93 protein-coding genes and 5 pseudogenes (2 of these 98 only partly in view) are annotated in these 115,343 nt (G+C 38.9%); 36 read left to right on the top strand and 62 right to left on the bottom strand.

Translation table 11 applies throughout. The annotated features are described in order from the left end of the window. Window positions 1–238, top strand: partial view of an amidase family protein gene (locus ALFOR1_RS19090; protein ID WP_104644064.1) — the final stretch only. Its footprint begins 1,262 nt before the window's first position; the window shows 238 of its 1,500 coding nt (coding positions 1,263–1,500); its start codon lies beyond the left edge, outside the window; its stop codon occupies window positions 236–238. A gap of 36 nt (window positions 239–274) precedes the next feature. On the opposite strand, the gene ALFOR1_RS19085 is transcribed toward ALFOR1_RS19090, so the two are convergent. Continuing rightward, on the bottom strand, window positions 275–1,576 hold the full coding sequence (locus ALFOR1_RS19085; RefSeq protein WP_104644063.1) for a DEAD/DEAH box helicase: 1,302 nt from the start codon (window positions 1,574–1,576) through the stop codon (window positions 275–277). 91 nt (window positions 1,577–1,667) lie between these two features. Further along, complete coding sequence (gene dapA / locus ALFOR1_RS19080; protein ID WP_104644062.1) at window positions 1,668–2,585, bottom strand: 4-hydroxy-tetrahydrodipicolinate synthase; 918 nt, start codon at window positions 2,583–2,585, stop codon at window positions 1,668–1,670. 172 nt (window positions 2,586–2,757) lie between these two features. Between dapA and ALFOR1_RS19075 the strand changes: the two genes are divergently transcribed. After that, window positions 2,758–3,417 carry a DUF6058 family natural product biosynthesis protein gene (locus ALFOR1_RS19075; protein ID WP_104644061.1) on the top strand — a complete coding sequence of 220 codons (660 nt, stop codon included), beginning with the start codon at window positions 2,758–2,760 and terminating at the stop codon, window positions 3,415–3,417. A 254-nt stretch (window positions 3,418–3,671) separates the two neighbouring features. Here the strand turns inward: ALFOR1_RS19075 and ALFOR1_RS19070 are convergent, their stop codons facing one another. The 6 genes from ALFOR1_RS19070 to ALFOR1_RS19045 all read right to left on the bottom strand — a co-directional run bounded on the left by ALFOR1_RS19070 (window position 3,672) and on the right by ALFOR1_RS19045 (window position 8,230). Beyond that, window positions 3,672–4,436 (bottom strand): 2-keto-4-pentenoate hydratase, encoded by a 765-nt coding sequence (locus ALFOR1_RS19070; RefSeq protein WP_104644060.1) that lies wholly within the window; start codon window positions 4,434–4,436, stop codon window positions 3,672–3,674. Between the two features lie 132 nt (window positions 4,437–4,568). Next, complete coding sequence (locus ALFOR1_RS19065; protein WP_104644059.1) at window positions 4,569–4,973, bottom strand: hypothetical protein; 405 nt, start codon at window positions 4,971–4,973, stop codon at window positions 4,569–4,571. Between the two features lie 155 nt (window positions 4,974–5,128). Then, a complete protein-coding gene (locus ALFOR1_RS19060) occupies window positions 5,129–5,287 on the bottom strand; it encodes a hypothetical protein (protein ID WP_165491333.1) in 159 nt (52 codons plus the stop codon). Window positions 5,288–5,733: 446 nt separating this feature from the next. Further along, window positions 5,734–6,021 (bottom strand): putative quinol monooxygenase, encoded by a 288-nt coding sequence (locus ALFOR1_RS19055; RefSeq protein WP_104644058.1) that lies wholly within the window; start codon window positions 6,019–6,021, stop codon window positions 5,734–5,736. 64 nt (window positions 6,022–6,085) lie between these two features. Next, the gene (dkgB, locus tag ALFOR1_RS19050) at window positions 6,086–6,901 is read right to left on the bottom strand and encodes a 2,5-didehydrogluconate reductase DkgB (protein ID WP_058550217.1); all 816 of its coding nucleotides are present in this window, start codon (window positions 6,899–6,901) and stop codon (window positions 6,086–6,088) included. A 156-nt stretch (window positions 6,902–7,057) separates the two neighbouring features. Then, window positions 7,058–8,230, bottom strand: coding sequence for an MFS transporter (locus ALFOR1_RS19045; protein ID WP_058550216.1), 1,173 nt, complete (start codon window positions 8,228–8,230; stop codon window positions 7,058–7,060). 114 nt (window positions 8,231–8,344) lie between these two features. On the opposite strand from ALFOR1_RS19045, the gene ALFOR1_RS19040 reads away from it, so the two are divergent. Continuing rightward, window positions 8,345–9,232, top strand: coding sequence for a LysR family transcriptional regulator (locus tag ALFOR1_RS19040; RefSeq protein ID WP_104644057.1), 888 nt, complete (start codon window positions 8,345–8,347; stop codon window positions 9,230–9,232). A 56-nt stretch (window positions 9,233–9,288) separates the two neighbouring features. Then, window positions 9,289–10,317 carry a metal-dependent hydrolase gene (locus tag ALFOR1_RS19035; protein ID WP_104644056.1) on the top strand — a complete coding sequence of 343 codons (1,029 nt, stop codon included), beginning with the start codon at window positions 9,289–9,291 and terminating at the stop codon, window positions 10,315–10,317. 148 nt (window positions 10,318–10,465) lie between these two features. On the opposite strand, the gene ALFOR1_RS19030 is transcribed toward ALFOR1_RS19035, so the two are convergent. Both ALFOR1_RS19030 and ALFOR1_RS19025 read right to left on the bottom strand, forming a co-directional pair. Further along, complete coding sequence (locus ALFOR1_RS19030; protein ID WP_058550213.1) at window positions 10,466–11,431, bottom strand: sensor domain-containing diguanylate cyclase; 966 nt, start codon at window positions 11,429–11,431, stop codon at window positions 10,466–10,468. 281 nt (window positions 11,432–11,712) lie between these two features. After that, a complete protein-coding gene (locus tag ALFOR1_RS19025; protein WP_058550212.1) occupies window positions 11,713–11,979 on the bottom strand; it encodes a hypothetical protein in 267 nt (88 codons plus the stop codon). A 227-nt stretch (window positions 11,980–12,206) separates the two neighbouring features. Between ALFOR1_RS19025 and ALFOR1_RS19020 the strand changes: the two genes are divergently transcribed. Beyond that, window positions 12,207–12,470, top strand: coding sequence for a type B 50S ribosomal protein L31 (locus tag ALFOR1_RS19020; RefSeq protein ID WP_058550363.1), 264 nt, complete (start codon window positions 12,207–12,209; stop codon window positions 12,468–12,470). A 176-nt stretch (window positions 12,471–12,646) separates the two neighbouring features. Here the strand turns inward: ALFOR1_RS19020 and ALFOR1_RS19015 are convergent, their stop codons facing one another. Together ALFOR1_RS19015 and ALFOR1_RS19010 are read right to left on the bottom strand one after the other, a co-directional pair. Continuing rightward, the gene (locus ALFOR1_RS19015) at window positions 12,647–13,033 is read right to left on the bottom strand and encodes an OsmC family protein (RefSeq protein ID WP_058550211.1); all 387 of its coding nucleotides are present in this window, start codon (window positions 13,031–13,033) and stop codon (window positions 12,647–12,649) included. 28 nt (window positions 13,034–13,061) lie between these two features. Next, window positions 13,062–13,451, bottom strand: a complete 390-nt coding sequence (locus ALFOR1_RS19010) for a cytochrome b562 (protein WP_104644055.1) — start codon at window positions 13,449–13,451, stop codon at window positions 13,062–13,064. A 618-nt stretch (window positions 13,452–14,069) separates the two neighbouring features. Between ALFOR1_RS19010 and ALFOR1_RS19005 the strand changes: the two genes are divergently transcribed. Then, window positions 14,070–16,916: a TonB-dependent receptor domain-containing protein gene (locus ALFOR1_RS19005; RefSeq protein WP_104644054.1), complete on the top strand. Its 2,847-nt coding sequence runs from the start codon at window positions 14,070–14,072 to the stop codon at window positions 16,914–16,916. 104 nt (window positions 16,917–17,020) lie between these two features. Here the strand turns inward: ALFOR1_RS19005 and ALFOR1_RS19000 are convergent, their stop codons facing one another. The 7 genes and pseudogenes from ALFOR1_RS19000 to ALFOR1_RS18970 all read right to left on the bottom strand — a co-directional run bounded on the left by ALFOR1_RS19000 (window position 17,021) and on the right by ALFOR1_RS18970 (window position 26,131). Continuing rightward, entirely contained in the window at window positions 17,021–18,799 is a 1,779-nt protein-coding gene (locus ALFOR1_RS19000; RefSeq protein ID WP_058550208.1) for a sugar phosphorylase, read from the bottom strand. A 29-nt stretch (window positions 18,800–18,828) separates the two neighbouring features. Beyond that, on the bottom strand, window positions 18,829–20,049 hold the full coding sequence (locus ALFOR1_RS18995) for a glycosyltransferase family protein (RefSeq protein ID WP_058550207.1): 1,221 nt from the start codon (window positions 20,047–20,049) through the stop codon (window positions 18,829–18,831). Beyond that, complete coding sequence (locus tag ALFOR1_RS18990) at window positions 20,042–21,787, bottom strand: HAD-IIB family hydrolase (RefSeq protein WP_104644053.1); 1,746 nt, start codon at window positions 21,785–21,787, stop codon at window positions 20,042–20,044. The genes ALFOR1_RS18995 and ALFOR1_RS18990 overlap by 8 nt, the downstream gene beginning before the upstream one ends. 146 nt (window positions 21,788–21,933) lie before the next feature. Further along, entirely contained in the window at window positions 21,934–23,172 is a 1,239-nt protein-coding gene (locus ALFOR1_RS18985; protein ID WP_058550205.1) for a uracil-xanthine permease family protein, read from the bottom strand. A gap of 9 nt (window positions 23,173–23,181) precedes the next feature. Next, window positions 23,182–23,811 carry a uracil phosphoribosyltransferase gene (upp, locus tag ALFOR1_RS18980; protein WP_104644052.1) on the bottom strand — a complete coding sequence of 210 codons (630 nt, stop codon included), beginning with the start codon at window positions 23,809–23,811 and terminating at the stop codon, window positions 23,182–23,184. 146 nt (window positions 23,812–23,957) lie between these two features. Continuing rightward, a complete protein-coding gene (locus tag ALFOR1_RS18975) occupies window positions 23,958–24,914 on the bottom strand; it encodes a protein kinase family protein (protein ID WP_104644051.1) in 957 nt (318 codons plus the stop codon). A gap of 242 nt (window positions 24,915–25,156) precedes the next feature. Continuing rightward, window positions 25,157–26,131, bottom strand: a pseudogene (locus ALFOR1_RS18970) (transposase). 93 nt (window positions 26,132–26,224) lie between these two features. Between ALFOR1_RS18970 and ALFOR1_RS18965 the strand changes: the two are divergent. After that, window positions 26,225–27,205: pseudogene (locus ALFOR1_RS18965) on the top strand (IS110 family RNA-guided transposase); the annotation flags it as partial. A gap of 375 nt (window positions 27,206–27,580) precedes the next feature. On the opposite strand, the gene ALFOR1_RS18960 reads toward ALFOR1_RS18965, so the two are convergent. Beyond that, window positions 27,581–27,994 (bottom strand): hypothetical protein, encoded by a 414-nt coding sequence (locus ALFOR1_RS18960; protein WP_131692515.1) that lies wholly within the window; start codon window positions 27,992–27,994, stop codon window positions 27,581–27,583. Window positions 27,995–28,069: 75 nt separating this feature from the next. Beyond that, window positions 28,070–29,170 carry a hypothetical protein gene (locus ALFOR1_RS18955; protein ID WP_104644050.1) on the bottom strand — a complete coding sequence of 367 codons (1,101 nt, stop codon included), beginning with the start codon at window positions 29,168–29,170 and terminating at the stop codon, window positions 28,070–28,072. Window positions 29,171–30,077: 907 nt separating this feature from the next. Between ALFOR1_RS18955 and ALFOR1_RS18950 the strand changes: the two are divergent. Both ALFOR1_RS18950 and ALFOR1_RS18945 read left to right on the top strand, forming a co-directional pair. Next, window positions 30,078–30,758, top strand: a pseudogene (locus ALFOR1_RS18950) (integron integrase); the annotation flags it as partial. 266 nt (window positions 30,759–31,024) lie between these two features. Next, window positions 31,025–31,307 (top strand): annotated as a pseudogene (locus ALFOR1_RS18945) (tyrosine-type recombinase/integrase); the annotation flags it as partial. Between the two features lie 182 nt (window positions 31,308–31,489). Here ALFOR1_RS18945 and ALFOR1_RS18940 read toward each other — a convergent pair. The 5 genes from ALFOR1_RS18940 to ALFOR1_RS18920 form a co-directional block, all read right to left on the bottom strand. After that, window positions 31,490–33,745, bottom strand: a complete 2,256-nt coding sequence (locus tag ALFOR1_RS18940) for an acyl-CoA dehydrogenase (RefSeq protein ID WP_104644049.1) — start codon at window positions 33,743–33,745, stop codon at window positions 31,490–31,492. Between the two features lie 296 nt (window positions 33,746–34,041). Then, on the bottom strand, window positions 34,042–35,070 hold the full coding sequence (locus ALFOR1_RS18935; RefSeq protein ID WP_058548262.1) for a zinc-binding dehydrogenase: 1,029 nt from the start codon (window positions 35,068–35,070) through the stop codon (window positions 34,042–34,044). 10 nt (window positions 35,071–35,080) lie between these two features. Further along, on the bottom strand, window positions 35,081–36,493 hold the full coding sequence (locus tag ALFOR1_RS18930; protein ID WP_104644182.1) for a TolC family protein: 1,413 nt from the start codon (window positions 36,491–36,493) through the stop codon (window positions 35,081–35,083). After that, a complete protein-coding gene (locus ALFOR1_RS18925; protein ID WP_104644048.1) occupies window positions 36,486–39,638 on the bottom strand; it encodes an efflux RND transporter permease subunit in 3,153 nt (1,050 codons plus the stop codon). Before ALFOR1_RS18925 ends, ALFOR1_RS18930 begins: the two co-directional genes overlap by 8 nt. Window positions 39,639–39,647: 9 nt before the next feature. Continuing rightward, window positions 39,648–40,817: an efflux RND transporter periplasmic adaptor subunit gene (locus ALFOR1_RS18920; RefSeq protein ID WP_024595653.1), complete on the bottom strand. Its 1,170-nt coding sequence runs from the start codon at window positions 40,815–40,817 to the stop codon at window positions 39,648–39,650. Window positions 40,818–40,936: 119 nt separating this feature from the next. Here ALFOR1_RS18920 and ALFOR1_RS18915 point away from each other — a divergent pair. Then, window positions 40,937–41,875, top strand: a pseudogene (locus ALFOR1_RS18915) (LysR family transcriptional regulator). Window positions 41,876–42,161: 286 nt separating this feature from the next. Here the strand turns inward: ALFOR1_RS18915 and ALFOR1_RS18910 are convergent. From ALFOR1_RS18910 to ALFOR1_RS18880, 7 genes are all read right to left on the bottom strand, one after another. Beyond that, entirely contained in the window at window positions 42,162–43,199 is a 1,038-nt protein-coding gene (locus tag ALFOR1_RS18910; protein WP_173827083.1) for a GGDEF domain-containing protein, read from the bottom strand. A 155-nt stretch (window positions 43,200–43,354) separates the two neighbouring features. Further along, entirely contained in the window at window positions 43,355–44,326 is a 972-nt protein-coding gene (gene moaA, locus ALFOR1_RS18905) for a GTP 3',8-cyclase MoaA (RefSeq protein WP_104644046.1), read from the bottom strand. A 172-nt stretch (window positions 44,327–44,498) separates the two neighbouring features. Continuing rightward, on the bottom strand, window positions 44,499–46,790 hold the full coding sequence (locus ALFOR1_RS18900) for a xanthine dehydrogenase family protein molybdopterin-binding subunit (protein ID WP_104644045.1): 2,292 nt from the start codon (window positions 46,788–46,790) through the stop codon (window positions 44,499–44,501). 12 nt (window positions 46,791–46,802) lie between these two features. After that, window positions 46,803–47,291, bottom strand: a complete 489-nt coding sequence (locus ALFOR1_RS18895; protein ID WP_058549809.1) for a (2Fe-2S)-binding protein — start codon at window positions 47,289–47,291, stop codon at window positions 46,803–46,805. Window positions 47,292–47,368: 77 nt separating this feature from the next. Then, the gene (locus ALFOR1_RS18890; RefSeq protein WP_058549810.1) at window positions 47,369–47,965 is read right to left on the bottom strand and encodes a nucleotidyltransferase family protein; all 597 of its coding nucleotides are present in this window, start codon (window positions 47,963–47,965) and stop codon (window positions 47,369–47,371) included. Continuing rightward, window positions 47,959–48,987, bottom strand: a complete 1,029-nt coding sequence (locus ALFOR1_RS18885; RefSeq protein WP_104644044.1) for an XdhC family protein — start codon at window positions 48,985–48,987, stop codon at window positions 47,959–47,961. The genes ALFOR1_RS18890 and ALFOR1_RS18885 overlap by 7 nt, the downstream gene beginning before the upstream one ends. A 74-nt stretch (window positions 48,988–49,061) precedes the next feature. Beyond that, window positions 49,062–49,925: a DUF6279 family lipoprotein gene (locus ALFOR1_RS18880; protein ID WP_104644043.1), complete on the bottom strand. Its 864-nt coding sequence runs from the start codon at window positions 49,923–49,925 to the stop codon at window positions 49,062–49,064. 589 nt (window positions 49,926–50,514) lie between these two features. Here ALFOR1_RS18880 and ALFOR1_RS18875 point away from each other — a divergent pair. Continuing rightward, window positions 50,515–51,240 carry a tetratricopeptide repeat protein gene (locus tag ALFOR1_RS18875; RefSeq protein ID WP_104644042.1) on the top strand — a complete coding sequence of 242 codons (726 nt, stop codon included), beginning with the start codon at window positions 50,515–50,517 and terminating at the stop codon, window positions 51,238–51,240. A gap of 67 nt (window positions 51,241–51,307) precedes the next feature. Here the strand turns inward: ALFOR1_RS18875 and ALFOR1_RS18870 are convergent, their stop codons facing one another. The 12 genes from ALFOR1_RS18870 to dnaK all read right to left on the bottom strand — a co-directional run bounded on the left by ALFOR1_RS18870 (window position 51,308) and on the right by dnaK (window position 64,282). Beyond that, window positions 51,308–52,726 (bottom strand): coniferyl aldehyde dehydrogenase, encoded by a 1,419-nt coding sequence (locus tag ALFOR1_RS18870; RefSeq protein ID WP_104644041.1) that lies wholly within the window; start codon window positions 52,724–52,726, stop codon window positions 51,308–51,310. Between the two features lie 146 nt (window positions 52,727–52,872). Beyond that, a complete protein-coding gene (locus ALFOR1_RS18865; RefSeq protein WP_104644040.1) occupies window positions 52,873–54,348 on the bottom strand; it encodes an SLC13 family permease in 1,476 nt (491 codons plus the stop codon). A gap of 9 nt (window positions 54,349–54,357) precedes the next feature. After that, on the bottom strand, window positions 54,358–55,314 hold the full coding sequence (locus ALFOR1_RS18860; protein WP_104644039.1) for a porin: 957 nt from the start codon (window positions 55,312–55,314) through the stop codon (window positions 54,358–54,360). Between the two features lie 175 nt (window positions 55,315–55,489). Further along, complete coding sequence (locus ALFOR1_RS18855) at window positions 55,490–56,854, bottom strand: sigma-54-dependent transcriptional regulator (RefSeq protein WP_104644038.1); 1,365 nt, start codon at window positions 56,852–56,854, stop codon at window positions 55,490–55,492. After that, the gene (locus ALFOR1_RS18850; RefSeq protein WP_104644037.1) at window positions 56,847–58,577 is read right to left on the bottom strand and encodes an ATP-binding protein; all 1,731 of its coding nucleotides are present in this window, start codon (window positions 58,575–58,577) and stop codon (window positions 56,847–56,849) included. Before ALFOR1_RS18850 ends, ALFOR1_RS18855 begins: the two co-directional genes overlap by 8 nt. Before the next feature lie 192 nt (window positions 58,578–58,769). Then, window positions 58,770–59,033 (bottom strand): CBU_0592 family membrane protein, encoded by a 264-nt coding sequence (locus ALFOR1_RS18845; RefSeq protein ID WP_058549819.1) that lies wholly within the window; start codon window positions 59,031–59,033, stop codon window positions 58,770–58,772. A 158-nt stretch (window positions 59,034–59,191) separates the two neighbouring features. Further along, a complete protein-coding gene (locus tag ALFOR1_RS18840) occupies window positions 59,192–59,443 on the bottom strand; it encodes a hypothetical protein (RefSeq protein WP_058549820.1) in 252 nt (83 codons plus the stop codon). A 54-nt stretch (window positions 59,444–59,497) separates the two neighbouring features. Beyond that, window positions 59,498–59,866, bottom strand: a complete 369-nt coding sequence (locus ALFOR1_RS18835; RefSeq protein WP_058549821.1) for a response regulator — start codon at window positions 59,864–59,866, stop codon at window positions 59,498–59,500. A gap of 91 nt (window positions 59,867–59,957) precedes the next feature. Next, a complete protein-coding gene (locus ALFOR1_RS18830) occupies window positions 59,958–60,362 on the bottom strand; it encodes a DUF1761 domain-containing protein (protein WP_104644181.1) in 405 nt (134 codons plus the stop codon). A gap of 119 nt (window positions 60,363–60,481) precedes the next feature. Continuing rightward, a complete protein-coding gene (gene ybaK / locus ALFOR1_RS18825) occupies window positions 60,482–60,943 on the bottom strand; it encodes a Cys-tRNA(Pro) deacylase (RefSeq protein WP_104644036.1) in 462 nt (153 codons plus the stop codon). An 88-nt stretch (window positions 60,944–61,031) separates the two neighbouring features. Beyond that, complete coding sequence (gene dnaJ / locus ALFOR1_RS18820) at window positions 61,032–62,174, bottom strand: molecular chaperone DnaJ (protein WP_058549823.1); 1,143 nt, start codon at window positions 62,172–62,174, stop codon at window positions 61,032–61,034. A 188-nt stretch (window positions 62,175–62,362) separates the two neighbouring features. Further along, window positions 62,363–64,282 carry a molecular chaperone DnaK gene (dnaK, locus tag ALFOR1_RS18815; protein WP_058549824.1) on the bottom strand — a complete coding sequence of 640 codons (1,920 nt, stop codon included), beginning with the start codon at window positions 64,280–64,282 and terminating at the stop codon, window positions 62,363–62,365. A 241-nt stretch (window positions 64,283–64,523) separates the two neighbouring features. On the opposite strand from dnaK, the gene ALFOR1_RS18810 reads away from it, so the two are divergent. The 4 genes from ALFOR1_RS18810 (at window position 64,524) to ALFOR1_RS18795 (ending at window position 68,945) form a co-directional block, all read left to right on the top strand. Further along, the gene (locus ALFOR1_RS18810) at window positions 64,524–65,336 is read left to right on the top strand and encodes a thioesterase family protein (protein ID WP_104644180.1); all 813 of its coding nucleotides are present in this window, start codon (window positions 64,524–64,526) and stop codon (window positions 65,334–65,336) included. A gap of 182 nt (window positions 65,337–65,518) precedes the next feature. After that, window positions 65,519–66,685: a paraquat-inducible protein A gene (locus ALFOR1_RS18805; protein WP_232007057.1), complete on the top strand. Its 1,167-nt coding sequence runs from the start codon at window positions 65,519–65,521 to the stop codon at window positions 66,683–66,685. Then, entirely contained in the window at window positions 66,682–68,337 is a 1,656-nt protein-coding gene (gene pqiB / locus ALFOR1_RS18800) for an intermembrane transport protein PqiB (RefSeq protein ID WP_058549827.1), read from the top strand. Before ALFOR1_RS18805 ends, pqiB begins: the two co-directional genes overlap by 4 nt. Further along, complete coding sequence (locus tag ALFOR1_RS18795) at window positions 68,337–68,945, top strand: PqiC family protein (protein ID WP_104644034.1); 609 nt, start codon at window positions 68,337–68,339, stop codon at window positions 68,943–68,945. Before pqiB ends, ALFOR1_RS18795 begins: the two co-directional genes overlap by 1 nt. Here ALFOR1_RS18795 and ALFOR1_RS18790 read toward each other — a convergent pair. Further along, complete coding sequence (locus ALFOR1_RS18790; RefSeq protein ID WP_104644033.1) at window positions 68,942–69,442, bottom strand: GNAT family N-acetyltransferase; 501 nt, start codon at window positions 69,440–69,442, stop codon at window positions 68,942–68,944. The two genes, ALFOR1_RS18795 and ALFOR1_RS18790, sit on opposite strands and share 4 nt — an antisense overlap. Window positions 69,443–69,747: 305 nt before the next feature. Between ALFOR1_RS18790 and ALFOR1_RS18785 the strand changes: the two genes are divergently transcribed. After that, on the top strand, window positions 69,748–71,130 hold the full coding sequence (locus tag ALFOR1_RS18785) for a Na+/H+ antiporter NhaC family protein (RefSeq protein ID WP_104644032.1): 1,383 nt from the start codon (window positions 69,748–69,750) through the stop codon (window positions 71,128–71,130). Window positions 71,131–71,207: 77 nt separating this feature from the next. Here the strand turns inward: ALFOR1_RS18785 and ALFOR1_RS18780 are convergent, their stop codons facing one another. After that, complete coding sequence (locus ALFOR1_RS18780; protein ID WP_104644179.1) at window positions 71,208–74,090, bottom strand: insulinase family protein; 2,883 nt, start codon at window positions 74,088–74,090, stop codon at window positions 71,208–71,210. Between the two features lie 168 nt (window positions 74,091–74,258). Here ALFOR1_RS18780 and ALFOR1_RS18775 point away from each other — a divergent pair, with 168 nt between their 5' ends. Then, entirely contained in the window at window positions 74,259–74,678 is a 420-nt protein-coding gene (locus tag ALFOR1_RS18775) for an MAPEG family protein (RefSeq protein WP_058549832.1), read from the top strand. Window positions 74,679–74,735: 57 nt separating this feature from the next. On the opposite strand, the gene ALFOR1_RS18770 is transcribed toward ALFOR1_RS18775, so the two are convergent. Continuing rightward, window positions 74,736–75,479, bottom strand: coding sequence for a peptidylprolyl isomerase (locus ALFOR1_RS18770; RefSeq protein ID WP_104644031.1), 744 nt, complete (start codon window positions 75,477–75,479; stop codon window positions 74,736–74,738). 246 nt (window positions 75,480–75,725) lie between these two features. Between ALFOR1_RS18770 and ALFOR1_RS18765 the strand changes: the two genes are divergently transcribed. Both ALFOR1_RS18765 and ushA read left to right on the top strand, forming a co-directional pair. After that, complete coding sequence (locus ALFOR1_RS18765; protein ID WP_104644030.1) at window positions 75,726–75,911, top strand: hypothetical protein; 186 nt, start codon at window positions 75,726–75,728, stop codon at window positions 75,909–75,911. An 89-nt stretch (window positions 75,912–76,000) separates the two neighbouring features. After that, entirely contained in the window at window positions 76,001–77,629 is a 1,629-nt protein-coding gene (gene ushA / locus ALFOR1_RS18760) for a bifunctional UDP-sugar hydrolase/5'-nucleotidase UshA (protein WP_104644029.1), read from the top strand. Window positions 77,630–77,656: 27 nt separating this feature from the next. Here the strand turns inward: ushA and ALFOR1_RS18755 are convergent, their stop codons facing one another. Next, a complete protein-coding gene (locus ALFOR1_RS18755; protein ID WP_104644028.1) occupies window positions 77,657–78,601 on the bottom strand; it encodes a hypothetical protein in 945 nt (314 codons plus the stop codon). Continuing rightward, window positions 78,594–79,472, bottom strand: a complete 879-nt coding sequence (locus ALFOR1_RS18750; protein ID WP_104644027.1) for a substrate-binding domain-containing protein — start codon at window positions 79,470–79,472, stop codon at window positions 78,594–78,596. Before ALFOR1_RS18750 ends, ALFOR1_RS18755 begins: the two co-directional genes overlap by 8 nt. Window positions 79,473–79,710: 238 nt before the next feature. Here ALFOR1_RS18750 and ALFOR1_RS18745 point away from each other — a divergent pair, with 238 nt between their 5' ends. From ALFOR1_RS18745 to ALFOR1_RS18735, 3 genes are all read left to right on the top strand, one after another. Then, on the top strand, window positions 79,711–80,562 hold the full coding sequence (locus tag ALFOR1_RS18745) for a S1/P1 nuclease (RefSeq protein WP_104644026.1): 852 nt from the start codon (window positions 79,711–79,713) through the stop codon (window positions 80,560–80,562). A gap of 47 nt (window positions 80,563–80,609) precedes the next feature. Next, window positions 80,610–83,816, top strand: coding sequence for a TonB-dependent receptor (locus tag ALFOR1_RS18740; RefSeq protein WP_058549839.1), 3,207 nt, complete (start codon window positions 80,610–80,612; stop codon window positions 83,814–83,816). Between the two features lie 346 nt (window positions 83,817–84,162). Beyond that, a complete protein-coding gene (locus ALFOR1_RS18735; RefSeq protein ID WP_104644025.1) occupies window positions 84,163–87,306 on the top strand; it encodes a TonB-dependent receptor in 3,144 nt (1,047 codons plus the stop codon). A gap of 51 nt (window positions 87,307–87,357) precedes the next feature. Here the strand turns inward: ALFOR1_RS18735 and ALFOR1_RS18730 are convergent, their stop codons facing one another. Beyond that, window positions 87,358–87,789 carry a MarR family winged helix-turn-helix transcriptional regulator gene (locus tag ALFOR1_RS18730; protein WP_104644024.1) on the bottom strand — a complete coding sequence of 144 codons (432 nt, stop codon included), beginning with the start codon at window positions 87,787–87,789 and terminating at the stop codon, window positions 87,358–87,360. 163 nt (window positions 87,790–87,952) lie between these two features. Between ALFOR1_RS18730 and hmgA the strand changes: the two genes are divergently transcribed. Beyond that, window positions 87,953–89,260: a homogentisate 1,2-dioxygenase gene (gene hmgA / locus ALFOR1_RS18725; protein WP_104644023.1), complete on the top strand. Its 1,308-nt coding sequence runs from the start codon at window positions 87,953–87,955 to the stop codon at window positions 89,258–89,260. Then, complete coding sequence (maiA, locus tag ALFOR1_RS18720) at window positions 89,257–89,886, top strand: maleylacetoacetate isomerase (protein ID WP_104644022.1); 630 nt, start codon at window positions 89,257–89,259, stop codon at window positions 89,884–89,886. The genes hmgA and maiA overlap by 4 nt, the downstream gene beginning before the upstream one ends. On the opposite strand, the gene ALFOR1_RS18715 is transcribed toward maiA, so the two are convergent. Then, complete coding sequence (locus ALFOR1_RS18715) at window positions 89,883–90,116, bottom strand: TIGR02647 family protein (RefSeq protein WP_058549844.1); 234 nt, start codon at window positions 90,114–90,116, stop codon at window positions 89,883–89,885. The genes maiA and ALFOR1_RS18715 overlap by 4 nt on opposite strands. A 120-nt stretch (window positions 90,117–90,236) precedes the next feature. Between ALFOR1_RS18715 and ALFOR1_RS18710 the strand changes: the two genes are divergently transcribed. Together ALFOR1_RS18710 and ALFOR1_RS18705 are read left to right on the top strand one after the other, a co-directional pair. Next, window positions 90,237–90,539, top strand: coding sequence for a DUF1496 domain-containing protein (locus ALFOR1_RS18710; protein ID WP_104644021.1), 303 nt, complete (start codon window positions 90,237–90,239; stop codon window positions 90,537–90,539). A gap of 54 nt (window positions 90,540–90,593) precedes the next feature. After that, a complete protein-coding gene (locus ALFOR1_RS18705) occupies window positions 90,594–90,902 on the top strand; it encodes a VF530 family protein (RefSeq protein WP_104644020.1) in 309 nt (102 codons plus the stop codon). Between the two features lie 51 nt (window positions 90,903–90,953). On the opposite strand, the gene ALFOR1_RS18700 is transcribed toward ALFOR1_RS18705, so the two are convergent. Further along, on the bottom strand, window positions 90,954–92,573 hold the full coding sequence (locus ALFOR1_RS18700) for a diacylglycerol kinase family protein (protein ID WP_104644019.1): 1,620 nt from the start codon (window positions 92,571–92,573) through the stop codon (window positions 90,954–90,956). A 338-nt stretch (window positions 92,574–92,911) separates the two neighbouring features. On the opposite strand from ALFOR1_RS18700, the gene ALFOR1_RS18695 reads away from it, so the two are divergent. The 6 genes from ALFOR1_RS18695 (at window position 92,912) to ALFOR1_RS18670 (ending at window position 98,556) form a co-directional block, all read left to right on the top strand. Further along, complete coding sequence (locus ALFOR1_RS18695) at window positions 92,912–93,436, top strand: sigma-70 family RNA polymerase sigma factor (protein ID WP_104644018.1); 525 nt, start codon at window positions 92,912–92,914, stop codon at window positions 93,434–93,436. After that, complete coding sequence (locus ALFOR1_RS18690) at window positions 93,433–94,116, top strand: anti-sigma factor (RefSeq protein WP_104644017.1); 684 nt, start codon at window positions 93,433–93,435, stop codon at window positions 94,114–94,116. The genes ALFOR1_RS18695 and ALFOR1_RS18690 overlap by 4 nt, the downstream gene beginning before the upstream one ends. Window positions 94,117–94,273: 157 nt before the next feature. After that, entirely contained in the window at window positions 94,274–95,866 is a 1,593-nt protein-coding gene (locus ALFOR1_RS18685) for a DUF4331 domain-containing protein (RefSeq protein WP_104644016.1), read from the top strand. 11 nt (window positions 95,867–95,877) lie between these two features. Then, the gene (locus tag ALFOR1_RS18680) at window positions 95,878–96,387 is read left to right on the top strand and encodes an Ig-like domain-containing protein (RefSeq protein ID WP_104644015.1); all 510 of its coding nucleotides are present in this window, start codon (window positions 95,878–95,880) and stop codon (window positions 96,385–96,387) included. A 46-nt stretch (window positions 96,388–96,433) separates the two neighbouring features. Continuing rightward, a complete protein-coding gene (locus tag ALFOR1_RS18675; protein WP_104644014.1) occupies window positions 96,434–97,444 on the top strand; it encodes a tetratricopeptide repeat protein in 1,011 nt (336 codons plus the stop codon). An 11-nt stretch (window positions 97,445–97,455) separates the two neighbouring features. Then, complete coding sequence (locus tag ALFOR1_RS18670; protein WP_104644013.1) at window positions 97,456–98,556, top strand: HupE/UreJ family protein; 1,101 nt, start codon at window positions 97,456–97,458, stop codon at window positions 98,554–98,556. Window positions 98,557–98,619: 63 nt separating this feature from the next. On the opposite strand, the gene ALFOR1_RS18665 is transcribed toward ALFOR1_RS18670, so the two are convergent. The 7 genes from ALFOR1_RS18665 to ALFOR1_RS18635 all read right to left on the bottom strand — a co-directional run bounded on the left by ALFOR1_RS18665 (window position 98,620) and on the right by ALFOR1_RS18635 (window position 108,727). Beyond that, a complete protein-coding gene (locus ALFOR1_RS18665) occupies window positions 98,620–99,243 on the bottom strand; it encodes a TetR/AcrR family transcriptional regulator (RefSeq protein WP_058549854.1) in 624 nt (207 codons plus the stop codon). A 96-nt stretch (window positions 99,244–99,339) separates the two neighbouring features. Further along, entirely contained in the window at window positions 99,340–100,758 is a 1,419-nt protein-coding gene (locus ALFOR1_RS18660; RefSeq protein ID WP_104644012.1) for an efflux transporter outer membrane subunit, read from the bottom strand. Then, on the bottom strand, window positions 100,755–103,889 hold the full coding sequence (locus tag ALFOR1_RS18655) for an efflux RND transporter permease subunit (RefSeq protein WP_058549856.1): 3,135 nt from the start codon (window positions 103,887–103,889) through the stop codon (window positions 100,755–100,757). The genes ALFOR1_RS18660 and ALFOR1_RS18655 overlap by 4 nt, the downstream gene beginning before the upstream one ends. A 12-nt stretch (window positions 103,890–103,901) precedes the next feature. Beyond that, window positions 103,902–105,071: an efflux RND transporter periplasmic adaptor subunit gene (locus ALFOR1_RS18650; RefSeq protein WP_058549857.1), complete on the bottom strand. Its 1,170-nt coding sequence runs from the start codon at window positions 105,069–105,071 to the stop codon at window positions 103,902–103,904. A gap of 284 nt (window positions 105,072–105,355) precedes the next feature. Beyond that, window positions 105,356–106,663, bottom strand: coding sequence for a hemolysin family protein (locus ALFOR1_RS18645; protein WP_104644011.1), 1,308 nt, complete (start codon window positions 106,661–106,663; stop codon window positions 105,356–105,358). Window positions 106,664–106,792: 129 nt separating this feature from the next. Continuing rightward, window positions 106,793–107,488 (bottom strand): substrate-binding periplasmic protein, encoded by a 696-nt coding sequence (locus tag ALFOR1_RS18640; RefSeq protein WP_104644010.1) that lies wholly within the window; start codon window positions 107,486–107,488, stop codon window positions 106,793–106,795. 129 nt (window positions 107,489–107,617) lie between these two features. Next, on the bottom strand, window positions 107,618–108,727 hold the full coding sequence (locus tag ALFOR1_RS18635) for an arginase family protein (RefSeq protein WP_104644009.1): 1,110 nt from the start codon (window positions 108,725–108,727) through the stop codon (window positions 107,618–107,620). Window positions 108,728–109,167: 440 nt separating this feature from the next. Here ALFOR1_RS18635 and udp point away from each other — a divergent pair, with 440 nt between their 5' ends. Further along, entirely contained in the window at window positions 109,168–109,923 is a 756-nt protein-coding gene (gene udp / locus ALFOR1_RS18630; protein ID WP_058549861.1) for a uridine phosphorylase, read from the top strand. Between the two features lie 89 nt (window positions 109,924–110,012). Here the strand turns inward: udp and cdd are convergent, their stop codons facing one another. Together cdd and ppc are read right to left on the bottom strand one after the other, a co-directional pair. Further along, complete coding sequence (gene cdd, locus ALFOR1_RS18625) at window positions 110,013–110,939, bottom strand: cytidine deaminase (RefSeq protein ID WP_104644008.1); 927 nt, start codon at window positions 110,937–110,939, stop codon at window positions 110,013–110,015. A gap of 156 nt (window positions 110,940–111,095) precedes the next feature. After that, window positions 111,096–113,741 carry a phosphoenolpyruvate carboxylase gene (ppc, locus tag ALFOR1_RS18620; protein WP_058549863.1) on the bottom strand — a complete coding sequence of 882 codons (2,646 nt, stop codon included), beginning with the start codon at window positions 113,739–113,741 and terminating at the stop codon, window positions 111,096–111,098. A gap of 120 nt (window positions 113,742–113,861) precedes the next feature. Between ppc and ALFOR1_RS18615 the strand changes: the two genes are divergently transcribed. The 3 genes in view from ALFOR1_RS18615 to ALFOR1_RS18605 are tightly spaced (at most 9 nt apart) and all read left to right on the top strand, a layout consistent with a single transcriptional unit that may run on beyond the window. Then, on the top strand, window positions 113,862–114,260 hold the full coding sequence (locus ALFOR1_RS18615; protein WP_058549864.1) for a thiol-disulfide oxidoreductase DCC family protein: 399 nt from the start codon (window positions 113,862–113,864) through the stop codon (window positions 114,258–114,260). Further along, a complete protein-coding gene (locus ALFOR1_RS18610; protein ID WP_104644007.1) occupies window positions 114,257–114,979 on the top strand; it encodes an SDR family NAD(P)-dependent oxidoreductase in 723 nt (240 codons plus the stop codon). Before ALFOR1_RS18615 ends, ALFOR1_RS18610 begins: the two co-directional genes overlap by 4 nt. 9 nt (window positions 114,980–114,988) lie before the next feature. Beyond that, window positions 114,989–115,343: the 5' portion of a flavin reductase family protein gene (locus ALFOR1_RS18605; protein ID WP_104644006.1), read on the top strand. 254 nt of this gene lie beyond the right edge of the window; 355 of the gene's 609 nt are visible here — the first part of the coding sequence; the start codon lies at window positions 114,989–114,991; its stop codon lies off the right edge, out of view.

The following is a 115,343-nucleotide window of genomic DNA, read 5'->3' as shown; positions in this document are numbered from 1 at the left end:
CCCGACAGTATCACCAGCGTGGAAAACCGACCTCATTAACGGTGATAATTTTAAAGGCAGCAGCAGCTCTTTGCCCGCAATAGCAGGAAGCACACATATAACACTCCCTGTGGGCAAGGTAAGTAACTTACCTGTTGGGTTATCTATTATTGCTAATATAAACCAAGAGCAAGCTGCGTACACTTATGCTGATATAATTGATAAAACACTTTCATTAAATACAAAAAAACCTGAGTAAACTCAGGTTTTTTTTAATTAAAATTCGCGTTTTAGCTTACTTTTTAAGGGTAAGCTTGGCGCCTTTTAAGCTTTTACGTACATTTGAAATACGCGAGCGATTTACAGCACGTGCTTCGCCTGTTGCTTGCCCTGTAGGCTTATTAGTACGGCTACGGCGTAAATGCGCTGGTTTTTTACCAATTTTATCAATAAGTACTTCACGGTTACTTACTTCGTAACCCTCTAAATATACACGCTTAATTTTTTGACCAATTAACGCTTCGATTTCAAATAAAGTATTTTCTTCTTCACGGCTTACAAATGAAATTGCTTGGCCTTGGTTACCAGCACGACCTGTACGGCCAATACGGTGTACGTAATCTTCAGCAAGCCACGGTAAATCAATATTAATTACACGTGGGAGGCCATCAATATCAATACCACGTGCAGCAACTTCAGTTGCCACTAAAACACGTACTTTGCCTTCTTTAAATTCACGAAGTGCACGTCGGCGGTTACCTTGCGACTTATCGCCGTGACATACAGTGGCAGGAATACCGTCAAGGTTAAGTTCTTTTACAAGCTCATCTGCCGTTTCTTTCATGTTTACAAATACAAGTACTTGCTGCCAGTTCTTTTTACCAATCAGCTCTGAAAGAAGCTCTTGTTTACGGCGCTCTTCTACTGGGTACACAACGTGCTGAACGGTACTTGCTGTGCTATTAGTTTGATCAACACGTACAATTTCAGGCTGTTTTAATACTTTAGAAGCAAACTGTTTAATCGCAGCTGGAAACGTAGCCGAGAAAAGTAATATTTGACGCTGCTCGTCACAGCTTTTAATAACACTTTGCATATCTTCAATAAAGCCCATATCAAGCATACGGTCTGCTTCATCAAGTACTAAATGTTTAACACTTGCAAGGCTTAAATTACCTAAACGAATGTGATCAAGTAAGCGCCCAGGTGTTGCAACAACAACATCTACACCGTCCTTTAGTGAATTAGCTTGGCCTGCGGTATTAACACCACCAAACAAGCTCACTACTTTTAAAGGAGTGTGTTTTGCGTAAGCTTTAAAGTTATTAGCTATCTGCTCTGCAAGCTCACGCGTTGGCGCAAGTACTAATGCACTTGGTGCATTTGTTGTGCTGTGCTCTGATTCAAATAATTTTTGGATGATAGGTAAAGCAAACGCTGCCGTTTTACCAGTACCAGTTTGGGCACTTGCTAAAACGTCTTTACCTTTACGAACAGCCGGAATAGCTGAACGCTGAATGGGCGTAAGGGTGTGGTAATTAAGTTCGTCTAACGCCTGAATAAGTTCAGGGGCAAAACTAAAAGATTTAAAATTCATGCTGTATAACCTGCGGCCACATTATCAAGGGTCGCAAATTATACAGTAAAAACGAGTCAACAGTTAGTGATTACTGCCTATAATTAAAAACTTAAGATAAAATTAATACATTGTCGATATTTAATACTTCTGCTCTTGAGCCAACGATATCATCAACGTTAAGTTCGTTAATTAATATTTCGCCTTGAGCTTGCTGCTCATCACTCAGTGGCAAATACGGTAATCTAAATACCGGGTTCACTGCGCCAGTCATCATCATTGCGGTGTTAATAGCAATAGGGTTTGGCTCGCAGAATAACCAGTTCATTAAAGGTTGTAATGAGGCATTTAACGCATCATTTTTAGTATCCATTAATTGGCGGAACAACCCAGGTATAAGATTAGAGGTAACCGATATAACACCGTGAGCTTTGTGCACATGGCGCGCGTCGTGCGCTTCGTCATCGTTACCAGACCAACATGCAATACCTTGCTGCTCGTAGTGTGTAATACGTTCATTACCGCCACATTCTTTTATACCAATTAGGTTAGGGTGCTGTGCTAATGGCTCAATAATATCAGGCGTTAAGTCTTGCCCTGTACGCCCTGCTACGTTGTAAATAAACGCAGGTCCAATATCTAACACACGCTTAAAGTGCTCTATAACACCCGCAATTGACGTACGGCCATAATACGGGTTAATTTGCAGCGCTGCATGCATGCCGCTGGCAAAACCATATTTAGTGGCTTTTATTGCTTCACGCGTATTGTTACTGCCTGTATTACCTACAATCAGTAGCTTATTGCCATACTTGTTTGCACTGTGCGCAATAAGCATTAAATGCTCTTCCCAGTTCATTAACTGGCCTTCGCCGGTTGTACCACCAACCACAATGCCATCTACTCCCGCTGCTATTTGTATTTCAACGAGTTCGTCGTACTTTGCTAGGTCTATTTCACCATTGGCTAAGTACGGGGTTTTAATAGCGGTAATTAAGCTTGCTTGTTTAATTTGTTCTAGGGTGCGCATAAAAATTCATTATTTATAAAACTTGCGCTATTTGTAACATACTTGCACGCATTTTTGCAGGCCTAAGCTAATAATAAACGTAAAATGGCTTGTGTTATTTAGTTTGATAATACAAAATACAAACACTGTACATCTAAACAGTGTTTGTATTTTTAACTTTAAGCGAGCCTTTATGCGTTTATCTAACTACTTAGCCACTCATTTTTATAATACCGATGAGCTTTGCCATGCTTTAAATATTGATGCCGAGCAGCTAGATACGTGGCAGCAACACAGCGTATTTCCTAAGCCAAGTTATTGTATAAAAAGTCAATTAAGTTGCAGTTCGTATTCTGGATTGTATGAATGTGAGGAATACGATGACTATTATCCTCGCGGTTGCGTAAATTGGGGCCAAGGGCTTATAAAACAAAAGATTGAATCATCGAGTAATGCCTTTAATTATTTTGCACAGCAATACACGGCAAGCCTTACTAAACTTGCTCAGCAAGGTTTTACCTTTAACGAAGAATTGTTTGGTTGTGAAATAGATGAACACCTACAACAAGTATGGCAGCAGTTTTTATGTAGTAAATATGGTGTGCTTACACAAAATGGTTTAATTGACGAAATAGTATGTGTTGATATTGGCAGATTATTAGTTGACGACATTACTGAGCTGCGCACTAAAGCATCCTTAAATCAACAGGAGCGTACACAGCTACACCCCGCAATGAAGCTATTAAACAAAGCGCTAGGCCACGGGGCTGATCACGAAAAACAACAAACCCTACGCGCCCGCTACATAGATGCGCTTATTTTAAAGTACGATTTGTCTATTGGGGCGTATTGAAATTTGTTCAATCTAGGGGGGATTTAATCGCGGCGCGAGGTTTGTAACCTAGTGGGCTAAGTAAAAACCGAGAAACAAAGAGTTAATCGCCCCTGTAAAGAACCCTTTGGGCAGCGCATGTTTGGAATTTATGCTGCGTTATCGCCTATTTATGGGGAATAACCACACGTCATAGACTCTGCCTTGCTTAAATACCAAACACACTGCTGCAAATTCAACCACAAAAATACAACACGCCCTAAGTAATGCTATATTTATTTTGATATAAACGTAGTACTAAAGGCACCTAAACCTTCGTAGCTAATGGTGATTAACTGATCAGTATTAAGCTCAACCACACCACAATATGAGCCAGTTATAAACACGTGCCCTGCTTTTAAGTCAATTCCTTTGGCAGATAAATAGTTAACCGCCCAATAAAGAGGAAGTTGCGCAAGCTCTGCAGGGTGAGCACCAGCAAAGCTTAACTCAGCGTCAGTTTGCTTAATGTTAATATTAACAGTACTTGCGTTATAGGCTTTTGTATTATCTATTTGTGGGCCTACATATACACCTTGGTTAGATAAACCATCGGCTAATTTTTCAATGTGAGTGCTTAAAGTGCTTTCATCAAATCTCTTTTGAATAAGCTCAAGTGCTAAATGAGCACGAGTAAAAGCCGTATCAATATCTTCATTAGAATAATTTTTATTGCTTGGCAAATCGCTTTCTAAAATAAACGCAATTTCTGGTTCGATAAGCGCTTTATTTTTGGTTGTATAGAGCGAGCAGCTTTCGGTTTGCTCTATTGGAGCATGTAAAAGAGGTGCTAATATAATCGTTCCATCATCTAACGGCAGCATACACTTCCAGCCATATACTGTTTGATCATTTAAATAAATCATCAACTTTTGTACTTCTATTGCATCATCAGTCGAGTCTAGTATTAACTCTTTAGGAAAATTTGAACGTGCTGGGCTTTCCCCTCTTTGGGCTAATAAATGAGTCGCAATTAATTTTAGTTGTATTGAGTTATTCACAAAAATCTCTTTAAAGTACGCTACTACTGGTTAAGCAGTAATCGGCAAAGGGGCGATTATTAATTTAAGTATTAATACATCAAGCAAAACGGCTGCATTAAAACTATCTCTCAGGCAAAAATTGGTAATTATTTAAGTATCAGTAGATTTAAGTGATCGTAAAAAAAGCCCTAAACCACCAAAGGCTAAAATTATAATTACTATTAAATCAAACGAGGTCATTGTACGCATACTAAAACGTACGCTTGATATAACACCAAATATTAAAGCCGTTAATGAACCTAAAGACAGTACCCAACCTAAAATATTTTTGGAATTATAAAAAATTAAACCCACTCCAAAAATAAAGGGGATCATTACCATGCCACCAGTAATGCCAAAACCACCTAATGCATTAACACTGTAAATAAGAGAACTAAGGCCAAAGTTAGAGGTTACCGAGATTGCGTTTAGCAGCATATAAAAGCCACCACACATCATTATTAATCCAATAAAAAAATGCCCTATACCACCAGAGCTTCCGCCTGCACCTTTCATTTTTATTCCTTTTATATTTTTATTAGTTGTTTTTACAATGCAAAGGTTCTACTTAAATGATGCTTTTACTTCGTAGCCTTTACATTGAAGCCGCTCTTTAAGTACTTTACTTTACTCATAATAAGAAAAATAAAGTACTTAAGGAGCAATAACACTTAGCGAGTAATTACATGCCAAATTACATAAAACCAAGATAAAAAACCGTGCAAAATTGCCCATATAACAGATTCGTTTTCACTCCACGAAATTGCAATTGCTAACGCCGTACCGAAGGATACACCATATTTTACTATCTCATTTCTTGAGTTTCTCATTATTTATATCCTGAGTTTTTATTGTTTTATATAGTGAGCAACATAGTAATAAATTCAGTTATTAGTACTTAGAAGCGCTTATTAAATCCAATATTTATAACACATCATAATTTTTGCATGTTGTATTTTTATAATCACACAAGTTAGCTTTTATATAAACAGGAGATTAATGATGCAGGAAGGAATAGTTTGATAGTTATATATTAGGTATCACTTTAATGTTTTTAAGTTTGTTCTATCCGAGGATTACTTGGAGCCTCACGGGACTGGTAACTGCTCCACTGATATCGCCTATTAGTAGGGAGCAACTACACTAAGTAGGCTCTACTTTAGCTAAAAACCAATCATATAGCTGCAAATTCAACCTTCAAATATAAATAAGCACTACAAAAAAGGCGATGTATAATTACGTCGCCGCTTAAATTAATTGAATCAATTAGTTATATTTAACCAATAGATTTGTACACTTCAATATTACTGCTGGTTACTAAGCCTGTTACTTGTGTGCCAAAGGCTTTAAAATGCGGCTCATTTTTATGCGCTTCAAAATGCTCACCAGATGCCCATTGCTCACTCACTAAATAAGTCGTTTGCTGCGCATCACTTTTAACCGATAGCTCATAGCGTAGGCAGCCTACTTCTTGGCGCGAGTATTTTTGTAGATTTTCGAGTGCGGTTAATACAACGTCTGCATCAATATTTTTACTCGAAATGGTGGCGATTACCGTTAACATGCTGAGTCCTTTATAAAAAATAAAGGTGCAGATTTCTGCACCTAGTGTCATATTACGTATTTTATTACTGATCCCACTGCGGCGCAAAATCTGGCGTTGCTTGGCGGTCGCCACAATCAAGACCGTCAATACGGGCTATGTCCTCATCATCTAACTTAACGTGGTCGTTAAAGTTATCTTCTAAGTTTTTACGCTTAGTTGATGATGGAATGGTAGTCATGCCATTGGCGTTTACCCATGCAATAACCACCTGCGCTGGCGATGCATCATGTTTATTGGCAATATCAATAATCGTTTGGTCTTTAAGTACTTTACCGACTACAAATGGCATATACGCAGTTACGTGTATATCGTGCTGAGCACAAAATGCGCGCAATTTAGTATTGGTTAGGTATGGGTGAACCTCAACCTGATTGGTAAATATTTCACGCGAGTCTAGCGTCTGCATTGCTTCGTTTAAGTTTGCAATAGTGAAGTTTGATACACCAATGTGTTTAGTTAAACCAAGCTGCTTAGCTTTTAATAACTCAGTTAAGTATTCACTCATTGGCTCATCATTTGAAGGCGCAGGCCAGTGAATAAGCAGTAAATCAACTGACTCTACTTGTAGCTTTTCAAGCGATTTTTTTACACTGGCAATAAAGTCAGTTTTGTTGAGTTTATTGTTCCACACTTTGGTGGTTAAAAATATTTCGCTACGCGGAATGTTGCTGTCTTTTATGGCTTGGCCTACTTGCTCTTCGTTACCATAAATTTGCGCAGTATCGATATGACGAAATCCTACTTCTAACGCCATTTTTACTGAATTGTAGGCAGTCTCGCCTTCTAAACGGAATGTTCCCATGCCTAAATCTGGCATTTCTATTACACGTTGTGTCATGGCTCTATCCTTATAAAATAATCGGTTAAAAACAAGCTCTTTTAAAGCTTTACAAAATACACCTTTTACTTCTTTTGTGTCATCACTTAAAAATCTATGACCTCAATATAGGTAATGAGGCCATTAATTTAAGTTTCAACCTTAGCAGAAGATAGTTTATGCTCGCTGAACTTCTCGCTTATCAAGCATGCCACTGTAGCGGGTTGCTACTAATGCTAAAGCAGAAATTGCTGCGCCTATCCATGCGGTGTCTTGTAAGGTCATACCCTCTACAACACTTCCGCCAATAATAGAGCCCAGTGCTATACCAATATTAAATGCCGCTATGTTTAAGCCCGATGCGACATCTACCGCATTAGGAGTGTGCTTTTTCGCTTGTTTTACTACATAAAGCTGCAAGCCCGGTACGTTACCAAATGCAAATGCACCCCATATTAAAATAGTTAGTACAGCGGCTATTTTTGACTCCATGGTAAAGGTGAAAGCCAATAAAATAATTGTTAACGCGCTAAATATAATACTCAGAGCGCTAATTGGGCCGCGTTTATCGGCCAATTTCCCGCCCCATATATTACCAACCGCTACCGACACACCATAAACCAGCATTATTAAACCAATAGCTGAGGGGGCAAAGCCAGTTTGCTGCTCTAATATAGGTGCTAAATAAGTAAACGCGGTGAACGTACCGCCGTAGCCTAATATAGTCATTAAATATACGAGCAATAAGCGCGGCTTAACAATAACCTGAAGCTGCTCTTTAAACGTCGCCGGAATAGACTGTTTTAAGTTTTTTGGTACTAAAATTGCGCTACCAATTAGAGCAATTAAGCCAAGTAGCGACACCACTAAAAACGTTGCACGCCAGCCAAAGTGTTGGCCAATCCATGTACCTAACGGCACACCCGTTACAAGTGCAACAGTAAGGCCAGTAAACATAATCGCGATTGCACTGGCTTCTTTATCTTTGCTTACTAAGCTTGTGGCAATCATAGAGCCAATTGAGAAAAACACACCATGGGCAAGCCCCGTTAAAATGCGCGCAAGTATGAGTGTTTCGTAGCTTGGCGCTTGCCAAGCAAGTAAGTTACCCAAAACAAACAAGCCCATTAAGCTTATTAATACAATTTTACGGTTCCATCGCCCGGTGAGTGCAGTTAGTACCGGTGCACCAATAGCTACACCTACCGCATACAAACTCACCAGTAAACCCGCTGAAGGTAGGCTTACGCCTAAATCGTTTGCAATGGTAGGTACTAAGCCTACTATTACAAACTCAGTTGTTCCTATTGCAAATGCGCTTAAGGTAAGCGCCCACAAAGCCAATGGCATAGTTAAATCCTCGTAATTAGTTTAGGCATGCAGTTTGACCAAAAAAGCATTTGCAAAAAATAGCATTAGTGACAAAATACTTTTGTAATTAATGCAAAAGTAAGGTACTAACGTATGGCTCAGCATGCCAAAACAGAAGACTTAGAAATGTTTTTAACGGTGGTTGATAGCGGTAGTTTTTCTGCTGCGGCAAATTTGCTTGATCAACAAGTAGCTAAGGTGTCGCGTGCGGTATCTCGCCTTGAAAATACACTGCAGTGCACTTTATTAAACAGAACTACACGCAGATTAGAGCTTACCGAAGAAGGTCATACTTTTATAAAATATGCGCGTGATGGCTTAAACACTCTGCAAACTGGCGAAGAAGCAATTAAGCTTCTAAAGCAGGCACCTAGCGGTAAGTTAAGAATAGATGCTGCAAGCCCGTTTGTATTACACCAATTAGTGCCACGCATTGATGAATTTACAAAGCAATACCCGCATATAACGCTTGATATAACCTCCCACGACAGCATTATTGATTTGCTAGAGCATAAAACCGACTTGGCCATTCGCATAGGTGATTTGAAGGATTCTAATTTGAACGCTAAAAAGCTCGGCGTTAGTAAATTATATTTAGTAGCAAGCCCAGCCTATTTAAAAACTGCGCCAGGTATTTCAAAAATCAGTGACTTAAACCAACACAAACTTATTGGCTTTACAGACTCCCCTAAATTAAATAACTGGCCGCTAAAATCCACTACTAATTTAAAATTTAATTTAATGGCCAGTAGCGGTGAAACCGTGCGCCAATTATGTTTAGCAAACCAAGGGGTTGCATTGCTTTCGTATTTTATGGTTGGCGATGATTTAAAAACAGGTAAGTTAATAGAAGTACTACCTAATAGTATAATCACCCCTAATAATCGTGAGGTAGTGCAAGCTGTTTATTATAAAAATAGCGCGGTATCGTCGCGCATTGTCGCGTTTTTAGATTTTATAAAGCCAAAGCTTTCATTATAAGTGACGCATTTGGGCTTTACGTTAGTATAAACAGTATTAAAATACAAAGGGACACTATGGACTCGTTAACGCAAATAGTACTAGGCAGTGCTGTAGGGCATGCTATTTTGGGTAATAAAGTGGGCCGCAAAGCCGTTTTATGGGGAGCAGCCTTAGGAACTTTACCCGATTTAGATGTATTTATACCTTATGGCGGCCCTGTAGAAGCGTTTACTTACCATCGTGGTTTTAGCCACTCTTTATTAATGCATTTATTAATAAGCCCACTTATTGTTTGGCTTATTTTAAAAATACACACCGGCATGCAAGCTTATAAAACACGATGGTTTTGGCTGGTATTTTTGTGTTTATCTACCCATGCCTTACTCGATAGCTTAACCGTATATGGCACACAGTTACTTTGGCCTTTTACTGAGCACCCCTTTGCTATTTCAAACATGTTTATAGTCGACCCGCTCTATACGCTGCCCTTATTATTTGGTGTAGCTTGTACATTATTGCCAAAAATAACGAGTGCGCGTTCATATAAAATAAACACCACAATGCTTGTACTTAGCAGTATGTATTTATGTAGTTCACTCATTTTAAAAGTAATTATTGACGATAAAGTAACGACGGCCCTTTCTGACAGGCAAATAAAAGTTAACAATTATATAAGCACCCCTGCGCCACTCACTACATTGTTATGGCGTGTAGTCGTTATGTCTGATGGGCAATACTACATAGCATATGCGTCGGTATTTGATGAGCCAAACGAAGTAACAATAAATGCCTATAACACCACTCCCTCATTATTAGATGATATAAATAATGATTGGGGCATCAAACGCTTGCAGTGGTTTACTAAAGGTTTTTACAACGTACGTCAGCAGCAAAGTAATATAATACTTTCTGATTTACGAATGGGTATGGAGTGTAATTATGTCTTTAACTTTGTTGTGGGAGAAAAAACCGATTTAGGCGTGAACGTGGGTAACTTTGAAAAAATAAGCCAGCGCTCTAATTTAAGAAGTATGAGTAAAATATGGGATAGGATTTGGAACCCAAATATCTCTTTAGTGGCTAATAGCTGTAGCAATAAATAACTATTCAGGGTTTAATTATTTTTTGAAGTTAAATTTACAGCTGAGCTATATGTATTAAGCAAATCAGTGACTATGTTGTGTGATTATTTACTATCAGTTGGCTGTCACGCAGCATATAAGCTAAACATGCTCTACCCTTTGGTTTTATTTAATAGGGGTTACACTGCTTTTTTTGTTTATACATTGCAGTATCAGCATCTTGAATCATCTCGACGACTGTTTTATCAGTATTATATGTAAAATTTACCACTCCAAAGCTGTAATCAATATTATACGGTTTATTTAAAATACTATTAGTTTGCTCAATCGCATTAGTAAAACACAGTAAAGCATCATCTGCTTTTTTCGCACCTGAATCACTTAACATAACTACAAACTCGTCTCCACCTAAGCGCCCTATTACTTCACAATCACAAAATGAGCTTAGCATCACTTGCGCGAATTTAGTTAAGACAAAATCTCCTTCGTGGTGCCCATATACATCATTAATTTGCTTAAATTTATTAAGATCAAATAGTATCAAAGTCATAGATACTTTATTTTTCTTACAATTATTTAAGGTGTGCTCAGCAAGACTCAAAAAACCGCGTCGATTAGAAATTTTAGTTAACTCATCGATTGTAGCCAGTTGAATAGATTGTATTTCTTGCTCCACTAAGCTGCCTAAATCTCTTAGTAACTGCTTTTCTTCATCGCTGAGGTTTCTAGGCTTATCATCCGCAAGACACAGCGTGCCTATAATCACTCCCTGTTTTAACTTTAAGGGGAAGCCCGCATAAAACCTAATTTTAGGATCGCCAACAACAAAAGGATTATCAAAAAATCGTTCATCAGATGAGGTATCAGGAATAATTAACAATTCATTTTGATTAATTGTGTGCCCGCAAAAAGAAGACTCTCGCGGAAGTTCACATACACCCAAGCCTTGTCTTGATTTAAACCATTGTCGATCCTCGTCAATTAGAGTAACTAAAGAGATAGATACATTAAACAAATGTTTAGCAATACGAGTTACACGATCAAAACGCTCCTCATGTGCTGTATCAAGAATTTTAAGCGCTCTCAATGCACGTAATCGCTCTATTTCGTTACTTGGAGTTTCAGGTTTAATCATTTTAGTTCTATTAATTTTTATATACTGGGTGAATATGTAAGAGCCGTAATTCGTTAAATTGTATAGCCTACGAATAATCTAACCCTTTAAAATTAGAGCATTACTTAAAAATAGCAATAATTTAAACGAGATAGCTAGATAGATGAAAAAACTTGAAATGAAATTTAACTAATAACAGTACGTTTTTAAATTTGCATTAACTGCTAGCCCAAGTACATCAAAATTTAAAAACTTTAGTGGCTAAATAAAACTATTTAAATGACCGCTAAAGTTTAATAAAATTAATTTTGGTGCTCATATTGGCCGCGGTAAACCTCAAACACTTTTAGCACTGTGTGTTGCTCCTTGGTTAAGTTGTCAAACCAGTCGTCAAACAACTCATCATCGTCCTGCTCACTAAGCGCCATATATCGTGCTAGTAATTCTACAATATCGTTATGATTGCATGTTAAAGGATTTACTTGTTGTGCTAAGGCACTATGGTCACGCTCTCTAAGGGTTTCCATCACCCCTTGATCAATTTGTTCTTGTTGTATTGCGTCGCTCATACATAACCTCTGTAATAACTTTTTAACCGTTTTTAACTCTCAAATATAGTTATAACAGCCTAAACAGCAATAGCCAGCATTTTTGATCCAAGTGCTTATTTTTTGATTTATTTGCGCAATTAGCCAGCAATTACGGCCTTTTTGAGGAACATAGACACTTGCAATGCAAATTTAAATACGTTAAATTTAAATGATACATTATCACATATCATTTAATGAGGCGTATTATGAAACCAAATATTCATCCCGATTACCAAGTGGTTGCTTTTCACGATACCGCTGCCGACTCGTATTTTATTATTGGATCTACAATTAAAACAGATCGAACGGTAGAAATTGACGGTAATACTTACCCATATGTTCCTATTGATGTATCGAGCGACTCGCATCCGTTTTACACTGGCAAGCAAAAAACAGTCTCAACTGATGGGCGTGTGGCACAATTTAATCGTCGTTTTAAAAATCTATCTACGGCTAAAAAAGCTGATTGATAGGTTTTTTCATGCTTAGGTGCGCTTTGGGTTTTGTATTGTAAGTTCAAATAACTTACTGATTATTAAAACTTAGTTTAAGGCAATAGAAGTATGAAGAGGTAGTAACTAATTTGTTGTAGCAATACCGCCGGGGTTATATGTTCCTCTGCGGTATTTTTATATTTTATTTATGGTTATTTAACCACTACCGAAAACTCAGGAACGGCTTGAATCACCTTTTTAACTGTACAGGTATTTACAGCCGCAATAAGTGCTTTTTTATATTTAACAGGAAAGCCATCAGGTAAATTAATTTCAATCGAGAATAACTTTTTACCATTATCGTCTACATTTTCATTATTTTGAGTAAGGGTCATACCCTTAGTAGAGATATCTCGCTGTTCACAAAACTTACGCGCATAAAAGCCAGCACATAGAACCATACTTACTAAAAAATAATCGAACGGTTCTGGATGCTCTGCACTGCCCCCAGCATTTACACTTTGATCACTTATTACTTCTAAATCGCCAAATTTAGCACTTTGCTTTTGACCTTCTAACATTGAAACTGAAATTTCCATTGTTTTTCCTTTTTATTCTAAATTTAAACTATGAACCAAATAATAACTCAAAAAACCCTGGTGGCTCATGTAATTCATGATATTTTTTACGTAAATTATCAATGTTTTTTAAAGGCGCTTGAGCCGCATTAAGCCCCTGCTCGTTAGCCGCTTTTTTAGCAAGCTTAGCTTGCGTAATTACCTTATCAAGACCTTGTAATGATTGCTCAGGCTCTTTATGAAATTTAGCTGTTTTGCTTACCTCAACCAGCTTTATAAATTCATTAATTGCTGTATTAAACTCAGCTAAATCGCTAGCCTGTACTGCTTGCTTATATGCAAGCCCTGTGTTTTTCATATTGATTTCAAGATCGACATCCTGCTTTGCAAAAGAGCTTGTACTAAACAGTATTGTAAAAATAATAACTAAAAACTTCATGGTCAAACCTATTAATTGAAAACAGCCAAATTGTATCAAGTTTACGTGTCAAAGTAACTTAAGGAGCAATTAAGGCTATTAAAACTGTAAAGGGGCTTTACACATTAAAACTACGTTTTTTTGGTCTTTAATAATGAAAAAAATTCAAACTATGCTTTTTTTGGAAAAAAAGCCTTACATAAAAAACATTTCAAAACATTATTTACGTACACAATACTAACAAATGTGTACACATAATACCCAACACCTATTTCTTAGCTTAATACTTATTTAGTTAAATACTTTTAAATAAAAAATAAACGCTATAAAAAACAGCTAAAAAATTATTAAAACAATAAATATGTAAATGATGTAAAAACATAACAAATACTCAATGTAACTTATCTTTAAAAAGTCATTTTATGTACACCCAAAAACTAATGTAAAAAAAACAATAATAGCCATTAAGAATATTTCAAGTTGCTTATTTAGCAGTAAGTTACTTACTTTTAATAAAATTATCAGCATGCAATAATCGCCGCCCTCATAACAAAAGTTATTGGTTTTTACCAAATACACACTGTATTCGGTAAAAAGAAATACTGTTATTAATTATTAGAAATCTCCTTTGGGAAACACATGAAACGTCATAATTTACTTTCTACTAGCATTAAATGTGCATTAATTACTGCTGCTGCAACAGCAAGTAATTCAGTGCTTGCGCAAGATGAGCAAGCGACAAAAATTGAACGCGTTGAAGTAACGGGTTCACGTATTTTACGTGAAGGTGCTATTGCACCTGCACCAGTAACAGTTATAAGCGGCGAGCAGCTAATTAATACCGGCGCTGTAAACATTGGTGAAGCGCTTAACAATTTACCAGCACTTGGCAATACATATTCTATGGCTAACTCAGGCCGCTTTATTGGTACTGCTGGTTTAAACATTCTTGATTTACGTAACATGGGTACAGATCGTACTTTAGTACTTGTTAATGGTAAGCGTCACGTATCAAGTTCAGCTGGCTCTCAAGCGGTAGATACAAACACTATTCCAAGTGTGTGGGTTGAGCGTGTAGAAATTATCACTGGTGGTGCATCAGCTGTATACGGTGCTGACGCAGTTACAGGTGTTGTGAACTTTATATTAAAAGACAACATAGAAGGTATGGATTTTAGTGTTACCCGAGGTTTTGCCGATTTAAACAGCTACAACAACGAAAAAGCAACATTCTCGTACGGCTCTAATTTTGATAACGACCGTGGTAATGCAGCTTTCGCTATAGAGTACTCAGGCCAAGATTCATTAAATGCACTTGACCACCCTTGGACTAGTACTTCGTTTAGTAGCTTACCTAACCAAGCCCAAACGGATGAGAACAAAAATAGCGCGGACTTCCCAGACGATATTTTAACACCTAATGCAGGTTATTACGCCATCAATGATGCAGGCGTTTATGCACTTGAAGATCCAACTAAGTATATTAATAGCTTTAACGCTGATAGCAGCGCACGCGACTTATACATAGGTAATAACGCAGATTTATATTCATGTGCAGAATGTGACTTTTTTAACTTAGGCCAATTTGAAGAAATTCAACCTGAGTTTGAGCGTTATAATGTAAACTTTAAAGTTAACTACGATGTGACCGACGACTTAAACGTTTACTTTGATGCTAAATACGTAAACAGCCAAGGTGAAAGCATAGGTCAACCTGCGTTTTTCTTTTTTGATGACGAAAACAGCATTAAAATTGATAACCCTTACCTAGATCCAACTATTAAAGCACGTATGGAAGAAGAAGGCGTTGACTCAATCATGGTTAACCGCATGATGAGTGACCTTGGACGCCGTGTTGAAAACAATACTCGCGAAACAACACGTTTTGTAACTGGCTTAAAAGGGACTGTGTTTGAAGACTGGGAATTAGATACATCAGTTGTATACGGCCAAACAGATCTAGAGCGTAAAAACGGCGCTAACATGATTTTAGCCAACTACTTTAATGCACTTGATGCTGTTGAAGATGCAGATGGCAACGTTGTATGTCGCAGCGCTGCTGCACAAGCTGATGGCTGCGTTCCTGTAAATATCATGGGTTTTGGCGCACCATCTCAACAAGCGATTGATTATATAAATACGGTATCGGTTGGTACCTCAACTATTAAGCAAACGGTTGTTTCTGGTTCACTTGCTAATGGCGCTATTTTTGAGTTACCGGCAGGTTATGTAGGTGTTGCATTTGGTGCTGAGTACCGTAAAGAAGAAAGCGAAACAAAAGAGCCAGATAACGCAGAAGGTACGTTTTTTAACGCTTTAGGGGAAGACAAAGGCTCGTTTAATGTTCGCGAAGTATTTTTTGAAGCGACAATGCCAATTTTAACTGACTTACCGCTTATTCAAGATTTAGTATTTGATACCGCTGTACGTCATGCTGATTACAGCACAATTGGTGAAGCAACTAGCTGGAAGCTAGGCCTTGATTGGACAGTTAATGATGAGCTACGTGTACGTGTAACACAATCTGCAGCACTTCGTGCGCCAAACATAAGTGAGGTATTTGGTGCAGCAAGCCAAACTTTCTACAATGTAGAAGACCCGTGTCGCGCTGAAAACATAGCTAATTTATCAAATGCAGCAACACGCACTGCAAACTGTGCTGCATTAGGTGTTGCAAGTGACTTTAACTCAGGTTACGACTCAGCCTCTTTAGATGGCTTAACAAGCGGTAACCGTGATGTTAAAGGTGAAGAGTCAACAAGCACAACGGTAGGTATTGTTTACCAACCTGAATTTTTAGACAATGCTGTACTGACTATTGACTACTGGGAAATTGACCTTGAAAATGCAATTGACACAATCGACGCGCAAGAAATTCTTGACCGTTGTGTTGACAGCGCAACAGGTATAGACAACCAATACTGTAACTTGATTACACGCGATGCAAATGGCGAAATTTCACTAATTCAAAACTCAGTACTTAACGTAGCTGGTCAAAAGGCTTCTGGTGTTGATTTTGAACTAGGCTATGACTTTGAAGCGCTTGAAGGTAGCTTTAAAACACGTTTAATTGGTACATATTTAATTGAACGTAAAGATTACCCGTTCCAGGATGATCCTAGTTCATATATTGAGTACGCAGGTACAACCGGCGAAGCGAAATGGCAAACTAACTTATCTGTAACTTATGCTATGGATAATTTTTTCTCAACGGTTGAAACACGCTTTATTAGCGAAGTTGATTTATACACAAATGTTGATCTTGCGAGTAACTCGAACCCAAGTAACCAAATGTCTTACGGTAAATACTTTATTACCGATATGACTGTTGGTTATAACTTCGATAGCGGCTTAGGCGTTAAAGTAGGTGTTGATAATCTATTTAACCGTAAACTTCCGTACGGTTCACGTGGTACAAGCGCTGGTAGCGCAAGTTACGACAATATTGGTCGCTTTGGCTACATTAACTTAAGCTACAGCTTATAATTAGTAACAACGTTATTGATTAAATTAAAGGCTCGCACTGCGAGCCTTTTTATATCAACCCTCTTAATTAAGTGATCAATTTTGAGGATTGGTATTATTGCGCCTTATTTTATATTGCTTAGCCATACACTTTGATAAGGCTCAAGTTCTATTGTTAATTGCTCTTCTTCAATTGTTTTATCAGCGACTAAGTCAAACCATTGCTGAGTGTTAATTAAGTTTAAATCAGCTAATGTGAGTGTTTGTGGTTTGTCACTAATGTTATAAACACAAAATACACTTTGGCGTCTGTCTATACTTTGCCTCCAAAAGCCAAATAATCCACCCGCTAAATGCAGCGTAAACTGTGTCGCATTAGGATGAAAGGCACTTTGCTTTTTGCGCACTGCCAATAAGCTCTTAATACCATTAAATACCTTATGATGATGACTGTATTTCTCACCAATTGCAGCGAGTAGCTTTGACTCTTGCCAGCGATGACGGTTAATAGCACGGTTATGCTGTGAGTTTTCAAAGCGATCGTAATCGTTAGTAGTACCTAATAAACTATGAATATAAAGCCCAGGGATCCCCTCTAGTGCAAACATAATGGCATGTGCACACATAAACCTCTCTAGGCCAAACTTATCTGGGCCATTGTGTGTTCCTTGCATTGCATCAAATAACGCTATATTTAACTCGTACGGTGTATGTGTGCCATCGTTACTGGTTCGCATAGATACCCTGCCACCAAATTGCATAGTGGTACTTACGAGCGAAGCAACTTCGCTGGGTTGTAACAAACCTTCAATGGGTCTAAGCCCTATTCCATCATGCGATGCGATAAAGTTAAAATAAGCCGTACCGTTTTGCGCCGGTGGCATGCTCATCATCCAGTGCTTAATAGCTGTGCTATCACCACTTAATAATGTATGTAGTAATAATGGCGGTAAGGCGAAGTTATAAATACTGTGTGCTTCGTTAGCATTACCAAAATAAGACAGGTTCTCTTGGTTTGGAATGTTTGTTTCGGTAATAATTACCACGCTTGGCTCAGTATGCTCAATCAGGGTACGTATTAGCCTAACTGCCTCATGTGTTTGTGGCAAATTAATACAATTGGTATTAAGCTGTTTCCATAAAAATGCAACCGCATCGAGTCTAAATAAGCGAACTCCATTATCTAAATAATGGCGAATAATGCTAATAAATTCTTTTAAAACTTCTGGATTACCAAAATCAAAATCAACCTGGTCGTGGCTAAACGTACACCACACGTGTTTTTCACCACTTGGTGTGGTAACCGTATTTAACAACGGTGACGTTCGCGGGCGTACCACTTGGCTTAAATCATCCGTTAAGCTGGCTGTTTTAAAGTAATCTTTACCTGGGTGTAAGTCGTTTAAAAAGTTTTCAAACCATACACTTCTGCTCGAGCAATGGTTAATGACTAAATCTGCCATAAGCTTTACGTCTTTAGCTATATTTTGAATATCATTCCAATCACCCAGCGATTCATTTACCTGTGCATAGTTCATAACCGCAAAGCCTTCGTCTGAGCTGTACGGATAAAATGGTAAAATATGCAGAGCATTAAGCTGCATATCACAGCGCTCCTTAATAAAGCGATGTAGCGTTTTAAGCGGCGCTTCAATTGGGCTTGATACAGCAAATTCACTATCGTCATGTTTTATAATAGAGTCGCCGTAGGCAATTAATATTATATCTTGTTCATCCCATCGGTTTGTATGAGGTGTAGGGTCGCGCAGTGGATTACTGCCTAAAATAATTTTAATAAGCTGCTGAGCAAGCTCAGTAACCGATAATGGCAGTTCAACACCTTCGTAAATAATATGAAGATGCTGCTCAACTCGTTGTAAAAATAAATCGCTAACTGAAATCACATGCGCCCCTTTTTTTATTAGTTTTAATTTTAACTATATTCTTCGTTATCTAGCTCTACGGCCTCTTTTAAGCGCTCAAGTACGTCTGGCATTGCTGATACAACACGGTTCCAACTTGGCACAAATGGCGCTTCCATTGGGTTTTCTAAAAAGTGTTGACCTGCTTCCATAATATTTTGCGCAAACATTTCAACGGCTTTTTCTTCTTGGTGTACATCAAGCGTTAAGCCGTTCATAAGCGCATCGTTATGATACGTTTCTATAAAGTCTAACCCAATACGATAATACGTTGCTTTTAATGAGCGAATAGTTTCACTAGTAAAAGTAACGCCTTGTGTAGCCAGTTTTCTAAATAATGCTTTAGTTATATCTATAGACATTTTAGATAAACCCGCACTTTGATCATCTAGTGAAAGCGCTTGGTGTTTATGATCGTAGTTATCGGCAATATCTACTTGGCACAAGCGGTTATGTGAATAGTTACGGTACATTTCGCTCAGTACGCCTATTTCAAGGCCCCAATCACTTGGAATGCGAATATCATTTAATACATCGCGTCTAAACGAAAATTCACCAGCTAATGGATACCTAAATGAATCCATATATTCAAGGTAGTCTGTATTACCTAAAATTGTTTTAAATGAGCGTAGTAATGGCGTAACTAATAAACGCGATACGCGGCCGTTAATTTTGCCGTTTGCTGTTCGTGGGTAAAACCCTTTACAAAATTCATAGTTAAAGCGAGGGTGTGCTACAGGGTAAATTAAACGCGCAAGTAAGCTTCTATCGTAGGTTAAAATATCGCAATCGTGCAGCGCTATTGATTCAACTTCGGCAGTGGCTAACTTATAACCCATGCAATACCATACGTTTCTGCCTTTACCTAGCTCTCTTGGGGCAACGCCAAGTTCTTGCAGTTCTTGATCAAGTGCTTTTAAGCGTGGTCCGTCGTTCCATAATACTTTATGATTTTGATTTAACTCTTTAAAAAAACTAAGTGCATGACGATACTGTTCTTCATTTGCTCTATCTAAGCCAATGGTTATTTGCGATAAATAAGGCACATCACGTAGTTCACTTACTATATTTTGCAGCGCAGGGCCTTCAAGTTCACTAAATAAAGACGGGAGTATTAACCCCATTGGACGTTTTTTAGAAAAGCTAAGTAGCTCTTGTTCTAGATCTTCTATTGGTCTATCGGCAATATTATGTAGTGTTGTAATAATGCCATTTTGATAAAAATCAGCCATGAGATGTTTGCTCCTCAGAAATACTTAAAATACTGCTAATGCACGGCAACGACGTTATTTCTTCTATCCACCCAAGTGGTGCTGGCGATTGAGAATAACGTGCTTTGTTGTGCGACAATTTAACCGGCTTTTTACTGGCCGGATTGGCAATAATAATGGCGATATTTGCTTGCTCTAACATTTGCTTATCGTTATCGCTATCACCTAGTGCAATGACCGTGAGAGGCTTTCTAAAATGATGGGTAAACTGTTTAACTAACCACTGCTGCGCAGCGCTTTTGTCGGTATTTTTGGCAATATGAATAAATCTACCACCAATTTTTATGTCGTAACCGAGTGCTTTAACATCTTGTACAAAGGTGCTAAGTAACTCATCGTCACCATACCAATAAAGGGGATCTGAATAATCGCGGGTTTGGGCGCGCCTTGCTTGCGCATCATCGAGCCCTGTAAGCTCAGATATTTGCTCGCTCGATAAATCACTAAATAATTTATAATGCGCTTTGTAATCACTTTTTAAAGTATCTAAATCCTTTAATAAGCTCGATAGTGGCTTAGCTAGTGCATAGCACCAATAAGCGCCTATTTTTTTACAACCAATAGGCTTAAGTTCAAAATAGTCCTCTGGAATAAATACCGCGGCACCATTTTCTACAATAAAAGGCTGTTGAATATTTAAATCGTTTTTAAGCTCAACCACTTCACAAAATGTTTTACTAGTATTAAACACAACAGGAATGTGAGCACTTTGTAATTGCTGCAGTAACTCACTGATATTATTTGTATTGTAGTCAGCATGGTCGAGCAATGTACCATCTAAATCTGTAAATATAATAGGCTGTAGTGTGTCGTCACTTGTAAGGTGCATACCGCTAATATCGCGGTTGCTATCAAGTTCAATTAAGGCATTGGCTTTAGCGCTTAGTGTATTTAAATTTTCTCGGGTAATGCGCTCAAAATGAGAAATAAAATACACCAGCTGCTCGTTATTCATCGTGCCCGAGCCCTCACCTTTTTTAGCAATTAACTTTTGTTCTTGCTCTTGTCGCCATGTAAAAACATCTGTAAAACTTGGCGCTTTAAGCATGACGGTATAGTCAATTAAGCTAAAAACAGTTTTATATTCGTTTGCTAAGCAGCTGTTTACACAGCGACGCCAAACACCTTCTTTGTCGTATTGCTGCTCTAGTTCGTTAAGTGGCTCGCTTAGTGAAAATGGTGGCTGAGGCTCGCTGCCTACACACCAGCCTTCTAAAATAACAATGTCGACAGGTTTGTCGTTTGTAACCCATTCGCTTTTAGGTACGCAGTCGTCTTCATGTTTATTAAAACGAGGAAGCGGTACGTTTATCTCGCCAGCGAGTAAATTAGTAATTGTGCTATTCATTAAGGCTACATCGTGAGTACCTGGTACACCACGAGTAGTAAAAAGAGGATGTACATCGCTTGCAAGTTCAGCACGTGCTTGTTTGGCTAAATAAAAATCGTCAATAGACAATGCGACACTATTAAAAGGTGTGTTTTTAGAAAACCAAGTAACTAAAAAATCCGCAAGTGTTGTTTTTCCTGAGCCTTGGCATCCATTTATAGCAACAAAAATAGGAGTATTTGTTTTTTTAGATTCTAGGATGTCATGCGCAAGTGGAACAAAATATTGTTCACTTAAATATTGATACTTTAAAGGCAGTTGGTGTTTTGTTAAAAACGGGGTTATATCCACAATATTGGCCTCTGACATAGTAACTCCTTTGCATACAATGCGTTCTGGGAGTTAAATGCAGATACTAGACCATTATTATTTTTGTATATATTTTAGTTACTTAAAAAAAATAGCGCATTTAAAATGCGCTATTATGGTGCAATGTTTTCTACTTACGTGCACTATTAACTCTCTTGCGACTGCGCCTTAGGTAATACAAGGTTTAGTACAATGCCTAAAATAGCGCATAAACTAACGCCCTCTAAGCTAAATTGGCTGCCACCAATATGCATACCGCCTATGCCACACACCAAAATAAGCGCCACAATACTTAAGTTACGCGGTGCGGTTAAATCATCACCCGACTTAACTAACGTATTTAAACCTACTACAGCAATAGATCCAAACAGTAAGATCATAATTCCGCCCATTACCGGTACAGGTATGGTTTGTAAACCAGAGCCCATTTTAGCAACAAAGGCTAAAATAATGGCGATCACAGCTGTCCACATCATTACTTTTGGGTTGAAGTTTTTAGTAAGCATGACAGCGCCCGTAACTTCTGAGTATGTAGTGTTAGGCGGGCCACCAAATAACGATGCGGCAGAAGTAGCAAGGCCATCACCAAATAAAGTACGGTGAAGTCCAGGCTTTTTCAAAAAGTCTTTATTGGTAACTTGGCTAATAGCCATCATGTCGCCAATATGCTCAATAGCTGGGGCGATTGCTACTGGTACCATAAACAAAATAGCTTGCCATTTAAACTCTGGCCATGTGAAATTTGGTACAGCAAACCACTGTGCGTTAGTTACCGCATCAAATTGCACAACACCCATTGCAAGCGATAAACAATAACCCGCTACAACGCCTGCTAATATAGGAATAAGCTTAAATACGCCCTTACCCCACACAGCAAAAATAAGTGTAACCACTAACGAGAACAATGAAATATAAATAGCGCTGTTGTAATCAATAATTTGAATACTACCGTCACCACTTTTACCCATTGCCATATTTACAGCAACAGGTGCAAGTGCAAGGCCAATCACCATAATTACTGGGCCTACAACCACTGGCGGTAAAATTTTATGAAGCATTGCTACTCCTTTAAACTTAACTAATAAGCTTAAAAGCATATAAGCAAAACCTGCAGCCATTAAGCCGCCCATAGTAGCTGGTACACCCCACATTTGAACTGCAGCAATAATAGGTGCAATAAAAGCAAACGATGAGGCTAAGAATATAGGTACTTGGCCTTTAGTCACTACCTGAAACAGTAACGTACCAATGCCGGCAGTAAAAAGTGCAACATTAGGATCAAGGCCAGTTAAAAGCGGCACCAATACTAACGCACCAAATGCAACAAACAGCATTTGCGCGCCAGTTAAAATAGTTTTTATCGAAAAAGTGTCATTTTTTTGCACTGAATACTCCTAAACAGTACCAAAAATTTTGTCGCCCGCATCACCTAAACCTGGGATAATATAACCCTTTTCGTTTAAGTGGCTATCTACAGATGCAGTAAATATTTCAATATCAGGATGAGCTGTTAGTGTTTTTTCAACACCTTCAGGCGCTGCAACAAGCACGATTACTTTAATATCTTTACAGCCTGCTTTTTTAAGCATATCGATTGTCGCAATCATAGAGCCACCCGTTGCAAGCATAGGGTCGATCACTAAACTTAAACGCTCATCAATATTGCCAACTAACTTTTCAAAATATGGAACTGGCTCAAGTGTTTCTTCATTACGTTCAAGGCCAACAACACTCACTTTAGCTGCTGGTAAAAGCTGCATTACGCCATCCATCATGCCAAGGCCTGCGCGTAAAATTGGCACTACAGTAATTTTTTTACCTTTAATGTGCTCAACCTTTAACTTGTTGCCATCCCAACCTGTAATTTCGTTATCTTCTAACTGTAGGTTTTTAGTTGCTTCGTAGGTTAATAATGTACCTACCTCAGAACATAATTCACGAAAACTTTTAGTGCTAATACCATGCGCGCGCATTAGGCCTAATTTATGTTGAACAAGAGGGTGAGAAATAACGTGAATAGCCATGATATAAACCTACTGATACAAGAATTTGCGGTATTTTATATTAAAAAAGGTCATTTGACCTGTAGTTTTAGCAAAGATTTCATAGATCGTGCCAAAATTCATTGATTTGATTGATATTTATGCAAACCATCTATCCATTGTGTTTATTAAATGTTACCTGCTAACGAGGTGTTTACCTGCTTAAGCATGTAACTATTTATTTTTAAATGTTCAGGGCTCCACCCTGCTAAAAAGCGATAAAAGTCAGCCCATGCTAGCGGCCATAATTTTTGCCACTGAGCAGTAACATCATCAGCATTAATAGCTGGCTGGTAAATTGTAAGCGCACTTTTTAAATGCGTAAAATAATAAGCTAAATATTCATCTGCACTATCATGCAGCTGCTCATCATTAAAGCAACTGGTCATAAAGTACATTACATCTATAATCCCTGCCCCAGCCCCCACATATTGAAAGTCATACCCTAGTATTTCACTTTGCTCATTAGCTGCAAAGTTGGCAAGTTTAGCATCGCCATGAATGAGCGTTTTGTAGTGTGATGTTTGCAGTATTTTATCTATTTTATGTGCAGCACTTTTAATATCGGACTTTTTATCGTCGTGTTCATTTAATTTATTAAACTCATCGGGTCGTGTGCTTAAATGCCAATAATTACCTTGCTGCCATAACCTGTTAGCAGGTTTATTTAAGTTAAACGCATGAAAGTTTGCCAGCCACTTTAATATAGCTTGAACATGTTGTGACCCTGCTTGAACAAACCCATGTTGGGTAAAGTTTTTAAACACCAGCGCATATTCATCAACGTTATTGATAGCACTTATACATTCGATGCTTTTTGCTGTGCTAGGTAAAAACGGGCTGTAACGCTTATAAAAATTATATTCAACGCTATAAGAGTACTGTTTTCTTTTTAGTGCAAATTCGCTTTGCTTAATTTTAGAATGGTGTATGTATCGTGGTATTTTAATAGCCTTAACAACACATGACTCATCATCAAGCATGCACTCTACAATACTGCCGCACCCACTCCAAAGCGATGTTAGTGTATCGCCAACTTCAATATGTTTAAAACGAGACTGTAATAGAGGAAGATAAAATGCCATTGCTATAATAAGTAATTAAATTTTATATAGCTTAACATTATTGGGCGTTTTTAATAAAACTAAGGCATAAAAAAGCCCCGCTGTGTTTTATATAAGTTTTATATGTAAGTAGTGGCCAAAATCACTACACCAGGTTATTTCCATTTCATCCATTAAATAAGTCATTGCCTATTAAATCTAAATTGCACGCATGAAAATGGCTGCATGGTGCAGTTGTGATTTATTACTGAACAGTTTAAGTTTTATGCTAGTAGCTTTTCGCAGTTACTGATATTCGCTCGGCGCTTTCGGTTTAAGTTTTCACAATAACCTTCTTGTGAGGCTGGCCTGCCCACTGCGCCATGAAATACGCGCGTAAATTGGGTTGTAAGCTTTAACCAGTTTTCTAAAGATATATTCACCCTTTCTAGCAAAGGAAGGTTCATATTATCAATATGAACGCGCTTGTCTTCTCGTATACAACGTCCTGTTAATTCAACAAGTTCAATGTATGATCTAAGTTCAAACGGGAGTCCTTTTGGCATTATCTTACGTGGCATGCCTGAAAAACGCTGTAGTTGTTTTGGTTGTTTACCATCCTTTGCATACGTTAAACGCTGTTTGATGCTGGTATGGCCTGAATCCTCTGGAGTGTTAGCCATTTTAGCTCTAATAGGGTTTAAATCGACATACGCCATGCAGGCCGCAAGGGCTGCTTCATCTAGTAATGCTTGCGATTTGAATCTACCCTCCCAGAACCGTCCAGTGCAGTTATCTTCTTTATTTGCTCTGCGAGCAATGTCTTCATTTAATAGCCGCATAAACCAGCTGATACTTGATAGGCGCTCTCGGTATTGCTTTACTGTTTGATTAAAAAAGATAAGTTCAACTTTACTTAGCTTTTCACCTTGTACATATTTTTGCGTTAATAATGTGCCTTTACAGAGTTTATGTCAGCGAATAATAATCGCTTTATCATTTAGCCTATTCGCTTTTTTATCATCAACATACAACACTAAGTGCGTGTGGTTACTCATAACAGCATAAGCACAGACATCAATGCAAAATACCTTAGCTAACTCAAGCAGTTTGTCTTCAACCCAGCCTCGTCGATGCTCATAAGATTGACCAGTAAAACGGTCTTCACCACATAAAAAAGCACGACGCACGCAACGTGAAATACAGTGATAGTATTTTGTATCAACCAAACTTACTTGACGCTTTCTTGCGATTGCCATAAGACACCCTGCATGTTTTTTGCACTAAACAAAGGCTAGCCTTCAAGTTCGAAAAGAGCAAAATTTTAGATGGGTGTCTTGTTTATTATTCCAACGCTACACTTTGTTTATGAAGCAGGCCCTTGTGGTTATTGGATTTACAGATTAATCACAAGCCTTGGCCATTGCTGTTATGTGGTTGCCCCGTCTCTTATTCCTAAAAAACCAGGCGAGAAGATTAAAACCGATAAACGTGATGCCCTTAAGCTCGCTAAATTACTTAAATCTGAAGATTTAACACCTATCTATGTTCCCGAGCCTGAAGATGAAGCCGTACGCGATTTATCTCGCGCACGCGAAATAGCCATGGAAGATTTAAAAGATGCTAAATATCAATTAAAAGCGTTGATGCTTCGCAATAATATTAATTACAAAGGCACCGCAAATTGGTCACAAAAACATTTACGTTGGCTCACTGAGCTTGTGCTGCCACATCCCGCGCAGCACATTGTCTTACAAGAGTTTTTACAAACAATTACCGAGCGAATAAGCCGACTTGAAAGACTAGACAATGAACTAACACATCACGTCCATCAATGGCGTTATTATCCCGTTGTTAAAGCAATACAAGCAATGCGAGGTGTTCGCTTGTTGGTCGCCACCGGCGTTGTGGCTGAGCTTGGTGATTTATCGCGCTTCGACCATCCCCGTAAATTAATGAGTTATCTCGGTCTTGTACCCAGTGAACACTCGAGTGGTGGCAAACGCCATATTGGCGCTATCACAAAATGCGGAAACGGCCGAGCAAGACGCCTTCTCGTTGAAGGTGCACACACTTATCGGTATGCGGCAAATATATCGACAGATATGCAAAAACGACAAGAAGGTTTACCAAAGGACATTATTGATATTGCGTGGAAAGCACAACTTAGGGTCTGCAAGCGCTATAAAAAAATGATAGCCAAAGGGAAACACTACAACCTTGTTGTCACCGCAATTGCCCGAGAAATGATTGCGTACATATGGGCCATTGCAAAAGAAGTGGTACTTACGCCAGTGAACGCAAAACTTAGATTGGCAAGAGTACCCGCATGATAAACGAATTAGAGTTAATGCATGGGATCAAGCATCGGGTGTGGCACAACCACCGACGGCGTTAGGATGGCAATGCAGCTAACGCTGCATTGAACCACGAACATAGACTGAAGACAGGTGCCACGACGGAATAAGTAAGGTCTGCTCTGTTGCTAGAAATAGTAATAACCAACGAATATCAGCAAGATAACCGACGAAATTACTTGCTTCATCTTATGTATTAACTCGCTCTAATTCGAGCTAAAGTAATTATGGCTTAAAAAAGTTAGGCAGGGATCAGTGCGTTTAACTTGACAGTGGGAGTCATACCAACGCCCCATTAACGGGCAAACAACAGTTGGTTAAAATAAGCGACGCAGGAGCAAAAACCAACTGTTATTTGTCCCTGTTTAATGGCTTGTTAGAAGCACCATACCCCCTGCTTACAAAATAATAAAACGCCAAACCAATAGCTAGATTTATATACATTGCTATCTGATGAAAAGTAACAGGTTCGATTAAAAATATAACAAAAGCAGGAATGCCAAATGCCAATGAAGAGCTAAATAAACTAAAATATTTATATTTAAGCATTAATACAATTAACGGTAATGCAGAAAATAAAGCGATAATGATAGAAAATAATGTTGTCGTTGAAGCTAAGTAAATATATAAATTGAGATCATCTAACTCAACGATAGGTAATGTTGAATATTGCATTAAATAGAGGGTAACAAAATACAAAACTAAACCAACGGTTAAGTTTATTTGAATGATTCCCGATGCTAGTCGTTTAATTGAATACTTCATGTGCTTCTAACGCCTGCGTCACGGGTGGAAAAAAGCGCAGCTTTTTAACATCCCGTGCACGCACTTGTTATGTGTTTAATTTATGGTTCTTTCACAGTAGAGTAGAGCGACACTTTTTGGTGCGGTCTCCGTAACGCCTGTTTTTTCGGTATTACTAGTTTGAGTTTCATTAGAATCTGTACGAAAAGCACTGAACCTCTCATTACCTGCTCGCCCACCTCTATTATGGCCACCTTTGTGTCTATTTTGATCATACTCATAACTATGAGAATGGCTTTTTAATGTATCACTACGGACATCTCCTGGCTTACGCTTACCAACTGGATCAATTTTTTGATTTTTGTAGTCAATTCCCCTCACAAATCTTCCAAAGGCAGGCTCATAAGGACTCCATCCAGCAGGACATCTAGTCGAATTAAACGCTAAAACGCTATTCGGTGGAGTGACGTAATAAGTGCTTACAACTTTGGGGAATGCAATTGCAAATGATGGGCCACTTGTATTAACTGAGATATATCCAGCTTCATATTTAATTTTTCCAATACCTGCTGACTCGGTGATCTCAGGAGCCAATCGTTTACAGTCAATTTGAATATTCGAGTTTGTGATTTCCGGCTGCAAGTTTGTATCTACTTTATTACCATTAGTGCGAACCATTCGTTCAGTACATTCATAGTTTTGCTTTTCGAGACCAAGATATTTTAGATTTCCGTCATGACTTGAGTCTATTTCGAAGTGTACAAATTGATTGTGATCACCGTTTGGAAGAAAACCTATATTTATCTGCTTTCTAGACATTGCAATACATTGTTGCCACGAACTCAAAGCTGGAACACTAAGTATCTCTGCCTCTGCAAAAAGGTCAGATCGAGACTCAGCAAATTGTTGGTTTTCATTGCACCACTTAGCGAGCTTCGCTCGTTGTTGGTTACTATTGCTGCCAGCAGAACCACTCCCATACCCAAATATAGTGGCGCTTGCTCTAGCAACTTGTGAGTCGCTGACGGTATTAAAATCCAAACCACAATGCTTGTGCCATTTATATGCAACTGCGTGATCTGCACTTTGATATCTAGTTATATTGGTAATGCCATGTTGTAATAATAAATCACAGCTCTCATTTGCGCTTGCTATTGCCGACAAGAAAGACAAAAGTAATAAGCTATATTTAAACATGAAGTATTCTCCTTAATTATTTATATTTAAAACACCTTTTAGAACTGAATTGCGAAACATGCAATTTACTATTGAAACATAACGCTTTAATTAAAGGGCTTAATAGATTGGATTGGTTTTTGCGCTCTTTGCAAAAAACGAGACAAGCTTATTAAGTCCGTTTGAATTACTTGTTAGCAGGAACAACCCAAAGCTTTTAAGTAACTATGTAATTTGATTTACACTAAACTAATTGATTGTTTAGAAAAGGTAAATAATTAATTGGGACTTTATAAAACTTAATTGATTGAACTACTTAAATTGAAACGCCCTACTTTGAATTCAACGTAAAATTTAAAAGAAACACAAAGAATTAAATGCCAAGCGATGAATTCAAGTTTATTTAAACAACAGAAATGCTATTCCTGCTAACGCCACAATAAGCGGCTAATAATAGCTGACTAAAATTGGTGAGGCACGAACCACAGCCAGCTGTTAGTAGTCCGTTTAATTGTTTTGTTATGAGTAACTTACGTTAACTCAAAACACTACACTAATAGTAAACACCCAATTTGTAAATAAAGGTTAACTTGAGCTACTAAATAAAATTAGCCTAGCTCAACTCGTATGAAGCGAAAAGAGGACTATACTTTTAGCAAAAATCCTTTTAGCTACAACAAACAATCCAATTAGATAAAACTCATAACAGCTTATTGAACACCACTTTGGGGGTTTATAACACCCCAAAACGGCGTATATTACATTGCTTAATAATTCCACTAAACAACTTCCATGTAAACAAGTAATTACATATTTTGTAAAGTTATTGTTGTTAAAATACACCAAAACGACTTTTAATAATGTTATTGGACAAAACACGAACAACTGTCTATATATACAGTACGCTTTTAAAAGTTGAATATCATTTATGAAATCTCTCTTTCTAACCATGATTAAAGACCATATGTATAGCAAACGGTATGCAAAGAGCACTATTGAAGCTTATCTTTTTTGGATAGCTAGCTATATCCGCTTTAATAATATGCAGCACCCAAGCTCTATGGGAGACACTCAAGTGGAATCGTATTTGAACCATTTAGTAAACTCGCAAAACGTAGCGCAAGGCACAAAAGCGCAGGCACTAAATGCGCTAAGTTTCCTATATAAAGAAATAATTAAGAGCCCCCTTTCATTATCATTAGACTTTGTAAAAAGTGAACGCCCAAGAAAACTACCCGTTGTGCTTACTCAAACAGAAGTTTCAGCGCTATTTAAACACTGTGTAGCTAAGCATTATTTACCCTGTGGATTACTTTATGGCAGTGGTATGCGATTAATGGAGGTACTGCGTTTACGAGTTCACGATATTGACTTTGACTATAGCTGCATTCGAATTTGGGATGGCAAAGGAGGTAAAAATCGTGTTGTAACGCTTGCAGTAGAGCTCATACCGCAATTACGTTCTCAAATACAATTAGTTGATAGTTACCTGCAATTAGATCTGAAAAACCCCTTATATAGCGGCGCTTATATGCCGCATTTGTTACGTAAAAAATATCCAAACCATAACAAACAGTTAGGTTGGCAATATTTATTTTCATCACATAAATCAGGGCCTGTTGACCTTTCAGGATTAAAATTTGTTCAATCTAGGGGCTATTTAATCGCGGCGTGAGGTTTGTAACCTAGTGGGCTAAGTAAAAATTGAGCAACAAAGAGTAAATAGCCCCTAGGAAGAACCCTTTGGGCAGCGCCTGTTTGGCATTAATGCTACGTTATTGCCCATTTATGGGGAATAACCACACTACATAGGCTCTGCCTTGCCTAAATACCAAACACACTGCTGCAAATTTAACCTCGAAAGATAAACAGGCCCTAAGTCTTGATCCTGAGAGTAAGCAATTGAGACGCCATCATATCGATGAAAAGCAATTACAACGCGCTGTTAAAAACAGCCGCTTTTGATGCACATATTAATAAACACGTTACCCCACATACTTTGCGCCACTCTTTCGCTACGCATTTGCTGCAAAGCGGCGCTGATATACGTACAGTACAAACACAACTAGGTCACAGCGATGTGCGTACTACACAAATATATACTCATGTTTTACAACAAGGTGCTAACGGGGTTGTTAGCCCTTTTTCAAGATTATAAGCGTCTCTTTTTAATCCTCTACACATACATATTCGCTTTAAGACCAACACCGCTATCTATCTCTACTTTAAAAAACACATAAAAAAGCCCCGCTTGTTTTTACACAAGCGGGGCTCCACACTAATACTTTCCAAGAATAAAAGCGCCGATACTGCGGGCGCTTTGCATCATTGAATTTAATTTTATTGGTTAACTACACTTTTAAGTGGATTAACTGGTTGTGCGTTGTCATCTAGTAAGTTCATGTCAAAGTCGAACTCATCTACACGAATCGCTTTTTCACGTTTTATGTTGTAATCAATTAACTGAGCGTGCTCAGCATCGGTAATCACGTTTGCCGCTAGTGCGTTATCAAGCGTGATGTTAAAGCGAATGCCTGGCTTAATTGTTTTAGCGCGCAGTGCTTTTTTAACTTTAGCCAGCTCACCAAGTGATGCCATTTTAGCTTTGTAAGCTTGCTCATTAATGTAATGACCATCGCCTTCTACTGGTTTAACTAAATGTGTAATTTGCGCTTTAAATGCAGTATCAAGCTGGGCTTGCTTAGCTAGTTCGCGAATTAAGTCGTCGCTAATTTTTGGCATTTTAGTTGAGTAGTTCATTGTTACAAAACGAATAAATTTACGAGTACCACTTGCAGGGAAGTTATCTAAAAACTTATGCAGGGCTTCTTCAGCGCTTTGTAGTGCAAAACGCGTTGCGTAATGGAAATACGGCGCTGCTTGCTCACGCTCGCTACTTGCTACTTTTTGCTCGTAGTATTTGATTGATGCCATAGCTGCATATAAAAAGCTCATAACGTCGCCTAAACGTGCAGAAAGCATTTCAGCTTGCTTTAATTTACCGCCAAGTACAAGTAACGAGAAGTCTGCATATACCGCTAATTTAGCTGATAACTTATGAACTGCTTTTTCGTATTCACGGACTTCTGGTAAATCAGAGTTAGCGCTTGCAGTAAATGGTAAAACACCTAAACGGAACGCACGTAAGCTGTTTGCTGTGCTGTAACCTATTGTTTTACGTAAAATGCCGTTAAACTCTTTATCTGCACCTTTGTCTTCACTATGTATAGATTCAACCATAGATTGTAAATATGGATGACAGCGCATTACACCTTGACCAAAGATCATCAGGTTACGAGTAAGAATGTTCGCGCCTTCTACCGTTATAGCAATTGGCTGTGCAACATAACCGCTCGCAAGTGTATTTTGCGGACCATTTTGAATTGCTTTACCTGCTTGAATATCCATAGCAGAATCGAGCACGTCGCGGCCAAGCTCTGTCATGTGGTATTTAGCGATTGCGGTTACTACTGATGGTTTCAAGCCCATGCCTAAGCCTTCAGTTGTAAGCACGCGCATTGCTTCTTGTAGGTACGTTTTTCCTGCAATGTCGGCTAGCTTTTCTTGAATACCTTCAAACTGGCCAATGGCTAAACCAAACTGCTCACGCACTGCTGCGTATTCAGATGCTGATTTAAATGCAACTTGTGCAGTACTTACACCTAGCGCAGGTAAAGAAATACCACGGCCAGCGCCTAAACAGCTAACCAGCATTTGCCAACCACGGCCGATGTTTTTCTGGCCGCCAATAATGAAGTCCATTGGTACAAATACTTTGTTACCACGTGTAGTACCGTTGTAAAAACGAATACCCATTGGGTCGTGTCGGTTACCAAGCTCTACACCTGGGTGCTCTTTTGGAATAAGTGCACAAGTAATGCCTAGGTTTTCTTTACCGCCAAGTAGGCCATCTGGATCAACTACTTTAAAGGCTAAACCGAGTACCGTAGCGATTGGTGCTAGTGTGATGTAACGCTTATCCCATGTAATTTCAAGGCCAAGTACTTCTTCACCGTTGTATAAACCTTTGGTAACAGTACCCACATCTGGAATGCCGCCTGCATCAGAACCCGCTTCTGGGCTTGTAAGCGCGAAACATGGAATGTCTGTACCGTTAGCTAAGCGAGGTAAGTAATGAGCTTGTTGCTCTTGTGTACCAAAATGAAGTAATAACTCGCCTGGGCCTAATGAATTAGGAACCATAACAGTTACCGCAACTGCAGAGCTTTTAGTTGCAATAGTTGCCACAATTGTAGAGTTTGCATAAGGACTAAACTCTAAGCCACCAAACGACTTAGGAATGATAAGGGAGAAAAAACGCTCTTTTTTCAAAAATTCTAAAATATCGTCAGGTAAGTGAATACCGTTTTGAATAACTGAATCGTCAATCATGCCAAGTAGCTCTTGCACAGGGCCGTCTAGGAATGCTTGCTCATCTGCACTTAAAGTAGCTGCAGGTACATCGCGTAGCGCACTGAAATCTGGCTTACCTTGATAGATAGACCCTTCTAGCCACACATCGCCTGCGTCTAGCGCTTCTTGTTCAGTGATTGAAATACTTGGTAAAACTTTTTTTAATTTTGTACGTAAACTCATGATTGAACTCATCCGACCAGATAATAATACCTACATTACGTCATAAAAATTCGTTTAGATCAATTACTCTATTCAATTAATTAACAGTTTTTTCAATTTATTTTCTTTACGAAGACGTAAACTGTTGAAACAAAAAGGCTTACACTTGTACTCTGAAATATATTTTTTTTGCGCGATTGGTGAATAAAAACACGAAATAAGGGGAAAGGTGCCTAAACTTTTTAAAGGCATAAAATTAAAGGCATAAAAAAACGCAGCCAATTATGGCTGCGTTTGTCGTTAACTTTTTAGGTTTGTTATCGGGCAACTTTAACAATTTGCTTGCCAGTAAATCCACCAGCCAGCTGTTTATTAAGCGCTTGCGAAACAGATTCGGCGCTAAAATCTACAGGTGTTATGTCTGGGTGTTTAATATCGCTATTAACCGCCCCTTCGAGTAACAAATTGCCCATAAAACTTAAGCGTTGCTGCGCACACAAACTGTTTGCAAGCCATGCTCCACCAATTGATACCACGCTGATATTAGGCGCTCGATGATACATTAAGTCTTGATCAAAACTCGGTAGCGGATTTAAACAAGCAATTCGTCCACAAAAGCGCATAAGCTCTATGTTACGAAGAGTTGTGTCCCCACCAATAGTATCAATAACAGCGTCAAAGCCTTGTGGACCGAGTTCGCGGCGTATTTTTTCACACAACTTCTTGTCGTTGTAATCAAAAACAGCGTCAGCCCCTAGTTGCTTAACCATTTTATGATTACGCTTTGATGCGGTTACAAACACATCTGCCCCGCGCTGCTTAGCGTATTGAATCGCAAATTGGCCTACGGCCCCTGAGCCACCTTCAATTAAAACAGTATCACCTTCACTAATATTAATTTTATCCAAACTTATTAGTGCAGCCATACCCGCACACGGTAAAGTCGCTGCAATAGCTGGATTTAAAGCATCTGGCACAACCGACACTGCAAAGTTAGCTACTTTAGTGTATTCACTTAACGCACCTTGCTCTCCAATATTAGCGTGCCACATTACGCGTTCGCCAACATTAGGAAATACACCTTTTTTAGCTTTAACTACAACACCTACAGCGTCTAGACCTAAAACATGTGGGTATTGCCATTTACAAAAGCCGGTTTTAGCAAAATAACCGTCAACTGGGTTTAAACCAACGTACTCTACTTTTACTAGTAGCTCGTTGTCTGCACAGTCTGGAACAGGCATCTCAACATCAGCTAAGTTAATTGCTTCATTTGGCTCTGGCAGTACAATAGCGCGCATAGTTTGCGGGATATCGTAGTTATTTAAATTATCAGTTTTTGGCATCAATATAACTCTACTTATTAGTGTCGTTTAACGCATAACTCCATTGGCCATTAAATGACTGGTAGGCATTTACTTTAGCAAGCAGTGAAGTAATTGTTGTTTCAACAGCATTTTCTTGCGCTATTAAAACATCCTGACGCGCATCTAACAACTCAAGATAAGGAATTTGACCTTCTTCGTACATTGCTTGTGCTTGTAAAAATGCTTTATTAGCAAAGTCATAGCGCTCATCTGCAAAACGTTTTTGCTGCGCCTGATTAACCAACATTTGTAGCGATAGTTCACTTTCACTTAACGCATTTAGTACTACCTGCTGGTAATCACTGTAAGCCGCTTCACTTAAAAATTGCTGTGCGTCGCGCTGTGCTAATAAAGCTGGGTAACTTAATAGCGACCATTGCAACTGTGGTGCTACTTGCCACTGCTGGTCGGTATTTTTTAAGCCTGTGCTATCTATACTCACAACACCTGCAAATGCAGATAAGCTAATATCGGGTAATAGCGCTTTGCTAGCTGCAACACTTAAACTATTTGCTTGGCTAAAATCAAATAATGCACGGCTAATATCTGGACGTAAGGCAATGGCATTATTAGCATTTTTTAGTGCTACGCTAAAGTCACGTTCAAGCACACCTTGCTCGTTTTCAATAGCAATGTCTTGCGCTAACTTACCACTTAGTACTGCAAGAGCAGATAAATCGCTGTATTTTGCATACTCAATGGCAGGCATAAGTGCTTGTTGCTGCCTTAGCTGCGCCATAGTTCGATTTAAATCAAGCTCGTTTGCTACACCTTCGTCAACACGTGCTTGAAGTACATCAATACTTTGCTCAAGGGCTTCTATTTGCATTGCGATGATTTGCTGCTTTTCAACATTGCCTTGGTAGCTTACAAAGCCTTTAACAACCGACGATACAACTTCAATTTGCAGCAAGCGTACTTGCTCTGCTTGGCTCATGGCCGATGCATTTGCTGCATCAACCAAGGCTGTGATTCGACCAAACAAATCTAGCTGCCAATCAAGTGCAACGTTTGCACTTGATTGACGGTCATAAACGCTTGGTGCATCGCTTCGAGCTGCGCCTACATCTACACCACCTTGCGGCAGGTACTGGGCTTTTTGCTCACCTAACCGTGCTAATGCGCTTTTAAGCGTTAACTGGCTTATTTGCAAATTATAGTTATTTGCAAGCGCACCTATAACAAGTTCATTTAACTGATCAGAATTAAGTTTTGTCCACCAGCTTGTTTCATCAGCAACAATCACGTTGCTAGCAATATTAGCTTTAGCAACAAAATCGTTAACCGCTTTTTGCTCGCTAATAGTGTCTATTTTACTCGCACACCCTGCTAAAAACGAAGCCATTAAAACCGCACTGACTGTTAGGCTAGTTTTAAACCTTTTTTGCATCAATTTAGTCATGAGCATTCTCCTGCGCTTTATCTTTTTTGCTCGTTACTAGCATGTAAAACACCGGCGTAAATAATAAACCAAATACGGTTACACCTATCATGCCTGAGAATACTGCGTTACCCATAGCGTGACGCATTTCAGCGCCTGCACCTGTAGCAAGCACTAACGGTACAACACCTGCTGTAAATGCAATTGAGGTCATTAATATAGGGCGCAAACGCATACGACATGCTTCAAGTATTGCCTCTAGATGCGTTAATCCTGAGTCGTGTCTGTCTTTTGCAAACTCAACCATTAATATCGCGTTTTTAGAAGCTAAGGCCACCAGTACTATTAACGCTATTTGGGTGAATATGTTGTTGTCAGAGCCAACAAACCACACACCTAATAAAGCAGAGAATATAGTCATCGGTACAATTAATATAATCGCAAGTGGTAAACGTAAGCTCTCGTACTGTGCTGCAAGTACCATAAATACAAGCAATACAACTAACGGGAATACATAAACCATTGTATTACCAGCAAGTACTTGTTGGTACGTTACTTCAGTCCATTCATACTCAATACCTGATGGCAGTGTGTCTGCGAGTACTTTTTCAATAGCTAACTGTGCTTGGTCAGAGCTATAACCTGGTGCTGGGCTACCATTAAGCTCGGCACTTGGGTAACCGTTGTAATGCATAACACGGTCAGGGCCAATGGTTGGTGTTACCGTTAATACAGAACCTAATGGCACCATATGGCCTGCACGGTTACGTACTTTTAAGTTAAGTATTTGCTCAGGGTCTTTACGGTAATCAGCATCAGCTTGCGCATTTACTTGGTACGTACGGCCAAACATATTAAAGTCGTTTACATACACAGAGCCTAAGTAAACTTGCAGTGCGTCAAATACTTCATCAAGTGGAATACCTTGAATAAGTGCTTGTTCGCGGTCAATGTCTATATCCATTTGTGGCACTTGAATTCTAAAGCTTGAGTAAAGCCCCATTAATGCAGGGTCTTGCTGCGCCTTACCGATTACGGCTTGCAAGCTATTAAATAAGGCTTCAAACCCTTTATTTGCTCTGTCTTCAAGTTGCAGTTTAAAACCACCTGTTGTGCCTAGGCCTTGAATTGGCGGTGGCGGAAATACAGCTACAAAGGCTTCATCAATGGCAGCAAAACGCTGGTTTAGCTGTGCAGCAATTGCCATTGCAGACTTACTTGGGTCGGTACGTTCATCAAAGCTCTCAAGTGGCGTAAATACAATACCGCTGTTAGGGCTATTTGTAAAACCATTAACCGATAAGCCTGGGAACGCAACAGTATGTGCAACGCCTGGTACCTCTAATGCAATTTGTTGCATTTGGGCTAATACATCTTCAGTACGATCAAGGCTTGCCGCATCTGGTAGCTGTGCAATTGCAACTAGATATTGCTTATCTTGCTGTGGAATAAAGCCACCTGGTACCGTATCAAATAATTTAATTGTGCCGCCAACCAGTGCGATATAAGCAACCATCACAATAACAGTCATACGAATAAGCTTTTGTACTAGTTTTTCGTACCCTTTAGCACCACGATTAAATACGCGGTTAAATGGTTCAAACAACCAACGGCCAAACAATTTATTAAGTAAACGAGTAAACGCATCTGGCTTTGCATCGTGCGACTTTAATAACAATGCAGCAAGCGCTGGCGATAACGTGAGTGAGTTAAACGCAGAGATAATAGTCGAAATTGTGATTGTAAGCGCAAATTGCTTATAAAACTGACCAGACAACCCGGTAATAAATGCCGTAGGAATAAACACCGCACTTAATACTAAAGCAATAGCAATAATTGGGCCTGTAACTTCACTCATTGCAACACGTGTTGCTTCAAGTGGCGATAAGCCGTTTTCAATATTACGCTCTACGTTTTCAACAACTACTATCGCATCATCTACAACAATACCTATGGCCAAAACTAAACCAAACAACGACAAGGTATTAATTGACACGCCCAACCATTGCATTACTGCAAATGTACCAATAAGTGAAATAGGCACAGCAATTAGCGGAATAATAGATGCTCGCCACGTTTGTAAAAATACAATAACAACAATAACTACCAGTACAATTGCTTCAAGCAACGTGGCAATTACCGCGTCAATTGAGCCGCGAACGAATACCGTAGGGTCGTACACAATGTCGTATTCAACACCAGTAGGGAAATCTTTTGATAAGCGCGCCATTGTTTCGCGTACTTGATCAGAAAGCTCAATAGCGTTTGAACCTGGGCGTTGAAATATTGGCATTGCAAGAGCTGGTTGGTTGTCAAGCTCTGCACGCAGTGCGTAAGTGTCTTGACCTAAATCAACACGGGCTATATCAGATAAGCGCGTTAACTGACCTTCGTCGCCTACTTTAATAATAACTTGTTCAAATTCTTCAATACTGTTTAAACGACCTTTAACGTTTAACAGTATTTGAAATTGACTGTCGTTTGAAATTGGTTGCGCACCTAAGCTACCTGCAGCAACTTGCTGGTTTTGCGAGCGAAGTGCTGTTACTACATCTGTTGCTGTTAATTCGCGTGCAGCAAGTGCATCTGGGTTTAGCCATACTCGCATTGAGTATTTGCCAGCACCAAACATGCGAATATCACCTACGCCTGGTAAGCGCGCAATTTCATCTTTAATGTTTAAATCAGCATAGTTAGATAAGTACGCTGTGTCGTGCGTTTTTTCAGGTGAGTATAAATGCACTACCATGGTTAAATCGGGTGATGACTTTTCAGCCACAACACCTAAACGTTGTACTTCTTCTGGCAAACGCGGAAGTGCACTGTTTACACGGTTTTGTACTTGTACTTGAGCACGGTCTAAATCGGTACCTAACGCAAATGTTACCGTTAGAGTCATACGGCCATCGCTAGTACCTTGCGAAAACATATACAACATGTTTTCAGTACCGTTAATTTCTTGCTCCAGCGGTGTTGCCACTGTTTGCGCAATAACGGTAGGGTTAGCACCTGGGTAGTTGGCGGTAACAACAACTGTTGGAGGAACTACTTCTGGGTATTCACTTACTGGTAATTGGAATAGTGATATGCCACCAGCAATTAAAATAACCAACGACAGCATAGCCGCAAATATTGGGCGCTGTATAAAGAAATGCGAAAATTTCATCAATAAACCTTATTGCTTAGCCACAAGTTGTGCGTTGTCGTTTGACAATGTAAATGCCACACCGCTTGTATCAATTGTTACTGTTTGAGGAGAGATTGGCATACCAGGACCTACGCGAGCAGGACCATTTACAGCAATTACATCACCTTCATTAAGGCCTGAAGTAACCGCACGTAATGCACCGTAACGTTCACCAATAGTAATTAGTTTGTATTCAAGTACGTTGTTTTCGCCAACGGTTAGTACAAAGCGATTTTTTAAGTCAGTACCAATTGCACGTTCTGGGATAATAATAGCGTCGCTAATAGAATTGGCTGCAAGCTTGATACGTGCAAACGAGCCTGCGCGTAATTGGTTGTTGTCTTCATTAAATACCGCACGTACACGTAATGTACCTGTTGATGAATTAATTTGGTTATCAATAAAGTTAATGTAGCCTTTGTATGCAAAATCACTTTGACCGACTTTTTGCATTACAACAGTTTGGTGGCTCGCAGCAGTAACATCATTAAAAGAGCTATTCCATGTGCGCTCATCAACATCAAAATAAGCGTACATAGCTTGGTTTGAAACAATCGATGTTAATACGCTTTGACCCGCAAGTACGTTATTACCTTTGGTAATATTTGCGCGAGAAATAATGCCATCAATTGGTGATACTACTGACGTAAATTCTAAATCAAGTTCTGCTGAGGTAAGTTGTGCTTGAAGTGCAGAAAGCTGTGCTTCGCGTTGGCGCAGTGTTGAAGTACGCGCTTGTGCTTGCTCAGTTGAGATTGCCTTACGGTCTAATAAGCGTACCGCACGTTTGTCTTCACTTTTAGCTTGTTCAAGTGCGGCTTCTGCACTTTTAATTTGTGCTTTTAAGCTTGCAACAACCGCTGCAAATGGGCGAGCATCTAATTGAAATAAAACATCGCCTTCTTTAACCACGTCGCCTTCTTTAAATTCAATGCTATCGATGATTCCTGATACACGCGGCATTAAAGCAACTTCTTGTGGAGACTCTAAACGAGTTGTATATGTGTGCCAGCTCTGTACCGGCTTAACAAGCACCTGTGCTACATCAATTGGTTGAAGTTGCTGTGCAGGTGCTGATTGAGCTGTGCTCTCATCAGCACAACCTGCAAGTGTTAATGATGCCGCAGTAAGTGCAGCAGCAATTAGATGTTTGTTCATGAAGACGCTCCATTGTTGATTAGCCTTGCATAATACGGATTAAACCCGTGTGTAAAAACCATAGATTTTTAAATTCATTAATGCCAAAATGGCATCAATAGAATATTCAAGGTGTAACAATGGATACAACAAGCCGGCTTTTAATGTTACTTGAAGTCGTTGAACAAGGCTCTTTTGCAAAAGCAGCAGAAATTCGCAACATTGACCGCTCTGTTATATCTAAGCAAATTAGTCGCTTAGAAGATGAGTTAGGGGTAAGGCTGTTAAACCGCACCACCCGCTCGTTTTCGTTAACCGCGGCAGGCGCCGAAATGATCAAAAAAGCCGGCGAACTAAGAGAGTTACTTGGTGAAACCGTACGTATGGCCGAAAACTACCATTTAGAGCCACGTGGGGTGTTAAAAATCACCTCATCAACGCTTATTGGCAGACGTTATTTACAGCCTGTGCTTAACGATTTTCAAAAGCGCTTTCCGCAAGTTGAAGTTGAACTTCGTTTAGACGACAGGTTAGTTGATATTGTTTCTGAAGGGTTTGATTTAGCCTTTAGAGTGGGTGAGCCAAAAGATTCCTCCCTTATTGCCCGTAAAATTGCACGTAACCGCTTGCTAATATTAGCCGCACCAGAGTTTATAGAAACTTACGGCATGCCTAAAACCATGGAAGATTTAGCCCAATTACCTGCTGCAAGTTATGCCAGTAACTCTATTAGGGTTGAAGGGATAGATTACTTTAATAGTAAAGGTGAGTAGTGCGAGCAAAAAATAAAAAGTGTGTTTAGGGCAAACGATGCCGAAGCATTACTAATGAAGACCCTATCGGGTACCACTTACTTTGTAGCGCCTGCATTTATTATTGGTGACGAAATAACACAAGGGAAGCTCGTTCCATTACTCACCGATGTAAAGCTTATGGAGTTTAGCGCTATGTATGCGGTGTACCCACACCGTGATTTACCGGTAAGAACACGTTTATTTTTTGATGCAGTGCGTGAGCACTTAGGAAAAGACAAACCAATTTGGGAAAATGGTATTCCGAACTTTGAACAAATGTACTAAGGCTTTAGGGTTACAGGTTACTAGGGCGTGTTGTTCTTTGCGGATTGAAATTTGTTCAATCTAGGGGCGATTAAATCGCGGCGCGAGGTTTGTAACCTAGTGGGCTAAGTAAAAACCGAGTAACAAAGAGTTTATCGCCCCTAGGCAGAACCCGAAGGGCAGCGCATGTTTGGCATTTATGCTGCGTTATCGCCTATTTATGGGGAGTAACCACACTTCATAGGCTTCGCCTTGCCTAAAAACCAAACACACTGCTGCAAATTCAACCATCAAAGATCAACACGCCCTAAGCAATTACCTTTTCTAATTTAGGCTCTTTTTTAAACTTACAATATACTTTATTGCGGCCAAAACGTTTTGCTTTATACAACTGTTTATCTGCTTGGCTTATTAGCCCCTCAAGCGTGTTACTGCTTCTAAATTTAGCCACACCAATACTGGTAGTAATGTTAATCACTAAACCATCAATTTTAAAATGAGTATTTTCAATATCAGCTCTTATTTTTTCAGCCGCATTAAGTGCTTCGTCTTCATGTGGGAAAGAGCAAAATAAAGCAAACTCTTCACCGCCAACTCTAAATACATACCCCTTACCCAGCGTCACTCTTAGTAAAGTAGCTACCTCAACCAATACCTTATCACCCACAGCATGTCCGTGTTTATCATTTACTTGTTTAAAAAAGTCTAAGTCGAGTAAAAATACATATAGTTGCGACTTATCTTGTAGTTCCACTTCAAAATAGTGATTCATAGAGAGCCGATTACCAGCTCCAGTTAATGGGTCAAGTAACGCTAAATTTTTAAGCCGTTTAGAAAAATGAGCTCTACTGCCTTCAAAAACATGCGAGATAGCCCAAATACTTAAATAAGCACACATTAAATTCAAAGATAAATTGAAAGTGGTAAACGGGCTAAGGCTCGATTTAGTCCCTAAAATATAAGATTGTATAACGAGCAAGCTAGCAGATAAGACAACCCCGTATTGCTTACCTAACAATAAGTAAAACAAAATAGGTAATGCGAACGACCATACAAATACCCCATTATGTGGTGTAGCAAGCGCAGTAGCTAAAATAACAATGAGTGTTATAAGTGCGCACATAACTATAGACTGCCAAAATCTTAATGGGCGACGTAAGAGTGATATGTAGGTGAAAAAACAATAAATTGAAAAGAAGACTTCGATATAACCCAGTAGCGCAAAATTGTTTACTGTTAAGTTAAAGACCGCAAATGCAAACGACAAAAAACCAAAGCAAAGACACATCCAACTAAGAACGCTCTTTCTTAATGATTTAGTACTATTAAGAGCTGCGATATCCATTCAATTAACTTAATAACAAACAAAAAATAATTGTAACCTGAAAAAACAAATTAACAAGCTTTGAAGAAATAAAACCTTGTTAATACAAGCATTATTCACATTACCGGGACAGCTTAACTACTTTAGGTACACAACTGCCGCTTTTTAGCTAAATACTAACCACCTAACATAGACAAGTTTGTGGTTATACCTGTGTTGCCTTGGTGTAACAGGTGGGTGGGCTTTTTAGTTTTAATATACCGTGAAAGTAAATCCATTAGCGCGGTGTTTGCGTTATCGCCCATATACTCTCTTAATGAAATACCTTCTTCAGAGAACAAACACAGATGCAAATTGCCTTTAGCGGTTACCCTTAATCTGTTACATGTACTACAAAAATCATTACTGTAGGGCATGATCAACCCAATTTTACCTTGGTAATCGGGGTGAGCAAATTCTTGAGCAGGCCCAGCAGAAGCGCTTCGCGCAACTTGCTGCCAACCGCTTTGTAATAGCTTCACTTTTAAAGACTGACCCGAGACATGGTTCGCATCAAAAAATGTTTTATTATCGCTTGTTTGCATAAGCTCTATAAAGCGAATGGTTACCGGACGATGTTTAATCCAATTTAAAAATGTTTCAAACTCTTGTCCATTGTATTGCTTCATCAGCACGCTGTTTATTTTTACCGACTCAATACCGGTTTCAAGTGCGGTATCTATACCGCTCATTACAGATGCAAATTTATCGTGCCCGGTAATCGTATTAAACATACGCGGGTCTAAGGTATCAATACTGACATTAATTGCATTTAGGCCTGCATCGACCCAGTTATGAATATTTTTATGAAGAGAGAAACCATTCGTTGTCGCAGCTATTTTTTTTATGCCGCTGGTATCTTTTGCAACGCGAATAACATCTATAAAATCTTTGCGCAAAGTTGGCTCACCGCCTGTGATCCGTACTTTTTCTATACCGTGATGGGCAAAGGCTTTAAGCGTATTGCTAATTTCATTAACACTTAAAAAACCGCGCTCTTGGCCGCCTTGATAACCATCGGGTAAACAATAAACACATTTAAAATTACATACATCGGTAATAGATAAACGTAAATAACTAAATTCTCGCCCTGTAGGGTCGATTAGCATAAATAAACCTTAACTCATATCAACAGATAACACATACCTAAGCCGTTTACCTATTAATACATAATAATTGCAAAACAATATGATGTAGTACCAGTGCGCAGTAATACATAATTACGCGCATTGGTATAATAACTAAGGTGCTACATAAGTAGTCCCTTTAATTATATTTGTTTTAGGCTTTTAGCCCTTTTATAACTTCACTTGGCTTCATAGGTAAATCACGTAAACGCACGCCTACTGCGTTAAATATTGCATTACCTATGGCTGGCGCAACACCTATAACTCCAGGCTCACCTAAACCAACTGGAAACTCATCACTTTGTAAAAATTCAATGTCCATATCTGGAACATCTTGCATTCTTAGTGGTAAATAAGTATTAAAGTTAGTTGCCGATACCTGCCCATCTTTATACGTATTTGACTCATGTAATGCAAGGCTACTGCCCCACAATAAAGAGCCTTCAATTTGTGCTAATGCACCATCTGGGTGAACAATTAGCCCTGCATCTACAACTACATATAATTTTTTAAGCGTTATTTTACCGCTATCTCGATTAACATGGACATGTGCTGCGGTTGCAAGCCATGCTGGCATTGTACGCTCTTGCCCAGAACTCACTGAAAAACCGATACCCTCATCTTGGCCAAGCTTAACAGAGGCCACTTTATCTGACACCTTTTTAAGCACATTACGTAAACGCAGTGCACCGCCCACACTTTCGGGCGCTTTACCCGCTTGCTTACCTTTCCCGTCTAGCATTTCGATTCTAAATTGAACCGGATCTTTGCCTTGCTTATGGGAAATTTCGTCAATAAACGATTCAAGGCTCCATGCAATCCAACCAGGACCAACTGAGCGCAGCCAACCAGGGGTAAATGTAGTTTGTGCTATTTCGTTATTAATGGCACGTGCTCGGTGACTACTCATGCTATACCAATGATCTGCACCCGATGCTGAAAATGCATCAAATTTACCATTACCATCAACCCCTGGAGATAAAAATCCAGATGCCATTGCTTTAGTAGGCCAGCCTGCAGCAAATGCATGTTCTAAACCAGTAAAAGCGCCACTTTTATCAAAAGACGCCGTCATTTTTGCAGCTGATGCAGAGCGAGACTGATCGAATAAGCTATCGTCCGCTCGTGTAAATACAAGTTTAACGGGCTTACCAACAGCTTTTGCAGTGAGGGCTGCAGGTACGGTCCAATCACCAAATAAACGACGTCCAAAGCCTCCGCCTAAATAATAAGGGCGAATTATGACTTTCTCTTGGGCTACTTCAAGCGCTTTTGCAATGGCTGGTAATGTAAGTGATTGCCACTGGTTACCCGTATGAATTATCCACTGACCGTCTTTAAATTCAACCAGCGCATTGAGTGGCTCTAGCTGATAATGACTTGCCGTAGCCGTGGTGTACATCGACTCTAATGATTCATTGGCATTGGCTTGCGTGTTTTTAATATCGCCTTCATCAACAAATAATGTGCCTGAGTCACTTTGCTCACATAATCGTTTGCCTTCATTTTGAATATCGGCTTCGGTTACATTCGCGGTTTTACCCTTTTTATAGGTCACTTTTAGTGCATCTACCGCTTTTATTGCACTTGGGTAGTTATCAGCTAATACAACAACCCAGCCTTGAACGGTTTCGCTAGGATCGTTTAAAATTTCAAAGCCTTTATAGCCTTTAATCGCTTTAGCTGTCGTATCATCAACATTAGTTACTGTGCTGCCATAACGCGTTGGTGGAATAACAGGTCGAGCGTACAGCATACCCTCTACTTCTACGTCAATGCCGTAAACAGCTGTACCATTTGTTTTAGCAGGTATATCAAGCGCTCTAAAGTCTTGCTTTAGCCCAGTTAAATGACGTTTATTAGCAGGTTTTAATGGTAGCTTTGCCACTTCTTCACTACTAAAAGTACGGTTAAACTCGCCTTTTTTAACAATGTCAGCGTAACTTAGAGATTTATCACCACAAATAATGTGACCTTTTTCAGCATGGCATTTACCCGGCGGTACACCCAGCATAGCAGCCCCTGCATCTATTAATGCAATTCTGCCCGCAGCGCCCGCTTGCGATAACGGCTTAAAGCTTTGAAATACCGACCATGAACCACCCGTTACCATGTAACCCCATTTTTCGTGAGTGTCTACATAAGTAATTGATACTTTATCCCAATCGCACTCTAGCTCATCAGCTACAATACGCGCCAATGCAGTACCAATATGTTGACCCATTTCCGCTTTAGCAATACTGACTTCTACTGCGCCATCGCTGCTCATAGTCCACCAAATTGTTGGTGAAAAAGCTTGCTGTGTAATTGACTCTTTTGCACTTAACGAGCCTGAAAATAGAGCGGGTGCAAATGCCATCACCAAACCTGCGCTGGCAGTACCAATCATAAACGAGCGACGATTTAAATTAACGGTTTCGCTATTTTTTTGAAATAATTTTTTCATTACAGGCTCCAGTTAAGCGTCTTGGGCATTTGGATCAAAAATGTTAACAACATTTTGTGACTCATCGGCAGCGCGTTTAATAGCCGTTTTAATGCGTTTGTATGCCATGCAGCGACAGTAGTTGCCATTCATATGATTAACTATTTCTTCTTCAGATGGGTTTGGGTTAGCAGCAAGTAATGTAGCAGCTTGCATTATTTGCCCAGACTGACAATATCCACACTGTGGTACTTGCTCTTCAACCCATGTTTTTTGAAGAGGGTGTTCGTTATTAAGCCCTTCAATTGTGGTAATGTTTTTACCCGCAATTGCGCCAATTGGTAGTACACATGACCGTGTTGCTTGCCCATCTAAGTGCACAGTACACGCACCACACATTGCAATACCACAACCAAACTTTGTACCTTTTAACCCAATTTCATCACGAATAACCCATAACAATGGTGTATCTTCACTTGCGTGTGATTCAACCACCTTGCCATTAATTGTAAACGTCACCATAGCTTGCCCCTTGATTAATACCCAAGATTTTAAAAACCTTGATTAAAACTTATATAATTTAATTACTTATCGTGTACTTATAATTCATGCTTAGCTAAAAAATCACTTAGCTGCTCTTGCGTATCAATGTCTAATTTTGCATGACTTATATTAATTGTATTTACGATTTCGTTTTTACTGCGCAATAAGTGTTGCGCCCCCTTATCTGAAGTTAAGCTTGCAAGCTTGGATAAATCAACAGCTGGGAATATAGCAGGTACCCCTAAGCGTTCGCCGTAATCTGCGCACCAGCGCGAAGGTGTATGAGTAAACCCTTTAACTAACTCATGTACTTGCTGCGTTTGTAATTCCACCTGATCGCCCAGCATAAACAAAAAACCATCGTAGGTGTTTAGCTTAGAGACAGCCTCAGTTGCCGTTGCAATGCTCCCCCCTAGCCCTTTACCCCATTGTTTGTTTTCAATAAGCTGAACATTTGTATAACCATAAAGTGCCTGTTCAATTTCCTGATGCCAAGCGCCTGTTACTACGTAAACAACCGAATCATCAAGTGCTTGAAGCGTTTTAACCGCTCGCTCAATCATGGTTTGCCCAAACCCCACATTGGCAATTAATTTACAGCCGTTAAAACGCGATGATTGCCCAGCAGCCAAAATCACTTTTGCAATTAGCAAACTTCCTGCCCCCAATTACTTAACGATTGCGCATTTTTATTACTAAGCACCGCATGTATTTCACTTATTAACGAAAGCGCAATGCTCTCGGGCGAATCTCCGCCTAAATTTAACCCCACAGGGCCAAATACTGGTGCGTGTACATTTTTAATAGTGGTATTTGCATGTTGTAGCACTTGCTCTCGCCTGTGTGCTGGGCCTAGTAAACCAATATATTTAAACGGTAAACTTACAAACTGTGCAAGTACGCTGGCATCTAATTCAACACTATGGGCCATTAAAATGACGGCATCTACTTTGTGTTTTTCACAATACGTTTTTAATTCACTTGGTGAGCAGCGTAAAATAGCATCGGCATTTTTAAAGTATTCCCTTTTGGCATTAGCAGCGCGCGTATCCCAAACGCTCACACTCCAGCCAAGCTGCTTTGCTAACGCATAAACAGGGATTGCGTCTGCACCGCCTCCTACTATTAACAAATGAGGTGGCGGATAGATTGAGGTTTGAAGCCAAGTGGCATGATTGATCTCAACTAATTTAGCTTTTCGGTTCATCGATAAGTCGTGTTGCTCATCATTTTGTGTAAACACACCACTACCTTGGGGTAAAACTGGGGTAACTTGTTGGGAGTATTGACCGGGCTTGTTGTCACTTAATGCTTTAAATACATGATCTAATTGTAAATATTCATTATTCTTATGAATAGGCTGCAATAATATGTGTACAATACCACCGCAACCTATACCAAGTTGAAATGTTAAATCGTCCTCATCGGTTGCATCATAACTAATTGTTTTACTGGTTAAAGTGCCCATTACTTGTTTGGCATGGCGCTGAATATCTGCCTCTAAGCAACCACCTGAGAGCATTCCTAATCGCTGCCCTAAACTCGATATAAGCATCATAGCGCCTAGTTTTCTGTAACTAGAGCCTTCTATTTTGTATAAAGTAGCTAACACCCATTCCTGAGTATCTTTTTGAGCATGCCAAGTATTTAGAATGCTTTTTAAATCAGTAACCATATATTGCCTTTACTAAAACGTCTTCTGCGGCTAACAAACTAACAAAACAGTCAATAAATAACCGATTCAGTAACTTAGCTTTGTATTATATCGTTTAACGTATCAATTAACTCATCAAATTGATCATTTACGCTTTGGCGTTGCTTATCGCTGAGTGTGGTATTTAATTGGTACAATAAATTAATATATAAATTGAGGTTTTCTTCATTTGTTTTAAGTAGCGCTTCGCTCATGTAGCGCTCGCGTTCTTTTATTACTGTACTTAACTGAGCTATTAATTCGTTTTGCGTTAAGTTTTTGTTTTTAAATATCTCAATAGCCACATTTAAACGGTTTTGTTTATACTCTAACCACAGTGATTTGGAGTCTTTGTGCTGCTCGTTAGCTGTAATTATTAGTGCTTTTTGATCATTAGTTAGTTCATCTACCCATTTTTCATAATATTCGATTTGCTCTTCTAAACGATCGTTTTTACGCTCAAGCGGTGTCTGTTCGTTGAACTCTTCGCGCTCTTCATCTATTTGTTTTTGAATATTACTTAGTAGCTCACCGCGTTGCTCACTTGATAAGGATGCCCCGAGTTCAGCTAAAGGCATGTGCGCGTATTCGAGTAGATTTTGCCAATGCTTTTTGGCAAAAACCACCTGTTTTTTTAACTGCTCGGTGCTTAGCGTGCTGTTAAAAAGTGACTTAATGTTTTGAATATCTTGTTTGTAGGCAGGCAGCTGCGTACTTCTGTGCCAGGCTTGGGTCGTATTAATGATCTGTTTAAGCTGCTTATTTTGAGTTTTATTTAAATCAATATAATCATCCACCCAAAATGACGAAAGCCAGCTCAAGTTGTTGTAAGTAAATGAAGCTGAACAACTACACAAAAATACCATGCTGATAGCAAAGCATGCATTTATTACTTTTTTAGTTTTAAGATTATTAAGCATCACTTTCCTTATTTTAAATTTTATAATTGCGAAAATCTTATTTGATAATAATTATCATTTAAATATTGACTTGTTTGTTAATCTAACTAATAATCATTACCAGAAACAAAATGTACCGACCTCAGTGCCCATGGAAGAGTATTCAGCAAGGATGCTGACACATTAAACAAGAGCGTGCCGCTTAGTGTTATTACTTACTCAAATGAAGTAATAGCATAAAAAAATCACATCTACTTGCTACATTGCTCATATTAGTGACGGTTAATATGACTCCAAAAAGCCCTAACGGGCTTTTTTTATTCCTTTAAATTTTCTGTAAAATCTGTATCTTACACATCTAAAGCCAATATGCTTAACTTAATATATAAGTGTTTACAGAGCTGTGTTTTATCCACGTTACCTTAAAAGCGCTCACCTTGCGTTTTTATCAAAGCAGGCGTAAAACATAATTCTAGGCACTCATTTTTGCATTTATAAACAGTAAACGATTTAATCATCATTGTATGTACTGAGTATTAAACGTTTATAATGCGTAAATAGCGCAAAAATTTAATACCTATCGTAACTATTAATAATTGGAGACATTGTTATGTCACAGTTTAATTTAAAAGCACTCGTTCTTGCAGGCGTTTTACTTGCCAGCCCTTTTGCTAATGCAACGTTAGAGGATGGCATTAGAGCCGCTAACGAAGGTGAATTTGCAGTCGCCCTAAAAGAATTTGAATACCTTGCGGATAAAGGCTTTGCTCCAGGGATTTACGAGCTAGGCAAACTGTACGAAGGTGGGTACGGTGTAACACGCGATTACTACAAAGCAGCGTCGTTTTATCAACAAGGTGTTAAAAAGAACCATCCTGACTCTATGTTTGCTCTTGCTGTTTTATACGACGAGGGTAAAGGCGTAAAGCTTGATCATCAAATGGCTGTAAGCCTATTTGAAAAGGCCGCTAAAAAGAACTTGCCTGCTGCTCAGTTTAATTTAGGTGTAATGTACTCAAACGGCGTAGGCGTTACACGTGATTATAAGCAAGCTCGCACGTGGTACGAAAAAGCCGCCGCTAATAATTACTCATTAGCACAATTTAACTTGGCACTAATGTATTTTGAAGGCTTAGGTATGCCAAAAGATTTAGAAAAATCTTATATTTGGAACACCATTGCAGAGTACAACGGTAACATGGAAGCAAGCCATAGCCGTAAACTCGATGAACGTAAAATGCTACCTAAAGAAATAGAAGAAGCTAAAGAAAAAGCCGACGCAATTTATGCAAAAATTCAGGCCGGCACTTATGCTGGTGAAGGTCGTTTGTTTTAGTTTACTATCTAACAATTAAAATTATAAAGGCTGGGTTACTCATGTAATTCAGCCTTTTAATTTAAAACTATTTTATGTAAAGCCACTTTAATAATTTAATAATGAGCTTGCTTTGTTTGAGTAATAAACCAATGCGCGGGTTAAATGAGCCCGATACTAATGTATTTTTTGCGTGGCTAAACGTTAAAAACCCTTCAATACCATGATAATGCCCCATTCCTGAATGCCCTACTCCACCAAAAGGTACATCGTCTGCGGTTACTTGTACTAAAGTATCGTTAACGGCAACGGTGCCGCTAATTGTTTGTTTCATAATATACTCTTGAGCGTTTTTATCTTGGCCTAAAATATAAAGTGCTAATGGGTGATGATTTGCCTTAATATAATCAATAGCGCTATCAAGCGTCTCGTAGCTCATTATTGGTAGTATTGGACCAAATAACTCCTCTTGCATAAGCTGCATTTCGTCAGTCACTTGAGTCACTAAATGCAGACCCATTCGATGTTTTTGCTCATCTTGCTGATTTTGCTCAAGTGGCTTAACAATGTTTGCACCAAGCTCTTGTGCTTGCTCTAAATAACTTGATAACCGTTTATAGTGTGCATCACTAATAATTGAGGTTAAGTTTTTACCTTCAACACCATCTTTAAAATGCTTCTTGTAGAGTTCGCACAGCTGCTGAATAAGTTGATGCTCAAGCGCTTTTGGTACAAATACGTAATCAGGGGCTACACATATTTGCCCAGCGTTAGCCATTTTTCCAAATAATAAAGCTTGAGCAGCTTTTTTAATATCTGCATTTTGGGTAATTATAACGGGTGATTTTCCACCAAGTTCAAGTGTTACTGGCGTTAAATTACGACTAGCAGAGGCCATAACTAACTTGCCGACACTTGTTGAGCCCGTAAACAAAATATGGGCAAAAGGGAGCGCCGAAAATTGCGCCGCCACATTACTACCGCCTTGTATTATTTTACAGTGCGCTTGCATGTCGTCTTTAAATATTTGTTCGATTACAGCATTGGTGTGCGGTGTAAACTCACTAAGTTTTAGCATCACTTTATTACCTGCCGCTATAGCTGTAAGCACGGGCACTAAAGCTAACTGAATTGGGTAATTCCACGGGGCAATAATACCAACCACACCTTTTGGCTGATAATTAACACTTACTTTTGAAGGCCATAAACTTAAACCCACTGAACGATTACTGGGCTTAGCCCATTTAGGCAGCTTTTTTATAATGTGCGCAAGTGTTTGCACTGTAGGTAATATATCGCCAAGTAAAGTGTCGAACGCGGTTCTGTAGCCAAAATCTTTTGAGGCTGCATCTACCAGCTCTTGCTCTAGGCTAACAATACGCACACGCAGTTTTTTTAATAAAACAATACGTTTATCAATTGCTAAATAGGGCGTGTTTTTAAAGCTCTTTTGTAATTCATCAAATTGGGAAATGAGTGGCTGTGTGTCAGATGTGTCGATGCTCAAAATAGATTACTCAATTTTTAAAGTTACAAAGGACTATAACCTTGTTCTGTTTTTCGAGCAATAACACTAACTAATGTGATTAAATAGCAGCCTAAATTAAATTTTAGGCTGCTCATAGGGTTGGTTGGAACTAATTTAGAGGATAATTAAAAGCCAAATACTTGCGCTGCAATAGTCATCGTTACTAGCGTAATTAATACAATAGCGACAATATTGAGTACAAAACCTGCGCGGATCATATCGCGCATTTGTATCTGTCCAGATCCAAACACAATAGCATTAGGCGGCGTGGCTACAGGCATCATAAACGCGCAGCTACATGCAATAGCAGCAGGTATTACCCACACTAAAGGTGAACCCGTAATTGACTCTGCAACAGGCCCGAGTAATGGTAAAAACCCAGCGGCCGTGGCTGTATTGCTCGTTATCTCAGTTAAAAATGTAATTAATGCAACCACCACCAGCACACTCATCACAAGTGGAATTGCACTTGCGCCTTCAATCATATGGGCTATGTAATCGGCTAACCCAGATGCCTTTATTTGCGAAGCAAGTGTTAAACCACCTCCAAATAAAAGTAATACACCCCAAGGAACATTTGATGCACTTTTCCAGTCAAGTATTCGCTCATTACTGCCCTTATTGGCCGGTAATACAAATAATAATAGTGCTGCCGCTATGGCGATAGCAGTGTCTGATATTGATAAACCGCTTAAATCTGCAAGGATTGGTCTAAAAATCCAGCATAACGCTGCTAATATAAATACAAATAAAACGCCTTTTTCTGCGTGCTGCATTGTGCCTAATTCACTTAACTGTTTTGTGAATACCGCTTTTGTATCAATACTTTGATTATTCTTAACGTTTTCATCTACTTTGTAAGCAAATTTAGTTAACCACAGCCAGCTTATTATCAACATGCTAATACTTAACGGCACGCCAACAAGCATCCACTGTGCAAAGCCAATTTCAATTTTGTAACTATCTGATAAGTACGCTGCCATGAGTGCATTAGGAGGGGTACCTATCAAAGTGGCAATCCCGCCAATGCTTGCACCATAAGCAATACTAAGTAGCAACGCTTTGCCAAACCCTTCATTACTTGGGTCTGATTGTTTTACTAAATGTGTAATAGATAATGCTATAGGCAACATCATTACCGCTGTGGCTGTGTTTGACATCCACATAGATAAAAACGCTGTTACCAACATCATTGCTAATATTTGTAAACTTGGTTTTTTACCCGCATAAAGCATCGTACTAAGGGCAATACGCTTGTGTAATCCCCATCGCTCCATAGCTATAGAAATTAAAAATCCCCCTAAAAATAAAAATATGAGTGGGTGAGCGTACGGTGCAGTCACACTTTTAATGGCAGCAATACCAACCAAGGGGGAAATAACAATAGGCAATAAAGCCGTTGCAGGGATAGGCACTACTTCACTTACCCACCACGAAGCCATCCAAAACGCTAAACCTGCTGTTTTAAAAGCGGCTTCAGACATCCCTATTGGCGGTGCTATTAAACATGTAAGCAACATAATACTTGGCCCAAGTAATAGCCATAACCATTGCATTTTAGGCTTTTTAGGATCTGATTTTTTGTGTGTTAATTGAGTCATTGTTAATTCCTAAAATTTGTATTTTAAGCCAAGTGCAACGCTATTATCGGCGCTCTCTTGTAGATCTAAATCAGTATAGAGCAGGTAAGCAGTGGTTTGTTTATCAAATACGTAATCTACACCTGTTGTCCACTGCGTTGCATCTGATGCTTGACGAAGCAAAGAATCATCTTTAGCGAACTGTAATTTAGGTACCCATTTATCAAGCGTATAACTTGCACTTAACACATAGCCGTTACCCGACTTTATACCACCTGTTGATTCAGAATGCTGGTACAGTGCCCCGAGCTTTAATTGTTCAAATTTATAGGCAGCTGCTATTCGGCTCGCATTAATATTATTAAGAGAGTCAACATGGCTTACTGAAAAGTAATATGAAGTGTTTTTTAAGCTACGATCACCATAAATAACGGTCGCTGCAAATCCAGCTTCATTATCTTTATTGTCGTCTTTTGGGGCGTAAGTAAACGAAAATTGCGTATTGTGCCAATACTTAGAAGTGTATGTTAGCGTATCGCCAAGTCTATCCTGCCCTGCAATAACTTGAGCTATATCGCCTTGGGTTTCGTTAAAGTTATCGACTTTTCCCTCAGAGTATTTAAAGCGGGTATCGTTTCTTCCCACTACCAGCTCGCCAAATTGCCCTTTTAAACCAAGATAGGTGTTTCTTGCACTAAAGGGCTCTTCGGTGTCATCTTGCTCAAAGCCATTAACTTGCACTTCGTATTTAAAAACAACGTTTAAATATTCATTTAATTTATGCTGCCCTTGAATACCAATTCTCGAAAATGGCGCTTCAATCTGTGTCCCTTTATCTGCGTAGCGCATAATACCTTTATCTGTATTAGCAATTTGTACTTCGGCTTTACCATAAACGTCATATTCAGTAGCGCAAGCCGTGTGCGAATAAAAAGCCAAGCTACTTATTGAGGTGAGTAAAATAGTAGAGTGTGTAAACTTTATCATTATGTGTCCTAATTATTAGAATCTACTTGTTGTCAGGTCTAATAAGGCAACTTTACTGCCAATGATAAAATGTTATTAAATTTTAGGTGGTTAGCTATTTTTAGATATAAAAAAGACAACTAATGTGCGGTTTCCCACACATCATAAAAACGAATCTGTCACGTAAACCACACATTCAGTCAATAAACATATCGCGGTTTAAGTTGTATTTACTCATTTTATCGTAAAGGGTTTTACGAGCTATTTGCAGTGTATCCATCGTATTTTTAATACTGCCATGATTACGCTCTAGGGCTTCTTCAATTAATGACTGCTCATAAAAAGTTACTTTTTCAGATAAGCTTAAATCGGGTGAAAGCTCACCTTTAGCCTGCGTTTTACTAACACTAAAAGCAAGCTCTACTCCTAATAAAACCGCGCGCTCAGCTTGGTTTCTAAGCTCTCTTACATTGCCCGGCCAATCGTATGCTAATAATCGCTGCTGTATTTCACTATTGAGTGGCGCTGGCGGCTTATGATAGCGTGTTGCGGCAATAGAGCTAAAATGCTTAAACAGTAATATTATGTCAGCTTTTCGAGCTCTAAGTGGCGGAATGTCTACTTTTACTAAACTTAGTCGATAATATAAATCGGCTCTAAATTCACCTTTTTCAACAAGTGAAAGTAAATTTACTTTAGTGGCAGCTACAATGCGTATATCTAAATTAATTGGGGTGTTTTCACCTACCGGGGTTACTATACGCTCTTCTAAAACGCGCAATAATTTTACCTGTAAAGACAACGGTGTACTTTCTATTTCATCTAAAAATACGGTTCCACCCTGGGCATATTCAAACTTGCCTTTTCGCGCATGCGTAGCCCCAGTGAAAGCGCCACTAGCGGCTCCAAATAATTCGCTCTCAATTAATTGCTCTGGTACTGCGCCGCAATTTATAGCAACAAAGTTACTTTCACATCGAATACTTTGATCATGTAAATAACGAGCGACAAGCTCTTTGCCTGTGCCTGTTTCCCCTTCAATCATTACATCTGCTGGCGTATCAATTACCGTGTTAAGTAAGTGCATCATGTCTTGCATTTTAGGCGTATCGCCTAATATTCTTACTCCGGGCGCTGACGTTTTTTTAACAGCGAGCTTAAGTGCACGGTTTTGTATTACTAGACTTCGCTTGTCGCAGGCTCTTGCGATGCAATCAAGTAATGTTTCATTTACTGGCTTTTCAAATAAGTCATACGCGCCTAATTGCATAGCTTTAACAGCAATAGTTACATCTGCGTACCCTGTTAAAAATATGATAGGCAGTTCGCTGTCGAACGCCGTTACTTGCTCAAGCAGTGTTAGGCCGTCCATTGCAGGCATGTTTATGTCACTCAGTACAACGCCCATGAAACGACGATTAAGCTTTGTTAGAGCCGTACTTGCATCATTAAAGCATTCAACTGTATAACCCTCGAGGGTAAGCAATTGCTTTAATGAATCTCTGATCATCGCTTCATCATCAACTACAATAATGTGCTTACACTGTGAGTTTTCAATCATCTGTTTTATCCTGCATGCTTGATAAACTGATTATAAACTCAGCCCCGCCTTGTAGTCGATTATGCGCACTTAAAGAGCCATTAAACGAATCAATAATTTGTTTTGAAATAGATAGCCCAAGGCCTAAGCCGTTACTCTCTTTAGTACTATAAAAAGGTTCGAAAATATTACCAAAAGCATGTTGCTCTATCCCAGGCCCAGTATCTAAAATTGAGAGTTTTACTCGGTTATCAAAGCACTCAACATTAAAACTTAATTTACGTATTATTGCGCCATTCATAGCTTGGCTTGCATTGGTTATTAAATTAACTAACACTTGCTCAAATTTAAGTGAATCAACCCACACTATTAACCCGCCATCTAAATTAGGCTGCTCTACGTGTACGTTATCTTGCTTTAGTTGTGAGCTGGCAATCATTAAAGCGTTATTTAATAAGCCCGCTAGCGGATAAGGCCTTAACTGAGTTTGTGATGGTTTGCTAAAATGCTTTAACTGTCCCACTATTTTGTGAACGCGACCTACAAGCCCCTCAACCACCGTAATGCTTTCGCTAAGTGCAGTGTAATTTTGTTTCGCAAGTAAACGTTTAGCGCTTGCTAGGTAAGTATTAATAGCACTAAGAGGCTGGTTTATTTCGTGATTAATACCTGCACTTAATTGCCCTATTGTTGCAAGCTTTGCTGATTGAACTAATGCAACTTGCGTTTTTTCAAGCTCTTGAGTGAGCTCTATCACTTTTTGCTCAAGGCTATGTCTTGAGTAAACTAGCTTTTTATAACCCGCAAAACGAGCAAGTAAACTATAACCAACAATAATAACTAAAACATAAATACTAAATGCCCAAAATAAGCGTATTAATTGAGCTGCATTTACCTTTGTAATATCAACAAGTACGTGCATACGTGCGCTAAAATAACGCAGTGGCTTTGTTGCACTCACATAAAGCTTTTTATTAATTTTAAAATGCGAAATACCTTGGCTCGTATACTGAAATTGCTCAATATATACAGGTTGATGATCTAAATAAGCGCGGCGTAATTTTATATTACGTCGCTTTGCTATATCAAACTCGCTAAAGCTATTTAAACGCCATGTTTGCATATCAGACATAGCAATTACTTTATCACTCAGCTCTAAATAAAAATGGCTACCTTTAGATGTATTTAAAAGCTCTCTGTCGTTTTCAAATTTGCTTACATTTACTTTTAATACAACAACACCCACTGCTTTGTTGTCGTGATAAACAGCTTGCGAAAAATAAATTCCGCGCTCTTTTGAACGCATACCTAGTGCAAAGTAGGCAACTTTTTCACCTGCAAATGCACGTTTAAAGTAAGGCCTAAAGGCAAAGTTACTACCTAAAAAGGTGTAATCGGCTTGCCAGTTACTACTTGCTGTCACTGCACCTTGCGCATTAAGTACAAATATATCTGATGCACCACTGGCTTGTTGTATATCAGCTAAATAGTTATTTATGGCGTTGTAGTGGGCTTGATCGCCGTTTGCAAATTCAATCATTAACTGATTGTAAGTAAGTAGCTGAGGAATAGCTGAAAAACGAGCGAGTTCAGTATCAATATAATCGTTTAATTGAGTAACCTGACGCTGCGCTTGAACTGTTGCTTTTTCTACATCGTGAGCGCGTCCAACCCAAAATGTAACAACTAAAATTAAAACTAATAATAAACATATGGTTATTATGTTTTTTGAAAACGAAAACATGGCCTGCCCGTAAAAATAGCCTGAAAAATTTTAGGGCGCTAGTGTACCTACTTATATGATGCAGGGATATAAACTTTTTGTTAACAAGTGTGTTTAACTTTATTTATGACTTTGGTTTAAATTCGAAAACAAAAAACGCCGCAAACAATGATGTTTGCAGCGCTTATTTAGCTTTAAAAAATTAATACGTTCTTAATTTACAGCTAATGCAGGTTTATTTTTGATGTATTTGTATAAGCCAATTAATGATGCGGCTATCCAAAATATTTCAATTACGAAACTCGCTAAATTAAAGTTGTAACATAGGCTAATTAACAACAATATTGCCCCTGTTAAATTCATCATATTGTAAACTAAGCTGGTTGGAGATGTTTTACCAAGCTGAAGTAAAAAGAATGACCCAACTACTAAAAAAGTACCTGTCATACCTATGATGTCAAATAAAAGTGCTATCACACAACGATCCTTTATCCGTTAAAAAACCCAAAAAACTGGCCCAATCCATGGGGTGGGTGTTTTTTCATTCATTGAAACAGCAAAACCGGGCGATTTTATCAATATTGCGCAATCTCACAAGGGCATATGTCCGCATGATTAATGCTTAATTAAACTGTTTATTTAAAAGTAACTTTTCCACCAATAATTTTATATGCCGGCGCTCCACGTATAATCGCTTCGCGAGCAAAAGGGCGGCTACAATTAGGGCAAATACACGCCTGTGATGTAAAGTCTTGGCTGATACGCTCTTTGAAACATTTAACCAGTGCGCCTTTTCCGCCTTTGCGATACTTAAATAGAGGGGCTTTACAGCCAGAGCAAAATATATCGACTGTTTTGGTGGGGCCTTTTTTGTTGGGTTTTGCCATTATTTCCTTTAAAGAGGATGGTTGAACTTATGAGGGTAGGATAACAAATATACGTTAATCTCTAAAAAAAAATCGTCCTAGTTGCGATGAAAGCACGTTCATATTAAATGGTTTAACAATAAATCCAGAAACCTTGGCTTTTATTACCTGTTTTACTGTATCTGCACTGTCTTCGCAGGTAACCATTAATACAGGAATATCTGCTAGCTGTTCATCTTTTCGAATGTTGTCTAGTAAATTTACGCCATTCATTTTTGGCATATGTAGGTCAGTAATAACTAAATCAAAGTGTTGATCATGTAAAAAAGCTAATGCTTGAAGGCCATCAGTTGCTTCAACAATATTGTTGTACTCGAGCTTTCTCAACATATTAATTAATACATGACGCATGAGTGGCATATCATCAACAACTAATATTTTCATCAATATGTTTACCAATTCCATTATTAGACTAATTTAAAGTTACCCTACTTATAAAAAAGGAGCAAATACAACGCACAGCAAAAATTAAAATTTAAGGCCAAAGCCCTAGAATAAGCCCCATTAATGAAAATTGTAATACGTGGTAACTGCCATTAATTAAAAACAACTTTAAAGGGCGCTGCTCAAAAATATAACTTAGCCCTAAGGAGCTACACACCCAAAACAAACCAATAGCAAAACTAGTCCCTAAGCTCTCCCCTATACCTGCCTCTTTTCCTAAAAATAACGCCAGTACTAATGCAGCTATAAATGCTAATAAAAAACTACCAACAAAAATAAGTTTAGGATCTGCAGATTGTAAATCGAGGTCAGTTAACCCAATACTCTCAAGCCATGCATTTTTAAAAAGCACCTTTGAATACCACACTCCACGAAGCATAAAAGAAGACAACGAAGCCACAAGTATTGCAAAATAATTCACTTCCGTAAAATTCATACACACAGCCATAATACATAGTGCTTAGGGTAATTTGAATGTAGTTACAAATAGCTAAAGCAGCAAATTGCGAACATGAAATTTATGCTTGTTAGTTACAGAAGAAAAAGAAGGGAGTGTTAAAAATCAGCAAATTTAGCATTAGTAGTTGACGCTAAATCGTTTGGCGAGAGTGAAATTTCTAGCCCTCGTTTACCCGCACTAACATAAATGGGATTAAAATTCTGCGCGCTTAGGTGTATAAATGTAGCAAGGCGCTTTTTTTGAGCCAGCGGACTAACACCACCTAAAATATACCCAGTAGCAGCTTGTACTTTTGAAGCCTCTGCCATTGTAACCTTTTTAGTACCACACACCTTTGCGAGTTGCTTTAATTGCACCTGCTGCGTAACAGGCGTTATTGCTACTACAAGCTGCCCTTCGCTTGTTTCGAGCACTAAGGTTTTAAAAACCTGAGCACTATTGAGATTCAACTTTTCGACCGCCTCTTGCCCATAGTTACTATTATTCCCGTCATGCTCATAACTAAGCACATTAAATGTAATTTGTCGTTTTTTAAGTAACTCTATTGCAGGTATCATCGCGTTAACCAATTCAGTGTTAAATAATTTCAAGCAAAAAAAACGGTGCTAATAAGCACCGTTTTTTATTATTTTAGACGATAACTAATTACTTAGTTAAATCGTCAAAGAACTTTTTAACGCCATCAAAAAAGCCTTGCTCTTTAGGACGGTTCTTTGAGCTATCTTTGCCCATACTTTCTTCTAATTCTTTAAGAAGTTCACGTTGACGCTCGTTTAAATTAACTGGCGTTTCAATCACAACTTTACAAATTAAATCGCCTTGAGCACCGCTGCGTACAGACTTTACACCTTTACCACGCATACGGAACATTTTGCCCGTTTGTGTTTCTGAAGGTATTTTAAGCTTAGCTCGGCCATCAAGCGTTGGTACTTCAATTTCGCCGCCAAGACCAGCCGTGGTAAAGCTAATGGGTACTTCGCAGTATAAGTTGTTAGCTTCGCGAACAAATATTTTGTGTTCACGTACTGATACTTGAACATACAAATCACCTGCCGGCGCGCCGTGCATGCCTGCTTCGCCCTCGCCAGTTAATCGAATGCGATCGCCTGTATCTACGCCAGCTGGAATTTTAACTGAAAGCGTTTTAGTTTTCTCAACACGCCCTTGTCCATGACATTTGTTACAAGGGTCTGAAATAATTTGACCTTGTCCCTGACACGTAGGACATGTTTGCTGAACAGCAAAAAAGCCTTGGCGCATTTGTACTTGTCCAGCACCATGACACGTAGTACATGTTTTTGGTTTAGAACCTGCCTTTGCACCGCTGCCATCACATGGTTCACAACTAACCCATGTAGGTACTTTAATTTCTACTTCTTTACCACGAACGGCCTCTTCTAGGCTTAAGTCCATGTTGTAACGTAAATCAGATCCACGTTGTTGACGAGATTGACGTCGACCACCGCCGCCACCAAAAATATCACCAAACACATCACCAAAAATATCACCAAAATCACCTTGACCACCACCGCCAAAGCCACCGTGACCGCCGCCACCGCCTTGTTCAAAGGCAGCATGGCCGTATTGGTCATACATTTGACGTTTCTGATCGTCAGTTAATATTTCGTACGCTTCTTTAACTTCTTTAAACTTGGTTTCAAGTTCTTTATCGCCTGCGGTACGATCTGGATGATATTTCATCGCTAAGCGTTTATACGCTTTTTTTATGTCTCGCTCACTCGCATCTTTGCTTACGCCGAGGACTTCGTAATAATCGCGTTTTGACATATCTATCACACTACTCTTTTCTGTTTGCAGCTAGGCTGCTTGATAAACCGATAAATCGTATCGATTTACCATCTAATTTACATGCAAAAGGCGCGTCAAGCTTTAGCCTGCGCGCCTCAATTGTTCATCCTAACTTAAACACTTAACTGAGTCATGGTATTTAAGTTAGCTAGAAGCTCGGCAAACAATTACTTGTCGTCTTTTACTTCTTCGAACTCTGCATCAACTACGTCGTCATCTTGCTTCGTAGATTGTTGCTGTTGCTCGCCAGCGTCTGCGCCGCCTTGTTGAGCTTTAGCTTGTGCAATTTCCATAAGCTTTTGAGACTTTTCAGCAAGTGCTTGAGTTTTAGCTTCAATTTCAGCTTTGTCATCGCTCTTAATTGCAGCTTCAAGGTCAACAACAGCCGCTTCAATTGCTTCTTTGTCTTCACTTGGAAGTGCATCACCCGCTTCTTCAATTTGCTTACGTGTGCCGTGAACCATTGCATCAGCTTGGTTACGAGCAGCTACTAACTCTTCAAATTTCTTATCGTCTTCAGCATGAGCTTCTGCGTCACGAACCATTTTTTCAACTTCTTCATCGCTTAAGCCTGAAGACGCTTGAATCGTGATTTTTTGCTCTTTACCTGTATCTTTATCTTTAGCAGATACATGTAAGATACCATCAGCATCAACATCAAATGTTACTTCGATTTGTGGTGTACCACGTTGTGCAGGACGAATACCTTCTAGGTTAAATTGACCTAGAGATTTGTTATCGCTTGAACGTTTACGCTCACCTTGTAATACATGAATTGTTACCGCAGACTGGTTATCTTCTGCTGTTGAGAAAGTTTGCGATTTCTTAGTAGGAATCGTTGTGTTTTTCTCAATTAGCGCAGTCATTACTGAGCCCATTGTCTCGATACCTAGAGATAATGGAGAAACGTCTAATAATAGTACGTCTTTAACATCACCCGCTAAAACACCACCTTGAATTGCCGCGCCTACTGCAACTGCTTCATCAGGGTTAACGTCTTTACGTGGCTCTTTACCAAAGAATTCAGATACTGTTTTTTGTACTAGTGGCATACGTGTTTGACCACCCACTAGAATGATATCGTTGATATCGTTTACTGATAAATCAGCATCAGCTAGCGCACGTTTAAGTGGCTCAATTGACTTAAGAACTAAATCTTCTACAAGTGACTCAAGCTTAGCACGTGTCAATTTCACGTTCATGTGCTTAGGACCTGTTGCATCAGCAGTTACATACGGAAGGTTAACTTCTGTTGATTGTGCAGATGAAAGTTCAATTTTTGCTTTTTCAGCAGCTTCTTTAACACGTTGCATTGCAAGAGGATCAGTTTTTAAGTCTAAACCTTGATCTTTCTTGAACTCAGCTACTAAGTAGTTGATTACACGGTTATCGAAATCTTCACCACCTAAGTGAGTGTCGCCGTTTGTAGCAAGTACTTCAAATGTGTGCTCGCCTTCAACTTCATCAATTTCAATGATTGATAAATCGAAAGTACCGCCACCTAAGTCATATACTGCAACAATGTTTTCGCCTTTGTTTTTGTCCATGCCGTAAGCAAGGGCAGCAGCAGTTGGCTCATTGATGATACGTTTAACTTCAAGGCCCGCAATACGACCAGCATCTTTCGTTGCTTGACGTTGTGAATCGTTAAAGTATGCAGGTACTGTGATTACCGCTTCAGTTACTTCTTCACCTAAGAAGTCTTCTGCAGTTTTTTTCATTTTTTTCAGTACTTCAGCAGAAATTTGTGGTGCAGCGCGTTTTTCGCCGCCCGCTTCTACCCATGCATCGCCGTTATCAGCTTTGATGATTTTAAACGGCATGATACCGATATCGCGCTGTACTTCTTCGTCTTCAAAACGACGACCAATTAAGCGCTTAATAGCAAACAATGTATTTGTTGGGTTAGTAACCGCTTGACGTTTAGCAGGTTGACCTACTAAAGTTTCACCGTCTTGCGTATAAGCAATAATAGACGGGGTTGTGCGATCGCCTTCCGCATTTTCAATTACGCGTGCTTTGTCACCATCAAGTACTGCAACACAAGAGTTTGTAGTACCTAAATCGATTCCAATAATTTTACCCATGAAATTTCTCCAACTTCTTTATTCATTAATACGTTCGATGACATAGTAAATAGGGATGCGCCAAACTTAATTCAACTGTAAAAATGAAATTAATTTCATTTTTTGTGATTTATTTAACAAATAACCCTATTTTTTATAAGGAATGGTGATTTTTGCACCACCAGAGGTGGCTTTTAAATACTGGTCTGACAAGTTTGAGTGTGTTATAAATTTATTAAATCGCACTTTTAAGGACTTCTTCATGCATTTTGAGCAATTACTTACCCAAGCAACACACCTTGGCAAATCACAATTAGATGAAAATAACCAAACAATGCAGTTCCCTGCAAATTGGTGCCAAGGTCGTACAGCTTTTGGCGGACTTTCAGCCGCACTTTTGTATCAAGCTATCAGAGGACAAGTAAATGACGAGCGTCGATTACTTTCAGTAAGCACTAATTTTGTTGGCCCATTACTAGCCGATACACCATTCTCTTTATCTGTTGAAATACTCAGAGAAGGAAAAAACAGTACACAAGTACTTGCAAAAGCCATTCAAAACGAACAGGTATGTGTAATAGTACAAGCATGTTTTGCAAAAAACAGAGACTCGGGGATTAATGTGCCTGTATCAAAGTCTTTGAGTTTAAAGCCTGTTGACGAGACACATACATTACCTTTTATAAAAGGTCAGATGCCTGAATTTTTTCAGCATGTTGATTTATGTCCGCAGCAAGGTGGCATGCCTTTTAGTAGTGCACACACATCGCATTTGGGTGGTTGGATGCGCTTTAAACATACGCCAAAACATATTTCTGAAGCTCATGTAATTGCTCTTACCGATGCATGGCCACCTACTTTATTACAAATGTTTAAACAACCGGCGCCGGCAAGCAGTATGTCGTGGTATTTAGAATTTGTTCAATCACCTAATTTAGAACCCGGTGAATGGCTAGGTTTTGAGGCTATTACCCATCACTCTAAAGATGGCTACGGGTTAGAAGATGGCTGTATTTGGTCGCAATCGGGTGATTTAATAGCCCTTACACGCCAAACGGTCGCTTTATTTGATTAAAAACACGGCCAAACAATATTAAACTGTTTGGCCGCTAAAGCGCTTATTATCAGAACGCGTTGTATTAATGTACTAAATATAGCAAAATTGAAGAAATATTCTTCTAGCTTGGTATTAAATTGCAAACTGTATGCCCCTGTTGCGACCTCATTATTGATATACCTCGCATAGTTGCAAAGCAAATGGCTATTTGCCCTCATTGCCATCATAAACTTTGCGAAGCTGACGTTAACCACGACAGCCGCATTGTTGCACTAAGCTTTAGTGCATTGCTCATGCTGCTTAGTAGCATGTTTTATCCTTTTATCTCATTTAGTAGTAGCGGCATTACCCAAACTATTACTTTGCCCGACGCAGCACGGATTTTATTTAATTACGATAGCGAGCTGCTGGGCTTATTTATCGATTTAAGCATTATTGCGCTACCAATGAGCCTGCTCGTTGTTTTAATTCCTTTGCATTTAGGTGTACTAAAAACCCTTCCTGATGGCGTTGCTAGGCGTTTACTAAAAGTAACCCTGTCACTTGAGCCGTGGATAATGAGTGAAATATTCTTAATTGGTGTGCTTGTCAGCATGGTTAAAATTATGTCGCTGGCCGATATAAGCTTTGGAGCAAGCTTTTGGGCTTATGTAGGGTTTGTAATTTTGTATATTGCTGCACTTGCCCATTTAAATAGGCCTAGGCTTTGGGCGCAAATAAAACCCGCGAAAGTGCTCGAGGGTGCTGAACATGCTAAACGTGCAATAGATGAAAACATTAAAGCGTGTCATGTGTGTCATCAGCTATGTACTGGTGATGTGTGTGAGCGTTGCCACACAAAAACACATGTAAGAAACCCATACAGTGTACAAAAAGCGGCGGCTTGGCTTGTTACATCAATAGTTTGTTATATTCCAGCCAATATTTTGCCAATTATGCATACCACTAGCCTTGGCGATGAATCACCTTCTACTTTAATTGGTGGTGTTATTACGCTTTGGAAAAGTGGCTCATACCCTATTGCTGCCATTATATTTCTGGCAAGCGTAGTAGTACCACTGGCTAAAGCATTTGTACTTAGCTTTTTGTGCTTTATGGTTGCAAGGCCTGTAAACTGCCATACAAAACGCTATACAAAAATTTACCAACTAACTGAATTTATTGGTAAATGGTCAATGATAGATGTATTTGTTGTTGCTATACTGGTTGCATTAGTGCAATTAGGTAACTTAATGTCGGTAACCCCAGGGCTTGGCATTGTATTTTTTACAGTTATGGTAATATGCCAAATGATGGCAGCTCACGCATTTGATCCTCGTTTATTGTGGGATTCACCTAAAAACAAAACTTCAGAGAAAAAAGCATGACAGAAACGGCAAACGTAACAAAAGAACCGAAAATTTCCGCCATCTGGATCATTCCGGTTATTGCGCTACTTGTTGGTATGTGGATGCTTTATCAATACCAAGCAAATAAAGGCTCGACTATATACATAAAAATGCCTCAAGCAGAGGGCATAATTGCTGGTAAAACAGAAATAAAAGTACGCAGTGTAAAAATAGGACAAATAGACCATATTCGCCTTTCTGACTCACAAGACAGCGTTATAGCACGTGCACAAATAGACAAAAACTACGATTCATTATTAACAGAAGATGCCAAGATTTGGGTTGTAAAACCGCGTATTGATGAAACGGGAATAAGCGGTATGAGTACACTGCTCTCGGGTGTGTATTTAGAGTTTTCGCCTGGTGAAAGTGAAGAATTAAAAGAGCGATTTGAACTTCAAGACGAACCCGCTTTAATCGGTAAAGATGTAAAAGGTGGCCGCTTCAAATTAATGAGCTACAACGCCGAAGTACTTGAAGTTAGCACGGGTATATTTTTCAAAAACTATAAAATTGGTCAAGTAGAAACCGCCACCTTTGATTGGAAAAACCAAGCAATGAAATACGGTATTTTTATTAAAGAACCGTATCAAAACTTAATCACAATGAATTCTATTTTTTGGGTTAACGCCGGAATAGAGATTGATCTCTCTGCTGATGGTATAAATATAAATACAGGCTCTTTAAGTAAGTTGTTAAAAGGCGGTATCTCTGTAGGTTTACCAGAGCAACAAACCCCGGGTGAAATAGCGCAAGATGGTCACAGTTATTCACTTAGCCAAAGCTATAAAGAAGCCCTTGAAGAGCGTTTTTATGATTTTGATTACTACATAATTGATTTTGAGCAATCGATTCGCGGCCTTCGTCCAGGAGCACCAGTTGAGTACCGTGGTACACGTATTGGCACTGTAGTAGAGGCGCCTGCTAACGTCATTGTTAATGGTAAGCCAGCACACTTTAAAAACCACAATACGGCGGTACCTGTTCTTATAAAGGTAGAATATGGTCGTTTATATTACGATAGCGCAGCAGCCAAAGAGTTTTGGCAAAGCAGCCTAACAGGATGGATTAAAAATGGTATGCGCGCCTCTTTAAAACCTGGTAATTTACTTACTGGTGCCGTGTATGTTGATTTTGATATTTACCCAGATGCCCCTAAAGCTAACCTCGATAAACTTGCACAATATGATGTGTTTCCAAGTATATCTAGCGGAATTACGGTACTAGCAGACCAAGTCTCTGATGTATTAAACAAAGTAAACAGCTTAAAAATTGAAGACAGCTTAGCGCAAATGCAGGATACATTTAGCGACTATCAATCACTTGCCAATGAAATGCGAGAACTGCTAAGTCAAAAAGATACCCAAAACTTACCGGGTGACTTTAATCGTAACTTTGAAAAAATGACTAAAAGCATGGAGCAATTTGAGGTAACCATGCGCCAGTTTGATAAAACGATGGCCAGTTACCAAGCAGGCTCAGAACTTCACCATCAAATACAACAGACACTAAAAGAGTTTAAACGTTTAAGTGAGGGGCTGCAGCCACTTACGCGCGGCTTAAACGAGCAACCTAATATGCTTATTTTTGACAAATCGCTACCCGCTGATCCAAAACCAAGGAAGCAATAATGAAATCTATACTTTTAACTGCAAGTTTTTTATTAGTCTTGGCGGGATGTAGCGCATCAATACAAACTGCAACGCAGTATTATCAATTTGAGCAGCCTATAGGTGCATCATCTCGAAATGTAGTGGCCACAGATGCACAGCTTAGAGTTCAAACCGTTGTACTTAGAGGGGCGCTAAATAATTTGGGCATTGCGATGAAAATAGACAGTAACCAAATTCATGCTGCTAATTACAACTTATGGGGCGAATCGCCTGATTCAATGCTAACTGCAAGTGCACAGCAAACCTTGTTTAACGCCATGCCTAATTGGATGGTGATAAAAGGGTTGCCTGTAATTACAGAGCTTGATCAACAAACATTTTATGAACTTGAATACGAAGTTCATCATTTTAATGGTGATTTAGAGGGCAATGCGGATATCTCGGGGCTGTGGCGCTTATATTACACTCACCCAGAAACCGGACGACGTTTAATTAGTATCCATAACTTTTCAAACGTAGTACCTATAGAAGACGACGGTTATGATGGTTTGGTTTCTACACTTGAAAAAATCTGGCTTAATATCAACCTAAATGTTGCTAAAGAAATAGAGCAAGCACGACTTTAATAACCATATATATCAACGGCGGTTTTATCCTCATTAATAACCGCCTTGCCTACCTTTTTAAAGCCTAAATTTAACAGCACACTTTGTGAACCTTTATTACTAGGCGCAGTTATGGCAATTACCTGATTTATACCCAATGTGTGCTTATTTATTAATAGAGCCTTAGCCGCTTCAAAAATATAGCCATGCTTTTCATAACCGGATAAAAGTGCAAAGCCTAAGTCGGGATGTTGAAGTGCTGAGCGTTTATAAAAACCAACTATTCCCACTACCTCGCCGCTACTCAAAGTAATAATATAAGGACCAAACCCTTGATGTTTATGAGATGCCGAAAACGACTGCTCAATATAGTTTTTGGCATCACTAAGCGTATAAATGGCTTTATCGCCAATATACTTGATAAAATTAGACTGATTAACCAAAGTAAGTAACATGGCTGCATCGTGCTCATTTGCGTAGCGAAGCAATAAACGTTTTGTTTTAAATACGGCGTTCATTAAAAGTCTCCATAAAAAAGTTATTTATGCACATAAATTTTTATTGACTGAAATGCAAAACCAGATTATTTTTGCGCCGATGTTTTTACAGGCACAACAATAGCGGTATGCATTCCTTGCTCCGTCTGGCGCCAAAGCCAACGCGTTTTTATTTAAACCCTTAATTTAACATAACAGTTTAAATACTCCTCTCGCGTACAAAAGCAGTGACTTGGAAAATGATTTAACAACAAACTATCATCTTCTTTGTTTTTGTATAAGCAATTTAAATTCTTAAATATGCTTTTAATTTTGTGAACACTTAAATGCTTGAACCCTCTGCGTTAAGTTTACTGCCACCAGCGGTGGTTGTTGTTTTGGCTGTTGTTTTACGCCGCCCTATTTTATCTTTACTTATTGGTGCTTTAGTTGGGTTAGTAATAGCCGACCCGGCCCAGGTGCTTGCTAACTTTGCCAGCACATCGCTCAAAGTAATGACCGACGAAACCATAGGTTGGTTAATACTCGTATGTGGTGGCTTTGGCGCTTTAATCGCCTTATTAGTGCGGACTGGCGGTGCGTCGGCGTTTGGAAAATTAGCGTTAAAATACACTAAAGGTAAACGCTCTTCTTTATTTATGACCTTTTGTTTAGGCGTAGTTATTTTTATTGATGACTACTTAAATGCGCTTACCGTAGGTGAAACGATGAAGCGCATTACTGATAAATTTAAAGTTAGCCGAGAAATGCTTGCCTACGTTGTTGACTCAACAGCGGCACCGATTTGTGTACTTGTACCTTTATCTACTTGGGCAGTATTTTTTGGCGGACTATTAGTAGATAACGGCATTGCCGTGGAAGGTAAAGGCATTGCGGTATATATTCAAGCAATTCCTTATATGTTTTATGCGTGGTTTGCAGTATTGGTGGTTTTGTTAGTGGTATTAGGTGTTATACCTGCTATTGGACCCATGAAAAAAGCAGAAAAAATGGCGAAAATAGAACAAGCCAGCGTAGATCCTGCTCAGTTTAGTGATATTCAAACAGCCGACGAATATGCAGTAAAAGCTGTAGAAGAAAACTTTGAAGATGCCGATCCTAAAGGGAAATTACATAACTTTTTACTGCCAATAATTTTACTTGTAGCCTTTACCGTTTACTTTGAAATAGATGTATATAAAGGCTTACTAGCGAGTATGGCGGTAACACTTCCTTTTTATGCACTACAAAAATTAATGAGCTTTAGCGAAATGATTGAGCGCATGCTTGATGGCTTTAAAAGTATGATACCGGCTATTGGTACTGTGATCGCCGCGTTTATTTTTAAAGATGTGTGCGATTTAATAGGCTTGCCGCAATTTGTTATAGGCAGTTTAAGCCCTTATATGACGGCGCAATACTTACCTGCAGTCGTGTTTATTGCGATGGCGGTGTTAGCGTTTGCTACAGGCTCTAGTTGGGGTATTTTTGCAGTGTCTATACCTATCGTTATGCCACTGGCAACTGCGGTTGACGCTAATATTCCACTGGTGATTGGCGCGTTATTATCGGCATCATCTTTTGGTAGCCAAGCGTGCTTTTATTCAGACTCTACAGTACTTGCAGCCCAAGGCTCTGGTTGTAACTTAATGAGCCATGCAGTAACACAGTTGCCGTATACATTAATAGCGGCATCAATGGCGGTTATAGGCTTTATAGTTATGGCATAAATATTATATAGCTATAGAAATAAATAAACCCCAATGTATTGCTACACTGGGGTTTATTCTAACTTTATGTATAACGTTTATTTTTGTAACTTAATGCCATTGTAATAAGCATCAAGCGTAGTGATTTTTGTTTGATTAGGTAAATCAGCAAAGTCACTTTCAATAAACTTAGTACCACGCAGCTGCACATTTAAACGCGCTGCTTGAGGGTTCAACATGGTTTGCTTGTAGTACTGTTTTATATCTGCAAGTGTTACTTTTTCTACTTCATTAATCAGCTTTTGCTTTGAGTCAAATTTAAAGTTTTCGCGGTACCAGTCATTTATAAGCGGGCTCATTTCGTCGCTTAAATTTTTAGGTTGCTCTTTAAGTGATACAAGCGTCGCATTTTTAAGCTGTTCGAATGTATCATTACTCATGTTATCAAGCTCTACCGCATACTCTTTTTTAAATTGATCAAAGCGTGCTTGTATCTCTTTAGGGCCTTTAACTGGTGTCTGAATAAACAAGCCAATGGCTGAGTATTCTTCTATTGGGCGAGCCAATGCACCTACAGCGTAAGCTAGTTGCTCCTCGGTACGCATTTTATCAAACGCAACGGTTCTAAAGTGGCTTTGTAGTACTGCTGCTTGTGCTTTTTGTTTATAACCAGCTATTGGGTGTACGGTCATATCAACAACAGCTACATCAGCAACATCAATATCTTTTTGAAGTACCAGTGTTTCGCCTACTTGCGGTAACCATGCTTTGCTGCGTGCAAATTCACTGTGCGTATGGTTGCTTTCAAGCGTAGCGCTTAATTCGCCAGCTATTGCATCAATATCTTGCTGGTTATAGTTACCATAACTAAACACGCGTAAATCGTTTTTAGCAAAAGTTGCTGTTTTTAAATTATTTAAATCAGCAACAGATAATGATTCAGCCACTTTTATTAGTGCATCTGTATCAAAACTGCCTGTGCGAATGAGTTTTGAATACTCACCAAATGCTTGCGCATACGGAAACTGCTTCTGCTGGTTTAATAAATCACGTTTATAACGATCAATTGCTTGGCTAAATGCTTGTGCTGTAACCTCAGCTTTTAAACCGCTAAGCGCTTGTTTAAGTAATACGTCTTGTTTATCTGTAAAGCCGCTCATTGATAATACAAGGCCATTACTTGGCGCAAGACTCACACTCATACCCGCTATGGCAGCTTCAGTGCTTAGCTGACTTTGTTGAATATTGTATAAGTCGGCCCATACCGAATAAAGCACTTCAGCATTTATATCGGTTAAGCCAGGTTGAGTGTTTATATATACTTCAACAAGCCCTTTTGGTTGCTCTGCAAACTTTTGGCTTGCTTGACGCCATACTTTCACGCCGTTTTTATCATAAGCTAGTACTGGGTGCTTTTGCTCTTTAAATGCTTTAGTTTTAATTGCAAAGCTCTCAGGTAGTAAGTTGTTTACACTAGGCAGTGCTAATTTAAATTCACTCGGCTTTTTCCAGCTGGCAATTTCATCATCGCTAATGTCGTTAATGCGATATTTGCCATCATAAAAATGTAGTTGCGAATCTGTTTCTTCTTGTTGAGATATATACCAAACTCGTAGCGTTTTAGCATTTAATTGATCCAGCACATTATTAACTGCATCAGCATCAAATTTTGCATAATAATAAGGGGCATTAATAGTATGATTGAGTGGATAAACCTGCATGCTGCCGGTAAGCGAGCTTACATAGTTAAACTCATCGCCCTTCTCTAAAAATTTAAACTGGTTGCTAAGCGACGTTTTAATTTCGTTAAAGTACTTACTATCTACACCTTCTTTTTTAATTAAATCGATATATTGCATAATTGTCGCGACAATTGTTTCGCGATTTTTCATACCCTCGTCGGTCAATTCAATATTTACATTCAGTGTGCCGTAATTACCGTATTGAGTTGGCGATGGTGAAGCTGATAACTGCGACACCCAACCTTTATCACGTAATATTTGTGCAGGGCTGCCCGGCATTTCATTACTTAATAAATAAGCAACAAAACGATTTGGTTTAACTGCAAACTCATCAGCATTATTGGCAATAGTGAAATCTAATTGTAGCTGTTTAACATCTTCATTCGGAGAGTAAAATACACGCTTACCGCCTGCTTTATCAAAATCTACTTTTGCGGTAACAGCTGGCTTTTCGATATTTTTATTTTTTATATCAGCGAAGTACTTTTGCGCTTTTTGCTCCATTTCAGCAATTGGCAAGTTAGAAATAAGCGCCACTTTCATGATATTGGAAGAGTAGTACTTATTATAAAAATCGACTGTTTCTTTGTGCAGCGAGCTGCCTTCTTTATCGCCTAGCGTTTCTAAATTTCCTATTAAAAAGCGATTAGCGGGATGATCGCCCATCATTTTACGGGCTAGCTTAAATTGACCAAAAAAGTCCATCTCGCGACGCATTGACCACTCTGCGTTTACCGCGTTTTTTTCTTTATCGGTATATTCAGGATATAACTTAGGCGCTTTAAAAAAGTCAGAAAAACGGTCTAGTCCTTCATCAAACGCATCGTTATTAATTTTAAACATGTAGTTGGTAATATCGAGCCACGTGTAGGCATTGTGGGCGCCACCATTTTTGGTCATGAAATCAGAATACCCTTTTGTGTCTGGGTAACGCTCAGTTCCTAAAAACAACATATGCTCTAAATAATGCGCCATACCTTGTTGTGACATTGGATCATGCAGTAAACCAACCCCTACACTTAGTGAAGCCGCAGATTTTTCGGCGCTTGGGTCTGATACCAAAATAACTTCAATTTCGTTTGCTAGCTTTAACGTTTTATATTCTCGGCTATCGTTTGGACTTACAACTAATGAATCAGCTAATAAAGACGCTTGAGGAGACGTTGAAACAGATAATGTATTTGAACAACCACTTAAAACTGCCAGTGCTATGGCGCTAAAGCCAATAATTTTTTTCATTTTGATTTTCCAGTAAAGTATTGCGCTAGTTACGCGCTCAAACATCGTAATAGAGCTAAATTAACATTAACAATTAAGGATTTGCCACAATTTAACGCTAAAATATGTAACACATTGTGAAAAAGCACTTCATACTTAAGCTTTATAAAACAATAATAAAGGAACATTATGGAAAAAATTATTATTCTAGCCATGTTTGCTCAAGTAACACTCTCACTGTTTGTGATGATAGTTATGGGTAAAAGGCGTATACAAGCCGCTAAAAATAAACAGCTAAATTTGAATGATTTTAAAACAATGCAATTAGATAAAGCAGGCGACACAGTGCGTGTAGCCGATAGGAACTTTTCTAATCAGTTTGAGATCCCCGTTTTATTTTATGCCGGCTGCTTACTTGCTTTACAGCTTCATAATGCAAGTTATTTAGTGGCTGCTTTAGCATGCTTATTTGTAGTGTCGCGTGTTGCGCATACTGTAATCCACTTAGGGCAAAATAATGTAAGAGCTCGCTTTAACGTCTTTTTATTTGGTTGCGGGTGTGTATTTGCGATATGGCTTGCCATGATTTGGCGAATAATAGCTTTTTAGTTTAAATATTATCAGCGGTTTAAAATTAAGCCGCTGATAATGGATACTTTTACATTTTTATTTAAATCGCTGCAAACGTGTGAACACCAATAGAGCACCACCCAGTAACCACGCCAATGAACCACCTGAACTGCTACCTGAATCGGTAGAGGTATCGCCACTATCAAGTGATGTGTTTGTTGTTACGCTAAGGCCTGCAGCTGAATTTGGATCGTCATCCATAACCACTACGCTTTGAATAGTCACTAAATTTGCACTACTTATACTTACATCACTGCTTGAGCATTGCTGCTCAGTAATATCTACCACGGGTACTTCACCGCAATGAACCAATGCTGCAATTTTATCGAGTGTAGATTGACTCGCCGCAGTAATTTGTCCAAACACCGTAAAGCCACCATTTTGCGTATCAAGTGCAGCACTATTATCTGAAATATTAAAAAACCACTGGCTTGTTGCGCTGTCTTCATCGCCAGAAAGCTTTGCCATAGCAATGGTGCCTTTAACATTTGAAAAAACAGGCTCATTTTCTACAGTAGGCTTAGTATCAATTGCATCAAACGAATCAGAATACGTAAAGCCACCGCCTTGAATTACAAAATCTGCCACAGAGCGATGAATCACCGTTTCGTTGTATGATTCATCTTGAACATAGCTTAAAAAGTTTTCTACGGTTTTGGGGGTCTGTTGATCAAATAAATTTATTTCTATTGTACCTTGGCTTGTGTTCATTTCGACAATAGTAGCAGTGCTTGCAAAGCTTGCCAACGCAAGCCCAGAGCCAAGTAAAAGCTTTTTCATGTTTCATTCCTGTTGTTATAATTTTAACGATTAATTAACCTACTTGCAGATTAAAGCGACATGGTATTAAAATCGATTGTTAAATCTATCAAGATACAAATTAGACCGTATTGGTAACGCTTTAATTACATATAAGGCTAGTTATATTCTTTTAAGTTATATAAAGCAAAGTTAGTACAACTAAATCATCTTAAATAGAGAGCTTACATTTATTACCTTAAAAAAATAAATACCAAGGAGCTGACAATGCTTAATAACACACACACAATTTGCGATTTTGGTTTACACAAAGGCGAGGCTTACACAAAGCTACCTGCAAGCTTTTTAACTTGGATGATAAGCACAAAACACCGTCAATCTGAATATGCACACGCCGAATTAAAAAGACGTGAGCGTGCAGTTATAAACAATTTGGCATTAAAGACTAAGTAGAAATGTAAAATAAGTACGTTTTTTTAGCACAAAACTAGTTTAAACTACCGGCTTGATAAATTAAGTAGAGCTTAATCAACAGGTATTTTATGCGCATAATTATTTTATTTTCGGTTTTTTTTAGCCTCCTTGGGTGTACCTCTTCTACCCCAGAATCTAGCAGTAGTCCTTCTACACAATATTTAACTGTTCTTCATACAAATGATAACCATGGTCGTTTTTGGCAAAACGAAAAAGGCGAATATGGCATGGCCGCTCGCAAAACGTTGATTGACTCTTTACGTAATGAAGCAAAAAAGCAAGGCCATGCGGTAATATTGCTCTCTGGTGGTGATATAAATACAGGTATTCCTGAGTCTGATTTACAACAAGCAGAGCCCGACTTTAAAGGTATGTCTTTATTAGGTTATGACGCTATGGCGCTTGGTAACCACGAATTTGATAACCCAATTAAGGTGTTAAACAAACAACAGCAATGGGCTACTTTCCCACTTTTATCTGCTAATATATTTGAAAAAGCCACGGGTGAACACGCATTTGAAAGCTATAAAGTGTTTGAAAAAAATGGTTTAAAAATTGCGGTCATTGGTTTAACTACGACTGATACAGCTAAAATAGGTAATCCTCAATATATTGGTCATTTAGAATTTAAAGAACCTATAGAGGTTACAGCCAAACTAGCAAAAGAAATAAAAGCTAAATATAACCCTGACGTTACTATTGCACTTACACACATGGGCCATTATGTAGATGCACACTTTGGTATTAATGCCCCTGGTGATGTAACACTTGCCCGCTCACTGCCTGCCAATACTCTTGATATGATCATAGGCGGGCACTCTCAAGAGCCTGTGTGTATGAGCGATACAAACGTTAACGATGATAACTTTAAGCCAGGCCTTGCGTGCAAACCAGATCAGCAAAATGGTACTTGGATTATGCAAGCCCATGAATGGGGTAAGTATGTGGGTAAGGCTGAATTTAAACTTGAAGGCGAAAAATTAACACTTATTGACTACACATTAATGCCAGTAAACTTATATGTAGATAAAATACAAGCTGATGGCTCTACTCAAGAAGTACTTGCAAACGAATATATTAAGCCAGACCCAACACTTGAAGCTTTTTTAGCGACTTATCAAGCTAAAGGCGCAAAGCAAATAGCAGGTAAAATTGGCAGTGTTGATGCTCGTTTAGAAGGCGATAGAAGCAAAGTACGTTACCAACAAACAAACCTTGCGAGAGTAATTATTCAAGCACAAATGAACGCAGTAGGCGCTGATTTTGGGTTAATTAGTGGTGGCGGGATAAGAAGCGGCATTGAAGCTGGGGAAATCAGTTATAAAGATGTTTTAAAAGTACATCCTTTTAAAAACCGCATTACTTACATAGATTGGCAAGGCAGCGATTTATTCAGTTACCTATCGACTGTCACAAGCTTTCCTGCAGATGCAGGCGCTTATTTGCAATATCATAAAATATCATTCGATCGCAAAAATGGTGAGTTAATGAATGTATATATTAATGGTAAAGCTCTGGATAAAAATAAAACATACCGTATGAGCTTAAATAGCTACAACGCATCAGGCGGAGACGGTTACCCAGCTATTAATAAGTTAAAAGGTTTTGTAAGCACTGATGTTACCGATGCTCAAGCACTTAAAACTTTTATATCTGAAAATAGCCCGATTAAAGCGTCTGAATTTGCGCCTAAATAAATAAGTTACAGTAATAGGAAAGTAAAATCACTTTCCTATTACTTCAATATTTCCGTTTGCGATATGTGTTAGTGCATAACTATGTAATCGTGAACGCGACCCTTCCCCATATGCCTTAGGCGGATAATAAAGCTCTTTTTGATCAGGGTACTCAATGAGTACTTCATCCAGGGCTGCACGAACTTCGCTCAGTGTTTTTTCAAGACTATTGTTGAAGTTAGGTCTTTTTCTTACTGTATGGCCAAGCTCAACTAACCTATAAAAATATTTATTTGCTAGCTCTATCAGCTCATCAGGTACATTTTTACTATGATTGAGCGAAACATCTGAGTTATTACGACAGTAATCAACTAGCGCTAAATAAAAACACAGTGGTTTATTTGCCAAACACACTTTCAGCTCTGCTCTATAACTATTTGAAACTGTTTTATTGTTTAAATCAATTATAAGGACAAGAGGTAATGGCACTGTAGTAGTATCGTCGTTACTCTCAAGTAAATTAGTCCTAAGCTGTTGTGTAAAAATATGCTTTAACCAAAAGCTTACAAGTACACTTATAATTATAAATACAAGATGAAACGAAGCGTTTGTTGCTGTTAAGTATGTATTGTTTATTTTAAAAACAATTGATACAGCGCCGTTGCTACTATTTAAAGTACGGCTAAACTGCCTTGATTTTAAAGGCAACTCAAGCTCACCTTTAGGCTCAATTGCTACGACCCTTAAGGCGTTACTATTAATATATGTATTTAATGTTTTTATGTAAGTTAAAACTGCATCTTTATTTCCTGAGTGCTTTAGTAACTCATTAGATAAGTCTAGCAATGGCAGATCCAACGCTATTTGCTTTTCAATCTGCGTAATTTTGTGTGTATTTACTTGCTGCGTTTTTTGGCTAACTGATACGTAAAACACCAATGATAAAGCCAAACATAAGCCAGCTACTAAGCCTGAAAACACAAATTTATTCATCGCCTAGACCTTTAATAAAACTCACTGATTTTGTGTTACAACTCCAGTAAGGTTTAACGTTTTGGTAGTAATGCAGAGTTTGATCTTTTGACATGTTAAGTAAATGAGACTGTATTGCACACAGTAAATCAGTATTATTTTGTTGCATTTTAAAGTACCAGCGCGTTCCTGCAATATTATTGCTTAAAGGTGTGATGTAATTTTTTGAAAAACGTGTTGCATCACTTTCTTTCCAAAATGACGCAATAATATCTACTTTACCATCGGCCAATAAGTCCCGTAGTTCGTTATGTGAGCTTGCATAAGTAATTTTTAAATTAGCCAAGTTAATATCAAGCTCTTTAAACGTTTGCTTAGGTAAAATATGTCCAGAACGACTGGTTGGGTAATCAAGCAAACCTATGCGTTTATCTAAAAAGTACTGTTTTGTAAGCCGAGGTTTTTCTTTAGAAGATATAAAAAAAGCAGTGTAGTTAGAAAACCCCACTACCGGTTGATAGTTGTAAGTTGATTCTGCTCTAAATGCAGCCATTATATTATTCTTAGCCAATATTAAATCTGCAATACCTTTGCCCACAAACTCTAAACTGTCAGCTGTTCTATATCCCCAATACCCTATTACAGAGCCATATTGCTTAGCGACAACGTTATCGCCACACAAACTTTCTGTTAATAACTTGGCTATTTTTTTTGATGGTGTAAAAACAATGAGTTCACTTGTATTACTTGTTGCCGTTGTTTGACATGTAGTTGAAGTTTTTATCATGACAGGAAACTGTAAATCATCGTTATTTACCGTTAATTGACCGCAAATCCATGTAACAAGCAATAGCAGAAACAAAAATGCAACAACTGTAGTTTTATGCAACATGATGTTTTTAAAATTCAAAGTAAATCCACTCAAAAATATACCATTGATGTATTTGAACAATTATATTTACTTATTACAACAAGTAATTTTACCCATTAAAAATAAACCTTTGATTTTAAACAGTATTAGATAAGAAATTATGAATGTTATTGAGTCCTTCCTATTAGCATAATAAATAAGGACAATTGACCGCATTACCTTATTGTAACAATACGAAAAATACATTTAGGAAGCTCTAATGCACAGCAAAATAAAATATTCAATTTCTTCTGCGCTTTTGATTAGTGCAATTTTCACAAGCAGTGATTCGTATGCATGGGGGCAAAATGGTCACCGTGTGGTAGGTAAAATTGCCGAGTCGCACTTAACACAAGTAACTAAAAGAGCTATCACACCTTTTTTAGATGGCGAATCACTAGCACAAATATCAACATGGCCTGACGAAATGCGCTCAGCACCGGGCGATTTTTGGCAAAAAAAATCTTCTCGCTGGCATTACATAAATGCAGCTCCTGGAAAATCATTTAGTTTTAAGCATGAGCACACAAAAAACAAAGAATCTGTGAGCAATATTCTCGAAGGTATTCATTACTCAATGCAAACCCTCACTGATGCAAACAGCACATTAGACGCTAAGCAGTTTAGTTTGCGTTTTTTAGTGCATTTAGTAGGCGATAGCCATCAACCATTTCATGCTGGCAGAGGTGAAGACAGAGGCGGAAACCGAATTAAAGTTTCGTTTTTTAATGAAGAAACAAATCTTCACAGCCTTTGGGATACAAAATTAGTTGAAAACGAGAACTTATCGTTTACTGAATACGCACAATTTATTGATACAAATAATAGTGAACTCATTGCACAGTACTTACAAAGCTCACCTAAAACATGGGTTGAAGAATCTCATAACCTAGCAATGAAAATTTATAAATATACTAATGACGAAGTTGGCTATAGCTACATATACAACAACACACCGATTGTGAAAACACGCCTCCAACAAGCGGGTATTCGCTTAGCTGGTGTATTAAACGCCCTGTTTGATCCCTCAGCTAAAGAACTAGAAACGGCACTTAAGATGCCTATCAAATAAGTAAACTGCAAATTTAACTTAAACACTACACACGGGAAATCAACAATATGACTAAGCTTCGACTTTCGAAATTAACTGGTGCTGTAATTTTAGCGCTAGGTGTTTCTACAAGTGCAATGGCTGCTGATACCTCATCTGCAATGCGAGGTAAAATTACAACGCCTTCAGGTGGCAATGCTGCAAACGTTAAAATAAAGGTTGTTCACCAACCAACGGGCACTATTAGTGAGTTAACTACAAACGAAAGCGGTACTTTTATCGCTAACGGTTTGCGTGTAGGTGGTCCATACATGGTGATCATCGACTCAGATACGTTTAACGACACAACTGTTGAAAATATTTTTCTAAACCTTGGTGAAACATATCGTTTAAGCTCACAGCTATCGCCACTAAATATCGAAAAAATTGAAGTTTCTGGTTATAAAATTGTTCAGCAATCTGGTGGCTCAAGCAGCACTTTTGGTTCTGATACTATAGAAAACATGCCAAGCTTTAATCGTGATATTAAAGATATTGCACGTTTAAACCCACTTGCAAGTATTAATGGTAATGGCGAGCTAACGTTTGCAGGAAGTAACCCTCGTTCAAACGGTTTAACTGTTGATGGCATTGGCCAAAATGATGACTTTGGTTTAAGTTATGGCGGCTACCCAACTTCTCAACCACCAGTAGCACTTGATGCAATTGAGCAAATTTCTGTTGATGTGTCTCCGTTTTCTGCTTCTAAGGGTAACTTTGGTGGCGGTACTATTAATGCGGTAACAAAGTCTGGTACAAATGAGTTTAAATTTTCAGGCTTTTATGAAATCTCTACACCAGATATAGCTGGTGATGTAGATAGCATTTCTCAAGTATATGCTGATGGTAGCCCTGTTTTAGATGAAGATGGACACCGTACTTACGTTGTTGAACAAGTTGAGCCTATTCAAACTGAAAAGCGTTATGGTTTTAATGTTGGTGGACCATTAATTGATGATACTTTGTTTTACTTTGTAAACTACAACAAGTGGACAAGTGAGCTTGATTTAGATTACGGTTTTGAAGGCTCTGGTGCAACGAATGAATATGATGTAACAGAAGAAAGCTACAACCAATTTATTAATATTTTAAATAATGAATACGGTTTAACCGACTCTCTAGGTGGCGACCCTGAAGACACAAACGAGTCATTGCTTGTTAAATTAAGTTGGAATATTAATGATGATCATCGTTTAGATTTCACTTACCAATGGCAAGACGATAAAGACGAAACAAATGTCGGCACTGGCGGCAGTACAGTTAGCTTAGCGTCAAGCCGTTATACTTACGCTACTAAATTCAATAATTTTGCGACAAAATTATATTCAGACTGGAATGAAAACTTCTCAACAGAAATTGGCATTGCTTACAAAGATGTATCATCAAGAAGCTTAACTAACTCTGATATTGGTTTTGTGAAAGTTGAAGAATACTTCCGCGGCCCAGCTTATGAGTTTGGTACAGACGAATTCCGCCATGCTAACAGCTCTTCTACTGAAAACTTAACACTTACTTTCGATGCTACTTACTTAATGGATGAGCACGAAATTAACTTTGGTATGCAGTATGAATCGCTAAATTTATATAATTTATTTGCATCTAACTCATTGGGTTCTTGGGAATTTGATGACTTCGAAGGTTTTCAAAACCGTGAAGTGGGTAACTTTAGAGGTACATACGACTTTTCTTACAGTAATGCGTACACAAATAACCCAAATGACACTGCATACGATGCAACACGTAACCAGTTAGCACTTTATATTGAAGATACTTTTTATGTTGGTGATGATTTAGAAGTAACAGCGGGCGTTCGTTATGAGCGTTTATCATCAGACGATAAACCAACTTTAAACGAAAACTTTTTAAGTACTTACGGCTTTAGCAATCAAGAGAATCTTGATGGCTTAGATATAGTTTTACCGCGTATTGGCTTTAAATATTATGCAACTGAAGCATTAACCATTAATGGTGGTATAGGTCGATTCCAAGGTGGTATTCCAAACGTTTGGTACAATAACTCTTTCCAAAATGACGGTATTACATTTGTTGAAGCACCTCAAAGTGCTATTAATGATTATTACGCCAACAACCAAGCCGATATTACGCAAGTACCTGACACTATTAAAAACACGTTAGTCCAAGGTGCGGGTAGCACAAACTATGTAGACCCTGATTTTGAGCTTCCATCAAGCATTCGAGCTCAAGTTGGTTTCGAGTACGAGTTTGACTCAGAATTACTTGGCGAAGGCTTCAAATGGCAGGCTGAAATTGCTTACCATAAAAAAGAAAACGAAGCTGTATGGCATAACACGGCTATAAACCCAATTGGTGTTGCTGCTGATGGCGAGCGTGTAATCAACGAAAGTATTTATACTGGCGACCTTGCTGATAACTTTGATATTGCAATGACTAATTCATCTGACGATGGACGTTCAATCATTATCTCTACCGGCATTGCAAAAGAGTTTGAAAATGGCCTGTATGTTTCTGCAAGTTATGCACATCAAGACGTAACTGAGGCATCATCTGGTTCATCTTCTCGTGCTCAGAGTAACTACCAATACAATATTACACGTAACCGTAATGAAGACTTTGCAGATCGTGGTTCATACGAAGTAGAGCACAGTTTTAAAGTAAACCTAGCGTATAACACTGAATTTTTCAGTGGCTATGCAACTAAGTTTAACGTGTATTTTGAGCGCCGCTCTGGTCGTCCATTTAGCTACACTATGGGTATGTATCAAGATAGTGACCTAGGTGACACACGCGACTTTTACTCAAGCTCAGCTTACCTAGCTTACATTCCAACGGGTGCTGATGATCCAAATGTGAATTGGGATGAATCTGGTTTATCTTGGAATGAGTTAGAAACACTTCTAAATCGTGCTGGTATCTCAGAACGTGGTGAAATCTTAGGTCGCAACTCAGGAACTCAACCTTGGGTAACTACTATGGATGTAAGCATTAAGCAAGAAATCCCAGGTTTTGCTGAAGGTCACAGTGGTGAGGTTTACTTCATGGTTGATAACTTCGCAAACTTATTAAACAGTGATTGGGGCGTAGAAAAACGCTTAGGTTTTTCTGACCAAGCTGTTTACGACTTTGGCGGTTTAGATGACGAAGGTCGTTATATAATTGATGGCAAATTTAATGGTGCTGATGTTCGTAATTACAGCCAATATCAAACGAGTTCATCTGCTTGGCAAGCTAAAGTAGGCATTAGCTATAAGTTTTAATATTAGTTAACTAATAATTTAAGCGCATTCGTAGCTAAATAAACTTAATTAAACCCATTGCAACTTTGTAGTGGGTTTTTTTGTATAAGGCACATCAATTTCACATGTTTGTCATAAAAGCCCCGTAATATATCTCCCGATATAGAGTTATTACTCAAAAAAAGTCTAAATAGTCATAAACATAGCAATTTATTAAAAAAATATTACAGTTGTATTTTATTTGTAACGAATAAATAAGGTACACTATGTAAGAATTTTGAACTAAGTAGGTTTTAAACTTATTTAGATTAAAATTTTAAAATAAAAATATATAAAAATTTAATTAATAACTACACGGGAAAATTAAATGAAAACTCAATTACGCAAAACAGCTCTTTCACTTGCTATTGCAGCATGTGTTGGTGTAAGTGGCGCAGCAATGGCTAACGAAACGACCTCTGCAATTAAAGGTCAAGTTACTGGTCCTAACGGCAACCCTGCTGCAGGTACTAAGGTAACAATTTTACACGTACCTTCTGGCTCAGTAAAAACAACTGAAGTAAATGACGCTGGTTACTTCACAGCTAAAGGCCTTCGTGTTGGTGGTCCTTACAAAGTAGTTGTAGATTCTGATGTGTATGCAGATCAAGAATTCAATAACATTATATTAAACATCGGTAACGATTACCCTGTAAACGTGTCTCTTGAGCCACAATCAAGCATGGAACAAATTGTAGTAACAGGTGCGCCAATCAGCTCTATGTCTGGTGGTACTGGCCCAGCGTCTACATTTACACTTACAGATCTTGAAAACACGCCTGCAATTAACCGTGATTTAAAAGACATTATTCGTATTGACCCACGTATTACAATTGATGACAGCCGCGGAACAATCAACTGTGGTGGTGGTAACCCTCGCTACAACAGCTTAACGCTAGATGGCGTTCGTATGAACGATAACTTCGGTTTAAGCTCAAACGGTTACCCAACTATTAACGCTCCTTTCTCTTTCGATTCAATTGAGCAAGTATCTGCTGAACTAGCACCATTTGATGTGCAATACGGTGGTTTTACATCATGTAACATTAATGCTGTAACTAAATCAGGCGGAAATGAAGTTCACGGTGGTGTATTCTTTGATTATACAAATGACTCTATGCAAGGAGACTCAATTGAAGGTGAAGATTACGACGCAGGCAATTACACTGAGAAGCGCTACGGCTTTAACGTTGGCCTACCATTAATCGAAGATAAACTATTTTTATTCACTTCATATGAAAAGCTTGAAGGTGTACAACAATTTAACTACGGTGGCCTGACAAGTGGTAGTGTTACTGCTGATGACCTTTCTCGAGTTCAAGCGGCATCACAATCTCTATATAACTACGATGCAGGTGGAATGCCATCTAGCTCACCTATTGAAGATGAAAAAATCTTAGTTAAATTAGATTGGAACATCAACGAAAACCACCGTGCTAACATCATTTATAACTACAATGATGCATTCACTATTTCTCAATCAGATGCTGACAATGATGAGCTTTCATTATCTAACCACTTCTATGAGCAAGGTGCTGAATTCACCTCAATCATCGCCTCTGTTTACTCAGATTGGTCAGATGATTTCTCTACTGAAGTTCGTATAGGTAAATCGGAACTAGATGCTCGAGTTGAATCTTTAGACGCAGCGAGCAGCTTTGGTGAAATGCAGATTAGCACTGAAAACGGCGGTACAATCTATATTGGTCCAGATGACTCTCGTCAATCTAACGATTTAAACTATGACACAACTACAGCTAAATTTGCAGCTACATACTATCTTGACCAACATACAATAACAGCAGGTTATGAGTATGAAAATCTCGAAGTATTTAACCTATTCGTACAGCATACCGAAGGTGAGTGGCGTTTTGATTCTGTTGAGGACTTTGAAAACGGTCAAGCTGCACGTATCTACTATAACAATGCTGCAACTACAAATGATCCAAATGATGTAGCAGCAAGCTTTGAATACGCACAACATACAATGTATGTTCAAGATGAATACAGCTTCACTGACATTGATGCAAGCATAACATTTGGTCTTCGTTATGATAAATATACTAGTGATGACAAACCAAATCTCAATAAAAACTATACTAGCCGATACGGCTTCAGTAATCAAAGTACCTTTGACGGTATCGATTTAATTCAACCACGCGTTGGCTTCCAGTGGTATGCAACAGATGCACTTGAAGTTCGTGCTGGTGTTGGTCTGTTCTCTGGTGGTAACCCTAACGTTTGGTTATCTAATTCTTATTCGAATGATGGTATTACGCAAATCGCCTCTCAAATTCGCGGTGTAGATTTATTCAATACACCAAATGTAAACGGCGGAACACCAGGCTACGAAGTACCACAATCACAATTTGATACCATAGCTGGAACAGAAATTGGTTCAGGTGATTCAAATGTAAATGCTGTAGACCCTGATTTTGAATTACCATCAGAGTGGAAGTACTCTTTGGGCGCTACTTATACTACCGAGAATGACTACGTAATATCACTTGATTACTTATTCTCTAAGAAGAAAGATGCTGCTACTCTAATAGATCTTGGTTTAGTTAATTCTGGTCAAACTACATTTGATGGACGTCCATTATATACAGGTAAAGAAGATACTCTAAATCCAGGTGAAACTCGTTCACGTGATTACCTACTTACAAATGTAAGTGGCAATAGCGGTGACTCGTCTGTTATTTCATTGGGTATTAGTAAACAGTACGACAATGGCATTAACGCTAGCTTTGGCTACGCGTACACAGATTCAAACGATGTTAATCCGATGACTAGTTCTGTTGCTGACTCTAATTACAGTAATTTAGCACTAACTGACCCGAGTAATCCTGGTGTAGCTACATCAGATTATGAAATCCCACATCGCTTTACTCTTACACTTGGCTACTCACATGAATTCGTAGATGGTTTTGCTACCCGCTTTAATTTATTCGGTGAAGCATATAAAGGTTTACCATATAGCTATGTATTCAATAACAGCGATAATACATTTGGTGATACCAATAACTATGGTTTTGGCTCTCGTCAACTGCTTTATGTACCACTTGAAAATGATCCTAACGTTGTTTATGACATGACCGCAGACGAAATAAATGAATTCAATGAATTTATTTCTTCAGAAGGATTAGAGCGCGGTAAAATTACTGGTCGTAATTCTCAAAATTCTGACTGGTTTGTTAAATTCAACTTCAAGTTAACACAAGAGCTTCCTGGCTTTATGGAAGGTCACAAAGGTGAAGCATTCTTCGTAATTGATAACCTAACAAATCTACTTAATGACGACTGGGGTGTACTTAAAAAAGGTACTTTCGTAGGAAACCGTGTTGTATCAACGTCTATTGATGATGAAGGGCGCTACGTTTACTCTGGTTTTAACTCAAATAACGTAGGTACTACTACTGAAAATAGCGCCTCGGTTTGGCAAATGCGTGTAGGTGTTCGTTACACTTTCTAATTTAATCACTTAAATTAGTTAATACTTTAAAAGCCCACTTTGTGGGCTTTTTTATGCATTTAATTTATTATTTAGCTTTTCAATTACAGTATTTAATACTTGGTATTCATCATCAGACAGCCCACTCAATAATTGCTTTTCCCAGTTAATTGCTTCAATCGCAATTTTAGAATGGAAAGACTCACCTTGCTCACTTAACATAAGCAATGCTGCGCGTTTATCGTTTTCATTAAGCTTGCTGCAGACTAAATCTTTATTAACAAGTGCTTTCACAGCTCTAGATACCGTGGATTTATCCATACTTGCTTGAATACATAAATCCTTTGCATTACTTTGCCCGTACTGCGCTAAGTTAGCAAGCACGCGCCACTGCGGTATATTTAAGTCGTATTTATCTTGATATACCTGTGCAAAATCATTACTAACACGCGTTGCTATATTAGTTAGTTGGTAGGGTAAAAATGTCTCTAAATTTAACTTCACTTTTAAACACTCCTAAAAACATTTGATAAATATGCTGTTCACTTTTATTTACAGCGTTGGTTAAGTGGTTGTTTGATATTGCTCTCACTTGAGAGTATCTTAGCTAAATACAAATAATAACTCAAAACATAACAACACTACCCCACTCTCACAGGAGCCTGTTATGAACACACAGCTAACTTATATGACCGGTTTTGGTAATGAATTTGAAACACAAGCGCTACCCGGTGCACTGCCTATAGGCCAATTTACTCCACAGAAAGTTAAGTATGATCTTTATACTGAACAATTTAGTTCTACCGCATTTACAGCTCCAAGAGCCGCAAATCGTAGAACGTGGATGTATCGACTACGTCCTTCGGTATTACAAGGTGATTACCATGCAATTGATAACGGCCTTATAAGAACAGCCCCTATTACTGAGGCCGTTACACCACCCACTATGCTACGGTGGAATCCTATTGATATTCCAACAAAGCCCACAGATTTTATTGATGGCTTAATAACAATGGCTGCAAATGGCAGCGCTAATGGTCAATCGGGTATTGGTATTCATGTTTATGTAGCTAACAACTCAATGCAGGGTCGCTATTTTTATAATGCCGATGGTGAAATGCTGTTTGTACCTCAGCAAGGCGAATTGCTATTACACACTGAGTGCGGAAAGCTGACTGTTAAGCCTGGTGAAATTGCAGTAATCCCACGCGGGATAAAGTTTTCAGTTGATTTACTAAACGATACTGCGCGTGGTTATATTTGTGAAAACTACGGCCATGCGTTAGAGCTTGCTGAGCGCGGACCGGTTGGCGCAAATGGTTATGCCAACGACAGAGATTTTCAATATCCTGTTGCTGCATTTGAAGATAAGGAAGGCGACTTTGAGTTAGTTTCTAAATTTAATGGTAATTTATTTAGCTGTGAAATAAAGCACTCCCCTTTTGATGTGGTTGCATGGACAGGTAATAGTGCGCCTTATAAATACGACTTATCTCGCTTTAATGTTATAAATACAGTGAGCTTTGACCACCCAGATCCTTCTATATTTACTGTACTTACATCACCATCAGCGACAGAGGGAATGGCAAATGTTGATTTTGTGATATTTCCACCACGCTGGATGGTTGCTGAGAATACCTTTCGCCCACCTTACTATCATCGTAATATTATGAGTGAGTTTATGGGCTTGATTGAAGGCGTATATGATGCAAAAGAGCACGGATTTGTACCAGGAGGCGCTAGTTTACATAATTGTATGTCGCCACACGGTCCAGAAGCTGATGTATTCGAAAAAGCGTCAAACGCAGAGCTTATTCCACAAAAATATGAAAATACGCTCGCCTTCATGTTCGAATCGCGCTACATCATTTCACCAACTAAATATGCACTTGAAGGACACGAGCGCCAAACAAACTACACAGACTGTTGGCGTACTATTAAAAAACAATTTAACGGTGCAGAGGACTCATTATGAAACTATATAGCTATTTTCGGTCATCAGCGGCTTATAGAGTACGTATAGCGCTTAACTTAAAGGCAATAGATTATGACCTTGCAATAGTTAACCTATTAAAGTCGCAGCAATTAGATGAGGGCTATTTAGCCGTTAACCCTCAAGGCTTACTCCCGGCTCTTGAAACCGAAGAGGGCTATTTAGCACAGTCTCTTGCAATAATTGAGTGGCTTGATGAAACCTACCCGCAGTCGCCAATCATTGCAGGCTCAGCGTGGCAAAAAGCGAAAATACGAAATATTAGTTATGCCATTGCCTGCGATATTCATCCAGTAAATAATCTACGTGTTTTAAAGTACTTATCGAACGAATTAAACGTTGATGATGAGGCTAAAAACAAATGGTATAGACACTGGATTGAAATCGGCTTTGAAAAAATTGAATTAATGCTCAGCGATAGTAGTGATTACTGTGTAGGTGATCAGCCTACTCTTGCTGATATTTGTTTAGTGCCTCAGGTATTTAATGCTTTACGTTTTAAAGTAGATATGGCTGCATATCCTAAAATAGCAGCCATTTATGAACGCTGTAACAAGTTAGCGGCATTTGATGACGCAGCACCACAAAACCAGCCTGATGCTATTTAATTTTGCAGTGCGCTGTGAATAACAGTGACATGTTCAATCAAATCTAAGCCCAGATCAGTTAAGTAACCGCCATCAGGGCTATCTATAATACCTTTATCGAATAAACGCTGCGCAGCACTAAGTAAGTTAGCCTCTGCGTCTGAGTGTAGTTTTATCCCCTGCATTTTACTGTCGCGAGGAAATTTAGCTAATAGTGTAAATTCGTCAATCATAGTTTGGTTAAATTGCATGTGTGTGCACCTTTTTATTGTTCTGTGTTTAAGTCAGTGTTGTATAAAGCTATTACTTACCCTAGCATGTTTTTTCGTACCGTGTACTATTTTTAAACTATCATTCTATTGAGGCCAAAAATGTATAATAAAATAGCGCTTATCATCAGCCTTGCTTGCTTAAATATTGTAACTAATAGCCATGCAAGTACAATTAAAACACACGCCATAATTGATGCAAATGAGCTTTCAAACCAAGGCCGAAGTTGTTGGTACGATAATAAGAGATATAGCGAAGGCGCACTAATTCAAATTCATTCTTTTACTTTATTGTGTGCTCTTAAAAAACCTGAGCATAATAACAGTCAGCTCATTTGGCTTAAAATTGATAAGCAAGGTAATGCTATTTATCCTAAAAAGCCTAAAACCATTACAGTGAATTAGCGCTAAAAGCTGATTTAAGCTACAATGCACGCAGTTTAAATAAGTAGTATTACTATGAATAATCAACCTAAAAACCCTTTACACGGGGTAACGTTAGAACAAATTATTGTTGAGTTAGAGCAACGACTTGGCTGGAGAACGCTAGGCGAGCAAGTAAAAATTAAATGTTTTACTGATTCGCCCAGTATAAAGTCGAGCTTAAAATTTTTGCGTAAAACGCCATGGGCGCGAGATAAAGTTGAAGCCCTTTACATACACACTATAAATAATAAGCCTATTCGCAAACCAAAAAGCGCACCAAAAGAGACCTCTTCTAAAGCGCCTGATACAACAGGGTTTGTTTGGCCATCAATTAAAAAATAATATAAAAAAGGAGCTGATTTAGCTCCTTTTTTGATTGTAGCAAGCGCTATCCTATTGCTCTTTGCAAATTACATTTAATGAAGCAGGTTCAATAGTTATAACCAGCTTTTTAGCGGTTTTAACTTCACCATCAAGTACATACTTGAGATCTCCTTCCCCAGTAATTTCTACTTTTTTTGCGTTAGTATGATGTGAGTTAATAGCAAGCTGAGTTTGCGTCAAGCTGCTGAACATTAATTCTGCAATACTAAGGACCGTTGTTGAATCCTCTTTGTTTGGCGTTAACCAATTTACGTCAAGTAAGCCATCACTGTGATCTGGTTGCCCGCCACCTTGAGCTAATAACGTTGTAAAAGGCGCTGCATTAGCTACTATAAAGCTGTTGGTACATATTTCTTGAGGCTCATTATCATCAATCTTAACATTCAATAGCTGAGACTTTTCTTCGCCAAAAGCCTCAAAAAAACCACTTAAATACGCTAATTGCCCAGATTTATTTTTAGACTCTCTATCCGCTTTTTCTATCATTGACTGCTCAAAACCAATGCCTGCGAGTAAAAGTACTAATTCATTGTTACAGTATGCGGTATCAATTAAACTTGTTTGACCATCAATAATTAAATCGCAGGCCTGTTCAACAGGAATTAATTTAGAGCTTATTCCCATTAATACATGAGCTAAGGCGTTAGCGGTACCTAGTGGTATTATCCCAAGTTTAAATTTTGTATTTATTAGTACACTGGCAACTTCTGTAACGGTACCATCACCACCACAGGCAATCACAATATCTGGGTTATGTTTTATTGCTTGTTTAGCAAGCTCAACGCCGTTTACGTCTTTTGAAGTAGTAAGTATTTTTAAATCGTAATAGGCTGACAAACGAGCAACTATTAAATGCTCTTTTTCCTGCCACAAGCGCGTACCCGATACAGGATTAGCAATTAACACTGCTTTATTTTTAATTACCAATTCACCTTTTTTATGACGTTTGGCTAAATGACGTAGTTGATGTTTATTTAAGTTAGCGGTTTCACGCGTTTCTTTAATTTGCGCAAGTACTTCATGCACATCAGCATTTTTGTTTTGGCTAAGTAAATAAGCAGCCATAACAAATACAGACCTTCCACGACCCAGTGCACAATGCACAACTACCCGACGGTCTTCTTTGATATGGTTATGTATCCAGTTAATGGCCTGATTTAACTGTGAATGAGTAGGAATACTATGATCGAGCACCGGAATGTTTAAGTAATTAATGTTCTCTTGCGTTGAACTCCATTCAAGTCCATCAAACTCACACGTTACATCCAAAATAGCTGTAATACCGTTGTCTTTTAACGTGTCTATATCTGAGGGGAATAAGCGACAGGCTAAAAATAAGTTATCGTTAATTTGCTGAATAGGCGGTACTTTATCGTGCTTACGCGACCAGGCATTATAAATTTGTACTCCAAATAAAAATGGTACAAATGCCCAGCGTATATAAAATGGGATGACTCCATTTTCTCTTTTTCTGAAAATTTTAGCGGCATTAAAAATATAAGCAGCGCTTACAAGCAAAAGTGAAAGCGCGGTCCAATAAAAAACAATAGCAAAATAAACAGAGCTCACTTCCCATCCGACAAAAATAAGTAGTAGCGCTAATAGTGAATAACTAATTGCAGCCCACATAACTTCTCCTTTTTATAATATTATTCGTTTTTATAAACGTTATTACTTGTCTACCTGCAAATATCGCGCCATCAAAACCCTTTGAAATATACATCTTTTAAATCGTAACAAGCTGATTAATAAGAATATAAATAAAATACAGTTCTCCTGAACAACGAGCTTATGCATTTTTTACACAGTTATAGATAAATTATTCTCAAATGTTAATAATTTAACTATGATCGTTTAATCCTTGTACTCACGTATAAAGGAGCTAATCTGTAAAGCAATAATAATTTTTGCATCCAATTCCCACCTTTAATCGTTTACTCACTGATAATAAGAAAAACAGGAACCCTATGGACAATGACGAATTACTCCCTCTTTTGTGCGCAACAGCACAAGGAGACAAAAATGCTTTTTCGAGTTTATACCAGCTAACTAGCGGCAAACTGTTTGCGATTAGTTTAAATATGTTAACCAATAGAGCTCATGCAGAAGAGGCATTACAAGATGCTTTTATTAAAATTTGGCACAACGCATCAGAATATAATGCCTCAAAGGGGACGGTTATAAGTTGGATGATAAGCATTGTAAGGTATCGCAGCCTCGATTCGCTGCGCTATCACAAAGTTCGCAAAGAGCAATCGTTAAGCGACAATGAATATGATACGCAAAGTATTGATATAAATTACGATGAAGAAACAAAACTCGTTAATTGTATAGAGCAACTTGAGCCGCAACAAAAGCAGGCTATTCATTTAGCCTATTACAAAGGGCTGAGCCATAGTGAATTAGTGGATCATATAGAAACACCGCTAGGCACAGTTAAAAGTTGGATCAGGCGTGGGCTGTTACAGCTACAAAGGTGTTTAACATTATGAACTATGACAAACCAGAGTTACTTGACTCACTTGCAGGGCAGTATGTACTAGGTACATTAAGAGGATTAGCACGTAAACGTTTTCAACGTTTACTGCTTACCTCTAATAAAGCACGTGAAGCCACCAGCATGTGGGAGCAAAATTTAAATAATTTAGCCAGTGCCATTACACCAAAGATACCTAACGACGAAGTATGGGTGCAAATAATGCAGCGGATTGAAAATAAACCTCAGTCTAGCAAAACGGTAGTACATACTAAGCCTTCAATTTGGCGTACGTGGTCTTTTGTAGCAACAGCAGCATGTATTATTTTAGCCTTTTTGGTTATTCAGCCTACGACCAGTGTTAAGCAAACTGAGCAAATTGCCTTAGTACAGAACCAAGATAAACAATCGCTATGGTTTATCGATGTAAATGCACAAGGGCTTGCTATAAAAGCCAGCAGCCAATTAGTTGCACAAACAAACAAAGATTATGAGCTGTGGATGATTTTAAAAGGCCAAGACACGCCAATATCTTTAGGCTTGCTACCTAAACAAGGTGATAAACTCTTGTTGAAAGATAAACGCTTTAAAGCTTTCGACATCGCGTTACTAGCAGTAAGTTTGGAGCCTATCGGTGGCTCGCCTAATGGTTTACCAACCGAGGTGTTATACACGACTGAGTTAGTACTGCTTTAACTTTTTTAACCTCTTATTGGCTGCTTTTTTATAAGCAGCCAACTTTCTGTTTTAACTATTTTTAACAAAAAATAAAATAAATTTAACTTTTTTGCATCCAACTTCAATTCTGCTTCGTTATTAGTTATGACTTCAATCAAAACTAAAGGACAAAGTCATGAAAGCTTTAACTCCATCAATACTCGCAGTAGTAGTATGCAGTACATTTGTAAGTGCACCAAGTGAGGCATCTAGCCACAGAGAAGCGCCAAATATAAGCCGTTTCCCGACTTTAGATTCAACCGATTTCTATGTTTTTAACAGTTACGAGCAAGGCCGTGGCGATTACGTCACATTTATTGCTAATTATATTCCACTTCAAGATGCTTATGGCGGCCCAAACTATTTTGCTATGGACCCTGACGCAACTTACAGCATTCATATTGATAACGATGGTGATGCTGTTGAAGATATTACATTTGCGTTTAACTTTAAAAGCATGCTCCCTAACGATAACCAAGGTGTGCAATTAACCGTTGGCCCAGAAGGTAACCAGCGTACTGTATCTGTCCCTCTTAAAAATGTTGGCGGTGTAGCAGCAGGTAATGATAGTGCAGCCAACTTTAGTGAATCCTACACTATGAGTATGATAAGCGGAGCACAGCGCACAGGTGAGACAACAGTATTAAATAACACCACTTCAAACTCTAGCACCTTCTCTAAGCCTTTAGATTATGTGGGTGATAAGACGTTTGGCTCAATGAGCGATTACCAAGCTTACGCAGATCAATTTGTTTATCAGGTATCTATTCCCAATTGTGATTCAATGGCACAGGTTTTTGTAGGGCAGCGTAAAGACCCGTTTGTAGTTAACTTAGGTAAAACATTCGATTTGGTAAACTATGTACCAGTTGAAGGTGATAGTGCGCCGGGTGCTGGCGATGGCGGTGGTTTCCCTGGTGGTATTACACAATCGGCAGATAACGACGACCTAGCTGATAAAAACGTAACATCAATTGCAATTGAAGTACCTAAAAGTTGTGTTACCGGCGAAGGTAATGGTGTTATTGGTTCATGGACAACGGCAAGTTTACCGCAAGCGCGCATATTGAACCCTAACGCTAAATTTGCAAACAACGCGGTTAATGGCGGCGCTTTAACGCAAGTTTCACGCTTAGGTAACCCATTAGTCAACGAGCTTGTAATTGGTATTAAAGATAAAGACTCATTTTCAAGTGCTCAGCCACAAGATGATGCTCAATTTTTAGATTATGTATCTCACCCTTCTTTACCTGAACTATTGAATATTTTATTTAAAGATGCAGTAAATACAACGCTTGGTGCAAATCTAGAAACCCTAGCCCCTACTAACTTTCCGCGTACTGATTTAATCACTGCATTTTTAACAGGTTTTGCAGGTGTTAACCAACAAGCCACAGTAACCCCTTCAGAAATGTTACGTTTAAATACAGGTATTGCAGCAACACCACAAGCTGATCAATCAGCATTTGGTGTAGCAGGCGATGATTTAGCAGGCTTTCCAAATGGCCGTCGCCCAGGTGATGATGTTGTAGATATTGCACTTCGCGTTGTTATGGGTCGCTTATGTCATCCTATTCCTGTAAATGGTGAAGAAACTAACCTTGGTCTTTGTACACCAGAAGATGCTAACACAGGGACAGTTCCATTTACTGATGGCGCACCTGTTGATGCAACTATGATGGACTCAACATTCCCATACCTTGCAACTCCCCTTGCAGGCTCTAAATAAGGAGTTAACTAATGCGTAATTTTAAAACTACCCATGTATGTGTATTACTTAGCGTATTAACACTTGGGGCGTGCAGTAGCGATGATGATAATAAACAACCTACACCGGTTGTAAATACAGCGCCTACAGCAAGTGATGTAATGCTTAGTACACAAACGGAAGTAACGATTACCGATATGCTCAGTGCCAGCGATAACGATGGCGACTCATTAACGTACTCATTAACGAGTGAGCCATCACTGGGTGTAGCGACAGTAAATAGCGACGGTAATTTTACTTACACCCCTAATAAAGAAGCGACTGGCTCAGATAGCTTTGTGTTTGGGGTAACTGATGGTGTTAATGCACAAGTAACCGCTACGGTTAGTATTTCAATAGATGCTCTAGAGGTTGATTTTGCGCAATTTGCAACTGACGCTTTTAACCAAAGCCCAAATGCAGAGCCGCTATCTGTAAATGGCAGAGTGTTTACCAACACAGATACCGACGTTGATGGACTTATTTCAACAAACGGTAATTAGTAATTAAGCTGATGGCCATGGATGGCTTTTTTCAAAGGATATAAACATGCATTTTTCAGTATTTAAACCCGTAGTATTTATAGCTATAAGCATAACCTCTTTAGGGCTAAATGCTGCACCTTACACGCCAAAAGAAGATGCAGTAATTGCAACAAGTAACTCTACTCTTAGCGCTTCTCTTACCCTTGAAGAAATAAATGCCTTAGTTACTAACAGCCAATATGCAGGTCAAACAGAGCGCTTACAAGGTTTATTAAAAACGCGTTTAGCACAATTATATAAACAAACTCCATCACCTCAAATTGGCTATTTATATGCAAGAGTGCTGCAAAAAGAGCACCTTTTTGAACAAGCAATTACTGTAGCGAATGAAGTTTTAATTAGCGAACCTAACCATAGCAACAGTCATTTATTATTAGCTAATATATACATGGTTCAGGGGCAGTTTTTAAAAGCAAAGCAACATTGCATTGCTTTAATTTCTCACGTAAGCACAATTACTGCAAGTACCTGTGTGTTAGACGTACAAAGCCAGCATCAAGATTTATTAAAAAGTTATCAAGCATTAGTCAAAATAATTAATAATAAGCCCACTAGCTTTGCTACAAAACATGTTTTGAGCGAAATGAGCTATCGCCTTGGGAATTACAAACAAGCACTCTCACACTTACAAAGTGTTAATTTAGTAAACGCCCCAGTAAGCCTTATTGTTTTGTGGGCTGATATTCACCTTGCTCTTGCTCTGCATACCGATGTTTTAAATACATTGAGTGCATTACTTCCTGATAAAAATAATTTAGAAGATGCTATTTTGCTAAGACTCGCCATTGCAGAAAAAAAATTAAATAAAACAGGTAAAAAATGGCAAAATCTAATGGCGCAAAGAGTTACACTACGTGAGCTTCGCAAAGATACGTTTCATGCGAGTGATTTAGCTAAATATTATCTAGACGTACAACCTAATCGCGACAAAGCACTTTACTGGGCTCATATTAATTGGCAGCAGGCCAAAATGAGCGCCGATGAGCAATTACTCATTCAAGCCCAAGCGATGTAAAGAGACACACTATGAAAACGCCTTATCTATTTATAATGACTTTAATGCTATGCATTTTTTCAATGAACAGCTTTGCTCATCAGTTAAGCACTAGTTATATTACCTTAAATAACAACGCCCCCTCCAACCAATACGCGGGTAATTGGCAAATTAACATTACCGATTTAGAGCATGAAGTTGCCCTTGATTTAGATAAAAATGGGCAAATTTCGTGGACTGAAATAAAAGCCAAACGCGGCTCAATTACGCGCTTCGTTAACGATAATCTAAAGGTTACACAGAATGATCAGTTGTGCCTTTTAAAAAGTGAAGGGACATACCAGCTCGACAATCATTTCAATCAGCCTTATTTAGTCATTCCGCTTTTATTTAATTGCAAAAACGTATCGCCCATCACACTTACTTATTCAGCCTTTTTTAACACTGATGCAAACCATAAATCTATTGTAAATATTAACGACGTATCACGCGTATTTAGTACCGACGATGCTAAACAAACATTTAGCTTTGAGCAATCAAGTTACCTCAGTACGTTTAATCAGTACGTGTATCAAGGTGTTTTACATATTTGGATTGGTATTGATCATATTTTATTTTTAATCGCTTTATTACTTACCTGTGTATTAACTCGCAGCAATAAAGCATGGCAAGGGATCAGCTCTAAAAAGCAAATAATTAAGCATACCGCCTGGATCGTCACTGCCTTTACCCTTGCACATTCTATTACACTTACCGCCACAGCTATGAACTTAGTCTCGCCAAATAGTCGCTGGGTAGAGCTTGGAATTGCTTTATCAGTGCTTTTTGCAGCTTTAAATAATGTCTGGCCACTTGTACTTCGCTTAGGTTGGCTAACATTTGCTTTTGGGTTATTACACGGTATGGGGTTTGCCAGTGTATTAGGCGAGCTTGGCCTTTCTAGCGATTACCAATTACTCAGTATTTTGGCATTTAATTTAGGCGTTGAAATAGGCCAGTTGAGTATATTACTCATTGCTTTGCCAGTATTAATCTATGCGAGAAACTACACATGGTATAAAAAATGGGTTATGCCTATGGGGTCTGTCGCTATTGCAATCATTGCGTTGCAATGGTCAATAGAGCGTTTTTAAGGTATTGAGCAAATAAGCTAGCCAAATTTGGCTAGCTTATTGTTTAGGGGTAAAAAAGTGCGACTACGCTTCATCAAAAGGCATTAATAATGTTTTCATTGCTGGGCGTAAAGCGATTAAAACGGTCTCTTCTGTTAATTCAGGATAAAGTACCTTTCGCAGTAATAACCCTGCCATCATCGAAAAAATAACGTTAATGCGGCTTTCAAGCTCCTGCTCTTCAATATTTTTTAGTGTACTTCGCTCACTTGTTAAAAGCTGCCTCATACGTGTGCGTGCTTGAATATCCATATCGCGCAGCAGTGAAGCTACTTTAGCGTTACGACCTGCTTCAGCCATCATATCTAAATCAACTACACATGCCCCTGTGTCCATATGCCTTTGAACACCAATGTTTAAGCCATCTAAAAGAGCTGCTAAAACATCACCAGGGTGATCTTCAAACTGTTGGAAGATAGAAAACATTTCTTCCATGTCTTTTTCAATAATGCTTTCTATAATTGCTTCTTTACTTTCAAAGTAATTATAAATATGGCCTGCACTCATCCCTGCCGTTTTAGATATTTCAGCCATGCCTGCACCGTGGTAACCTTTTCGGCGAAAACACTCTGCAGCAGCTGTTAGTATTTGTTCGCGCCTAGCTTGCGCTATAGCGGGATCTGTTTGCCTTTTTGCTTTAGGCTTCATGTTCAACTCCACTACCAAGTCATAAACTCAGTAAAGCAAGAGCTATAAATAGTCTCGCTATATAAATATGTAATGCGGCTTTAAAAGCCGCAAATATTATTTCTCTTCCTGAGCTGTTTCACTGGTTACGTTCCATCCGCCACCAAGCGCTTTGTACAAATTAATTTGGCTTGCAAGATACGCTTGCTGACCCGAAATTAATTGTTGCTGCGCGCCGTACCACGTACGCTGAGCATCAAGTACTTGCAAGTAGCTATCTGCGCCTTTTTCGTAACGCATTTTTGATAAATCAAACGTGATTTGTCGGCTACTTATAAGCATATCAAGCGCACTTAGTTGCTCTTGGTAACCTTCTCTATCAGCAAGTGCATCGGCAACTTCGCGAAACGCATTTTGAATTTTTTGCTGGTACGTTGCCACCGCAATTGCTTGATCGGCTTTTGCCACATCAAGATTTGCTTGGTTACGCCCCATATTAAAAATAGGCAAGCTAATTGAAGGTACAAAGCTCCACGTACCCGAACCCGAATCAAACAAACCACTTAAGTCGCTTGAAGCGGTCCCTGCATTAGCCGTTAAGCTAATACTTGGGTAAAACGCAGCACGTGCAATGCCAATATTCGCGTTAGCTGCTAGTAGTAAATGCTCAGCCGCTTTTATATCTGGGCGCTGCGAGAGTAAGTCAGACGGTAAACCTACCGGTACTTCTGGCATACTAATCAGATTGGTTAAATCTTTAGTTGGCAGTAAATCGGCCGAAACAGGCTTGCCAACTAACAAATCAAGCGCGCTTTTATCACGCTTAAGTAAACGTTTGTAGGTCGCAATATCTACTTTTGCTGTAGCAACGGTGCTTTTAAGTTGCTCAAGTGTAATAGAAGACGTTGCACCTAAATCAAAGCTTTTTTGCGTAAGCGAAAGTGATTCTTGCTGCGAGGTTAATGTTTCTTTTGCAAGCTCTAGCAACTGTAAATCTGTTGCATAGTTAAGCCATGCATTAGCAAGTTCTGAAATTAACGATACCTGCGTGCTGTACTGGCTAAGCTCTGTAGAGTATAAGTTTTGCAGTGCCTGTGCTGACTGGTTACGTACTTTTCCCCAAATATCAAGCTCATATGAGGTAATACCAACAGTTGCACTATACTGCGAACTAATCGCTGCTTCACCCGTGCTTGATAAATCCCCAGGTAAACGCTGGCGTGTACCAGAGGCATTTAAATCAAGTGATGGATATAATGCTGAGTCTTCAATTTGATAAAGCCCACGTACTCGCTGCACGTTAAGTACTGCTATTTGTAGGTCTTTATTATGCTCAAGGCTTTGGGTAATTAATGTTTGCAGTTTATCGTCATTAAAAAACTGCTGCCAGTTTAGCTGCACAGCTGAAGCCTGCTCAGTACCTGATGCATATGCATCAGGTACTGGTAAAGCAATATCTTTTTGTTCTGGTGCTAATTGGCAACCACTTAATATAAGTAATGTAAGTGCACTTAGGCTGAAGGATTTAATGCTCATTGTGCGCTCTCCTTAACTGTATCATTCTTTTTGCCAGGGAAAACTTTACGCACTAACACAAAGAATAACGGTACAAATACCACCACTAAAATTGACGAAGCGAGTGTGCCACCAATTATAGAAATACCCAATGCGTTTTGTGCACCCGAACCTGCGCTTGATGCAATGGCTAGCGGTAAAACACCACAAATAAACGCTAAAGAAGTCATCAATATTGGACGTAAACGCAAGCGCACAGCCGCAATAGCAGCATCCACTAAGCCCAAGCCTTCATCCATTTTATGAATCGCAAATTCAACAATAAGTATCGCATTTTTAGAGGCGAGCCCTATGGTTGTTAGTAACCCTACCTGCAAGTAAATATCGTTTGATAAGCCGCCTCCAAGCGCTGCCATAATTGCACCAAATATACCTAAAGGCACAATCATCATTACTGCAAATGGTACCGACCAACTTTCATAAAGTGCTGCTAAACATAAAAATACAAACAATAATGACAAGCCATACAACAATGGTGCCTGGCCACTGCTAGAGCGCTCTTGGAATGAAATACCGGTCCACTCAGATGCAATACCATTTGGTAGCTGCTTAACTAAACGCTCAATTTCGTCCATTGCTTGGCCTGTACTGTAACCTGGCGCAGCACTACCTTGAATTTCCATTGCAGAAAAACCATTGTAGCGCTCTAGTCGTGGCGAGCCATATGTCCAAAATGAACTAGCAAATGCTGAAAACGGAACCATGTCGCCACTATCATTACGTACATACCATTTGTTTAAATCCTCAGGTACCATGCGCGAATCGGCATCACCTTGTAGATATACTTTTTTAACACGGCCACGGTCAATAAAGTCATTTACATAACTACTACCCCACGCGGTGGCAAGCGTACTGTTAATATCTGCTTGCGATAAACCAAGTGCTTCTGCTTTTGCTAAGTCAATATCAAGCTGTAGCTCTGGCATATCTTCTTGACCATTAGGACGCACGCCAGCGAGTATTGGGCTTTGCGCAGCCATTCCTAATAACTGATTTCGTGCAGCTAGCAGTGCATCGTGCCCTAACCCTACGCGGTCTTGTAAAAATACATTAAAGCCGTTGGCTGTACCTAGCTCTACAATTGCCGGTGGTGGAAAAGCAAATACAAATGCCTCTTTAATTGTTGAAAAATAGCCCATTGCTTTACCTGCAACTGCTTGCACAGATAAACCATCACCTTGGCGTTCATCCCAGTGCTTAAAGTTAACAAAGGCAATCGCTGAGTTTTGACCAGAACCTGCAAAACTAAAACCAGTTACGGTAAAAATACCGTTTACTGCATCAGATTGGTCATTCAAAAAGTGATTCTCTACCTTTTTAACAACTTCAAGTGTTTCTTGTGTTGTAGAGCCTGCTGGTAATGATACTTGGTTAAACAAAATACCTTGGTCTTCATCAGGTAAAAATGCCGTTGGCAAGCTTGAGAATACATAAACCATTCCGCCTACTATCACCCCATAAATAAGCAAGTAGCGCTTAGATAAATGGATCATACGACTCACAAAGCTTTGAGCACCTGAGTTTGTTTTATCAAAACCACGGTTAAATCCGGTGAAAAACTTACCAAATAGAGAGTCGTTATTATGAACGTGGCTTGGCTTTAAAAGCGTTGCACATAAAGCAGGCGTTAAAATTAGCGCCACTAGTACCGATAAGCCCATAGCTGATACAAGCGTAATCGAAAACTGACGATAAATAATACCCGTTGAGCCACTAAAAAAGGCCATTGGAATAAATACCGCTGAAAGCACCATTGCAATACCAACCAGCGCACCTTTAATCTCATCCATCGATTTACGCGTTGCTTCAAGCGCAGAGAGTTTTTCTTCACTCATTACACGTTCAACGTTTTCTACTACAACAATCGCATCATCAACTAATAGGCCGATGGCCAGTACCATAGCAAACATAGTTAATGTATTTATTGAGTAACCAAAAGTATACAAAATCGCGAATGTACCTAGTAGTACAACAGGTACCGCTATAGTTGGGATAAGCGTTGCGCGGAAGTTTTGTAAAAATAAGTACATTACAACAAATACCAACACAATCGCTTCAATGAGGGTATGTACTACTTTTTCAATTGATAATGATACAAACGGTGTCGTGTCGTAAGGTACGACGACATCTAAGCCTTCAGGGAAGTATGGTTTTAACTCTTCAATGGCTGCTTTTACACCGTCAGCTGTATCAAGTGCGTTAGCGCCACTAGCAAGTTTAATACCTAAACCCGATGCTGGTTGACCATCGTAACGTGCAACTACGCGGTAACTTTCGCCGCCAAGCTCAACACGCGCAACATCTTTAAGACGCACAAAAGAACCATCTGCATTTGTTTTTACTAAAATTTGTTCAAACTGCTCAGCAGTTTGTAAACGACTTTGCGCTGTAACAGTCGCGTTTAACTGCTGCCCTTCAATTGCGGGCATGCCACCTAATTGGCCGGCAGACACTTGTGCATTTTGCGCACTAATTGAAGCGCTAATATCAGCAGGTGTTAGCTTGTAGTTTTGTAGTTTAGCTGGGTCTAACCACACACGCATAGCGTATTGAGAACCAAACAATTGTACTTCACCTACCCCTTCAACGCGCGACACAATGTCTTGAACGTTTGACGAAACATAATCACCAATATCGATATTGGTCATGCTGCCATCTTTTGATACAAAACCTAAAACCATCAAAAAGTTACGTGCAGACTTGGCGACAGTTACACCTTGCCTTTGTACTTCTTCAGGTAAAAGAGGTGTAGCGGTCGCTAATTTATTTTGCACTTGTACCTGTGCAATATCAGGATCTGTTTCGGCACTAAATGAAAGTGTAAGTGTTGCTGAACCACTCGATTCAGACGTAGATGACATGTATAGCAAGCCATCAAGCCCTTTCATTTTTTGCTCTATTACCTGCGTAACCGTATCTTCAAGCGTACGAGCAGATGCGCCTGGATACGTTGCTGTAATACTAATTGCCGGCGGTGCAATTGACGGATACTGAGCAATTGGCAAACTTTGAATCGCCAAAATACCCGCTAGCATCACTACTATTGCCAGTACCCATGCAAAAATGGGTCTGTCGATAAAAAATCGTGACATTAAAACTCTCCGTTATTGCGCGTTGTTGGCGCTAGTAGACGATTGCACTTCAGAAGGCGTAACTTGCGCTCCTGGACGAATTTTTTGTAAACCTTCTACAATTAATTTATCGCCATCGCTTAAACCGTCACTTACAAGCCAATTAGAGCCAATGGTTCTATCTACTTTTAATACGCGACTTTCTACTTTATTGTCTTTGCCTACCACCATAGCTGTTGGCTCGCCTTTATTATTTCGGCTTACACCACGCTGAGGAACTAAAATAGCATTGGCTTTAACACCCTCAACCACAGAGGCACGTGCATACATACCCGGTAATAAAAGTTTTTCAGGGTTAGGGAATTTAGCACGCAACGTGACAGAGCCCGTGCTTGGGTCAACGGTAACCTCAGAGAACTGCAACGTTCCTTTGTGAGAGTATGCAGAGCCATCTTCCATAGTTAATTCAACGTCAGTTTGGCTTTGAGCATCAATCCCTAAATTACCCGAAGCGAGTGCTTTTTTAAGCTGAGTAAGCTCGTTGCTGGATTGGGTTAAATCAATATAAATTGGGTCTAATTGAGTCACTGTTGCAAGTGCAGTGCTTTGATTAGCACTTACTAATGCACCTACTGTTACGCTTGATTTACTAATTTGGCCACTAATAGGAGAAGATACATGGCTGTAATCAAGGTTGATTTGCGCTGACTTTAATTGTGCTTTAGCCGTTAACAATTCAGCGTTTGCTTGTTTAGACGCTGCATCAGCTTCGTCAAAGTCTTGCTGGCTTACGGCTTTAATTTTTAATAGTTCGCTGTAACGAGACGCTTTTGATTTAGAGCTCGCAATACTTGCCTCCGCACGAGCAACGGCGGCTTCACTTGCGGCTAGGTCTGCTTCAAAAGTAGCAGGGTCAATTTGATAAAGAGCTTGACCTTTTTTAACCTCCTTACCTTCTTCGAATAATCGAGATTGCACAATACCGCTTACTTGCGGACGAATTTCAGCAATTTGAAATGCGCTAATACGACCAGGAAGCTCTTTTTTGAGAGTAAGCGCTTGGCTTTTTAATGTAATTACACCCACTGGAACAGCTTGAGGCGCTGATGCTTGTGACTGATCAGCCGCTTTATCACAACCAGTTAAAGCAACAGAACCAACGAGGGCTGATAATACAAATAAAGCGATGCGGGAACGCTGCATGTTAAATACCTTTTAGTTTAGAGTGAACGATCATTCTAAATTAAAACTGGCTGATTATGAATCTAAATTATGAGGAATTTACACAAACTTACACTCTTAAGTGTAATATACGTAATAGGTTGTATTTGATGTTAACGCAATGAAAACTTAAAAACATGAGTATGAAAATTAAACGTTTTAATATGTTGGCAGGCCTTTATATTTTAGGGACACATTTTTATCACAACAATAAAAAAGCCAAGCTTTTTAAGCTTGGCCATATATAAGTTTAGTTATATATACAATTAAGATAGAGAAGTGTGTGTACTTGGCTCTGGTATAACCCTTGATACTAATAATTGCTCAACTCTAATTCCCTCTACATCAACAACTTCAAATTTAAATCCTGAAAAAGTTAAATGCTCAGCCCGCTTAGGAATACGCTTCATGTTATAAATTAAAAAGCCTGCCACTGTTTCATAATGCATTTGCTCAGGAAACTCTTCAATATCTAGTACCTTAGCTAAATCGGTAATAGGTGTTAAGCCATCTACCAGCCATGAATTTTTATCGCGCTGTATAATTAATTCATCACCTTGGTGAGTGATCAAATCGCCCATAAACCCTTTCATCAAGTCTTTTACAGTTACAATACCGACAGAAAGTGCATATTCATTTACTACAACAGCAAACGGCTTAGCTGCACTTTTAAAGGCATTTAAGGCTTCAGATAGGCTTAATGTTTCTGGTAAATAAAACACATCTGTTTCAATCAGCTCTTGTTTAATATTAGCAGGCTCACCTTTTAATACTTGTCGTAGTATATCTTTTGATTCTACCGAGCCACGTAATTTATCTAAATTACCCGACACCACTAAAAAATGATTATGTGGGTGATCAATAATTTTTGTCGCTATATCGTGGCTACTTTCATTTAAATCAAAATACACAATTTGGTCGCGAGGAGTCATTACACTTGATAAAAACCGAGCTTCTAAATCAAAAACGTTACCTATTAGCTCATACTCTTGTTGCTGTAAGCTGCCGTACTCTGCGCCTGCATCCATCATTGCGACTATATCTTCGGTTGTTACTATGTCCTCTCGTTCAGCGGGTACTTTAAATAAACGCAGTACAAAGTTGGTTACACCATTAAAAAACATCACCAGCGGTGTAAGCGCAAACGTAACCCAGCGCATAATAGTTACCACTCTTACTGCAACAGCCTCAGGCATGATCATCGCTAAACGCTTTGGCATTAAATCGGCAAACAAAATAAAAAGTGAGGTGATAGTAAAAAATGAGAATAAAAAGCTAATTTTTTCTACGTGTGCGCCCTGATAAAAAATTACCAGTACACTTTTTACGTATGGAGATAGAGCTTGCTCACCGACGATACCACCTAAAATGGCAATCGCATTTAACGCGATTTGGATCATGGCAAAAAAGGCTCCAGGGTTTTCTTGCAGCTTAAGTACTGCCGCAGCCTTTACATTGCCTTCATCTGCCATTACACGCAGTTTTATTTTTCGCGACGCCGCAATTGCAATTTCTGACATAGCAAACAACGCACTGATCAAGATCAACAAGCTAATCCCGATTAAATCACCCATTTAACGCTCCAAAAAGTTACCGCTTTTTCAATAAAAAGCAGCTGATTATAGTCGGTTTTTTAATCGCAGCAATTTATATTTATAGGATTTCATAAAATACATTTAGGTAATTGAATTATATTGTTTTTTTTACTTTTTAGCTTCGTCAAACGCAGCCGAAAGTTTATCTTGTAGGCTTTGCTCCATATTTATATTACAGGCAAAGTAAAGTGGGGACTGATGAGTATTGAGGTTTAAAACAGGTTCGAGGAGTTTTAATTTAGGCTCTCGCTTTGCACGAAAGTTAAACTGCTTGTTACTCAAAATAACAAAATCGAGAATGTTGTGACGAGTACTTATTAATTTATCTATTTTGTCTAAACTGTCAATAATAAGTAAGTTTTTAGTTTCGCTAAAGCCTCGCTCTAGTAAGTAATGGTGGCTAAAGTTATCGCGTAGTACAGCTGTTTTATAATTTTTTGCATCGTTGAGCGTATTTAATCGAATGTTACGTGATTTAAGCGCGTATATAGCTGAGTCAAAGCTTTCTAGTTCAGCAACCCAGCTAAATTTATCTTCTCTGTTGGGTAGTTTCACTATTGAAAAAATACAGGTGTGCTTATCTCTAAGCACCGCGTTATAAGATACAGCCCAACTATTTGCAGACATACTGTATTTAATATCAGTGGTATCAAGTGCTTTTTTTACTTTATCTACAGAGCGCCCAGCAAGTTGGCCGTTTGAGTCAATGTACTGAAAATCAGGAAAAACTTCAGTCACAATAGTAACTTCAGCTGCATTAACACTTATGCATGCAAAACACAGTATAAGTAAATACAACTTCATTTAATTACGCCTCAAAACTATAAATGGGTATAAACCAACTATAGTTGAGGGTAACCGTACCGCTAGTTTTTAGTCTAATAAATCTAGCCCTATACGCTGATAGGACTAGATTTTTTAAGTTTTAACTTGCTACTTATTCATCGCACTAATTAAAAATGCTGAAATTTTAGCCCCTTCGCGTAAAGTTGTTTCTGAACTTGATTGACCTACTAAAGAGCTGTCGGTAAATGGGGCTATTTCCATCATATCAGCGCCAGTAATAGGAAATTCATCGGCAATGGCCGATAAAATATCAAGTGCGTGCTGTGGGGTTAAACCATTATCTTCTGGCGTGCCAGTGGCTGATGCAAATTCGGCATCTAGCGCATCTATATCAAAGCTTACGTAAACTTCATCTACATTATCTGCTTTTAGCTGTGCAATGGTTTCGGCAGCAACCGCTTTAGCACCACGTTCTATTATTTCAGCAGCCCAATGCTGTTTTACACCAAAGGTGCTTTCCCAATGCGCTTTTGGTTTACCGCTTGAACGAATACCAAATTGAATTAAATGATGAGGTGCCGGTAAAAATTCTAAAATATGTGTACACCACGAACCAAAGCATAAATCTATACCTAAACGCTCTACTAATAAGTCGGTGTGCGCATCAAAATGAATAATTGCAGTACGCTTACCTTGCTCGCGCTTTGCTTTTAAATAGGCTTTAGTTAGCGGGTAGCTAATTGAATGATCGCCACCAATACCAAATATACCTTTATCTTTAAACGTCGCATAAAAGCTATCACACACATCTTCAGTAATAGAAAGCGGGCTTACGTAATAGTCATTATTTTCATCGCCGTAAAGGGCTTTTTGACAATTAGAAATAGTTGCATTGTTTAAGTATTTATCATGCAATAAATGAGGGATTACACGTACATCACCTAAATCGAATGAGTGACACTGCGGTTGTTGATCTATAAGCGCAGAGCGTACAAATAACGGCCCCCAGTTTGCACCACGTAAAATACCACCACCACAATCTGAGCTAATGCCCAGCATAACCGCTTTGTGAGGCGAGTTTGGTAACTCATTTAAAGAGTCGCGCCAAAGTGGATCTACATTTTCGGTTTGCCCATAAAGCTTATTACGAAGTGCGGCTTTGCGCTCTTTAGCTGTATTTACAGTAAATACGCCATCACCAGGAGAGCACAAGCAGTGCTCAACTTTATTTTTAAATGCTTGAAATTGTGTGCTCATAATAAACCTCTATAAACTTTTACTGTGTGAAACTGAATTATTTTGATTAGTTATGCAAAAAGATAAAAAATACCTAAACTTTAATTTAATTTTAATAAACCATTTTTTGCGCTCTAAAAACGCAGCGGCAAGGGTCTAAATAAAGTTAAAATAAAACATTAAACATATGAATTTTAATAACTTTAACTCTGTTTTTAATCAGTAAACATTAGTGTGTTATTGCTCTTTCCCGATACATATAATGTCTGCATGGGCAAGTCAACAGCGCCTTTGCTTATACCGGTTAAGTGCTTGATTGAATATTCAAAGTAGATGAATAAATCGTTGTATCTTAATATTTTTAAAGGGGATTAATGCAAAACGGACAAACGTCCTGTACTTGGTAAACGTTTATGGCAATGATGCTAGATTGACAACAAATTTTTATAAAAGGTTTAGTTATGGAAAAGGTATTTCACTTAGGACTATGTATTGACGATCTTAAAGGTGCAAAACTTGCGATTGTACCGGGCGATCCTGATCGTGCAGCACGTATTTCACAATTCCTAGACAACCCAACCTGCCTAGCTCAAACTCGCGAATTTCATGTGTATTTAGGTCAGTTAAATGGCCACTCAGTAGTGGTATGTTCAACTGGTATTGGCGGTCCATCTACATCGATTGCTGTAGAAGAATTAGCGCAACTTGGCGTGCGTAAATTTTTACGTATTGGTACTACAGGCGCTATTCAGCCACACATTAATGAAGGCGAAATTTTAATTAGCCAAGCATCTGTACGTTTAGATGGTGCAAGCCAACATTTTGCACCGCTTAGCTACCCTGCGGTATCTGACTTTTACGCAACACAAGCTATGGTACAAGCGTGTAAAAACCTAGATATTGACTTTCATATTGGTATTACCGCTTCAAGCGATACGTTCTACCCAGGGCAAGAGCGTTACGATACACACTCTGGCTATGTACCAAAGTCATTACAAGGTAGCTGTGAAGAGTGGCAAAACCTAGGCGTGATGAACTACGAAATGGAGTCGGCTACATTATTTACAATGTGTGCAGCTCTTGGCTTACAAGCTGCGTGTGTTGCGGGTGTACTTGTTAACCGTACTCGTCAAGAAATTCCAAATGTAGATCACGGCGAAATTGAAAGAAAATCAGTAGCAGTCGTATTAGAAGCTGCAAAAGTACTATTAGGCTAATCCCTTCTTAGCACTTTAATTAAACGAATAAAGCACAGCAATTGCTGTGCTTTATTGTTTTTGGCAGGTTATTTTAACCAGAGTTCAGGTTATCTTAGCTCTGCGCTAATCACTTCTATTTCAGGTAGGTTGTCAAAGCTTGTAAGTACGGCACGTGCCACTCCACCTTGATTTTCATGACCTTGTGTTTCTAAAAGGGTGATTGATTTAACCGTATTACCATTAAAGCTAAGCCCCGCTAAAAACAGCTGACTAAGCGCACTTTGCAGTGGCGAAAGGCTTGGGCTATAGGCTGCATTTTCTGCGTAACTGCCGTAAAAATCACCATCATCAAAGGTACTAATTTTAACAGCACTAAAGTTTTGGCTATAGGGTACATATGCATTTAGCGCCATGACTGCTAATTTGCCATCAAGCGCAGTATTAGCAAACTCTTGCTGCTGAGGCTTTGGATTAAACAAACTAAACTCGTTGCCTAAATCGGTAGGCCCAAATGAATGTGGTAATAACTCAGCGAGTTTAAAATGTTGCTCTGGCAGTAAAATATCAAATTCTTTAGCGTCGGCCAGCTCGTTCATAAACTGCCTACAGTAACCACACGGTGCATCACTAATTGCTATTTTAACTATTTTTTTAGCGCCATTTAACCACGCATTATTAATAGCCGACTGCTCCGCATGCACCACTAGACTAAGTGCTTGATGGTCAAACTCTACATTAGCACCAAAATAAAAATTTACATTTCCTTGCTCATCAAGCGCTTTAACAATAGCTCCCACATGAAAATGAGAAACAGGAGCCACGGAAAATTCAGACGCTAAAGGCACTAAACCTTGTAATAACGCATCATCAGATACATTAAATTGCGCGCATAGTTGTTTAATATTTTTAGAATTTAAGATGCCGCGTTGGGCTTTTAATTGACTACGTAAAGCTTGAGTTTGCGCTACGCTTAAAGAGATATGTGAATTTGTAAGAGCTGTGTCTTGTTGCACAGTAAAAGTTGCTGAAGCCATAACATATTATAATTATTCAATGGCTAAGTAGTTTAAAAGGTTAAGGCCCAAATTGCTAGGCCATTAAACGCAAAAAAAGGGAGCACAGCGTGTTCCCTTTTAAAATACCGATTACATTAAATTAGTGATTTACTATCACCATAATAAAATCACGTATTAACCTGTATTGCGCATACCTGCCGCAATACCTGTCATGGTGATCATTAATGCATTATCAATGTCGCCTTCGCTGCCTTTTTCGCTTGAGCGTGCACGCCGTAGTAATTCAACTTGCAGTACATTAAGCGGATCGGTGTACGGATTACGAAGCCCAATAGACTCTTTGATCCATGGTTGGTCCGCTAATAAGCTTTTTTGCGGGCTGAGTGACTGAACAAGGCTAATCGCTTCTTCAAGCTCTTTACGCAGTGACACACCCAGTGGTTTGTACATATCCTCCACCAGCGCGTTATCGTAATGCTCACTTAACCAGCTGTCGGCTTTACTAAATACCATTTCTAGCATTTCTAGGCGCGCTCTGAAAAACGGCCATTGCAGGCTCATTTCATGAAGTGTTTCTAGGCCATACTTATCAAGCGCTGCTTTTAAGCCTGTTAAGGCCCCTAGCCATGCAGGTAGCATTAAACGGTTTTGACTCCATGCAAAAATCCACGGAATCGCACGTAAGCTTTCAACGCCACCATTTGGATTACGCTTAGCAGGGCGTGAGCCTAATGGTAATTTAGACAGCTCAAGCTCTGGAGTTGCCATTCTAAAGTAAGGTACAAAGTTTTCATCATGACGAACTACGTTACGGTAATGCTCACACGACTCCTCACTTATTAACTTCATTACTTCACGCCACTGCGGTTTTGGCTCCGGTGGTGGTAATAAGTTGCTTTGCAGTACTGCACCAGCGTATATATTTAAGCTTTGTAGTGCTACATCAGGTAAACCAAACTTAAAGCGGATCATTTCGCCTTGCTCAGTTACACGTAAACCGCCTTTTAAAGAACCCGGTGGTTGTGAATGGAGCGCTTGAGCAGCCGGTGCTCCGCCACGCCCAACTGTACCGCCACGGCCGTGGAATAAAACAAGCTCAATGCCACGCTCATCGGCAAGCTGTACTAATTTATCCATTGCCTCGTACTGCGCCCAACCTGCAGCCATCATGCCGGCATCTTTGGCAGAATCTGAATAACCAATCATTACATTTTGGGTATTTTTAATATGCCCGCGGTACCACACGTTATCAAGCAGTGTAGTAATTACATCGCTACCCGCATTTAAATCGTCAAGTGTTTCAAACAATGGTGCAACGGGTAAATCAAACTGACAGCCACTTTCTTTTAACAGTAGTTGTACCGCTAAAATATCAGAAGCAGTACGCGCCATTGAAATAATATATAAGCCAAATGTTTTTTCATCTTGCTTTGCAATAACATCGAAGGTGTCGAGCACTTCTTGTACGTCTGGGCTTGGTTGCCAATTTTTAGGGATTAGCGGGCGACGAGAATTAAGCTCGGTAAGCAAAAACGCTTGTTTGTCTTGCTCTTGCCATTGGTTGTAATCACCTAAGCCTAAATGACGTGTTAACTCAGAGAATACATCGCTATGACGGTCTGAATCTTGACGCACATCAAGTTTAGCCAAACGCAGGCCAAAGCTATTAATACGGTGCAGTAAATCAAGTAATAAGCCATCAGCAACTACTTTCATGTTGCATTTTAATAGCGAGCGATAACATACTTCTATTGGGTGTTTAATTTGATTAATATCAGTAATTAGGTCTTGTGAATCACTGCGCTTGTTTTTAATTTTAGCGCCTAAATGAGCCACGGTTTCAGCAACTTGCGTTTTAAGCTTTTTAATTACAGCACGGTACGGTTCAAACTCTTGTCCTGCAAGTTCAATAAGCTCATCGCTTGCATCAGACATAGACAGTTCAGCGCACAACGTCTTTAAGTCTTGAATATATAAATTAAGTGCCATCCAACGGCCATGGTCAAGCACTTGCGTGGTCACTTGCGCGGTCACAAACGGGTTACCATCGCGGTCTCCCCCCATCCAAGAGGTAAACTCTATAGGGCTGTAATCGATTGGTAATTCTAAACTTAAATGCTCTTTTACTTGATCTGAAAACTCACGTAAAAAACGCGGCACAGCATGCCACAAGCTATTTTCAATAACTGCATAGCCCCATTTAGCTTCATCAATAGGCGTAGGACGCGAACGACGAATGTCGTCTGTGTGCCACGCTTGGCTAATAAGCTGTGCAATACGGTTTAAAATAGCAGTGCGTTCTTGCTCTAAATTATCTTTGCGTTCAAGCGACGCTAAACATTCACTGAGTTCAACCTGTTTGTTGATCATTGTACGGCGCGTCACCTCGGTTGGGTGAGCAGTTAATACTAAGTTTATGTGGAGTTTTGAGAGTGTTTCGGCCAGATGATTACTGTCTAATTGGCCTTCTTTTGCTTTTGCAGTTAACGTTTTTAATGTTTGAGTGAGAGGGTTTAGTTGGCAAAAGCCAACATCATTAAAACGCGAAACAGTGTGGAACTGCTCTGCTACATTAGCTAAATTTAAAAAATGATTAAATGAACGGGCAACCGGTAAAAGCTCTTCGTCACTAAGCGCATGTAATACTTCGATTAATGCTTGACGGTCGTCTTCGTTACCACTGCGAGATGACTTTGATAAAGCTCGAATTTCTTCTACTTTATCTAAAATCGCTTGGCCTTGGGCATCTTTAATTGTTTGCCCTAATAACTGCCCTAGTAAATTTACATTACCTCGCAAGGCGGCATATTGTTCACTCATTTCTCAGTCTCCTTTGTTTCGTGGAGTGCTATTAATATCATTATGAAGCAATATTTAATAGATCCATTTGCAATGCTTTGTCGTAAAAAAGTATATGGAAAATAAACGCTAACCAATTTTATGATCATTTTTTATGATGGTAACTGCCCCCTTTGTAGCACAGAAATGGCGCAGCTAAAGCAATCAGACACTAAAAATAAAATTAAGCTTGAGGATCTTAACGCCGCCGATTTTAGTGAGCGCTATTCATATATTGATAAAGATAAAGCAATGACTTATTTACAAGCGCAAACACACACTGGTGAAATGATATACGGCTTAGATGTTACATACCAAGCATGGAGAATTGTAGGTAAGCATCGCTGGTTGAAAATTTTTCGCTTGCCAATAATTAGTTTCTTCGCTGACTGCGGATACTTGTTTTTTGCAAAGTATAGGCATTCAATTAGCCGCTTTTTAATGCCAAATACCAAATGTTCAAACGGCCAATGTAGTATTAAAACTAGAGGTGTTAAATGAAAACGATTGTTTTATTTGGCGCAAGCAGTACAATAGCAAATGCATATATAGAGCATCTACAAATAAACACGCCTACTCACCAAGTCGTTTGTATTAGTTCAAAAAGTATTGAATCTGAGGGAAGCATTGTTCATTTTCAAACCGATTACACAACACAAAGCTTAGCGCGCGTAACTGCTTACTTAAAAGAGCAAAATGCTAATATACAACAAGTTGTCATATTTAACGGCACACTGCACAACAAAACCCACATGCCTGAAAAAAAGCTTGAAGATATAGACGCTGAGTATTTCAACCAACTTCTAAACTCAAACACGCTAACCCCCCTGCTTTGCCTGCAAAGTATTTTGCCACTTTTAACACATAAAACGCAGTGCACTATTACAGCACTCAGTGCGCGGGTTGGCAGTATTAACGATAATAAATTAGGCGGTTGGTATACTTATCGAGCATCTAAAGCGGCCTTAAACATGCTATTTAAAACCGCAGCGGTAGAACTGGCACGTCGCGCTAAAAATACCAAGCTGGTGTTATTTCACCCAGGCACGACCGATACAGCGCTTTCAAAACCATTTCAAAAAAACGTACCTGCAGGAAAACTTTTTACAGCTGAATTTGTAGCAAAACAACTTTTTACACTCACATTTAATAACCCTCATTTAGAACTTAATGGTGAACCGGCCTATTTAGATTGGCAAGGCGAGACCATACCGTGGTAAGGACCTTTAATGCATCTTAGTAAAGAGCGCATAAACGCACTTGAAAAACACACTCGTACTCATTTAATTAATTCGCTTTCGGGCTTTAAAAGCGCCAACTTAATTGGCACGCAAGACAAACAAGGCAACACTAATCTTGCCATTGTTAGCTCCGTTATACATTTAGGTGCTCACCCGCCACTGGTTGGCATGATCATGCGCCCCAATAGCGTGCCTCGCCATACGTTCGAAAACATAATAGAAACGGGTAGTTACACCATTAACCAAGTTAATAAAGCAATTTATAAGCAAGCTCATCAAACCTCAGCCCGCTACGATAAAGGCGAGTCAGAATTTAACGCGACAGGTTTAACACCAGAATACC

The sequence above is a fragment of the Pseudoalteromonas carrageenovora IAM 12662 genome, assembly GCF_900239935.1.
Lineage (GTDB): Bacteria > Pseudomonadota > Gammaproteobacteria > Enterobacterales > Alteromonadaceae > Pseudoalteromonas > Pseudoalteromonas carrageenovora.
Note: the sequence above shows the minus strand (reverse complement) of the source record. Positions and strands in the feature narration are given on the sequence as shown.

What these genes read in the sequence shown, in the direction of transcription:
- ALFOR1_RS19085 (WP_104644063.1), bottom strand. Translation starts at nt 1,576, where the DNA reads ATGAATTTTAAATCTTTTAGTTTTGCCCCTGAACTTATTCAGGCGTTA.
- dapA (WP_104644062.1), bottom strand. Translation starts at nt 2,585, where the DNA reads ATGCGCACCCTAGAACAAATTAAACAAGCAAGCTTAATTACCGCTATT.
- ALFOR1_RS19075 (WP_104644061.1), top strand. Translation starts at nt 2,758, where the DNA reads ATGCGTTTATCTAACTACTTAGCCACTCATTTTTATAATACCGATGAG.
- ALFOR1_RS19065 (WP_104644059.1), bottom strand. Translation starts at nt 4,973, where the DNA reads ATGAAAGGTGCAGGCGGAAGCTCTGGTGGTATAGGGCATTTTTTTATT.
- ALFOR1_RS19060 (WP_165491333.1), bottom strand. Translation starts at nt 5,287, where the DNA reads ATGAGAAACTCAAGAAATGAGATAGTAAAATATGGTGTATCCTTCGGT.
- ALFOR1_RS19055 (WP_104644058.1), bottom strand. Translation starts at nt 6,021, where the DNA reads ATGTTAACGGTAATCGCCACCATTTCGAGTAAAAATATTGATGCAGAC.
- dkgB (WP_058550217.1), bottom strand. Translation starts at nt 6,901, where the DNA reads ATGACACAACGTGTAATAGAAATGCCAGATTTAGGCATGGGAACATTC.
- ALFOR1_RS19045 (WP_058550216.1), bottom strand. Translation starts at nt 8,230, where the DNA reads ATGCCATTGGCTTTGTGGGCGCTTACCTTAAGCGCATTTGCAATAGGA.
- ALFOR1_RS19040 (WP_104644057.1), top strand. Translation starts at nt 8,345, where the DNA reads ATGGCTCAGCATGCCAAAACAGAAGACTTAGAAATGTTTTTAACGGTG.
- ALFOR1_RS19035 (WP_104644056.1), top strand. Translation starts at nt 9,289, where the DNA reads ATGGACTCGTTAACGCAAATAGTACTAGGCAGTGCTGTAGGGCATGCT.
- ALFOR1_RS19030 (WP_058550213.1), bottom strand. Translation starts at nt 11,431, where the DNA reads ATGATTAAACCTGAAACTCCAAGTAACGAAATAGAGCGATTACGTGCA.
- ALFOR1_RS19025 (WP_058550212.1), bottom strand. Translation starts at nt 11,979, where the DNA reads ATGAGCGACGCAATACAACAAGAACAAATTGATCAAGGGGTGATGGAA.
- ALFOR1_RS19020 (WP_058550363.1), top strand. Translation starts at nt 12,207, where the DNA reads ATGAAACCAAATATTCATCCCGATTACCAAGTGGTTGCTTTTCACGAT.
- ALFOR1_RS19015 (WP_058550211.1), bottom strand. Translation starts at nt 13,033, where the DNA reads ATGGAAATTTCAGTTTCAATGTTAGAAGGTCAAAAGCAAAGTGCTAAA.
- ALFOR1_RS19010 (WP_104644055.1), bottom strand. Translation starts at nt 13,451, where the DNA reads ATGAAGTTTTTAGTTATTATTTTTACAATACTGTTTAGTACAAGCTCT.
- ALFOR1_RS19005 (WP_104644054.1), top strand. Translation starts at nt 14,070, where the DNA reads ATGAAACGTCATAATTTACTTTCTACTAGCATTAAATGTGCATTAATT.
- ALFOR1_RS18995 (WP_058550207.1), bottom strand. Translation starts at nt 20,049, where the DNA reads ATGGCTGATTTTTATCAAAATGGCATTATTACAACACTACATAATATT.
- ALFOR1_RS18990 (WP_104644053.1), bottom strand. Translation starts at nt 21,787, where the DNA reads ATGTCAGAGGCCAATATTGTGGATATAACCCCGTTTTTAACAAAACAC.
- upp (WP_104644052.1), bottom strand. Translation starts at nt 23,811, where the DNA reads ATGGCTATTCACGTTATTTCTCACCCTCTTGTTCAACATAAATTAGGC.
- ALFOR1_RS18975 (WP_104644051.1), bottom strand. Translation starts at nt 24,914, where the DNA reads ATGGCATTTTATCTTCCTCTATTACAGTCTCGTTTTAAACATATTGAA.
- ALFOR1_RS18960 (WP_131692515.1), bottom strand. Translation starts at nt 27,994, where the DNA reads ATGAAGTATTCAATTAAACGACTAGCATCGGGAATCATTCAAATAAAC.
- ALFOR1_RS18955 (WP_104644050.1), bottom strand. Translation starts at nt 29,170, where the DNA reads ATGTTTAAATATAGCTTATTACTTTTGTCTTTCTTGTCGGCAATAGCA.
- ALFOR1_RS18940 (WP_104644049.1), bottom strand. Translation starts at nt 33,745, where the DNA reads ATGAGTTTACGTACAAAATTAAAAAAAGTTTTACCAAGTATTTCAATC.
- ALFOR1_RS18935 (WP_058548262.1), bottom strand. Translation starts at nt 35,070, where the DNA reads ATGCCAAAAACTGATAATTTAAATAACTACGATATCCCGCAAACTATG.
- ALFOR1_RS18930 (WP_104644182.1), bottom strand. Translation starts at nt 36,493, where the DNA reads ATGACTAAATTGATGCAAAAAAGGTTTAAAACTAGCCTAACAGTCAGT.
- ALFOR1_RS18925 (WP_104644048.1), bottom strand. Translation starts at nt 39,638, where the DNA reads ATGAAATTTTCGCATTTCTTTATACAGCGCCCAATATTTGCGGCTATG.
- ALFOR1_RS18920 (WP_024595653.1), bottom strand. Translation starts at nt 40,817, where the DNA reads ATGAACAAACATCTAATTGCTGCTGCACTTACTGCGGCATCATTAACA.
- ALFOR1_RS18910 (WP_173827083.1), bottom strand. Translation starts at nt 43,199, where the DNA reads ATGGATATCGCAGCTCTTAATAGTACTAAATCATTAAGAAAGAGCGTT.
- moaA (WP_104644046.1), bottom strand. Translation starts at nt 44,326, where the DNA reads ATGCTAATCGACCCTACAGGGCGAGAATTTAGTTATTTACGTTTATCT.
- ALFOR1_RS18900 (WP_104644045.1), bottom strand. Translation starts at nt 46,790, where the DNA reads ATGAAAAAATTATTTCAAAAAAATAGCGAAACCGTTAATTTAAATCGT.
- ALFOR1_RS18895 (WP_058549809.1), bottom strand. Translation starts at nt 47,291, where the DNA reads ATGGTGACGTTTACAATTAATGGCAAGGTGGTTGAATCACACGCAAGT.
- ALFOR1_RS18885 (WP_104644044.1), bottom strand. Translation starts at nt 48,987, where the DNA reads ATGGTTACTGATTTAAAAAGCATTCTAAATACTTGGCATGCTCAAAAA.
- ALFOR1_RS18880 (WP_104644043.1), bottom strand. Translation starts at nt 49,925, where the DNA reads ATGCTTAATAATCTTAAAACTAAAAAAGTAATAAATGCATGCTTTGCT.
- ALFOR1_RS18875 (WP_104644042.1), top strand. Translation starts at nt 50,515, where the DNA reads ATGTCACAGTTTAATTTAAAAGCACTCGTTCTTGCAGGCGTTTTACTT.
- ALFOR1_RS18865 (WP_104644040.1), bottom strand. Translation starts at nt 54,348, where the DNA reads ATGACTCAATTAACACACAAAAAATCAGATCCTAAAAAGCCTAAAATG.
- ALFOR1_RS18860 (WP_104644039.1), bottom strand. Translation starts at nt 55,314, where the DNA reads ATGATAAAGTTTACACACTCTACTATTTTACTCACCTCAATAAGTAGC.
- ALFOR1_RS18855 (WP_104644038.1), bottom strand. Translation starts at nt 56,854, where the DNA reads ATGATTGAAAACTCACAGTGTAAGCACATTATTGTAGTTGATGATGAA.
- ALFOR1_RS18850 (WP_104644037.1), bottom strand. Translation starts at nt 58,577, where the DNA reads ATGTTTTCGTTTTCAAAAAACATAATAACCATATGTTTATTATTAGTT.
- ALFOR1_RS18840 (WP_058549820.1), bottom strand. Translation starts at nt 59,443, where the DNA reads ATGGCAAAACCCAACAAAAAAGGCCCCACCAAAACAGTCGATATATTT.
- ALFOR1_RS18835 (WP_058549821.1), bottom strand. Translation starts at nt 59,866, where the DNA reads ATGAAAATATTAGTTGTTGATGATATGCCACTCATGCGTCATGTATTA.
- ALFOR1_RS18830 (WP_104644181.1), bottom strand. Translation starts at nt 60,362, where the DNA reads ATGAATTTTACGGAAGTGAATTATTTTGCAATACTTGTGGCTTCGTTG.
- ybaK (WP_104644036.1), bottom strand. Translation starts at nt 60,943, where the DNA reads ATGATACCTGCAATAGAGTTACTTAAAAAACGACAAATTACATTTAAT.
- dnaJ (WP_058549823.1), bottom strand. Translation starts at nt 62,174, where the DNA reads ATGTCAAAACGCGATTATTACGAAGTCCTCGGCGTAAGCAAAGATGCG.
- dnaK (WP_058549824.1), bottom strand. Translation starts at nt 64,282, where the DNA reads ATGGGTAAAATTATTGGAATCGATTTAGGTACTACAAACTCTTGTGTT.
- ALFOR1_RS18810 (WP_104644180.1), top strand. Translation starts at nt 64,524, where the DNA reads ATGCATTTTGAGCAATTACTTACCCAAGCAACACACCTTGGCAAATCA.
- ALFOR1_RS18805 (WP_232007057.1), top strand. Translation starts at nt 65,519, where the DNA reads ATGGCTATTTGCCCTCATTGCCATCATAAACTTTGCGAAGCTGACGTT.
- pqiB (WP_058549827.1), top strand. Translation starts at nt 66,682, where the DNA reads ATGACAGAAACGGCAAACGTAACAAAAGAACCGAAAATTTCCGCCATC.
- ALFOR1_RS18795 (WP_104644034.1), top strand. Translation starts at nt 68,337, where the DNA reads ATGAAATCTATACTTTTAACTGCAAGTTTTTTATTAGTCTTGGCGGGA.
- ALFOR1_RS18790 (WP_104644033.1), bottom strand. Translation starts at nt 69,442, where the DNA reads ATGAACGCCGTATTTAAAACAAAACGTTTATTGCTTCGCTACGCAAAT.
- ALFOR1_RS18785 (WP_104644032.1), top strand. Translation starts at nt 69,748, where the DNA reads ATGCTTGAACCCTCTGCGTTAAGTTTACTGCCACCAGCGGTGGTTGTT.
- ALFOR1_RS18780 (WP_104644179.1), bottom strand. Translation starts at nt 74,090, where the DNA reads ATGAAAAAAATTATTGGCTTTAGCGCCATAGCACTGGCAGTTTTAAGT.
- ALFOR1_RS18775 (WP_058549832.1), top strand. Translation starts at nt 74,259, where the DNA reads ATGGAAAAAATTATTATTCTAGCCATGTTTGCTCAAGTAACACTCTCA.
- ALFOR1_RS18770 (WP_104644031.1), bottom strand. Translation starts at nt 75,479, where the DNA reads ATGAAAAAGCTTTTACTTGGCTCTGGGCTTGCGTTGGCAAGCTTTGCA.
- ALFOR1_RS18765 (WP_104644030.1), top strand. Translation starts at nt 75,726, where the DNA reads ATGCTTAATAACACACACACAATTTGCGATTTTGGTTTACACAAAGGC.
- ushA (WP_104644029.1), top strand. Translation starts at nt 76,001, where the DNA reads ATGCGCATAATTATTTTATTTTCGGTTTTTTTTAGCCTCCTTGGGTGT.
- ALFOR1_RS18755 (WP_104644028.1), bottom strand. Translation starts at nt 78,601, where the DNA reads ATGAATAAATTTGTGTTTTCAGGCTTAGTAGCTGGCTTATGTTTGGCT.
- ALFOR1_RS18750 (WP_104644027.1), bottom strand. Translation starts at nt 79,472, where the DNA reads ATGTTGCATAAAACTACAGTTGTTGCATTTTTGTTTCTGCTATTGCTT.
- ALFOR1_RS18745 (WP_104644026.1), top strand. Translation starts at nt 79,711, where the DNA reads ATGCACAGCAAAATAAAATATTCAATTTCTTCTGCGCTTTTGATTAGT.
- ALFOR1_RS18740 (WP_058549839.1), top strand. Translation starts at nt 80,610, where the DNA reads ATGACTAAGCTTCGACTTTCGAAATTAACTGGTGCTGTAATTTTAGCG.
- ALFOR1_RS18735 (WP_104644025.1), top strand. Translation starts at nt 84,163, where the DNA reads ATGAAAACTCAATTACGCAAAACAGCTCTTTCACTTGCTATTGCAGCA.
- hmgA (WP_104644023.1), top strand. Translation starts at nt 87,953, where the DNA reads ATGAACACACAGCTAACTTATATGACCGGTTTTGGTAATGAATTTGAA.
- maiA (WP_104644022.1), top strand. Translation starts at nt 89,257, where the DNA reads ATGAAACTATATAGCTATTTTCGGTCATCAGCGGCTTATAGAGTACGT.
- ALFOR1_RS18715 (WP_058549844.1), bottom strand. Translation starts at nt 90,116, where the DNA reads ATGCAATTTAACCAAACTATGATTGACGAATTTACACTATTAGCTAAA.
- ALFOR1_RS18710 (WP_104644021.1), top strand. Translation starts at nt 90,237, where the DNA reads ATGTATAATAAAATAGCGCTTATCATCAGCCTTGCTTGCTTAAATATT.
- ALFOR1_RS18705 (WP_104644020.1), top strand. Translation starts at nt 90,594, where the DNA reads ATGAATAATCAACCTAAAAACCCTTTACACGGGGTAACGTTAGAACAA.
- ALFOR1_RS18700 (WP_104644019.1), bottom strand. Translation starts at nt 92,573, where the DNA reads ATGTGGGCTGCAATTAGTTATTCACTATTAGCGCTACTACTTATTTTT.
- ALFOR1_RS18695 (WP_104644018.1), top strand. Translation starts at nt 92,912, where the DNA reads ATGGACAATGACGAATTACTCCCTCTTTTGTGCGCAACAGCACAAGGA.
- ALFOR1_RS18690 (WP_104644017.1), top strand. Translation starts at nt 93,433, where the DNA reads ATGAACTATGACAAACCAGAGTTACTTGACTCACTTGCAGGGCAGTAT.
- ALFOR1_RS18685 (WP_104644016.1), top strand. Translation starts at nt 94,274, where the DNA reads ATGAAAGCTTTAACTCCATCAATACTCGCAGTAGTAGTATGCAGTACA.
- ALFOR1_RS18680 (WP_104644015.1), top strand. Translation starts at nt 95,878, where the DNA reads ATGCGTAATTTTAAAACTACCCATGTATGTGTATTACTTAGCGTATTA.
- ALFOR1_RS18675 (WP_104644014.1), top strand. Translation starts at nt 96,434, where the DNA reads ATGCATTTTTCAGTATTTAAACCCGTAGTATTTATAGCTATAAGCATA.
- ALFOR1_RS18670 (WP_104644013.1), top strand. Translation starts at nt 97,456, where the DNA reads ATGAAAACGCCTTATCTATTTATAATGACTTTAATGCTATGCATTTTT.
- ALFOR1_RS18665 (WP_058549854.1), bottom strand. Translation starts at nt 99,243, where the DNA reads ATGAAGCCTAAAGCAAAAAGGCAAACAGATCCCGCTATAGCGCAAGCT.
- ALFOR1_RS18660 (WP_104644012.1), bottom strand. Translation starts at nt 100,758, where the DNA reads ATGAGCATTAAATCCTTCAGCCTAAGTGCACTTACATTACTTATATTA.
- ALFOR1_RS18655 (WP_058549856.1), bottom strand. Translation starts at nt 103,889, where the DNA reads ATGTCACGATTTTTTATCGACAGACCCATTTTTGCATGGGTACTGGCA.
- ALFOR1_RS18650 (WP_058549857.1), bottom strand. Translation starts at nt 105,071, where the DNA reads ATGCAGCGTTCCCGCATCGCTTTATTTGTATTATCAGCCCTCGTTGGT.
- ALFOR1_RS18645 (WP_104644011.1), bottom strand. Translation starts at nt 106,663, where the DNA reads ATGGGTGATTTAATCGGGATTAGCTTGTTGATCTTGATCAGTGCGTTG.
- ALFOR1_RS18640 (WP_104644010.1), bottom strand. Translation starts at nt 107,488, where the DNA reads ATGAAGTTGTATTTACTTATACTGTGTTTTGCATGCATAAGTGTTAAT.
- ALFOR1_RS18635 (WP_104644009.1), bottom strand. Translation starts at nt 108,727, where the DNA reads ATGAGCACACAATTTCAAGCATTTAAAAATAAAGTTGAGCACTGCTTG.
- udp (WP_058549861.1), top strand. Translation starts at nt 109,168, where the DNA reads ATGGAAAAGGTATTTCACTTAGGACTATGTATTGACGATCTTAAAGGT.
- cdd (WP_104644008.1), bottom strand. Translation starts at nt 110,939, where the DNA reads ATGGCTTCAGCAACTTTTACTGTGCAACAAGACACAGCTCTTACAAAT.
- ppc (WP_058549863.1), bottom strand. Translation starts at nt 113,741, where the DNA reads ATGAGTGAACAATATGCCGCCTTGCGAGGTAATGTAAATTTACTAGGG.
- ALFOR1_RS18615 (WP_058549864.1), top strand. Translation starts at nt 113,862, where the DNA reads ATGATCATTTTTTATGATGGTAACTGCCCCCTTTGTAGCACAGAAATG.
- ALFOR1_RS18610 (WP_104644007.1), top strand. Translation starts at nt 114,257, where the DNA reads ATGAAAACGATTGTTTTATTTGGCGCAAGCAGTACAATAGCAAATGCA.